98 protein-coding genes and 2 pseudogenes (1 of these 100 only partly in view) are annotated in these 113865 nt (G+C 66.0%); 60 read left to right on the forward strand and 40 right to left on the reverse strand.

The window, feature by feature from the left end; all coding sequences use genetic code 11:
* The 3 genes and pseudogenes from KXV01_RS17250 to KXV01_RS17260 all read left to right on the forward strand — a co-directional run.
* Window positions 1-146: pseudogene (locus KXV01_RS17250) on the forward strand (IS110 family transposase); the annotation flags it as partial.
* A 245-nt stretch (window positions 147-391) separates the two neighbouring features.
* Window positions 392-1300 (forward strand): pyridoxal kinase, encoded by a 909-nt coding sequence (pdxY, locus tag KXV01_RS17255; protein ID WP_049438861.1) that lies wholly within the window; start codon window positions 392-394, stop codon window positions 1298-1300.
* Window positions 1297-2421: a prephenate dehydrogenase gene (locus tag KXV01_RS17260; protein ID WP_099495106.1), complete on the forward strand. Its 1125-nt coding sequence runs from the start codon at window positions 1297-1299 to the stop codon at window positions 2419-2421. Before pdxY ends, KXV01_RS17260 begins: the two co-directional genes overlap by 4 nt.
* 259 nt (window positions 2422-2680) lie before the next feature.
* Here KXV01_RS17260 and KXV01_RS17265 read toward each other — a convergent pair whose 3' ends face one another.
* The 5 genes from KXV01_RS17265 to KXV01_RS17285 all read right to left on the reverse strand — a co-directional run bounded on the left by KXV01_RS17265 (window position 2681) and on the right by KXV01_RS17285 (window position 6849).
* Window positions 2681-2875: a hypothetical protein gene (locus KXV01_RS17265; protein WP_049414854.1), complete on the reverse strand. Its 195-nt coding sequence runs from the start codon at window positions 2873-2875 to the stop codon at window positions 2681-2683.
* A 70-nt stretch (window positions 2876-2945) separates the two neighbouring features.
* Entirely contained in the window at window positions 2946-4718 is a 1773-nt protein-coding gene (locus KXV01_RS17270; protein WP_049414855.1) for an ABC transporter transmembrane domain-containing protein, read from the reverse strand.
* Window positions 4711-5307, reverse strand: coding sequence for a YigZ family protein (locus tag KXV01_RS17275; RefSeq protein ID WP_100477945.1), 597 nt, complete (start codon window positions 5305-5307; stop codon window positions 4711-4713). The genes KXV01_RS17270 and KXV01_RS17275 overlap by 8 nt, the downstream gene beginning before the upstream one ends.
* A gap of 40 nt (window positions 5308-5347) precedes the next feature.
* Window positions 5348-6334: a hypothetical protein gene (locus KXV01_RS17280; RefSeq protein WP_099487752.1), complete on the reverse strand. Its 987-nt coding sequence runs from the start codon at window positions 6332-6334 to the stop codon at window positions 5348-5350.
* Window positions 6331-6849 (reverse strand): RNA polymerase sigma factor, encoded by a 519-nt coding sequence (locus KXV01_RS17285; RefSeq protein ID WP_229298213.1) that lies wholly within the window; start codon window positions 6847-6849, stop codon window positions 6331-6333. Before KXV01_RS17285 ends, KXV01_RS17280 begins: the two co-directional genes overlap by 4 nt.
* Window positions 6850-7096: 247 nt before the next feature.
* On the opposite strand from KXV01_RS17285, the gene KXV01_RS17290 reads away from it, so the two are divergent.
* Complete coding sequence (locus tag KXV01_RS17290; RefSeq protein WP_049415326.1) at window positions 7097-9937, forward strand: EAL domain-containing protein; 2841 nt, start codon at window positions 7097-7099, stop codon at window positions 9935-9937.
* Between the two features lie 19 nt (window positions 9938-9956).
* Here KXV01_RS17290 and KXV01_RS17295 read toward each other — a convergent pair whose 3' ends face one another.
* Both KXV01_RS17295 and KXV01_RS17300 read right to left on the reverse strand, forming a co-directional pair.
* The gene (locus KXV01_RS17295) at window positions 9957-10550 is read right to left on the reverse strand and encodes a TIGR00730 family Rossman fold protein (protein WP_049415329.1); all 594 of its coding nucleotides are present in this window, start codon (window positions 10548-10550) and stop codon (window positions 9957-9959) included.
* 255 nt (window positions 10551-10805) lie between these two features.
* Window positions 10806-12302, reverse strand: a complete 1497-nt coding sequence (locus tag KXV01_RS17300) for an aminotransferase class III-fold pyridoxal phosphate-dependent enzyme (RefSeq protein ID WP_099545161.1) — start codon at window positions 12300-12302, stop codon at window positions 10806-10808.
* A gap of 210 nt (window positions 12303-12512) precedes the next feature.
* Here KXV01_RS17300 and queA point away from each other — a divergent pair, with 210 nt between their 5' ends.
* From queA to fabV, 6 genes are all read left to right on the forward strand, one after another.
* Complete coding sequence (gene queA, locus KXV01_RS17305; protein WP_164284556.1) at window positions 12513-13580, forward strand: tRNA preQ1(34) S-adenosylmethionine ribosyltransferase-isomerase QueA; 1068 nt, start codon at window positions 12513-12515, stop codon at window positions 13578-13580.
* Between the two features lie 96 nt (window positions 13581-13676).
* Window positions 13677-14807 (forward strand): tRNA guanosine(34) transglycosylase Tgt, encoded by a 1131-nt coding sequence (tgt, locus tag KXV01_RS17310; protein ID WP_029379947.1) that lies wholly within the window; start codon window positions 13677-13679, stop codon window positions 14805-14807.
* A gap of 133 nt (window positions 14808-14940) precedes the next feature.
* A complete protein-coding gene (gene yajC, locus KXV01_RS17315) occupies window positions 14941-15285 on the forward strand; it encodes a preprotein translocase subunit YajC (protein ID WP_005416201.1) in 345 nt (114 codons plus the stop codon).
* Window positions 15286-15346: 61 nt separating this feature from the next.
* Window positions 15347-17203 (forward strand): protein translocase subunit SecD, encoded by a 1857-nt coding sequence (gene secD, locus KXV01_RS17320; protein ID WP_005416202.1) that lies wholly within the window; start codon window positions 15347-15349, stop codon window positions 17201-17203.
* Window positions 17204-17219: 16 nt separating this feature from the next.
* On the forward strand, window positions 17220-18200 hold the full coding sequence (gene secF / locus KXV01_RS17325; RefSeq protein WP_049413603.1) for a protein translocase subunit SecF: 981 nt from the start codon (window positions 17220-17222) through the stop codon (window positions 18198-18200).
* Between the two features lie 664 nt (window positions 18201-18864).
* Window positions 18865-20124, forward strand: a complete 1260-nt coding sequence (gene fabV, locus KXV01_RS17330) for an enoyl-ACP reductase FabV (RefSeq protein WP_164284559.1) — start codon at window positions 18865-18867, stop codon at window positions 20122-20124.
* Window positions 20125-20231: 107 nt separating this feature from the next.
* Here the strand turns inward: fabV and KXV01_RS17335 are convergent, their stop codons facing one another.
* The 3 genes from KXV01_RS17335 to KXV01_RS17345 form a co-directional block, all read right to left on the reverse strand.
* On the reverse strand, window positions 20232-22301 hold the full coding sequence (locus tag KXV01_RS17335; RefSeq protein ID WP_099487759.1) for an EAL domain-containing protein: 2070 nt from the start codon (window positions 22299-22301) through the stop codon (window positions 20232-20234).
* A 91-nt stretch (window positions 22302-22392) separates the two neighbouring features.
* A complete protein-coding gene (locus KXV01_RS17340; RefSeq protein ID WP_164284562.1) occupies window positions 22393-23577 on the reverse strand; it encodes an NAD(P)/FAD-dependent oxidoreductase in 1185 nt (394 codons plus the stop codon).
* Window positions 23574-24122, reverse strand: a complete 549-nt coding sequence (locus tag KXV01_RS17345; RefSeq protein ID WP_014036873.1) for a YaeQ family protein — start codon at window positions 24120-24122, stop codon at window positions 23574-23576. The genes KXV01_RS17340 and KXV01_RS17345 overlap by 4 nt, the downstream gene beginning before the upstream one ends.
* Before the next feature lie 124 nt (window positions 24123-24246).
* Between KXV01_RS17345 and KXV01_RS17350 the strand changes: the two genes are divergently transcribed.
* Window positions 24247-25116, forward strand: a complete 870-nt coding sequence (locus KXV01_RS17350; protein WP_111097300.1) for a pseudouridine synthase — start codon at window positions 24247-24249, stop codon at window positions 25114-25116.
* Window positions 25117-25129: 13 nt separating this feature from the next.
* Here KXV01_RS17350 and KXV01_RS17355 read toward each other — a convergent pair whose 3' ends face one another.
* Window positions 25130-25618, reverse strand: a complete 489-nt coding sequence (locus KXV01_RS17355) for a YaiI/YqxD family protein (protein ID WP_049436089.1) — start codon at window positions 25616-25618, stop codon at window positions 25130-25132.
* A 302-nt stretch (window positions 25619-25920) separates the two neighbouring features.
* On the opposite strand from KXV01_RS17355, the gene KXV01_RS17360 reads away from it, so the two are divergent.
* The 4 genes from KXV01_RS17360 to KXV01_RS17375 all read left to right on the forward strand — a co-directional run bounded on the left by KXV01_RS17360 (window position 25921) and on the right by KXV01_RS17375 (window position 29777).
* Window positions 25921-26130 (forward strand): cold-shock protein, encoded by a 210-nt coding sequence (locus KXV01_RS17360; protein WP_005416210.1) that lies wholly within the window; start codon window positions 25921-25923, stop codon window positions 26128-26130.
* Window positions 26131-26316: 186 nt separating this feature from the next.
* The gene (locus KXV01_RS17365) at window positions 26317-27006 is read left to right on the forward strand and encodes a glutathione S-transferase (protein ID WP_263467968.1); all 690 of its coding nucleotides are present in this window, start codon (window positions 26317-26319) and stop codon (window positions 27004-27006) included.
* Window positions 27007-27038: 32 nt separating this feature from the next.
* Window positions 27039-28604: a YdiU family protein gene (locus KXV01_RS17370; RefSeq protein WP_263467969.1), complete on the forward strand. Its 1566-nt coding sequence runs from the start codon at window positions 27039-27041 to the stop codon at window positions 28602-28604.
* A 636-nt stretch (window positions 28605-29240) separates the two neighbouring features.
* Entirely contained in the window at window positions 29241-29777 is a 537-nt protein-coding gene (locus tag KXV01_RS17375) for an adenine phosphoribosyltransferase (protein WP_262222908.1), read from the forward strand.
* Window positions 29778-29869: 92 nt separating this feature from the next.
* On the opposite strand, the gene dbpA is transcribed toward KXV01_RS17375, so the two are convergent.
* On the reverse strand, window positions 29870-31246 hold the full coding sequence (dbpA, locus tag KXV01_RS17380; protein WP_100477951.1) for an ATP-dependent RNA helicase DbpA: 1377 nt from the start codon (window positions 31244-31246) through the stop codon (window positions 29870-29872).
* A gap of 153 nt (window positions 31247-31399) precedes the next feature.
* On the reverse strand, window positions 31400-32479 hold the full coding sequence (locus tag KXV01_RS17385; RefSeq protein ID WP_164284527.1) for a YeiH family protein: 1080 nt from the start codon (window positions 32477-32479) through the stop codon (window positions 31400-31402).
* Window positions 32480-32580: 101 nt separating this feature from the next.
* On the opposite strand from KXV01_RS17385, the gene KXV01_RS17390 reads away from it, so the two are divergent.
* The gene (locus KXV01_RS17390; RefSeq protein ID WP_263467996.1) at window positions 32581-33456 is read left to right on the forward strand and encodes a LysR family transcriptional regulator; all 876 of its coding nucleotides are present in this window, start codon (window positions 32581-32583) and stop codon (window positions 33454-33456) included.
* A gap of 150 nt (window positions 33457-33606) precedes the next feature.
* Window positions 33607-35490, forward strand: coding sequence for an ATP-binding cassette domain-containing protein (locus KXV01_RS17395; protein WP_263467970.1), 1884 nt, complete (start codon window positions 33607-33609; stop codon window positions 35488-35490).
* 353 nt (window positions 35491-35843) lie between these two features.
* On the opposite strand, the gene KXV01_RS17400 is transcribed toward KXV01_RS17395, so the two are convergent.
* Both KXV01_RS17400 and KXV01_RS17405 read right to left on the reverse strand, forming a co-directional pair.
* On the reverse strand, window positions 35844-36305 hold the full coding sequence (locus KXV01_RS17400; RefSeq protein ID WP_049411454.1) for a cytochrome c: 462 nt from the start codon (window positions 36303-36305) through the stop codon (window positions 35844-35846).
* Between the two features lie 9 nt (window positions 36306-36314).
* Entirely contained in the window at window positions 36315-36698 is a 384-nt protein-coding gene (locus tag KXV01_RS17405) for a c-type cytochrome (protein WP_164284533.1), read from the reverse strand.
* A 205-nt stretch (window positions 36699-36903) separates the two neighbouring features.
* Here KXV01_RS17405 and KXV01_RS17410 point away from each other — a divergent pair, with 205 nt between their 5' ends.
* From KXV01_RS17410 to KXV01_RS17420, 3 genes are read left to right on the forward strand one after another with little or no spacing between them, the layout of a single operon-like run.
* A complete protein-coding gene (locus KXV01_RS17410) occupies window positions 36904-38049 on the forward strand; it encodes an efflux RND transporter periplasmic adaptor subunit (RefSeq protein ID WP_049411461.1) in 1146 nt (381 codons plus the stop codon).
* Window positions 38046-41567 (forward strand): efflux RND transporter permease subunit, encoded by a 3522-nt coding sequence (locus KXV01_RS17415; protein ID WP_099487731.1) that lies wholly within the window; start codon window positions 38046-38048, stop codon window positions 41565-41567. Before KXV01_RS17410 ends, KXV01_RS17415 begins: the two co-directional genes overlap by 4 nt.
* On the forward strand, window positions 41564-44650 hold the full coding sequence (locus KXV01_RS17420) for an efflux RND transporter permease subunit (protein ID WP_049440481.1): 3087 nt from the start codon (window positions 41564-41566) through the stop codon (window positions 44648-44650). The genes KXV01_RS17415 and KXV01_RS17420 overlap by 4 nt, the downstream gene beginning before the upstream one ends.
* Before the next feature lie 252 nt (window positions 44651-44902).
* Here KXV01_RS17420 and KXV01_RS17425 read toward each other — a convergent pair whose 3' ends face one another.
* From KXV01_RS17425 to ykgO, 6 genes are all read right to left on the reverse strand, one after another.
* Window positions 44903-46135, reverse strand: a complete 1233-nt coding sequence (locus tag KXV01_RS17425; protein ID WP_049411467.1) for a TraB/GumN family protein — start codon at window positions 46133-46135, stop codon at window positions 44903-44905.
* On the reverse strand, window positions 46128-46658 hold the full coding sequence (locus KXV01_RS17430; RefSeq protein ID WP_049411472.1) for a GNAT family N-acetyltransferase: 531 nt from the start codon (window positions 46656-46658) through the stop codon (window positions 46128-46130). Before KXV01_RS17430 ends, KXV01_RS17425 begins: the two co-directional genes overlap by 8 nt.
* Window positions 46659-46672: 14 nt before the next feature.
* Complete coding sequence (locus KXV01_RS17435) at window positions 46673-47560, reverse strand: carbon-nitrogen hydrolase (protein WP_263467971.1); 888 nt, start codon at window positions 47558-47560, stop codon at window positions 46673-46675.
* A 161-nt stretch (window positions 47561-47721) separates the two neighbouring features.
* Window positions 47722-48759, reverse strand: a complete 1038-nt coding sequence (locus KXV01_RS17440) for an agmatine deiminase family protein (RefSeq protein WP_111097203.1) — start codon at window positions 48757-48759, stop codon at window positions 47722-47724.
* A 39-nt stretch (window positions 48760-48798) separates the two neighbouring features.
* On the reverse strand, window positions 48799-49128 hold the full coding sequence (locus tag KXV01_RS17445) for a hypothetical protein (RefSeq protein WP_049411478.1): 330 nt from the start codon (window positions 49126-49128) through the stop codon (window positions 48799-48801).
* 145 nt (window positions 49129-49273) lie between these two features.
* Window positions 49274-49399, reverse strand: a complete 126-nt coding sequence (ykgO, locus tag KXV01_RS17450) for a type B 50S ribosomal protein L36 (protein WP_005409283.1) — start codon at window positions 49397-49399, stop codon at window positions 49274-49276.
* Between the two features lie 197 nt (window positions 49400-49596).
* On the opposite strand from ykgO, the gene cmk reads away from it, so the two are divergent.
* From cmk to galU, 8 genes are all read left to right on the forward strand, one after another.
* Window positions 49597-50274 carry a (d)CMP kinase gene (gene cmk / locus KXV01_RS17455; RefSeq protein WP_049411481.1) on the forward strand — a complete coding sequence of 226 codons (678 nt, stop codon included), beginning with the start codon at window positions 49597-49599 and terminating at the stop codon, window positions 50272-50274.
* A gap of 198 nt (window positions 50275-50472) precedes the next feature.
* Window positions 50473-52158 (forward strand): 30S ribosomal protein S1, encoded by a 1686-nt coding sequence (rpsA, locus tag KXV01_RS17460; RefSeq protein ID WP_005416230.1) that lies wholly within the window; start codon window positions 50473-50475, stop codon window positions 52156-52158.
* An 87-nt stretch (window positions 52159-52245) separates the two neighbouring features.
* Window positions 52246-52551, forward strand: a complete 306-nt coding sequence (locus KXV01_RS17465; protein WP_005409286.1) for an integration host factor subunit beta — start codon at window positions 52246-52248, stop codon at window positions 52549-52551.
* Window positions 52552-52628: 77 nt separating this feature from the next.
* Window positions 52629-52913: a LapA family protein gene (locus KXV01_RS17470; protein ID WP_049411484.1), complete on the forward strand. Its 285-nt coding sequence runs from the start codon at window positions 52629-52631 to the stop codon at window positions 52911-52913.
* A 6-nt stretch (window positions 52914-52919) separates the two neighbouring features.
* A complete protein-coding gene (lapB, locus tag KXV01_RS17475; protein ID WP_019661300.1) occupies window positions 52920-54098 on the forward strand; it encodes a lipopolysaccharide assembly protein LapB in 1179 nt (392 codons plus the stop codon).
* A 3-nt stretch (window positions 54099-54101) separates the two neighbouring features.
* Entirely contained in the window at window positions 54102-55091 is a 990-nt protein-coding gene (locus KXV01_RS17480; protein WP_049441267.1) for a glycosyltransferase family 4 protein, read from the forward strand.
* A 3-nt stretch (window positions 55092-55094) separates the two neighbouring features.
* A complete protein-coding gene (locus KXV01_RS17485) occupies window positions 55095-57008 on the forward strand; it encodes a nucleoside-diphosphate sugar epimerase/dehydratase (RefSeq protein WP_032954120.1) in 1914 nt (637 codons plus the stop codon).
* Complete coding sequence (gene galU, locus KXV01_RS17490; protein ID WP_032954121.1) at window positions 57005-57883, forward strand: UTP--glucose-1-phosphate uridylyltransferase GalU; 879 nt, start codon at window positions 57005-57007, stop codon at window positions 57881-57883. Before KXV01_RS17485 ends, galU begins: the two co-directional genes overlap by 4 nt.
* Before the next feature lie 480 nt (window positions 57884-58363).
* Here galU and KXV01_RS17495 read toward each other — a convergent pair whose 3' ends face one another.
* The 3 genes from KXV01_RS17495 to KXV01_RS17505 all read right to left on the reverse strand — a co-directional run bounded on the left by KXV01_RS17495 (window position 58364) and on the right by KXV01_RS17505 (window position 62707).
* On the reverse strand, window positions 58364-59572 hold the full coding sequence (locus tag KXV01_RS17495; protein ID WP_005409292.1) for an acetyl-CoA C-acyltransferase: 1209 nt from the start codon (window positions 59570-59572) through the stop codon (window positions 58364-58366).
* A 69-nt stretch (window positions 59573-59641) separates the two neighbouring features.
* Window positions 59642-62014, reverse strand: a complete 2373-nt coding sequence (locus tag KXV01_RS17500) for a 3-hydroxyacyl-CoA dehydrogenase/enoyl-CoA hydratase family protein (RefSeq protein ID WP_164284328.1) — start codon at window positions 62012-62014, stop codon at window positions 59642-59644.
* A gap of 39 nt (window positions 62015-62053) precedes the next feature.
* Window positions 62054-62707, reverse strand: coding sequence for a TetR family transcriptional regulator (locus tag KXV01_RS17505; protein WP_005416238.1), 654 nt, complete (start codon window positions 62705-62707; stop codon window positions 62054-62056).
* A gap of 312 nt (window positions 62708-63019) precedes the next feature.
* Between KXV01_RS17505 and ndk the strand changes: the two genes are divergently transcribed.
* From ndk to KXV01_RS17580, 15 genes are all read left to right on the forward strand, one after another.
* Window positions 63020-63445, forward strand: coding sequence for a nucleoside-diphosphate kinase (gene ndk / locus KXV01_RS17510; RefSeq protein WP_005409295.1), 426 nt, complete (start codon window positions 63020-63022; stop codon window positions 63443-63445).
* Between the two features lie 10 nt (window positions 63446-63455).
* Window positions 63456-64661: a 23S rRNA (adenine(2503)-C(2))-methyltransferase RlmN gene (gene rlmN / locus KXV01_RS17515; protein ID WP_005409296.1), complete on the forward strand. Its 1206-nt coding sequence runs from the start codon at window positions 63456-63458 to the stop codon at window positions 64659-64661.
* Window positions 64648-65433: a type IV pilus biogenesis/stability protein PilW gene (pilW, locus tag KXV01_RS17520; protein WP_049413001.1), complete on the forward strand. Its 786-nt coding sequence runs from the start codon at window positions 64648-64650 to the stop codon at window positions 65431-65433. Before rlmN ends, pilW begins: the two co-directional genes overlap by 14 nt.
* An 18-nt stretch (window positions 65434-65451) precedes the next feature.
* Window positions 65452-66321 (forward strand): RodZ domain-containing protein, encoded by an 870-nt coding sequence (locus tag KXV01_RS17525; RefSeq protein WP_180880018.1) that lies wholly within the window; start codon window positions 65452-65454, stop codon window positions 66319-66321.
* A gap of 65 nt (window positions 66322-66386) precedes the next feature.
* Entirely contained in the window at window positions 66387-67025 is a 639-nt protein-coding gene (locus tag KXV01_RS17530; protein WP_049413005.1) for a tetratricopeptide repeat protein, read from the forward strand.
* Complete coding sequence (bamB, locus tag KXV01_RS17535) at window positions 67025-68233, forward strand: outer membrane protein assembly factor BamB (protein WP_099487863.1); 1209 nt, start codon at window positions 67025-67027, stop codon at window positions 68231-68233. The genes KXV01_RS17530 and bamB overlap by 1 nt, the downstream gene beginning before the upstream one ends.
* 15 nt (window positions 68234-68248) lie before the next feature.
* Window positions 68249-69646, forward strand: coding sequence for a ribosome biogenesis GTPase Der (gene der / locus KXV01_RS17540; RefSeq protein WP_019661312.1), 1398 nt, complete (start codon window positions 68249-68251; stop codon window positions 69644-69646).
* A 175-nt stretch (window positions 69647-69821) separates the two neighbouring features.
* Window positions 69822-70964 carry a molybdopterin-synthase adenylyltransferase MoeB gene (moeB, locus tag KXV01_RS17545; protein ID WP_049438679.1) on the forward strand — a complete coding sequence of 381 codons (1143 nt, stop codon included), beginning with the start codon at window positions 69822-69824 and terminating at the stop codon, window positions 70962-70964.
* Window positions 70965-71182: 218 nt separating this feature from the next.
* On the forward strand, window positions 71183-73015 hold the full coding sequence (locus KXV01_RS17550) for a monovalent cation:proton antiporter-2 (CPA2) family protein (protein ID WP_263467972.1): 1833 nt from the start codon (window positions 71183-71185) through the stop codon (window positions 73013-73015).
* Between the two features lie 250 nt (window positions 73016-73265).
* Entirely contained in the window at window positions 73266-74144 is an 879-nt protein-coding gene (gene folD, locus KXV01_RS17555; protein WP_111190846.1) for a bifunctional methylenetetrahydrofolate dehydrogenase/methenyltetrahydrofolate cyclohydrolase FolD, read from the forward strand.
* 233 nt (window positions 74145-74377) lie between these two features.
* The gene (gene guaB / locus KXV01_RS17560) at window positions 74378-75835 is read left to right on the forward strand and encodes an IMP dehydrogenase (RefSeq protein WP_014036909.1); all 1458 of its coding nucleotides are present in this window, start codon (window positions 74378-74380) and stop codon (window positions 75833-75835) included.
* Between the two features lie 107 nt (window positions 75836-75942).
* Window positions 75943-76422, forward strand: coding sequence for a hypothetical protein (locus KXV01_RS17565; protein ID WP_111190887.1), 480 nt, complete (start codon window positions 75943-75945; stop codon window positions 76420-76422).
* Complete coding sequence (gene guaA, locus KXV01_RS17570) at window positions 76419-77984, forward strand: glutamine-hydrolyzing GMP synthase (protein ID WP_019661318.1); 1566 nt, start codon at window positions 76419-76421, stop codon at window positions 77982-77984. Before KXV01_RS17565 ends, guaA begins: the two co-directional genes overlap by 4 nt.
* A gap of 247 nt (window positions 77985-78231) precedes the next feature.
* The gene (locus KXV01_RS17575; protein ID WP_263467974.1) at window positions 78232-80145 is read left to right on the forward strand and encodes an AAA family ATPase; all 1914 of its coding nucleotides are present in this window, start codon (window positions 78232-78234) and stop codon (window positions 80143-80145) included.
* A 1-nt stretch (window position 80146) separates the two neighbouring features.
* Window positions 80147-82048 (forward strand): ATP-dependent helicase, encoded by a 1902-nt coding sequence (locus KXV01_RS17580; RefSeq protein ID WP_263467975.1) that lies wholly within the window; start codon window positions 80147-80149, stop codon window positions 82046-82048.
* Window positions 82049-82126: 78 nt separating this feature from the next.
* On the opposite strand, the gene KXV01_RS17585 is transcribed toward KXV01_RS17580, so the two are convergent.
* Both KXV01_RS17585 and KXV01_RS17590 read right to left on the reverse strand, forming a co-directional pair.
* Window positions 82127-82483, reverse strand: coding sequence for a hypothetical protein (locus tag KXV01_RS17585; protein ID WP_180884453.1), 357 nt, complete (start codon window positions 82481-82483; stop codon window positions 82127-82129).
* Between the two features lie 544 nt (window positions 82484-83027).
* Window positions 83028-83945, reverse strand: a complete 918-nt coding sequence (locus KXV01_RS17590) for a LysR family transcriptional regulator (protein WP_263467976.1) — start codon at window positions 83943-83945, stop codon at window positions 83028-83030.
* A 97-nt stretch (window positions 83946-84042) separates the two neighbouring features.
* Here KXV01_RS17590 and KXV01_RS17595 point away from each other — a divergent pair, with 97 nt between their 5' ends.
* The 4 genes from KXV01_RS17595 to KXV01_RS17610 all read left to right on the forward strand — a co-directional run bounded on the left by KXV01_RS17595 (window position 84043) and on the right by KXV01_RS17610 (window position 87137).
* Window positions 84043-84882 carry a type 1 glutamine amidotransferase domain-containing protein gene (locus tag KXV01_RS17595; RefSeq protein ID WP_164284351.1) on the forward strand — a complete coding sequence of 280 codons (840 nt, stop codon included), beginning with the start codon at window positions 84043-84045 and terminating at the stop codon, window positions 84880-84882.
* Between the two features lie 98 nt (window positions 84883-84980).
* Complete coding sequence (locus tag KXV01_RS17600) at window positions 84981-85712, forward strand: hypothetical protein (RefSeq protein WP_263467977.1); 732 nt, start codon at window positions 84981-84983, stop codon at window positions 85710-85712.
* A gap of 79 nt (window positions 85713-85791) precedes the next feature.
* Window positions 85792-86271 (forward strand): hypothetical protein, encoded by a 480-nt coding sequence (locus KXV01_RS17605; protein ID WP_263467978.1) that lies wholly within the window; start codon window positions 85792-85794, stop codon window positions 86269-86271.
* Between the two features lie 83 nt (window positions 86272-86354).
* On the forward strand, window positions 86355-87137 hold the full coding sequence (locus KXV01_RS17610) for a 3-hydroxybutyrate dehydrogenase (RefSeq protein ID WP_263467979.1): 783 nt from the start codon (window positions 86355-86357) through the stop codon (window positions 87135-87137).
* On the opposite strand, the gene KXV01_RS17615 is transcribed toward KXV01_RS17610, so the two are convergent.
* The 6 genes from KXV01_RS17615 to KXV01_RS17640 all read right to left on the reverse strand — a co-directional run bounded on the left by KXV01_RS17615 (window position 87134) and on the right by KXV01_RS17640 (window position 90745).
* Window positions 87134-87898, reverse strand: a complete 765-nt coding sequence (locus KXV01_RS17615; RefSeq protein ID WP_263467980.1) for a hypothetical protein — start codon at window positions 87896-87898, stop codon at window positions 87134-87136. The two genes, KXV01_RS17610 and KXV01_RS17615, sit on opposite strands and share 4 nt — an antisense overlap.
* A 187-nt stretch (window positions 87899-88085) precedes the next feature.
* Window positions 88086-88613 carry a hypothetical protein gene (locus KXV01_RS17620; RefSeq protein WP_263467981.1) on the reverse strand — a complete coding sequence of 176 codons (528 nt, stop codon included), beginning with the start codon at window positions 88611-88613 and terminating at the stop codon, window positions 88086-88088.
* Window positions 88614-88616: 3 nt separating this feature from the next.
* Window positions 88617-89246, reverse strand: coding sequence for a hypothetical protein (locus KXV01_RS17625; protein WP_164284365.1), 630 nt, complete (start codon window positions 89244-89246; stop codon window positions 88617-88619).
* A gap of 253 nt (window positions 89247-89499) precedes the next feature.
* The gene (locus KXV01_RS17630; RefSeq protein WP_263467982.1) at window positions 89500-89961 is read right to left on the reverse strand and encodes an SRPBCC family protein; all 462 of its coding nucleotides are present in this window, start codon (window positions 89959-89961) and stop codon (window positions 89500-89502) included.
* 2 nt (window positions 89962-89963) lie between these two features.
* Complete coding sequence (locus KXV01_RS17635; RefSeq protein WP_010484635.1) at window positions 89964-90278, reverse strand: metalloregulator ArsR/SmtB family transcription factor; 315 nt, start codon at window positions 90276-90278, stop codon at window positions 89964-89966.
* A gap of 11 nt (window positions 90279-90289) precedes the next feature.
* Window positions 90290-90745, reverse strand: a complete 456-nt coding sequence (locus KXV01_RS17640) for an SRPBCC domain-containing protein (protein WP_263467983.1) — start codon at window positions 90743-90745, stop codon at window positions 90290-90292.
* Window positions 90746-90978: 233 nt separating this feature from the next.
* Here KXV01_RS17640 and KXV01_RS17645 point away from each other — a divergent pair, with 233 nt between their 5' ends.
* Together KXV01_RS17645 and KXV01_RS17650 are read left to right on the forward strand one after the other, a co-directional pair.
* The gene (locus KXV01_RS17645; protein ID WP_111096160.1) at window positions 90979-91566 is read left to right on the forward strand and encodes a TetR/AcrR family transcriptional regulator; all 588 of its coding nucleotides are present in this window, start codon (window positions 90979-90981) and stop codon (window positions 91564-91566) included.
* Window positions 91567-91658: 92 nt separating this feature from the next.
* Entirely contained in the window at window positions 91659-92159 is a 501-nt protein-coding gene (locus KXV01_RS17650; protein WP_111096161.1) for a hypothetical protein, read from the forward strand.
* Between the two features lie 11 nt (window positions 92160-92170).
* Here the strand turns inward: KXV01_RS17650 and KXV01_RS17655 are convergent, their stop codons facing one another.
* The 3 genes from KXV01_RS17655 to ftrA all read right to left on the reverse strand — a co-directional run bounded on the left by KXV01_RS17655 (window position 92171) and on the right by ftrA (window position 94276).
* The gene (locus tag KXV01_RS17655) at window positions 92171-92638 is read right to left on the reverse strand and encodes a chemotaxis protein CheW (protein ID WP_263467984.1); all 468 of its coding nucleotides are present in this window, start codon (window positions 92636-92638) and stop codon (window positions 92171-92173) included.
* A gap of 107 nt (window positions 92639-92745) precedes the next feature.
* Window positions 92746-93180, reverse strand: a complete 435-nt coding sequence (locus KXV01_RS17660; protein WP_049438695.1) for a BLUF domain-containing protein — start codon at window positions 93178-93180, stop codon at window positions 92746-92748.
* 94 nt (window positions 93181-93274) lie between these two features.
* Window positions 93275-94276 (reverse strand): transcriptional regulator FtrA, encoded by a 1002-nt coding sequence (gene ftrA / locus KXV01_RS17665; protein ID WP_263467985.1) that lies wholly within the window; start codon window positions 94274-94276, stop codon window positions 93275-93277.
* A 337-nt stretch (window positions 94277-94613) separates the two neighbouring features.
* On the opposite strand from ftrA, the gene KXV01_RS17670 reads away from it, so the two are divergent.
* From KXV01_RS17670 to KXV01_RS17715, 9 genes are all read left to right on the forward strand, one after another.
* Window positions 94614-97190, forward strand: a complete 2577-nt coding sequence (locus tag KXV01_RS17670; RefSeq protein ID WP_263467986.1) for a TonB-dependent receptor — start codon at window positions 94614-94616, stop codon at window positions 97188-97190.
* A gap of 81 nt (window positions 97191-97271) precedes the next feature.
* Complete coding sequence (gene msuE / locus KXV01_RS17675; protein ID WP_263467987.1) at window positions 97272-97853, forward strand: FMN reductase; 582 nt, start codon at window positions 97272-97274, stop codon at window positions 97851-97853.
* Between the two features lie 156 nt (window positions 97854-98009).
* The gene (locus KXV01_RS17680; RefSeq protein ID WP_049413843.1) at window positions 98010-98372 is read left to right on the forward strand and encodes a DUF3088 family protein; all 363 of its coding nucleotides are present in this window, start codon (window positions 98010-98012) and stop codon (window positions 98370-98372) included.
* Window positions 98373-98386: 14 nt separating this feature from the next.
* Window positions 98387-99364 (forward strand): MsnO8 family LLM class oxidoreductase, encoded by a 978-nt coding sequence (locus tag KXV01_RS17685; RefSeq protein ID WP_049439106.1) that lies wholly within the window; start codon window positions 98387-98389, stop codon window positions 99362-99364.
* Window positions 99365-99382: 18 nt separating this feature from the next.
* Window positions 99383-100726, forward strand: coding sequence for an LLM class flavin-dependent oxidoreductase (locus KXV01_RS17690; RefSeq protein WP_263467988.1), 1344 nt, complete (start codon window positions 99383-99385; stop codon window positions 100724-100726).
* 4 nt (window positions 100727-100730) lie between these two features.
* Window positions 100731-101951, forward strand: a complete 1221-nt coding sequence (locus KXV01_RS17695) for a M20 aminoacylase family protein (RefSeq protein WP_263467989.1) — start codon at window positions 100731-100733, stop codon at window positions 101949-101951.
* Window positions 101948-102499: a GNAT family N-acetyltransferase gene (locus tag KXV01_RS17700; RefSeq protein ID WP_111096168.1), complete on the forward strand. Its 552-nt coding sequence runs from the start codon at window positions 101948-101950 to the stop codon at window positions 102497-102499. The genes KXV01_RS17695 and KXV01_RS17700 overlap by 4 nt, the downstream gene beginning before the upstream one ends.
* On the forward strand, window positions 102496-104241 hold the full coding sequence (locus tag KXV01_RS20045) for an amino acid ABC transporter permease/ATP-binding protein (RefSeq protein ID WP_111096169.1): 1746 nt from the start codon (window positions 102496-102498) through the stop codon (window positions 104239-104241). Before KXV01_RS17700 ends, KXV01_RS20045 begins: the two co-directional genes overlap by 4 nt.
* Window positions 104242-104257: 16 nt before the next feature.
* Complete coding sequence (locus tag KXV01_RS17715) at window positions 104258-105232, forward strand: ABC transporter substrate-binding protein (protein WP_111096170.1); 975 nt, start codon at window positions 104258-104260, stop codon at window positions 105230-105232.
* A gap of 79 nt (window positions 105233-105311) precedes the next feature.
* Here KXV01_RS17715 and KXV01_RS17720 read toward each other — a convergent pair whose 3' ends face one another.
* Together KXV01_RS17720 and KXV01_RS17725 are read right to left on the reverse strand one after the other, a co-directional pair.
* On the reverse strand, window positions 105312-108431 hold the full coding sequence (locus KXV01_RS17720; protein ID WP_263467990.1) for a discoidin domain-containing protein: 3120 nt from the start codon (window positions 108429-108431) through the stop codon (window positions 105312-105314).
* Window positions 108432-108595: 164 nt separating this feature from the next.
* Complete coding sequence (locus KXV01_RS17725; protein WP_111096172.1) at window positions 108596-109672, reverse strand: MBL fold metallo-hydrolase; 1077 nt, start codon at window positions 109670-109672, stop codon at window positions 108596-108598.
* 104 nt (window positions 109673-109776) lie between these two features.
* Between KXV01_RS17725 and KXV01_RS17730 the strand changes: the two genes are divergently transcribed.
* Window positions 109777-110388: a TetR/AcrR family transcriptional regulator gene (locus KXV01_RS17730; RefSeq protein WP_111096173.1), complete on the forward strand. Its 612-nt coding sequence runs from the start codon at window positions 109777-109779 to the stop codon at window positions 110386-110388.
* Here the strand turns inward: KXV01_RS17730 and KXV01_RS17735 are convergent.
* Together KXV01_RS17735 and KXV01_RS20050 are read right to left on the reverse strand one after the other, a co-directional pair.
* Window positions 110385-112331 carry an EAL domain-containing protein gene (locus KXV01_RS17735; RefSeq protein ID WP_317987339.1) on the reverse strand — a complete coding sequence of 649 codons (1947 nt, stop codon included), beginning with the start codon at window positions 112329-112331 and terminating at the stop codon, window positions 110385-110387. The two genes, KXV01_RS17730 and KXV01_RS17735, sit on opposite strands and share 4 nt — an antisense overlap.
* Before the next feature lie 99 nt (window positions 112332-112430).
* Window positions 112431-112720 (reverse strand): annotated as a pseudogene (locus tag KXV01_RS20050) (SDR family NAD(P)-dependent oxidoreductase); the annotation flags it as partial.
* 138 nt (window positions 112721-112858) lie between these two features.
* Here KXV01_RS20050 and KXV01_RS17740 point away from each other — a divergent pair.
* On the forward strand, window positions 112859-113662 hold the full coding sequence (locus KXV01_RS17740) for an APH(3')-II family aminoglycoside O-phosphotransferase (protein WP_111096174.1): 804 nt from the start codon (window positions 112859-112861) through the stop codon (window positions 113660-113662).
* Here the strand turns inward: KXV01_RS17740 and KXV01_RS17745 are convergent.
* Window positions 113635-113865: the 3' portion of a DoxX family protein gene (locus KXV01_RS17745; RefSeq protein ID WP_049413833.1), read on the reverse strand. Its footprint extends 195 nt past the window's final position; only the last 231 of its 426 coding nucleotides appear in the window; its start codon lies beyond the right edge, outside the window; the stop codon is at window positions 113635-113637. The two genes, KXV01_RS17740 and KXV01_RS17745, sit on opposite strands and share 28 nt — an antisense overlap.

The raw sequence follows: 113865 nt of genomic DNA on the forward strand, positions 1-113865 counted from the left end.
ATGAACCTCGACTGCGCGATTTCTACCAGTCGCTGCGAGCCCGGGGCAAAGAAGGAAAAGTAGCCATCGTGGCGGTGATGCGGAAAATGCTGGTGATTCTCAACGCCCGGGTGCGCGACGCTGAAAACGGGCTGGTCCCTGCCTGAGGCCAGCCAGGGCGCAGACCAAAGGCTGCCGGCCAGCGGCCGGCACTACCGTGCCCGTCTCCTGGAGGGGCCAAGCCCCTCCATCAACACAGTTGCTACACGGACGTACTTGCGGCGTCCCCGCATTCCGACACCGCCCCGCCACCCCACGGATAGCTCGCTTTTGCCGTTGCCGTTGCTTGCAGCTTCGGCAGGTGCAGGGCTGCAAGCCCTGCCGAAAACCTCCTTGGGCGTAGAATGCGGCCATGAGCGAATCCCTTGATAACCACCTGGTCCACGGCCGCCGCCAGCGGCCGGATGGCCCGTCGCCGATCGATGTCATCTCGGTCCAGTCGCAACTCGTCTACGGCCATGCCGGCAACAGCGCCGCCGTACCGCCGATGCGTGCGCTGGGCGTGCGCGCGGCGGAAATCCCGACCGTGCTGCTGAGCAATGCGCCTTTCTACGACACCACGCGTGGCCGCGTGCTGCCCGCTGACTGGTTCGCCGACCTGCTGCTGGGCACCCACGAGCGCGGCCTGCCGCAGCGGGCGAAAATGCTCGTCTCCGGCTATTTCGGCAGCACCGCCAACGGGGCCGCCTTCGCAGACTGGCTGGACGACATCCTGCCGGCCTGCCCGCAGCTGCGCTATTGCCTGGACCCGGTGATTGGCGACACGCACACCGGCCCCTACGTGGAACCCGGGCTGGAAGCGATCTTCGCCGAGCGCCTGTTGCCGCATGCCTGGCTGGTGACGCCGAACGCTTTCGAACTGAATCGCCTGACCGGCATGCCGGCGCTGGCCGAGGCCGATGCCATCGCCGCCGCGCGCACGCTGCTGGATCGCGGCCCGCATTGGGTGATCGCGCACAGCGTGGGCGGCACCCCGGGTGAACTGGTGACCCTGGCCGTCGGCCGGGAGGAAACCTGGCGGTGGACCTCGCCGCTGCTGCCGGTGGACGTGGCGGGTACCGGCGATGTGCTGATGTCGCTGGTGGTGTCGTTCCTGCTGCGCGGCGAATCGATGCAGCAGGCGATTTCGCGTGCGATTGCCGGCACCCATGCGGCGCTGGAGGCGACGCTGGACAACGGCTTCGAGGAATTCGACGTGGTCGCCGCCGCGCCGGCGGCGCTGGCCGAAGGCACGCGCTTCCGCGCCGAACGCGTGGCATGAGCGGCCTGGATCCGCGCACGCCGCGCACGGTCGGCATCATCGGCAGCGCTGGTGCCTACGGGCGCTGGCTGACCCGCTTCTTCCAGCAGCACATGCAGCTGCAGGTGATCGGCCACGATCCGGCCGACCCGGGTTCGCACACGCCGGAACACCTGCTGGCGCAGGCCGATGTGCTGGTGTTCTCGGCACCGATCCGGCACACCCCGGCGTTGATCGCCGAGTACGTGCGGCAATCGGCGGGTCGCGAGCGCGGCAGGCTGTGGCTGGATGTGACCTCGGTGAAGGAGGCGCCAGTGCAGGCGATGCTGGCCTCGCAGGCCGAAGTGGTCGGCCTGCACCCGATGACGGCGCCGCCGAAGGCGCCGACCCTGAAGGGCCGGGTGATGGTGGTCTGCGAAGCGCGGCTGCAGCTCTGGCAGGCGTGGGTCGATACGCTGTGCATCGCGCTGCAGGCCGAGTGCGTGCGGGCCACGCCCCAGCACCACGACCAGATGATGGCGCTGGTGCAGGCGATGGTGCATGCCACCCACCTGGCCCAGGCCGGCGTGTTGCGCCAGTACCAGCCGCAGCTGGGCGACCTGGCTGCGATGATGCCGTACCGTTCGGCATCGTTCGAGCTGGATACGGCGATCATTTCGCGCATCCTGTCGCTCAACCCGGCGATTTACGAAGACATCCAGTTCGGCAACCCGTACGTAGCGCCGATGCTGGAGCGGCTGGTTGGCCAGTTGCAGGCCCTGCAGGTGCAGGTCGGGCAGGGCGACGACCGTGCACGTGGTGCCTTCCGCGAGCAGCTGCTGTCGGCCAATCGCAGTGCTTTCGGTGATCAGGCGCTGGCTGAAGGCAACTACACGTTCGAACGCGTGGGCTATCTGCTGGCTGACCTGACCGAGCGCAATGCGCTGTCGGTGCACCTGCCGGAAGACCGGCCCGGCTCGCTGCGCGAGCTGCTGAACGTGTTCGAGCAGCATCGCATCAGCCTGGCTTCGATCCATTCCTCACGTACGCCCGGCGGCGAAGTGCACTTCCGCATCGGGTTCATCGCCGGCAGTGATCCGGCAGCGATCACCCGGGCGGCTGCGGAAGTGGACGCCAGCGGCATCGGCCGGGTGCTCGGCTGACCACATTCATCCACAGGCGGTGTGGATGGATCCTGAGCAAACGTGTGGATAACCTCGCTCAGCCCTTGGTGGCAAAGGCTGTCAAGATGCCTGGCGAAAAATTGGTCACGCTTTTTTGCAGGGTCGAGCCATGCTGGACTGCTTCTGGCGAAAAGCGTGTCGCCCAAGGTCGACACCTACCAGAGCGGAGGATGGAAATCCGGTAGCGCGAGCGCGGGGCAGCACCAATGCGGCAGCGCCGGGCCATGCCCGGCGGACCTCAAATCGTCAACCGCAGTTCACCACCACTGGTGGTGAACTCGCGCCCATTGCGCACCAGCTGGCGCCCGTCATCCAGCTCATAGCGCGGCGTGGCTTCGGAGTGGTGCCCGCTGCCGTTCGCCTCGGGCTTGAATTCGATGATGACGTGGCTTTCGCCATTACTGTCGACGGCGGGGAACTGACGGAATGACATCGCGTACCTCCTTCAGCGGATGCTGGGGATGCGCGGCCAGCTTGGTCCTGCCGATGTTAGCCGGCCGTCATCAATCGATGAACTGCAGTCGTGCCAGTTCAGCGTACAGTCCGCCTTCGGCCAAAAGCTGGGCATGGGTACCTTCGGCGACAATACGGCCCTGGTCCATCACCACGATGCGGTCGGCCTTGAGCACGGTGGCCAGGCGGTGGGCGATGACCAGCGTGGTGCGACCGGCCATCAGCCGCTCAAGTGCCTGCTGCACGCCATGTTCGCTCTGTGCATCCAGTGCGCTGGTGGCTTCGTCCAGCAACAGGATCGGCGCATCCTTCAGCAGTGCGCGGGCGATCGCCACGCGCTGCTGCTGACCACCGGACAGGCGCGCACCGCGTTCGCCCAGCTCACTGTCGTAGCCTTGCGGCAATGCCCGCAGGAAGCCATCGGCCTCTGCTGCACGTGCGGCGTCCTCGACTTCGGCGTCGCTGGCCTGCAGCCGGCCGTAGCGGATGTTGTCGCGCGCACTGGCCGCGAACAGCGTCGGCTGTTGCGGCACCAGCGCCAGCTGCGCTCGCAGCTCGGCCGGATCGACCTGGCGCACGTCGATGCCATCCACGCAGATGCGGCCGCTGGCCGGATCGTGGAAGCGCAGCAGCATCGACAGCACCGTGCTCTTGCCTGCGCCGGATGGGCCGACCAGGGCCACGGTCTCACCCGGGCGGACATGCAGACTGAAGTGGTCCAGCGCGGCCTGGTCCGGGCGCTGCGGGTAGTGGAATACCACGTCGTCGAACTGGATTTCGCCGCGTAGCGGTTGTGGCAGTGCGTGCGGCTGCGCCGGCGCACGGATCTCGATGTCTTCCTGCAGCAGCTCGCCGATACGGCCCATGCCACCGGCCGCACGCTGCAGCTCGTTCCACACTTCGGCCAAGGCGCCCACCGAGCCGCCGCCGATCAGCGCGTACAACACGAACTGGCCCAGCGTGCCGGCACTGAGGCGTCCGTCGATGACATCGTGCGCGCCCAGCCACAGCACGCCAACGATGGCGCCAAACACCAGCAGGATGGCGCTGGCGGTAACCAGCGATTGCGCACCGATGCGCCGGCGTGCGGCACCGATGGCATCGCCCAGCGCCTTGTCAAAGCGTCCGCGCTCATAGGGCTCGCGTGCGTGCGCCTGCACCGTGCGCACGGCGCCCAGCGTCTCGCTGGCCAGGCTGTTGGCATCGGCGATGCGGTCCTGGCTGCTGCGTGCAACCGTGCGCAGCTTGCGCGCGCCGATGATGATCGGCAGTACCGCCAGTGGGATGCCGAGCAGCGACCATGCCGCCAGCCTCGGGCTGGTGACGAACAGCATGGCCAGGCTGCCGACCACGGTGACGCTGCTGCGCAGGGCGACCGACATGGTCGAGCCGACCACGCTGCGCAGCAGTTCGCTGTCGGCGGTCAGGCGCGAGACCAGTTCGCCGCTGCGGCTGCGGTCGTGGAACCCGGCGCCGAGCTGGATCAGGTGTGCGTACAGACGGCTGCGCAGGTCGGCGACGACCTTCTCACCCAGCAGCGACACGAAGAAGAACCGTGCGGCCGTCGCCAGCGCCAGCACCACCGCCACCAGCATCAGCAGGGCGAAGGCACGGTTGATCTGGCCACCGCTGGTGAAGCCGTGGTCGATCATCTGCTTCACGGCGGGGGGCAGGCTCAGCGTGGCGGCCGACGAGACCGCCAGGGCCAGCAGCCAGGCGGTGAACAGCCCGCTATGGCGGCGCACGAACGGCCACAACGTCCGCAGGCTGCCGAGGCGGCGCAGCGGCGGGGTCGAGGCAGGGGCGTCGTCCTTGTCAGTCATCCTGGTTGTCGTCTTGTATGCGGATACGGTCACGGGTGGCGTCGCGCAGGCGGATTTTCAATGCATCGACCTGATCGGCCGGCAACTCGGCCCGCAGGCACACGCCGTTGGCATCGAACTGTTCATCGAGCTTCCCGGCGCCGAAGGCGGGCAGGGTGGCGTGCAGGGTGCCCAGGTCCTCGAAGCCGGCCAGCAGCTGCAACCGGGCCATCGCCACCAGGGGCAGGCGGGGGGCGGTGCGCAGGCACTCGGCGGCAGCGCCGCCGTAGGCGCGCACCAGTCCACCGGCGCCCAGCTTGATGCCGCCGAACCAGCGCGTCACCACCACCATCACGCGGTCGAAACCCTGGCCATCGATTGCCGCCAGGATCGGTCGTCCGGCCGTTCCGGCGGGCTCGCCATCGTCGCTGGAGCGGTAGTCCTGGCCGTACCGGTAGGCCCAGCAGTTGTGGGTCGCGTCGGCTGCTGCAACCTGCTGCAGGACCGCCATGGCCGTTGCGGCGCTGTCGATCGGCGCAGCATGGGTGATGAAACGACTGTGTTTGACTTCCAGCGTGTGGCTGACAGGCTGGGCGAGGGTATCGAGCATTCCCGTCATTCTACGGGGTCGCCGGAGGTCACGTTCTGCTTCAGTCGTCCAGCAACGGGCGCAGGTCGCGCGGGAGGCGTGCTTCCGGATACTGCTGCACGTAGCGCTCCAGGCTGGCGCGGGCCAGGTCGCGCTGGCCGTCGTCGCGTCGCGCGCGGATCTTCTGCAGCCACTGCCGGCGCGGCAGTCGCGCGTCGGCGTCCACCTCGGCCTGCACGGCATCCGCGCTCAGGCCCGCATCGCTGCCGCGGCGCATGATGCCCGGTGCGGAACGGCTGGGAGCCTCACGCTTCATCGAGGTGATCTCCACCCGATCCAGCGCCTGCGCCCGCTCGGCCTCGGCGGCATTGGCTGCCGGTGCCGCTGCCGTGCGTGCTTTCATTGCCCCGGACGCTGCTGGCGCGGATGCCGGTGCGGGTGCCGAGTAGGCGGCCGGTGCAGGTGGCGCTGGCGGTGCTGCAGCCGGAGCGGGCGGGAGCGCCGCAAAGGAGGTGTCGGCGGCCGCATCCGCAGCCATGGATCGTGCAGCCTGGGCTGGCACTTCAGCGGTCTTGGCCGGCGCAGGCTTGTGCGCACGCGCGATGGCCGGTGCCGGGGCAGCGGAAACGGGGGCGGACTCGGGTGCTGCTGACGCAGCGGCTGGTTCCGCAACCACCACTGCGCTGTCGGCTGAACCACTTCCAGCGGCCTGATCGGCGACCGCGACGTCTTCTGCCGCAGCCGGTGCCGCAGCAGCAGTCTCGCCCGCCGGAACCAGCGGCGGTTCAGGACGCAGCTGCCAGGCGATGCCGATGGCGAACACCATCGAAGCGGCGATGCCGAATACCGCTGGCCAACGCGGTCCCGTGCGCTGCTTGCGCGGCGCCTCGGGAGCGGCCGCGACATCGGTACCCGGAGCGTCTACGGCGGCACGCGCCGCGGCCAGGATGGCGGCGTCCAGTGCGGCGGGCGGTGCCTGCTCGGCGCGACGGCCGAGCAGCCGGGCCAGCTCGCGTTCTTCCGGCGTCAGCGGTTCGTCTCGGTTCATGCGTTCAATCCCGCACGCAGCTTGTCCATCGCATAGCGCAGCCGCGATTTCACGGTTTCCCGGCCTACGCCGGTGATCTGGCCGATCTCCTCCAGGCTCAGTTCCTGATCCAGCCGCAGTTGCAGCACTTCGCGCTGCTCCGGCGGCAATTGCTCCATCGCCAGCTGGATGCGGCGACGTTGTTCGAATTCGGAAAGTTCGGCTTCCGGGGTCTGCCCGTCCTCGATCGCGGCCAGGCGCAGGTCGGCGTCGGCCGGCGCGGCAGGGCGATGGCGGGCGGCGCGCCAATGGTCGTTAAGGCGGTTATGGGCGATGCGGAACAGCCAGGTGCTGAACGCCGCTTCGGGCTGCCAGCCGGCGCGGGCGCTGATCACCCGCTGCCAGACGTCCTGGAAGATCTCTTCGGCCAGCGCGTTGTCGCGCAGTTGGCGCAGCAGGAAGCCGAACAGTCGCTTGCGATGGCGCGCATACAGGCTTTCGAACGCGCGCAGGTCGCCACCGGCCCAGGCCAGCATCAAGGCTTCATCGGTTGGCAGTGCGCTGGCTTCCACAGCGTACAGGGTAAGGCCTGCAGGCGATGGCGCATAGCCGGTGGCAGGGGCGGGCACAGCGAGGGTCATGGCTCGGAAGGGGCTGCGGACAGCAGGAAAAACGTACGGGCGCACGATTCGGGGTTTACGGGCTTCCATTGCCCCCCGGGTGGCGCGCTATGCTCGTCGGCTCAGGGGAGGCGACGCATAGACGGCGCCAAGAGATTGTCATTTGTCCACGCATGCTGAACCGGCGGAAGAGCCACCACACGAGGCCGTGCTGAGCACAGCGCTGGTGCGCGCGTTGCATGCGCTTTTGCCGGAAACGGCCGTGGTCCGTGTCGGCTGGGACGACCCGCAGCTCGGGCGCGGTCAGGGCGGGTGGCCGGCCGACGGGGCGGCAGGCGCGTTCACTGCGCCGGGCATCGGCGACGGCTGCCATGGCTGGGAACATGACGGTGCACGCCTGCAGCTGTCGGTGGAAGGCGCCGTGCCTTCCGCGGCGTGGTGGGGGCTGGCCCGTCAGGCCATGGAACTGGCACTGCAGCGTGGCCGCCAGGCTGGGCAGATCAAGGCGCTGGAAGAAGCTGAACGGTTGCAGCAGGCGCTGTTCCAGATCGCCGATCTGGCCGGCGCCGATCTGGAGATGTCGGAGATGCTGCGTCACGTGCACGGCGTGCTCGGCACGCTGATGTATGCGGAGAACTGCTACATCGTTGAATACGATGATGTGCGTGACCAGATCCGCTTCCTGTACTTCGCCGACCAGGTCGACGATTTCGTTGCCGACCCGTCGCAGAGCCATGACGCCGCCGAGATGCCGCGCAGCCTGACTGTCGCGCTGCTGCGCCACGGCAAGCCGCTCAGCGGACCCTCACGCGAACTGCTGGCGCGCGTGGTGGAGCAGGAGCACGACCCGCAGCGTGGCCCCGAAAGCCTGGACTGGCTGGGTGTGCCGATGCTGCGCGATGGCCGGGTATGCGGCGCCATCGTGGTGCAGAGCTATGAGCTGGCGGCCCGCTACGGCGAGGCCGAGCGCGCGTTGCTGGGCTTTGTCGCCCAGCACGTGCAGACTGCGATGGATCGGCGCCAGGCGCAGGTCCGGCTGGAGCAACAGGTGGAGCGGCGCACGCTGGAACTGCAGCGTGCCAACCACAGCCTGCAGGATGAAGTGGCAGAGCGCCGGCGCGCCGAGCAACTGCAGACCGCGCTGTACAACATTGCCGAAATGGCGATGTCGGCCGACAGCCTGGCCCAGTTCTACGGGCAGGTGCATGGCGTGGTCGGGCGCCTGCTCGATGCGCGCAACTTCTATATCGCGCTGGTGAACGGAAGCGGAGACGGCCTGGACTTCGTCTATTCGGTGGACGAGCACAATGCCAGCCGTGCACCTCGTCCGTTCAGTCGCGGCCTGACCGAATACGTCGTGCGCAACCGGCGGCCGCTACTGGCGTCACGCGCCCAGATCGATGCGCTGCTGGCCAGTGGCGAGGTGCGTGAATCCGGTGCGCGCTCGCATTGCTGGCTGGGCGTGCCGCTGCTGCGCGATGACGAGGTGGTCGGTGCGATCGTGGTGCAGAGTTACAGCGAGAACAGTACGTTCAGCGTGCACGATCAGCGGCTGCTGACGTTCGTTGCCCAGAACATTGGAACCGGGTTGGCGCGCCAGCGCGACCAGCAACGGCTGCGTTTGGCGCATGCCGAACTTGAAAAGCGCGTGGAGGAGCGCACGCGTGAGCTGGCCGAGGTCAACGAGAAGTTGCTCGGCCAGATCGGCGAGCGCCTGCGGGCCGAGCAACGCCTGACCCATCAGGCCATGCACGATGCGCTGACCGGCCTGCCCAACCGGCTGCACCTGCTCGATCGCCTGCAGGATGCGCTGGCGCTGGCCAAGCGCGAGGGAGGGCCGGTGTTCGCCGTGCTGTTCCTCGACCTGGATCGCTTCAAGCTGGTCAACGACAGCATCGGCCACGCCGCCGGTGACCGCATGCTGGTGGAGGTAGCCAAGCGGATCGTATCGATGGCCGGCGCCGATGACGTGGTGGCACGGCTGGGCGGTGATGAATTCGCGGTGCTGCTGCAATGCCCGCAGGGCCTGGCACAGGCGCTGGATTTCGGCCAGCGCTTGTTGCTGGCATTGCAGGAATCGATTTGGATCGCCGGGCGCGAGCTGTTCCCGTCCGGCAGCCTGGGCATCGCGCTGTGGAATCCGCGCTACCGTACCGGCGAGGAGCTGCTGCGTGATGCGGATGCGGCGATGTACCGGGCCAAGGCACAGGGCCATGACCGCTGCGCGATCTTCGACGAGGACATGCGAGAACAGGCCATGCGCAGCCTCGACCTGGAAGCCGATCTGCGCCGCGCGATCAACAACCGTGATTTCGTTCCGTTCTTCCAGCCGATCGTGCGCCTGTCCGATGGCGAAGTGGTGGGACATGAGGCATTGCTGCGCTGGCAGCACGAGCGTCGTGGCCTGCTGTTGCCCGGCGCGTTCCTGGAGCTGGGAGAGGAAAGCGGCCTGATCGAACAGGTCGACTGGCTGATCTACGAGCAGGTCATCGCGCGCCTGGCCGAAGGTGGGCAGAGCTATGTCTCGGTGAACGTTTCGCCGCGCCATTTCCGCTCGGCCGAGTTCAGCGACCGCCTGTTCGGCCTGCTCGACGCGTGTGGCGCCGATCCGCGCCGGCTGCGGCTGGAGATTACCGAGGTCGCGCTGCTGGACGATGCGCCGCACACGCTGCGCATCCTGCAGGGCCTGCGCGAGCGTGGCATCCAGGTGCAGCTGGACGACTTTGGTACCGGCTTCTCTGCGCTGTCCTACCTGCACCGATTCCCGATCAGTACATTGAAGATCGACCAGAGCTTCATCGCCGGCCTGCACGGGCCGGAAGTGCAGAGCACGCGCGCGCTGGTCGAAGGCGTGCTGTCACTGGCCCGCACCCTGGGCATCGAAACCATTGGCGAAGGCATCGAGACCGAGGCGCAGCGGCAGACACTGCGCGAACTCGGTTGCGACTATGGCCAGGGCTACCTGCTGGGCCGTCCCGCACCGTGGGCGCGGGCGATGGCGTGAGCCGCCGCGACCGTTCACTTCAGCGCAGAGCCGAGCGACGTTTCTCGTCGATCCACTTCGAGGCCTGCGCCGGCTGATAGTTCTGCATCCATACCAGCATGTCCTCGATGTCCGAGCCGTACCAGAGGTCCTGGCGCTGGTCCGGATGCAGGAAACGCTCTTCCACCATGCGGTCGATCATGCCGATCAGCGGCGCGTAGAAGCCTTCCACATCGAGGAACGCGCACGGCTTGTTGCCGATGCCCAGCTGGCGCCAGGTCAGCATCTCGAAGATCTCTTCCATGGTGCCGAAGCCACCGGGCAGGGCGACGAAGCCATCGGCGAGGTCGAACATGCGCGACTTGCGCTCATGCATCGAGCCGACGATTTCCAGTTCGGTCAGGCCGCGGTGGGCCACTTCCCAGTCGGCCAGCTGGCGCGGGATCACGCCGGTCACCTCGCCGCCAGCGGCGAGCACGGCGTTGGCCACGGTGCCCATCAGGCCAACGTTGCCGCCGCCATACACCAGGCGCAGGCCATCGCGGGCGATGCGATCACCCAGGGCAATGGCGCGTTCGGTGTAGGCCGGCTTGCTGCCAGCGTTGGAACCACAGTAGACGCAGATCGACTTCATGGGTGGGCTTGTCTCTTGGTGCGGAAACGAAAAACGCCCCGCCGGCAACCGGGTCAGCGGTTGCGGGCGGGGTGCTGGTGGATTATCGCCCCTTCTGTAGATCCGAACCATGCACCGCTGCTCTTCGTTCAGATAGCGGCACAGGCCAGCCGAGCATGGGCTATGCCGGTCGTCCTGACCGGCACCCTTCGGGCCGTCGCCAGCGGCGTTGGCAGCGGCTGCTGCCGCTGCCTTCGGCTCTACGCAAGCGGGCGCTTAGGCCGCCGCAGCCTGCTCGCGGCGCGGGCCTTCACGCAGGGCGCGGCCGACCATGCCCACCAGCAGGTCCAGCTCCTCGCTGTCCATGCCGAAGTGCGGGGTGAAGCGCAGCGAATTCTCGCCACCGTGGATCACGTTGATGCCGTGCTGGCGCAGCCATTCCTCGGTGGAGTTGGCGCCATAGCACTTGAACTGCGGCGCCAGCTCGCACGAGAACAGCAGCCCGGTGCCCTGCACCTTGGTGATCAGGCCACCCAGCTCGGCCTTCAGCTGTTCCAGCTTGCGCACGGCCTCGGCACCGCGCTCAGCGATGTTGGCGCGCACCTGCGGGGTCAGCTGCGCCAGGGTGGCGCAGGCGACGTCCAGCGCACGCGGGTTGCTGGTCATGGTGTTGCCGTAGATGCCCTTGCGGTACAGCTGCGCGGCGTGCTCGGTCACCGCCAGCACCGACAGCGGGTACTGCGCGGCGTTGAGTGCCTTGGAGTAGGTCTCCATGTCCGGCGGGTCAAGGCCTTCGAAGCCCGGGTAGTCGACCACCGACAGCACGCCATGCGCGCGCAGGCCGGCCTGGATCGAGTCGAGCAGCAGCAGGCTGCCGTGCGCACGGGTCAGCTCACGGGCAACGGCATAGAACGCCGGCGGCACCGAACGGCCCGGGTCACCTTCGCCCATCACCGGTTCCAGGAACACCGCTTCGATGAACCACTGGTTGCGTGCAGCATCCTCGAACACCTTGCGCAGGGCGGCCTCGTCGTAAGGCGCCACGGTGATCACCGAGTCCTCGCCACGGTAGCTGGCCAGGTGCTGCATGTAGCTCTTGCGGCTGGAATCCGAATAGAGGGCAGGGCGGTCGGTGCGGCCATGGAAGCTGCCCTTGACCACCACGCGCTTGATCGCAGCGCCGGCGTGGCGTGCGCCAGGATCGGTCTGCAGCTTGGCGTTGACGTCGGCGATGCGCGCGGCCAGGCCGACGGCTTCGGAGCCGGAGTTCAGGCACATGAAACGGGCGAACGGGCAGCCGCCACGGCGATGGCCGATCTCGGCGCGCAGGGCAGTGATGAAGCGCTGCTGCGACAGGCTGGGGGTCATGATGTTGGCCATCACCTGCGGGCGCGCCATGGCCTCCAGCACGGCGTCCGGGGTGTGCCCGAAGCCGAGCATGCCGTAGCCGCCGGCGTCGTACAGCACGGCGCCCTTCAGGGTGACCACCCACGGGCCGCGCGCGGCCAGCGCCACGTACGGGGTCACCGCGTCATCGGCGTAGAAATTGACGAAACCGTCCTGCATCGCGTCGATCTGCGCCTGTTCGTCCTGCGCCAGCAGCGGCCCCAGGTCGGCCTGCACCCGCGCGAATTCCTCGGCAGCGGCGTCCACCGCGGCGATCAGCTGCGGGTGGTTGGCGGACAGGGCGGTCAGGGTGGCATCGTCCAGCCCGGTGGTGAGGCGGGTGCCGGGCTGGGTGCGCAGGGGGGCGAGGCGTTCGATGAAGCTCATTGCAGATCTCCTGAAACAATGGGTCGCACGGGCCATCAAAAGCAAAACGCGCGTCATCACGCGCGCTTGGGGCAGGCTCGTGCAGCGGACTTCCGGTTCGATGCTAGCACTTGTTTTTTTGCGCGATAACCCCGCAGAAACCTGCTGCATAGCAGCATTTTGCGCGACGTTCGCCGCGAAGCGCGCCGGCTCGCAGACGCTGGACGTACAATGCGCGCCATTGTCGACCTGTTGCCGCCCACCGCCTTGAAGAAGTCCGATTTCCATTACGACCTGCCGGCTGAACTGATCGCGCAGGCTCCCCTGGCCGAACGCTCCGCCAGCCGCCTGCTGCTGGTGCCGCCCGCGCCGGCTGCCTTCACCGATCTGCAGGTGCGCGACCTGCCGTCACTGCTGCAGCCGGGGGACCTGCTGGTGTTCAACGACACCCGGGTGATCCCCGCGCGCCTGTTCGGGCAGAAGGCCAGCGGCGGCCGCGTGGAGATCCTGATCGAGCGTCTGCTCGGCGGTCAGCAGGCCCGTGCGCAGGTCGGCGCCAGCAAGTCGCCGAAGGCCGGCAGCCGCATCGCGCTGGATGCCGGTGGCGAAGCCGAGGTGCTGGGCCGCGATGGCGAGTTCTACGTGCTGCAGTTCCATGTGCCGGAATCGCTGGAACAGTGGTTGCTTCACGCCGGCCGCCTGCCGCTGCCGCCGTACATCCAGCGCGAGCCGGGCGTGGACGACCGCGAGCGCTACCAGACCGTGTTCGCGCGTGAAGTGGGCGCGGTGGCGGCACCGACCGCGGGCCTGCATTTCGACGAACCGTTGCTGGCCGCACTGAAGGAAAAGGGCGTGGAGTTCGGCCACGTCACCCTGCACGTGGGCGCGGGCACCTTCCAGCCGGTGCGTGCCGAAGACCTGAAGGACCACGTGATGCACCGCGAGTGGCTGAACGTCGGCGCCGAACTGGTGCAGCAGGTGCGGCGCACGCGCGCGGCCGGTGGCCGGGTGATCGGCGTCGGCACCACCGTGGTGCGCGCGCTGGAAAGCGCGATGCGCGATGGCGAACTGCTGCCGTTCGCGGGTGAAACGCAGATCTTCATCACCCCGGGCTACCGCATCCGCAGCGTCGACGCGATGGTGACCAATTTCCACCTGCCGGAAAGCACGCTGCTGATGATGATCTCGGCCTTTGCCGGCAAGGAGCGGGTGTTCGAGGCCTACCGGCACGCGATCGAGCAGCGCTACCGCTTCTTCAGCTACGGCGACGCGATGCTGCTGTTCCCGCAGGCGGGGTAGCGCGCCCCGGGAAGGCAGGGCACCTGTGGGTGCGCACCTTGGTGCGCACGCCTTCTTGGGAGACAATAGGCAACTATTTGCCCCAATGACCGCTCCATGTCCCGATTGCAGTTCCAGCTCCAGACCCGCGACGGCCGTGCCCGCCGTGGCCGCCTGACCTTCCCGCGTGGCACGGTGGAAACGCCGGCCTTCATGCCGGTGGGGACCTATGGCTCGGTCAAGGGCATCCTGCCGGACCAGGTGCGGGCGCTGGGCGCCGAGATCATCCTCGGCAACACCTTCCACCTGTACCTGCGCCCGGGCCTGGACATCATCGCCGACCACGGCGGGCTGCACGGCTTCTGCCGCTGGGATGGCCCGATCCTGACCGACTCCGGTGGTTTCCAGGTGTTCTCGCTGGCCCATCGACGCAAGATCACCGAGCAGGGCGTGACCTTCGCCTCGCCGACCGACGGCGCCCGCGTGTTCCTGGGCCCGGAAGAGAGCATGAAGATCCAGAAGGTGCTCGATTCGGACGTGGTGATGATCTTCGACGAGTGCACCCCGTACCCGGCCACCGAGGATGTCGCCCGCCGTTCGATGGAGCTGAGCCTGCGCTGGGCCCAGCGCAGCCGCAACGCGCATGACGAACTGGGCAACGACGCGGCGCTGTTCGGCATCGTCCAGGGCGGCGTGCACACCGACCTGCGCAGCCGCTCGGCCGAGGCCCTGCAGGCGATCGGCTTCGACGGCTATGCCATCGGCGGCCTGGCCGTGGGCGAGCCGGAGCACGAGCGCAACGCCATGCTCGACCACCTGGATCCGGAGCTGCCGGGCGACCGCCCGCGCTACCTGATGGGCGTGGGCCGGCCGGAGGACCTGGTCGAGGGCGTGGCGCGCGGCGTGGACATGTTCGACTGCGTGATGCCGACCCGTAATGCGCGCAACGGCCACTATTTCACCTCGTTCGGCACCGTCCGCATCCGCAATTCCCAGTACGCGCGGGACATGGACCCGATCGAGCCGGGCTGCGGCTGCGTGGCCTGCACCGGCGGTTACACCCGGTCCTACCTGCGCCACCTGGACCGCTGCAACGAGATGCTGGCGCCGATGCTGGGCACCCTGCACAACCTGTTCTATTACGAAAAGCTCATGGCCGACATCCGGGCCGCGATCGAGGCGGGAACCTTCCTGGCCTTCCGCGAGTCCTTCTACGCGGCACGCGGGGCGGTGGCCCCGCCGCTGTAACCCCGACGCCCCCTGCCGAACGGCCCAAGGACGAACGCCCGGGGCCGTGGCATACTTCAAGGCTGACCCAGATCCGCGGTCGACACCCCCGCCCCTCAAGGGACGGGAGCGCCGCCCAACCAAAGGACCAACGATGAACCTGCTTGCTTTCCTGATTCCCGCCGCCCACGCCCAGGCCGCCGGCGGCCAACCGCAGGGCATGGGCCTGACCACGCTTCTGTTCCCGATCATCCTGATCGCCATCATGTACTTCCTGATGATCCGCCCGCAGATGAAGCGGCAGAAGGAGCACAAGGCCATGCTGGAGAAGATCAAGCGCGGCGATGAAGTGCTGACCAACGGCGGCATCGCCGGCAAGGTCACCGACATCGGCGACCACTTCATCACCGTCGAAGTGGCCGACAACGTGCGCATCCGCGTGCAGAAGGGCGCTGTCGGCAGCGTGCTGCCGACCGGCACCCTGGATTCGGCCAAGTAAGCCACTCCCTTTCCGAAGCACAACCGCGGCGCCGGGGATGGCGCCGCGCGGGACCCAAGCAATGCTCGAATTTCCACGCTGGAAGTACGTCGTCATCCTGATCGTACTGGCGCTCAGCGCGCTGTACGCGCTGCCCAACATCTACCAGAAGGACCCGGCCATCCAGATCACCGCCAACCGTGGCGGGCAGATCGACGATGCGCTGCGCGACCGTGTGCTGGCCGACCTGAAAAAGGCCGGCATCGCCACCATCGGAGCCGAAAAGGAAGGGGAAAGCCTGATCGTCCGCCTGTCGGACCTGAAGTCGCAGTCCGCTGCCAGCGACGCCCTGCGTGACACCGTCGGCGAGAAGTACACCGTGGCGCTGAACCTGGCTTCGACCGTGCCGGACTGGCTGGCCAACCTCGGCGGTCGCCCGATGGTGCTGGGCCTGGACCTGCAGGGCGGCGTGCACTTCGTGCTGCAGGTGGACCAGAAGGCTGCCCTCGACAAGCGCCTGGATGCCTATACGGAAGACGTGCGCAGCACCCTGCGTGACGCGCGCATCGCCTACCAGTCGGTGGAACGCCGAGCCGACAACAGCATCGTGGCCAACCTGAGCCCATCCGCCGGCGATGACGCCGCGCAGCGTGCCCGTGCCGCTCTGGTCAAGGCACAGCCGACGCTCGGCTATGACGTCAGCGGCAACCGCATCACGGTGACCGTGCCGGAGACCGAGATCACGCAGATCGCCAACGGCGCCATCGAGCAGAACATCAACACCCTGCGCAACCGCGTGAACCAGCTCGGCGTGGCCGAGCCGATCATCCAGCGCCAGGGTGCCGACCGCGTGGTCGTGCAGCTGCCGGGCGTGCAGGACACCGCCGAAGCCAAGCGCATGATCGGTGCCACCGCCACCCTGGAGTACCGTGCGGTGGTGGAAGGCAATGCGCAGGACGCCATCAACTCCGGCCGCATTCCACCGGAAGCGAAGGTGTACCAGCAGCGTGACGGCCGCGGCCCGATCCTGCTGAACAAGCGTGTGATCGTCACCGGCGACCAGATGGTCGGCGCGCAGGCGGTGACCGATTCGAACAGTGGCTCGCCGGCGGTCAGCGTGACGCTGAACAACGTCGGTGGCCAGCGCATGTTCGACTTCACCAGCGCCAACGTGAACAAGCCGATGGCGGTGGTCTACACCGAGCGCGTGCCGACCGTGACCGTCGTCGACGGCCAGGAAGTGCGTGGCTTCAAGGTCAACGAGGAAGTGATCTCGGTGGCCAACATCAACGGCGTGTTCGGCAAGAACTTCCAGACCACCGGCCTGCAGAAGAAGGAAGCCGAAGACCTGGCCAAGCTGCTGAAGTCGGGTTCGCTGGCTGCGCCGATGGACTTCGTCGAGGAGCGCGTGGTCGGCCCGAGCCTCGGCGCCGAGAACGTCAAGAACGGCATGCGCGCGGTGGTGTTCGCGTTCCTGTTCACCCTGGTGTTCTTCAGCGTGTACTACCGCATGTTCGGTGTGATCACCTCGGCAGCGATGCTGTTCAACCTGCTGATCGTAGTGGCGGTGATGTCGCTGTTCGGCGCCACCATGACCCTGCCGGGCTTTGCCGGCCTGGCGTTGTCGGTCGGCCTGTCGGTGGACGCCAACGTGCTGATCAACGAGCGTATCCGTGAAGAGCTGCGAGCCGGCGTGCCGGGCAAGACGGCGATCGTGACCGGTTACGAGCGTGCTTCGGGCACCATCCTCGACGCCAACCTGACCGGCCTGATCGTCGGTGTGGCGCTGTTTGCATTCGGTACCGGTCCGCTGAAGGGCTTCGCGCTGACCATGATCATCGGTATTTTCGCCTCCATGTTCACCGCGATCACCGTGTCGCGTGCGCTGGCGACGCTGATCTACGGCCGTCGCAAGAAGCTCCAGAACGTGGCCATCTGACGGGACGACACGCACAATGAAACTGTTTCCGCTGCACATCCTCCCGAACGACACCAAGATCGACTTCATGCGTTGGCGCCATGTCGCCATGGCAGTCACCATCGTGGTGTTCCTGGCCTCGGTCGCCATCATCGGCATCAAGGGCTTCAACTACGCACTGGACTTCACCGGCGGCACCCTGATCGAAGCCCGCTTCGACAAGGCGGTGGATGTCGAGCAGGTCCGCACCAAGCTCGAGCAGAGTGGCTTCGAAGGCGCCCAGGTGCAGAGCGTCGGCGGCAACACCGACCTGTTGATCCGCCTGGCCCCGCACGGCGAGCATGCTCCGGGTACCGGCGACGCCGCCCACGAGGACAAGGCCACGGCCGCTGCCGTGGTGAAGGCATTGTCCACTGCCGACAATCAGGCCACCGTGCTCCGCAACGAGTTCGTGGGCCCGCAGATCGGCAAGGACCTGGCGATGAATGGCCTGTATGCCACCATCTTCATGCTGGCCGGCTTCCTCATCTACATCGCGGTGCGCTTCGAGTGGAAGTTCGCGGTCACCGCCAGCATCGTGGCGATGTTCGACCTGATCGTGACGGTCGCTTACGTGTCCCTGCTGGGCCGTGAGTTCGACCTGACCGTGCTGGCCGGCCTGCTGTCGGTGATGGGCTTTGCGATCAACGACATCATCGTGGTCTTCGACCGCGTCCGTGAGAACTTCCGCAGCCTGCGCGTGGACTCGATGGAAGTGCTGAACCGTTCGATCAACCAGACGCTGTCGCGTACGGTAATCACTGCCGTGATGTTCTTCCTGTCGGCGCTTGCCCTGTACCTGTACGGCGGCAGCTCGATGGAAGGGCTGGCCGAGACGCACATGATCGGCGCGGTGATTGTGGTGCTGTCCTCGATCCTGGTGGCGGTGCCGATGCTGACGATTGGTGTCCTGCGCGTGAGCAAGCAGGACCTGCTGCCGAAGGCGAAGGACGTCGAGGCCCTGGCCCGTCGCCCGTAAGCGTTCGCGCTGCATGCAACACACAGAGAACCCCGCGCAAGCGGGGTTTTTTGTGTGCAGGGCTTGCAGCCCTGCACCCCACGGTAGTGCCGGCCGCTGGCCGGCAACAGCAACAGCAACAGCGTGCCTTCCGTGGTTGGGGGGGCGGTGTCGGAGTGCGGGGACGCCGCAAGTACGTCCGTGTGGGCTTGGCAGCCGCATCCATGCGGCTGACACCCCGCACTCCGACACCGCCCCACCTCTGACAGATTCCGGCGGCTGTTGGTAGGTGTCGACCTTGGTCGACACATCTGTCAGATATCGAAATCGACCTGACCCCAAGAGCATTTCCAACGGATCGCGGAAAACTGTCGAAGGCGGGGTGGGTCCGGTTGAGGGGGCGTGAGCCGCATGGATGCGGCGACCGAGCTTACATGGACGTACTTGCAGCGTCCCCCTCAGCCGGATCCACCCCGCCGACCCGCAGGAAACCAGCTTTTGCTGTTGCTTCGGCACTGGCTTTTAGCGGGTGCAGGGCGCAGCCCTGCAAAGAGAAACCCCACCCTACGCCAGCGTCGGTTGTGCAATCCTCCCCCGCGCACTACGATCCTGCGGTTCTCGCGCGTGCGCGCCCGTACTCCTGCTGAGCGCCCCCGTGCGCCGCATCTGCCAACCCGAGGTATCCATGGTCATCAAACCGCGCGTCCGCGGCTTCATCTGCGTCACCACCCACCCGACCGGCTGCGAGGCCGCGGTCAAGCAGCAGATCGACTACATCCGTACGCGCCCGCCGATCCAGAACGGTCCCAAGCGCGTGCTGGTGATCGGCGCCTCCACCGGCTACGGCCTGGCCGCACGCATCACCGCTGCCTTTGGCAGTGGTGCTGCCACCCTCGGCATCTTCTTCGAACGCCCGGGCAGCGAGACCAAGCCGGGTACCGCGGGCTGGTACAACTCGGCTGCGTTCCACAAGTACGCCGACGAAGCCGGCCTGTACGCCAAGAGCATCAATGGCGATGCCTTCTCCGATGAAGTGAAGGCGAAGACCATCGAAATGATCAAGGCCGATCTGGGCCAGGTCGACCAGGTTGTCTACAGCCTGGCCGCGCCGCGCCGCAAGCACCCGAAGACCGGCGAGATCATCAGCTCCACGCTGAAGCCGATCGGCGAGCCGATCACCCTGCGCGGGCTGGATACCGACAAGGAAGTGATTACCGAGACCACCCTGCAGCCGGCCACTGCGGAAGAAATCGCCGGCACCGTCGCGGTGATGGGCGGCGAGGACTGGCAGATGTGGATCGATGCGCTGGCCGATGCCGGCGTGCTGGCCAATGGTTGTACCACCACGGCCTTCACCTACGTGGGCGAAGAGATCACCCAGGCGATCTACTGGAATGGCTCGATCGGCGCGGCCAAGAAGGACCTGGACACCAAGGTGCTGGGCCTGCGCGAAAAGCTGGCGAAAATCGGCGGCGACGCGCGCGTGTCGGTGCTGAAGGCCGTGGTGACCCAGGCCAGCTCGGCCATTCCGACCATGCCGCTGTACCTGTCGCTGCTGTTCAAGGTGATGAAGGAAAAGGGCACCCACGAAGGCTGCATCGAACAGCTCGACGTGCTGTACAACATCCTTTACGGCGGCAAGGCCGATGGCACGGCGGTCGATCGCCTGCGCCACGATTTGGTCGATGGCGAGGGCCACACCGTTGCGCTGGTCGATGAGGAAGGCCGCCTGCGCGCCGATTACAAGGAAATGGCCGCGGACGTGCAGGGCAAAGTGGTCGCGCTGTGGCCGCAGGTGACCAACGAGAACCTGTACGAGATCAGCGACCTGGCCGGTTACAAGGCCGACTTCCTGCGTCTGTTCGGTTTTGGCGTGGAGGGCGTCGACTACGAGGCCGACGTCAACCCGGACGTGAAGATCGGCAACCTGGTCGACATGACCTGATCAAGCAAAAGGCCGGCGAAAGCCGGCCTTCTCTTTGCGTAGTGCCGGCTGCTGGCCGGCAACCCTGGGTACCAAAGGCTGCCGGCCAGCGACCGGCACTACCTCGGTTACCCGAATTCGAACCCCATCTCCGGCAACGCCGGGCCCACGAAGTCGCCCTGCACGTAATCCACGCCGGCACTGAACAGCAGCGTCATCGAGTTGGCATCGCTGACGAATTCGGCAATGGTGCGGATGCCCACTTCCTGGGCACGCGCGGTGATCTGGCTGATGCGGTCGATGTTCTCGCGGGTGGCGGCCAGGTCGCTGGTGAAGCCCCGGTCCAGCTTGAGGAACTGCGGCTGGAAGTGGGCCAGCAGCTGGAACGAGTCCAGCCCGGAACCGAACTGCTCCAGGCCGATGCGGCAGCCCAAGGGGGCCACTTCGGCAAGGAACTGCTGTGCGCTGCGCAGGTGGGTGAACACCTTCGCTTCGGGTGCATGCAGCCACAGCCGTTCGCCGGGCACGCCCTGTGCCTGCAGCTCGCGGCGCAGGCTGGCGATCATCTGTGGGTCATCGAACGATTCCGGCGTGACCTTCACCAGCACCTGGGTGGCATGACCCGCACGTGCGCGTTCACCCAGCACCGCGATGGCCTGCGAGACCACCCAGCGGTTGATGTCGGCCAGCAGGCCGTGTTCCTCGGCGATGCCCAGGAACGCCGTCGGGCTCAGCAGCTCGCCGTTGTTTTCCAGGCGCAGATAGGCTTCGTACAGTTCCAGTGGTTCGCCCTGCAGGTTCAGCACCGGCTGGTAGTGAAGCTGGAAACCGTCGCCGGCCAACGCCTCGCGGATGCGCGCCACCCAGCGCTGCACACGCTCTTCCTCGACACGGTCGGCGGCAGCCGGGTCGAAGATACGGCAGGTGTTACCCAGCTCGGCTGCAGCCTGGGTGCATTCACTGGCGCGCGCCAGCACCTGGCCGATGCTGGCGATCTTCTCACCGACCTGCACGCCACCAATGCTGACCGTCACCGTGGCCGAGCGTGCGCCGATGCTGAAGACGTGCGCGGCGTAGGCTTCTCGGATGCGCTCGGCCAGCGCCACGGTCTGTGCGTAGGGTCCGGCCTGCAGCACGGCGAAATTGTGTTCGCCGAAACGGGCCAGTTGCGCGTCCTCGCCAACCACTTCGGCCAGCAGGGCGGCGAGGGCGCCGATCAGGGTGTCGGCCGAGGCCAGGCCGATATCCGGCAGCAGGCGCGCGTAGTGGTCCGGCTCGATCAGCAGCAGGCCGAACTGGCCCTCGCTGCGCCCGGCCTGGGCCACCGCGCTTTCCAGCTGCAGCATGAAGGTCGGGCGATTGAGCAGGCCGGTGACCTGGTCGCGCTGGCGCAGGTCCTCGACCTCGCGCGCCAGTTCGGGGTCGAACTCCATGCGGCGGCGGAGCACCACCTGCAGGCAGGACTCGCCCTCGTAGGTGGCCGCCGCAAATTCCATCGTCGCCGGGAACGCACTGCCGTCCTGGTGGCGCGCGTCGAGCTGGTACTGAGGCGGCGGCGCCTCGCCACGGCTGAGGCCCTTCAGCAGCTGCTTGAAGCCCTCCACGTGCTGGGCGGCGACCATGTCCAGCAGCGAGATGCCTTCAATGTCGTCAAAATGCTCGTAGCCGAACATCTCCAGGTAGGCGTCGTTGGCGCGGATGTGCATGCCTTCATGCACGTAGGCGATCGGGTCGCGCGATGAGGCGATCAGCGCGTCGCAGCGGCGCTCGGTCTCGCGCATCTGCGCCTCGATGCGGCGCAGGCCGCGGCGTGCCTGCAGGTCCACCCACTGGTCGCGGACCACGGCGAGCAGGTGCTCGGGGCGCTGGCGCAGGGCGAGGGCACGGATGCCATGGCTGCTGGCCTGCACCAGTTCGTCCTCGTCGATGCGCTCGGCCAGCAGCACCAGCGGGATGTCCTTGCCGCTGGCGGCGATGTGCTGGGCTGCCAGCTGCAGCGGAATGCCCTGCGACGGCGAGGCCAGCACCAGGTCGATGGCCTGGCTGGTCAGCACCTGGGCCAGCTCGGCCGCATCCTGTGGGCGCCACGGGCGTACCGCGATGCCGCTGTTGCGCAGGGTGCTGACGATGGCTTCGGCATTCTCGCCGCTGTCATCGACGATCAGCAGGCGGATGGTGATGTCGTTCGCGTTCTGCATGCACTGCTCCCCAATCTGCGAATCTAGATACACGATGCGCGGCGAACCGTCCATGCGCGTCCCCCTTGCGCGCATGGAACGGCGAAGTGGTTCACACCACGCCGCCCGCTGCGTGGCCGCTGGCCCAGGCCCATTGGAAGTTGTAGCCGCCCAGCCAGCCGGTCACGTCCAGCACCTCGCCAACGAAGTGCAGGCCGGGGACGCGCTTGGATTCCATCGTCGAGGATGACACTTCGGCGGTGTCCACGCCGCCCAGGGTGACCTCGGCGGTGCGGTAGCCTTCGGTGCCGCTGGCCACCAGCGGGAATGCGCCCAGCAGCTGCGCAGCCTGGCGCAGCACCGGCTCGTCCAGCTGGCGCACGGGGCGGTCGGGCAGCCAGTGCTCGCACAGCCGCTGTGCCAGCCGCTTCGGCAGCACCTCGCCCAGTACCGTGCGCAGCTCGGCGGCGGGGCGGTCGCGCTTCATCTGGCGCAGCCACTCGCCGGCATCCTGGCCCGGCAACAGGTCCAGCTCCAGCGCATCGCCGGGCTGCCAGAACGAAGAGATCTGCAGGATGGCCGGGCCGCTCACGCCGCGATGGGTCAGCAGCATGAAGTTCTGGAAGCTCTTGCCGTTGCAGCGCGCCTCGATGGGGAGAGCGACGCCGCTGAGATCGGCCAGCCGTTCCTGGTGCTTGCCGCTGAGCGTCAGCGGCACCAGCCCGGCCCGGGTCGGCAGTACCTGGTGGCCGAACTGGCGGGCCACCTCATAGCCAAAGCCGCTGGCGCCCATGCTGGGAATCGACAGGCCGCCGGTGGCAACCACCAGCGAGGCGCAATGGAACAGGCCCTGGGTGGTGTGCACGCGGAAACCATCGCTGCCGTGCTCGATGCGATGCACGCTGCAGTCGGTACGGATCTGTACGCCGGCCGCCTGGCACTCGTCCACCAGCATCTTCACGATCTGCTTGGACGAGATATCGCAGAACAGCTGCCCCAGTTCCTTTTCGTGATAGGCGATGCCGTGCTTGTGCACCAGCTCGATGAAATGCCAGGGCGTGTAGCGGGCCAGCGCCGACTTGCAGAAATGCGGGTTGGCCGACAGGAAGTTGGCCGGGGTGGTGCCGGTGTTGGTGAAGTTGCAGCGGCCACCACCGGACATCAGGATCTTCTTGCCGACCTTGTTGGCATGGTCGATCACCTGCACCTGGCGGCCCCGCTGGCCGGCAGTGATCGCGGTCATCAGCCCGGCTGCGCCGGCCCCGATGACCACCACATCGCAACGGATGGTGCTCATGCCTTGGCGCGCTTGCGCCAGTTCGGGATCACGTCGAGCTGGATCTGGTCGTTGAGCAGCTGCACTTCACCGTCCTGGATCAGCACGCTCCAGCGCATGGCACGCTGGATCTGCTGGCCCCAGCGCTCGACGAATTCGCCGTCCAGATCGACCACCGAAAGATTGTCGAAGCGCGCCAGGCCCTTGCCCTGCTTGCCCCACCAGATCTCCGAGGCGTTGCCGCCATAGTTGACCACCTGCACCTGGCGGCTGCGGTTGCTGGCCTTGCGGATGCGCGATTCGTCCGGATGGCCCAGGTCGATCCACTGCAGGATGTCGCCGGTGTAGTCGTGTTCCCAAAGATCGGGTTCGTCATCGGTGCTCAGGCCGCGGCCGAACTCCAGGCGGTCGCCGGCGTTCAGCGCGAAGGCGAGCAGGCGCACCATCAGGCGCTCGTCGGTCTCGGACGGATGCTGGGCCAGGGTCAGGTTGTGGGTCGCGTAGTAGCCGCGATCCATGTCGCTGATCTGCAGTTCGGCCTTGCGGATGGTGGCGGTAAGAGCCATGGGGGGTCCGTGGACTAAAGAGGACAATGATAGAGGTTTGCTCCGGGGGTGTCCGTGGCCGGGCTGTCTGCACACCGTCAACGGTGGCACTCTTGCGCTCTTTCCCGTGGCCGGAGTGGACGCCATGACCTTGCCCAGCCGGCTGCAGCTGCCGCCCGGCCCCTGGATCAGCCTGCTCGATGGCCTGTGTGCGCGATTCCCGCGCATCGCGCGCGCGCAATGGCAGGATCGCTTCGCGCGCGGCCGTGTGCTGGATGCGCAGGGCAGGGCGCTCGCTGCGGACATGCCCTGGCAGGTCGGGCTGGACATCCAGTACTTCCGCGAGGTGGCCGACGAACCGGTGATTCCCTTTGTCGAGACCATCGTCCATCTGGATGCGCACCTTCTGGTGGCCGACAAGCCGCATTTCCTGCCGGTGACACCGGCGGGTGGGCATGTGCGCGAGACGCTGCTGGCGCGGCTGGTCGCCCGCACCGGCAATGCCGATCTGGTGCCGCTGCACCGGCTGGATCGGCTGACGGCCGGGTTGGTGCTGTTCTCGACCCAGCGTGCGTCGCGCGATGCTTACCAGCGACTGTTCCGTGAGCGGCGCATCGAAAAGACCTATGAGGCCCTGGCACCGGCGCTGCCGGGGCGGGCGTTTCCGCAGCAGCGGGACAGCCGCCTGGTGCCGGGCGAGCCGTTCTTCCGCATGGCCGAAGTGCCCGGTGAACCCAATGCGCGCAGCCGGATCGAGCTGATCGAGGCCGAAGGGCCGATCTGGCGCTACCGGCTGCTGCCGGAAACCGGCCGCAAGCATCAGTTGCGCGTGCACATGGCCATGCTGGGGGCGCCGATCGTGGGTGACGACCTGTACCCGCAGCTTCGGCAGCGGCCACTGGACGTGGCCGAGTCACCGCTGCAGCTGCTGGCGCGGGCCCTGGCCTTCGACGACCCGTTGAGTGGCGCACGACGGACGTTCAGCAGCGGCCGCAGTCTGAGCCTTCCGGCTTAGGCCGGCCAGGTGCTCAGCGGGCCGGGCGTCGCGCCAGCCAGCGGTCCAGCTCGGCGGCGAACAACTGCCGGTCGCGGGGTCCCAGGGGCGGCGGTCCGCCGGTCTGGACCCCGGCGCCGCGCAGTTCCTCCATGAAATTGCGCATCGACAGCCGCTCGGCCATGTTGTTCGGGGTGTACAGCTGGCCGCGCGGGTTCAGCGCCACGGCCTTCTTCTCCAGCACCAGCGCGGCCAGCGGTATGTCCTGGGTGACCACCAGGTCTCCGGCGGCGACCCGCTCGACGATGGCGCTGTCGGCCACGTCCAGCCCCTGCGGCACCTGGATCGAGCGCAGCCAGCGTGAGGGCGGGGTGCGGATCCACTGGTTGGCGACCAGGGTCAGTTCGATCCCCACCCGTTCAGCCGCGCGGAACAGGATGTCGCGAATGACGGTGGGACAGGCGTCCGCGTCCACCCAGATGTGAGGGGGCGCGTATTCAGCGGGGGTTTCAGCTTCAGTCATTTCCTCAGTGTAGGGTAGGAAAAACCTGAATGGGGGCTCGGGGTTAGCCGCGAATGGCTGCCAGCCCTTGTCACGCCTAGCGGGTGAGGTGTTCCGATGAACGCCGGGGCTATCGCTTTTTGCAGAAAACACGCGTATCGTGCGACCCACTGTGTTTGCTAGGGTCACCGTGAATCGTGGCCTGGTGCAGTTGATCTCACGATCCGCTCATCGATCCGCTTTACCAACGCCTGCAACTCAGTCTCGGCCCCGATACCCGGTGGCTGCGATTTTTTTCAACATGTGTTTCAGGAGTTAGTAAAATGTCTGAACGTCAGACCGGCACCGTCAAGTGGTTCAACGACGCCAAGGGCTTCGGCTTCATCACCCCGGAAAGCGGCCCGGACCTGTTCGTGCACTTCCGCGCGATCCAGGGCACCGGCTTCAAGACCCTGCAGGAAGGCCAGAAGGTTACCTTCATCGCCGTCCAGGGTCAGAAGGGTATGCAGGCTGACCAGGTGCAGGCGGTCTAATCCGTCTGCTACCGTTGGGTAGCCAGAACGCCGGAAGCGAGAGCTTCCGGCGTTTTTTATTGCCCGCTGTTTTTTGTAGAGTCGAGCCACGCTCGACTGTTCTCAAAGACAGTGGAGCATGGCTCGACTCTACAAAGGGCATGCACTGCGCGCGGTACGATGGGGGCCTTCCCAAGGATCACCCTCATGCGCATCGTTCATCACCTGGAAAACTCCCGTTCCCTGCGCGTGCTGTGGATGCTGGAGGAGCTGGGGCTGGACTACGAACTGCGCCGCTATCCGCGCGATCCGAAGACGCTGCTGGCGCCGCCGGAACTGCGTAACGTGCATCCGCTCGGCAAGTCACCTGTGCTGCAGGATGGCGAGCTGGTACTGGCCGAGTCCGGTGCGATCCTCGACTACCTCGCTGACCGTTACGACGCGCAGCGCCAGCTGTCGCCGTCACCGATGCCGGCCGACGGCACCGAACGCATCGCGTACCGCTACTGGCTGCACTACGCCGAAGGCTCGGCGATGCCGCCGCTGCTGCTGACCCTGGTGATGGGCCGCATCCGTAATGCGCCCATGCCATTCTTCGCACGCCCGATCGCACGCAGCATTGCCGACAAGGCCGAGCGGGGCTTCGTTGGACCGCAGCGGCGCCTGCACCTGGACTGGATGGAGCGCCGCCTGGCCGAAAGCCCATGGTTTGCCGGCGAGCGCTTCAGTGCGGCCGACATCCAGATGAGCTTCCCGATCCAGGCTGCTGCCGCGCGCGGTGGTGGGCTCGACGACAAGCCGGCGCTGCGCGGCTTTCTCAAGCGTATTGGTGAGCGCCCGGCCTACCAACGTGCCGAGGCTCACGGCGGCCATCTGCAGGCGCTCAGCGGCAATTGAGGACGGCGGCGGGCGCCCCCATCTTCAACAGCATGGATACCGACAGCCCCCGTTTCGACAACCGCCTGCTGCATGCCCTGCCGGGCGACCCCGAACCCGGCCCACGCAGGCGCGAAGTGCTGGGCGCGGCCTGGTCGCCGGTGATGCCGACCCCGGTGGTGGCGCCCACGCTGCTGGCCTGGTCGCCGGAGGTGGCCACGCTGCTGGGTTTCCACGCCGCTGACGTCGAGAGCGAAGGTTTCGCGCAGGTGTTCGGCGGCAATGCGCTGTACGCCGGCATGCAGCCATGGGCCGCCAATTACGGTGGCCATCAGTTCGGTCACTGGGCCGGCCAGCTCGGCGACGGGCGTGCGATCTCGCTGGGCGAGCTGGTGGCACCCGATGGCCGACACTGGGAACTGCAGCTGAAGGGGGCCGGGCCGACGCCGTACTCGCGCGGTGCCGATGGACGGGCAGTGCTGCGCTCGTCGATCCGCGAGTTCCTGTGCAGCGAAGCGATGCACCATCTGGGCGTGCCGACCACGCGCGCGTTGTCGCTGGTCGGCACTGGCGAAGAGGTGGTGCGCGACATGTTCTATGACGGCCACCCGCGTGCCGAGCCTGGCGCCATCGTGTGCCGGGTGTCGCCATCGTTCCTGCGTTTCGGTTCGTTCGAGCTGCCGGCCTCGCGTGGCGAGACTGCCTTGCTGCAACAGCTGGTGGACACCTGCATCGCCCGTGATTTCCCCGAGCTTGAAGGGCAGGGCGAGGCCCTGTACGGCGACTGGTTCGCGCAGATCGCGGTGCGCACTGCCGAGATGATCGCGCACTGGATGCGTGTCGGCTTCGTGCACGGCGTGATGAACACCGACAACCTGTCCGTGCTCGGCCTGACGCTGGATTACGGCCCCTATGGCTGGGTCGAGGACTTCGATCCGGACTGGACGCCGAACACCACCGATGCTCAGGGGCGCCGCTACCGCTTCGGCACCCAGCCGCAGGTGGCGTACTGGAACCTGAGCCGATTGGCGCAGGCGCTGTCGCCGCTGTTCGCCGATGTCGCACCGCTGCAGGCGGGCCTGGCGGCCTACCAGTCCACCTTCGTGGCCTGCACGCGTCGCGATGCTGCATCGAAGCTGGGGCTGGCTGCTGCCAACGATGACGACCTGCAGCTCTACCAGCGCTGGCAGCAGCTGATGCAGGAGGGCGCCATGGACATGACCCTGGCCTGGCGTGCACTGATGCGCATCGACCCGTCGGCAGCGGACGCGACGGTTCTGGACGCGGTGTACTACGACGAGGCGCGCAAGCAGGCGGTGCAGGCGCCGTTGCAGCAATGGCTGCAGGGCTACGCAGCGCGCCTGCGCAGCGATCCGCTGTCGGCCCGCGAACGCCTGGCGAAAATGGCAGCGGCCAACCCGCTGTACGTGCTGCGCAACTGGCTGGCCCAGGAGGCGATCGACCTTGCCGAGCAGGGCGACCTCGGCGGTGTGCATGCGCTGCAGGACGTGCTGCGCGACCCATACACCGAACGCCCGGGGCTTGAACACTTCGCCGGCAAACGCCCGGCCTGGGCCGACAACCGTGCCGGCTGCTCGATGCTGTCCTGCAGTTCCTGAGGGTGGGATTCGGCAGGGCCGCGCCCTGCACCCGCAGAGGCAAGGGCCGAATCCAAAGCCAAAGCCAAAGCGGCTCTGGATTGTTGATGGTCTGGCGGGGCGGTGTGGGGCTGCAGGACACGCCGTAAACCCGTCCCTGGGGGCTCGATGGCGCCATCCATGGCGCCAACGGTCCTGCAGTCCCACACCGCCCCACCTCCGAAAGACTCCCGCGGCTGTGGGTAGGTGTCGACCTTGGTCGACACGGTAGATCCACGCCATGCGTGGATGAAATCTGTCAGATATCGATACACAAAAAAGGGGTCAGATCCGTTTCCCTTCGGAAAACGGATCTGACCCCACGAGCTGCCCGACAGATCGCAGAAATCTGTCGAAGGCGGGGTGGGTCCGGTTGCGGGAGTGTCCGCGGCATGGATGCCGCGGCCAAGCCCCCATGGATGGGTTTACGGCGTCTCCCGCAATCGGGCCCACCCCGCCATACCACAGGAAACCCGCTGTTGCCGTTGCTGTTGCTGTTGAGGTTGCCGGCCAGCGGCCGGCACTACCGCAGGTGCCGGGCGCAGCCCGGCCGACCCCCAACAGGCAGGCGGCGCCCGGAACAGGTACCCTATGCCGCCATCAGATAGCCAATGTGACATGACCGACGCCATCGTCGCTCCGCAGTGGGCCTCCCGCCTGCGCGACATCGCCGACTTCCCCAAGCCCGGCATCCTCTTCAAGGACATCATGCCGCTGCTCGCCCACAGCGAGGACTTCCGCGGTGCCATCACGGCGATGGCCGACCGTTGGCGCGACCAGAAGCTGGACGCGGTGGTCGGCATCGAATCGCGTGGTTTCATCCTCGGTGCCGCGATGGCACTGGAGCTGGGCGTCGGCTTCGTGCCGGTGCGCAAGCCAGGCAAGCTGCCCGGCCAGGTGCTGCGCGAGGAATACACGCTCGAGTACCGCAGCGACTGCATCGAAGTGCATGCCGATGCGCTGCCGGCCGGCGCGCGCGTGGTGATCATCGATGACGTGCTGGCCACCGGCGGTACGCTGGTGGCGGCGCTGTCGCTTGTGCGTCGCCTGGGTGTGGACGTGGTCGGTGCCGGCGTGCTGGTCGAGCTCGACGGCCTCGGCGGCCGGGCCCGCTGGGAGGCGGGCTTGCCACTGCACACCGAACTGGTGTTCTGATCGAAGGGTGAATGCCAACCAGGGTTGGCATCTACCAGAGCGAAGGGCCGGGAGCCGGTCGTTGCCAACCGTGGTTGGCAACGCGGCGTCAATCACATCATCCGCACGCGGAAACGACGGCCCTTGATCTTGCCGGCTTCCAGCTTGGCCACGGCCTTGTTGGCCTGCTCACGCGCGATCGCCACATAGGAGCGGGTCGGGAAGATCGCGATCTTGCCGATGAACTTGCTCGACAGGCCGGCATCGCCGGTCAGTGCGCCGAGGATGTCGCCCGGGCGCAGCTTGTCGGTCTTGCCGCCGTCGATGCGCAGGGTGCGCATCGCCGCCTGCGGCAACTCGGCCGGGCGCGAGGTCGCCAGCGGCGTCTTCTGCCAGTCCAGTGGCTGACCCATCTGCGCTTCGATGGCTTCGGCGCGGGTCTTCTCGCGGCCGGCCACCAGGCTGATCGCCAGGCCGCTGGCACCGGCGCGCCCGGTACGGCCCACGCGGTGCTGGTAGCTCTCCACGTCGGTCGGCAGTTCGTAGTTGATCACCGCCGCCAGCTCTTCCACGTCCAGGCCGCGCGCGGCGACGTCGCTGGCGACCAGCACGTTGCAGCTGCGGTTGGCCAGCAGCAACAGCACTTCCTCACGGTCGCGCTGCTCCATGTCGCCGTGCAGGGCGAGTGCGGAGAAGCCGAACTGCTGCAGCGAGTTGGCCACTTCGTCCACGTCCTTGCGGGTGTTGCAGAACACCACCGCCGATTCCGGCGTGTACTTCAGCAGCAGGCCGGCCAGCGCCTTCTGGCGATGCGCCGGTTCCACCTCACAGAACAGGTGGCGGATGGCCGGTGCCTGGTCGGCGCCTTCCACGGTCACCTCCACCGCGTCGCGCAGCAGGTCACGCGCCATGGCGCGGATGCTGTCGGGGAAGGTGGCGGAGAACAGCAGGCTCTGGCGATCCCTGTGGGTGCGGCCGGCGATCTCGCGGATGGGCTCCTCGAAGCCCATGTCGAGCATGCGGTCGGCCTCGTCCAGCACCAGCGTGCGCACCGCGCCAAGATTCAGCGCGCGCTTGCGTGCCAGCTCCTGCACGCGGCCGGGCGTACCCACCACCACGTGCGGGTCGTGGCCTTCCAGCGAGGCCAGCTGCGGGCCCAGCGGCACGCCACCCACCAGCAGCAACAGCTTCAGGTTGGGAATGCCGGTGGCCAGCTTGCGGATCTGCTTGCCGACCTGGTCGGCGAGTTCGCGGGTCGGGCACAGGACCAGCGCCTGCACGCGGATCAGGCTGGGGTCGATGGACTGCAGCAGGCCCAGCCCGAAGGCGGCGGTCTTGCCGCTGCCGGTCGGCGCCTGTGCGATCACATCGTGGCCATCGAGGATGGCCGGCAGGCTCTGCGCCTGCACGGGGGTGAGGGTGGTGTAGCCGAGGGCGTCCAGGCCGGGCTGCAGGGCCGGGTTCAGCGGCAGGGTCGAGAAGTCAGTCATGGCGCATTGTACCCGCCCGCGTGGCCGGTCCCGTCTAATAGGGTGGGGTCGGATCTCTTTCCGCAGGAAAGGGCTCTGACCCCAATTGGTGCCGTCATCCCCGCATGGCGTGGATCTTCTGGTGGGCGCCGACCCAGGTCGGTACGCGCCTGCTCAGCCCAGCACCGCCAACACACCCTGGTGGATCGCCAGGCCACCGAACAGCAGCCAGGCGAACAGGATCAGCGCCAGCAGCAGTGGTTTCAGGCCGGCCTGGCGCAGCGCCGAGACATGGGTGGTCAGGCCCAGCGCGGCCATCGCCATCGCCAGCAGCACGGTATCCAACTGCACCAGCCCCGCCTGCAGGCCGGCCGGCAGCAGGTGCAGTGAATTGAAACCGGCCACTGCCACGAAACCGAACGCGAACCACGGCACTACGATGCGCGCCTTGCTGCCGTCGGCGCTGGCCTTGCCGCCACGCGCCAGCCACAACGACAACACGACCAGGAACGGCGCCAGCAGCATCACCCGCACCATCTTGGTGATCACCGCGGTATCGGCGGCGGCTTCGCTGACCGCGCGGCCGGCGGCCACCACCTGCGCCACTTCGTGCACCGTCGCACCAGTGAACAGGCCGTACTGCCGCGCGTCCATCGCCAGCCAGCCGTGCGACTGCACCAGCGCATACAGCGCCGGGTACAGGAACATCGCCAGCGTGCCGAACACCACGACGGTAGAAACCGCGACAGTGACCTGCGCAGCGCGGCCGCGCACCACCGGTTCGGCGGCCATCACGGCTGCCGCACCGCAGATCGCGCTGCCGGCGCCGATCAGCATTGCCGCCTCGTGTTCCATCCTGAACACACGCACGCCCAGCCAGCAGGCCAGGCCGAAGGTGCTGGCGACCACCAGCACGTCCATCAGCACGCCGCTGACGCCGACATGGCCGATGTCCTGGAAGGTCAGGCGCAGGCCGTACAGCACAATGCCGGCACGCAGCAGCCAGTGCTTGGAGAAGCCGACACCGGCCGCGCTGCTCGGCGCCAGCCGCGGGTAGAGGGTGTTGCCGACCACGATGCCGGCCACGATGGCGACGGTCAGTGCACTCAGGCCGTGCGCCTGCAACCAGGGAAGCTCGGCCAGGTACAGCGACGCCGCCGCGATCAGACCCACCAGCAGCAGGCCGGGCAGGCGCGGCTGCCAACGTTGGCGCAGGGCGGGCAGGGACCAGGAAGAGAGAGCGGGGGCGTTCATGGCAGGGCAGGGCTGTAGTGACGAGGCAAGCGTGCGCCTTCGCCAATGACCTGTAAAACGAATAATATAGGTGAAATCTACCTATAAGATGGGTAATGTCCATGCGCCTGACCCTGCGCCAGCTTCAGGTTTTCGTTGCCATCGCCGACCACGGCAGCACCACCGCCGCCGGCCAGGCCATCGCCCTCTCGCAGTCGGCCAGCAGCGCCGCCCTGCAGGAGCTGGAGGCGCACTTCGGTACGCCGCTGTTCGACCGCATCGGCCGTCGCCTGGCGCTGAACGGGCACGGCCGCGCACTGCTGGAGCCGGCGCGCACCCTGCTGGTCAATGCCGCCGATCTGGAGCGGCAGCTGGCCGCCGGCGGAGACCCGTCGCAAGGGGCACCGCTGCGGTTGGTGCTGGCCGCCAGTACCACCATCGGCAACTACCTGCTGCCGCCGCGCATTGCGGAACTGCTGCGCCAAGCGCCACAGGCCGAGGTCGACCTGCGCATCGACAACAGTGCCGGCGTGGTCGCTGCTGTGCAGCGCCTGGACGTGGACGCCGGCCTGATCGAAGGCCCGTGCCATGAACGCGGTTTGCAGGTCACGGCCTGGCAGCAGGATCCGCTGGTGATCGTCGCCGCCGACGACGCTCCGCCGCGCTGGACGCTGGACGAACTGAGCCGCGCCCGCTGGCTGCTGCGCGAACCGGGTTCCGGTACCCGCGAAGCGGTTGAGCAGGCCCTGCTGCCGCATCTGCGTGGCTTCGCCCAGACCCTGCAGCTGGGCAATACCGAAGCGATCAAGCAGGCCGCGATCGCCGGCCTCGGCCTGGCCTGCCTCTCGCGCCACGCGCTGGAAGAGCCGCTGGCGCTGGGCCGCCTGCGCGTGCTGGACACCCCGCTGCCTCCCCTGCAGCGCACGCTGTGGCTGGTGCGCCACCCGGGCAAGCAATGGCTGCCGGGGTTGCAGGCGTTGCTGGGGCAGGTGGAGTAATCCATCAGACCCCCAGTCGATTCCATCCCTCCCGCCATCCCACAGGAAACCAGCTTTTGACGTTGCCGTTGACGTTGCCGGCCAGCGGCCGGCACTACCGCGGGTGCCGGGTGCAACCCGGCCGACGCCCCCAACCCGTACAATATCCGGATGCCTCTGATTACTCTGCAGAACGTCGACTTCAGCGTCGGCGGCCCGTTGTTGCTGGAAAAAGCCGAACTGTCGATCGAGCCGGGCGAACGCATCGCCCTGATCGGCCGCAACGGCGCCGGCAAATCCACCCTGCTCAAGCTGCTGTCCGGCGACCACAAGCCCGATGACGGCGAAGTGCGCGTGCAGCAGGGCGTGCGCGTCACCCGCTTGGAGCAGGAAGTGCCGCACGGCGCCGCCGGCTCGGTGTTCGACGTCGTCGCCGATGGCCTCGGCGAGCTGGGCCAGTGGCTGGCCGAATTCCACCACCTCAGCCATGCCGAAGTCTTCGATGGCGAAGCCCTCGGCAACGTGCAGGCCAAGATCGATGCCGCCAACGGCTGGGGCCTGGACCAGCGCGTCAGCGAAACTCTGACCAAGCTCGACCTGGATGGCGAGGCCGAGTTCGGCCGCCTGTCCGGCGGCATGAAGCGCCGCGTGCTGCTCGCCCGCGCGCTGGTGTCCAGCCCCGATGTGCTGCTGCTGGACGAACCGACCAACCACCTGGACATTGAGGCCATCGACTGGCTCGAAGCGTTCCTGAAGGGTTGGAGCGGCAGCGTGGTGTTTGTTACCCATGACCGCCGCTTCCTGCGTGCACTGGCCACCCGCATCGTCGAGATCGACCGCGGCCAGGTCACCAGCTGGCCGGGCGACTGGGCCAATTACGAGCGTCGCCGAGAGGAACGCCTCAACGCGCAGGCGCAGGAAAACGCGCGCTTCGACAAGTTGCTGGCGCAGGAAGAGGTCTGGATCCGCCAAGGCATCAAGGCGCGCCGCACCCGCGATGAGGGCCGCGTGCGCCGCCTGAAGGCGATGCGCGTGGAGCGTTCGCAGCGCCGTGATCTCAGCGGCAACGTCAAGATGGAAGCCGCACAGGGCATCAGCTCTGGCAAGAAGGTCATCGACGTCAAGGATATTTCGTTCGCCTTCGGTGAGCGCACCATGGTCCGCGACTTCACCACCACCATCATGCGCGGCGACCGCATCGGCCTGATCGGCCCCAACGGCAGCGGCAAGACGACGCTGCTGAAGCTGCTGCTGGGAGAGCTGCAGCCGGCCAAGGGCGAAGTCAACGCCGGCACCAACCTGCAGATCGCCTATTTCGACCAGTACCGCGCGGTGCTGCGCGAAGACTGGAGCGCGATCGAGAACGTGGCCGAAGGCCGCGATTTCCTCGAGTTCAACGGCAAGCGCAAGCACGTGCATGCCTACCTGCAGGACTTCATGTTCACCCCGGAACGCGCGCGTGCGCCGATCACCCGCCTGTCCGGTGGCGAGCGCAACCGCCTGCTGCTGGCCAAGCTGTTCGCGCAGCCGTCCAACCTGCTGGTGATGGACGAACCGACCAACGACCTGGACGTGGAAACCCTGGAGCTGCTGGAAGAGCTGCTGGGCGAGTACACCGGTACGCTGCTGCTGGTCAGCCACGACCGTGACTTCATCGACAACGTGGTGACCTCCACGCTGGTGATGGAAGGCGACGGCGTGATCGGCGAGTACGTCGGTGGCTACAGCGACTGGCAGCGTTATGCGGCCAGCATCGCAGCGCCTGCCTCGGTCCCCGCAGCCAAGCCGGCGGCCGCCGCCCCGGCCGCGGCGGCTGCTGCCACCCCGGCTGCGCCCAAGCGCAAGCTGGCCTACAAGGAAGCGCGCGAACTGGAGCAGCTGCCGAAGACCATCGAGAAGCTGGAAGGCGATGTCGAAGGCCTGACCTCGGCGATGAACGACCCGGCGTTCTACACCCGCAGCAGTGCCGAAGTGACCGCGCACACCCAGCAGCTGGCCAAGGTGCAGGCCGAGCTGGATGCCGCGTACGCGCGCTGGGAAGAGCTGGAAGGCTGAGCGGCTACCACGGCCGTCTCACCCTGCGGGCGGCTGTGGCTTTTGATCTGATTCCGCCTTGAAGCGAGCCGAGCACCGCAGGTCCGGCGAGGGCGAAGAGGCGCGGGTGTCTGAGCGCAGCGAGTTCCCGCGCCGTCCCTCGGTGGGCCGAGAAGCGCAGGGTACCGGTGCGTAGCATCGGCTCGCGGACGGCGGAGCGTTTCTTTTGGTTACTTTTCTTTGCGCGCACCGCACTGCAGGAGCAGGGCGGAACGGCATAGCCGGCCCGCAGGGTGACGCACAAGGATGTGCGTCATCAAGAAAAGTAACGCCTATGAACGCATCAGATTGCAGCAGTCATCCGCGCAGAGCGGTCATTTGACCCCGTGCAGATCCCGCAGCTGGCTCGGCCGGCTGCCGAAATACGCCGCCAGATCGGCGATGTCCTGATCACTCAGGTCCTTCGCCTGCGGCGTCATCAGCGCATGCTGGCGGTCGCCGGCGCGGTAGGCCTGCAGCGCATGTGCCAGATAGTCGCCGTACTGGCCACCCAGCTTCGGGTAGGTCGGATCGATCGGCGCATTGCCGTCGGCCCCGTGGCAGTCGATGCAGCTCTGGTTGGTGGCCTTGCCCTTCACCTTGGCGCGGGCTGCGCCGGCAGCCTCGCGGCCAGCCGGCAGGCCGGCGGAGGACGAAGAACCGTGTTCGCCGCTGGCATGGCCCGGGTCGGCGGCGGATTTCTCGCTGTTTTCCACCTGCGACTGCGAACAGGCCGCCAGCAGCAGGGCAACGGACAGGGCGATGGCGTGACGCATCGGATGCGCGGCTTTCGACATGGGCGGGCCTTACTTGACGGTGGACAGGTAAACAGAGAGATCGGCGATCTCCTGTTCGCTGAAACTCATCGACTGCGCCTGCATCGTCGGATGCCGGCGCTTGCCCTGGCGGTACTCGGTCAGGGCCTGGGCGAGGTACTGCTGGGTCTGGCCGCCGATCTTCGGCACCCGGTAACTGGGGTAGGCGTTCTTGTAGCCGGTGATGCCGTGGCACCCCTGGCAGGTGTAGGCCAGGACGCGGCCATTGTCGAAGTTGCCGGCGGGCGTGGCAGGCGCCGGCGCGGCGGCAGGCGCCGGGGCGGGTGTGGCAGGAGCGGGAGCGGGCTGTGCGGCGGCCCCAAGGGGCAGGAGGACGGCCAGAGCGAGACAAGCGGCGAGCGGCTGCGGGCGCATGGTGTCGTTTCCGGGGATTCGGGTCTGGTCGTTCCGGCGTGGGGTACGGAACGACCCGAGTATAGCCTCAGGTTTCATCTAGCTGAAATGGGGGCGGGCCGACCAGCGGCGTGAAGACACCATGACCTTTGGGATATGGTGTTGCCGTGAAGTGGTGCATTACTTTGCTACCACACCTGTCCACGCATCCTCCAGGGACCTGACGATGTCGCACCCAACCTTCCTGTCCGGCCGTCGCAGCGGAATCTGCGCTGCCGCACTGCTGATCTCCACCTCCCTGCTGCTGGGCGGTTGCGCCGCAGGGCCCAATTCCGAAGCCAAGGCTGCCGAGACCAAGGAGGAGAAGAAGGTCGACGCGGTCCCGGTCGAAGTGGCGGTGGCCAGCCATCGTGCCGTCGCAGCCAGCTACACCGGCACCGCGGCGCTGGAGCCACGTGCAGAGTCGCAGGTGGTCGCCAAAACCTCCGGCGTGGCCTTGGCGGTGCTGGTCGAGGAAGGGCAGCGGGTCACTGCCGGCCAGCCGCTGGTGCGGCTGGACCCGGACCGCGCGCGCCTGGCCGTGGCTCAGAGCGAAGCGCAGATGCGCAAGCTGGAAAACAACTACCAACGCGCACAGAAGCTGGTCGGCCAGCAGATGGTCAGCGCCGCCGATGTCGACCAGCTGCGCTATGACCTGGAGAACGTCCGTGCGCAGTACCGCCTGGCCACGCTGGAGCTGTCCTACACCACGGTAGTGGCACCAATCTCCGGTGTGATCGCCTCACGCTCGATCAAGACCGGCAACTTCGTGCAGATCAATACACCGATCTTCCGCATCGTCGACAACTCGCGGCTGGAGGCCACCCTCAACGTACCCGAACGTGAGCTGGCCACCCTGCGTGCCGGCCAGCCGGTGACGCTGGCGGCCGACGCCCTGCCGGGCCAGAGCTTCACCGGCACCGTCGACCGCATCGCGCCGGTCGTGGACTCGGGCAGCGGCACGTTTCGCGTGGTCAGTGCCTTCGATGGCGCCGCCCACGCGCTGCAGCCCGGCATGTTCGGCCGCATCCGCATCGATTACGACCAGCGTGCCGATGCGCTGGTGGTGCCGCGCCTGGCGTTGCTCGATGACGGTGAACCTGCGGTGTTCCGCGTGCGCGAAGGCAAGGTCGCACGCGTTCCGGTCAAGCTGGGTTACGCCGAGGGCCCGTGGGTGGAGATCCGTGATGGCCTGGCGGCCGGTGATCAGGTGGTCACCGCCGGCAAGGTCGCCCTGCGCGACGGCACCACGGTGCAGGTGATTGCCGATCCGAAGGCGAAGGCGGTCGCGGCGGCCGCCAAGCCCGCAGACAAGGCCGGGAGCAAGCAATGACTGCCCCGGGTCACGACCACGGTGCCTCGCCGGCGCGCGACGGCGCCGCCGCCGGCATGCGCGGCGGCCTGGTGGAATTCGCCACGCGTCGCCGTGTGACCATCGCCATGTGCACGGTCACGCTGCTGCTGTTCGGCCTGATCGCGCTCGGCAACCTCAAGGTCAACCTGCTGCCCGACCTGAGCTACCCGACGCTGACCGTGCGCACCGAATACACCGGTGCGGCGCCGACCGAAATCGAAACCCTGATCACCCAGCCGGTTGAAGAAGCGGTGGGCGTGGTCAAGAACCTGCGCAAGCTGAAGTCGGTCTCGCGCACCGGCCAGAGCGATGTGGTGCTGGAGTTCGCCTGGGGCACCAACATGGACCAGGCCAGCCTGGAGGTGCGTGACAAGATGGAAGCGCTGAACCTGCCGCTGGAGGCCAAGGCCCCGGTGCTGCTGCGCTTCAATCCGTCCACCGAGCCGATCATGCGCCTGGTGCTGTCGAACAGGACGGCGCCGACCAGCGATGCCGATGCGGTCCGCGAGCTGACCGGCCTGCGCCGCTATGCCGATGAAGACCTGAAGAAGAAGCTGGAGCCGGTCACCGGCGTGGCAGCAGTGAAGGTGGGCGGAGGCCTGGAAGACGAGATCCAGGTCGACATCGACCAGCAGAAGCTGGCGCAGCTGAACCTGCCGATCGACACCGTCATCAAGCGCCTGAAGGACGAGAACATCAACATCTCCGGCGGCCGCCTGGAGGAAGGCTCGCAGCGCTTCCTGGTGCGTACCGTCAACCAGTTCGCCGACCTCGAGGAAATCCGCAACCTGCTGGTCACCACCCAGGCCGCCAACGGCAGCGCAGCGGATTCGGCGCTGCAGCAGATGTTCAACATCGCCGCGTCGACAGGTTCCGCTGCAGCCATCGCGGCGGCGTCGGCGGCACAGAGCGCATCGTCCGGTGGTGGCTCCAGCGTGGTCGCCAACGGCGTGCCGGTACGCCTGAAGGACGTGGCCACAGTGCGCCAGGGCTACAAGGAGCGCGAAGCGATCATCCGCCTCGGCGGCAAGGAATCGGTCGAGCTGGCCATCTACAAGGAAGGCGACGCCAACACCGTGTCCACCGCCGAAGCGCTGCGCAAGCGGCTGGAACAGATCAAGGGCACGTTCCCGTCCGATGTCGAGCTGACCACCATCGAGGACCAGTCGCGCTTCATCGAGCACGCCATTGCCGACGTCAAGAAGGACGCGGTGATCGGTGGCCTGCTGGCGATCCTGATCATCTTCCTGTTCCTGCGCGATGGCTGGAGCACGTTCGTGATCAGCCTGTCGTTGCCGGTATCGATCATCGCCACGTTCTTCTTCATGGGCCAGCTCGGCCTGAGTCTGAACGTGATGTCGCTGGGCGGCCTGGCCTTGGCCACCGGCCTGGTGGTCGATGACTCGATCGTGGTGCTGGAGAGCATCGCCAAGGCCCGCGAGCGTGGCCTGGGCATCCTGCAGGCGGCCATTGCCGGCACCCGCGAAGTGAGCATGGCGGTGGTTGCCTCAACCCTGACCACCATCGCCGTGTTCCTGCCGCTGGTGTTCGTCGACGGGATTGCCGGACAGCTGTTCCGCGACCAGGCGCTGACCGTGGCGATCGCCATCGCGATCTCGCTGCTGGTGTCGATGACCCTGATCCCGATGCTGAGCTCGCTGAAGGGGCGGCCACCGCTGGCGTTCCCGGAAGAGGCGCCGAACGCAGCATGGCAGCCGCAGAAGCGCTGGCAGAAGCCGGTCGCGCTGGGCCGCCGTGGCGTGGTTGCCAGCGTGCGCTGGAGCTTCTATGCACTGGCCTGGCTTGTCGTGCGCGTGTGGCGCGGCGTGGTCGCAGTGGTCGGCCCGGTGATGCGCAAGGCCAGTGATCTGGCGATGAAGCCCTATGCAGGCGCCGAGCGCGGCTATCTGCGCCTGTTGCCGAGCGCATTGGCACATCCGGGCAAGGTGCTGGGCGTGGCAGCCATCATTTTCGTGGCGACCATGGCGCTGGTGCCGATGCTTGGCGCGGACCTGATCCCGCAGCTGGCGCAGGACCGGTTCGAAATGACGGTGAAGCTGCCCGCCGGCACGCCGCTGAAGCAGACGGATGCGCTGGTGCGTGAGCTGCAACTGGCGCATGGCAAGGGGGAGGGCGTGGCTTCGCTGTACGGTGTCAGCGGCAGCGGCACCCGCCTGGACGCCAGCCCCACCGAGAGCGGCGAGAACATCGGCAAGCTGACCGTGGTGATGGAAGGCGGTGGCAACGCGCGCACTGAAGCAGCAATCACCGAGCGCCTGCGCGGCACCATGAGCCAGCACCCGGGCGCCCAGGTCGACTTCGCGCGGCCGGCGTTGTTCAGCTTCTCCACGCCGTTGGAAATCGAACTGCGCGGGCAGGACATGGCGACTCTGGAAGTGGCTGGCCAGCGCTTGGCGGCGATGCTGCGCGGCAATGCGCACTACGCCGACGTGAAATCGACGGTGGAAGAGGGCTTCCCGGAAATCCAGATCCGCTTCGACCAGGAGCGCGCGGGTGCGCTGGGCCTGACCACCCGCCAGATCGCCGACGTGGTGGTGAAGAAGGTGCGCGGCGACGTCGCCACCCGCTACAGCTTCCGTGATCGCAAGATCGACGTGCTGGTGCGTGCCCAGGAAGGTGACCGCGCCAGCGTCGAGAGCATCCGCCGTCTGATCGTCAATCCGGGTAGCACCCGCCCGGTCACCCTGGACGCGGTGGCCGACGTGGTCGCCACCACCGGCCCCAGCGAGATCCATCGTGCCGACCAGACCCGGGTGGCGGTGGTATCGGCCAACCTGCGCGACATCGACCTCGGCGCAGCCATGCGCGAAGTGCAGCAGATGGTGGCCGAGCAGCCGCTGGGCGCGGGCGTTGGCCTGCACATCGGTGGGCAGGGCGAGGAGCTGGCGCAGGCGGCGAAGTCGCTGATCTTCGCCTTTGGACTGGCGATCTTCCTGGTCTATCTGGTGATGGCCTCGCAGTTCGAGTCGCTGCTGCACCCGTTCGTGATCCTGTTCACCATCCCGCTGGCGCTGGTCGGCGCGATCCTGGCGCTGATGCTGACCGGCAAGCCCATCTCGGTGGTGGTGTTCATCGGCCTGATCCTGCTGGTCGGCCTGGTCACCAAGAACGCGATCATCCTGATCGACAAGGTCAACCAGCTGCGCGAAGCCGGTGTGGCCAAGCACGAGGCGCTGGTGGAAGGTGCGCGTTCGCGCCTGCGCCCGATCATCATGACCACGCTGTGCACGCTGTTCGGCTTCCTGCCGCTGGCGGTGGCGATGGGCGAGGGCGCCGAAGTGCGTGCACCGATGGCGATCACCGTGATCGGTGGCCTGCTGGTGTCGACGCTGCTGACGCTGCTGGTGATCCCGGTGGTGTACGACCTGATGGATCGTCGCGGCGACGCCTACTACCGTGAGCGCGGCCGCAAGCATGCCGGTGAAGGCCTGCATGGCGACGAGGGCGGCACGGCAGGTGTGGAGGAGCCGGCATGAGCGTTGCCGAGTTCTCCATCCGCCGCCCGGTCACCACCATCATGTGCTTCGTGTCGCTGGTGGTGATCGGCCTGATCGCTTCGTTCCGGCTGCCGTTGGAGGCGCTGCCGGACATCTCCGCGCCGTTCCTGTTCGTGCAGATCCCATACACCGGCTCGACGCCCGAGGAAGTGGAGCGGACCATCATCCGCCCGGTCGAGGAGTCGCTGGCGACGATGACCGGCATCAAGCGCATGCGCTCATCGGCCACCTCCGAGGCGGCGCTGATCTATATCGAGTTCAGCGACTGGGACCGCGACATCGCCATTGCCGCGTCCGACGCGCGCGAGCGTATCGATGCGATCCGCAGCGACCTGCCCGACGACCTGCAGCGCTACAACGTGTTCAAGTGGTCCAGCAGTGACCAGCCGGTACTGAAGGTGCGCCTGGCCAGCACCACCGACCTGACCACTGCCTATGACATGCTCGACCGTGAGTTCAAACGGCGCATCGAGCGCATCCCGGGTGTGGCCCGGGTCGACATCACCGGCGCACCGCCGAACGAGGTGGAGATCGCCATCGATCCGAACCGGCTCAACGCGCATGGGTTGAGCATCAACGAGCTGAGCGAGCGCCTGCGCACGCTGAACTTCTCGATCTCGGCCGGTCAGATCGACGACAACGGCCAGCGCGTGCGCGTGCAGCCGGTGGGCGAGATCACCGACCTGCAGGAAATGCGCGACCTGGTGATCAACGCCAAGGGCCTGCGCCTGGGCGATATCGCCGACGTGCGCCTGAAGCCGGCGCGGATGAACTACGGGCGCCGCCTGGACGGCAACCCGGCCGTCGGCCTGGACATCTTCAAGGAGCGCAGTGCCAACCTGGTGGACGTTTCGCGTGCGGCGCTGGCCGAAGTCGAGGCGATCCGCGCGCAGCCGTCGATGCGTGACGTGCAGATCAAGGTGATCGACAACCAGGGCAAGGCGGTGACCTCGTCGTTGCTGGAACTGGCCGAGGCCGGTGCGGTCGGCCTGATCCTGTCGGTGACGGTGCTGTTCTTCTTCCTGCGCCATTGGCCGTCGACGCTGATGGTGACCCTGGCCATTCCGATCTGCTTCACCATCACCCTGGGCTTCATGTACTTCGTCGGGGTGACGCTGAACATCCTGACCATGATGGGCCTGCTGCTCGCGGTGGGCATGCTGGTCGACAACGCCGTGGTGGTGGTGGAGAGCATCTACCAGGAGCGCGAGCGCATGCCGGGACAGCCACGGCTGGCCTCGATCATCGGCACCCGCAACGTGGCCATCGCGCTCAGCGCCGGCACGCTCTGCCACTGCATCGTGTTCGTGCCGAACCTGTTCGGCGAAACCAACAACATCAGCATCTTCATGGCGCAGATCGCGATCACCATCTCGGTTTCGCTGCTGGCCTCGTGGCTGGTCGCGGTCAGCCTGATCCCAATGCTGTCCGCACGCATGGCCACCCCCAAGCTGGTGCACTCGCAGACCGGCCTGATCGCGCGCCTGCAGCGCCGCTACGCGCAGCTGCTGGACTGGTCGCTGCATCACCGCGGCTGGAGCCTGCTCGGCATCCTGCTGGTGGTGCTGGTCAGCCTGGTGCCGATGAAGCTGACCAAGGTCGACATGTTCGGTGGTGAGGGCGGCAAGGACATCTTCATCGGTTACATGTGGAAGGGCGCCTACACCTACCGGCAGATGTCCGAGGAAGTGGCGCGGGTGGAGAACTGGATCGACCAGAACCGCGAACGCCTGCACGTCAAGCAGGTGTACTCCTGGTACAGCGAGCAGGAAGGCAGCTCCACGGTGGTCACCCTGGACGAGAAGTACGCCAAGGACATCAAGGCGCTGCAGGAAGAGTTGCGCAAGGGCCTGCCGAAGTCCGCCCGCACCGACTATTTCGTCGGCAACCAGGGCGGCGATGGCGGTGGTGGCGGCAACCAGGGCGTGCAGGTGCAGCTGGTGGGCGACTCCAGCTCCATGCTGCAGGAGATCGGCCAGGAGGTGGTGCCGTTGCTGGCGCAGCGTGCCGAACTGCGGGACGTGCGCATCGACAACGGCGAGAAAGGCGGCGAGCTGAAGGTGCGCGTCGACCGTGAGCGTGCCGCAGCGTTCGGCTTCAACGCCGAACAGGTGGCCAGCTTCGTCGGCCTGGCGCTGCGCGGCGCACCGATGCGCGAGTTCCGCCGCGGTGACAATGAAGTGCCGGTGTGGGTGCGCTTTGCCGGCGCCGAGCAGAGCAGCCCGGAAGACCTGGCCGGTTTCAGCGTGCGTACCGGCGATGGCCGCAGCGTGCCGCTGCTGAGCCTGGTCACCGTGGACGTTGGTTCGTCAGCCACCCAGATCGGCCGCACCAACCGTCAGACGACGCTGACCATCAAGGCCAACCTGGCCGAGAAGGTCACCGCGCCGGACGGGCGCAAGGCGATCGAAGCCGTGCTCAAGCCGATGAACTTCCCGGCCGGCTATGGCTTCACCTTCGACGGCGGCGATTACGGCAACGACGACGAAGCCATGCAGCAGATGGTGTTCAACCTGCTGATCGCGCTGGTGATGATCTACGTGGTGATGGCGGCGGTATTCGAGTCGCTGTTGTTCCCGGCGGCGATCATGAGCGGCGTGCTGTTCTCGATCTTCGGCGTGTTCTGGCTGTTCTGGATCACCGGCACCTCGTTCGGGATCATGTCCTTCATCGGCATCCTGGTGCTGATGGGCGTGGTGGTGAACAACGGCATCGTGATGATCGAGCACATCAACAACCTGCGGCGCAGCGGCATGGGCCGTACCCAGGCGCTGGTGGAAGGCTCACGTGAACGCCTGCGCCCGATCATGATGACCATGGGCACGGCGATCCTGGCGATGGTGCCGATCTCGCTGACCGACACGCAGATGTTCGGCAATGGCCCGGAGTACTCGCCGATGGCGCGCGCGATTGCCGGCGGCCTGGCGTTCTCGACCGTGGTCAGCCTGTTGTTCCTGCCGACGATCTACGCGGTGCTCGATGACCTGCGCAATGCCGTGACGCGGCTGATCCGCCGTGCGCGTGGAGTGGAGATGGTAGAGCCGGGCGCTGCCCGGCTGTAAGGCAGGTCAACGTGTTGTGGTGTGGGGGAGGCCGGTCGTAGTGGGGCGGCCTCCCCCTTTTTTGCTCGCCGCGTCTGCTTGCCTCTGTAGAGCCGAAGGCAGCGGCAGGAGCCGCTGCCAACGTCGCTTGCGGCGGCCCGGAGGGTGTCGGCCAGGACGGCCGGCATAGCCATGCTCGGCTGCTGTTCGCCGCATTGCGGCGTCGCCCGTGCATGGGCTCGGGCGCTACAGATTCTGTGGCCGGTTGAGGGGTTAACCCGCCACCTTGCCCCACACCTTGAACGTGGTCAGCCACAGGCCGAGCATGCTGCCGATGTTGGTCAGCATGAAGGTCAGCACCACGCGGGTAACGCGATTGCGGTACCAGCCCTTCAGGCTCTGCGCGTCGTCGCGCAGCTTCAGGAAGTCCTCGTAGGCTGGCTTGCGCACACGCGCTTCCACCAGTGCCGAGAAGGCGCCGGTCGGGATGCTCAGGCGGAACGGCTTGAATGGGGCCACCGCGATCGCGGTGAGGATGCTCAGCGGGTGACCGCCGGCCAGCAGGCAGCCCAGGCCGGCCAGGCCGCCGGTATACATCGCCCAGGTTGCCAGCAGCTCGGTGCCTACGCCCAGGCCGCCGCGGTAGAAGCCTACGCCGATGCCGGTCGCCACGATCGCCAGGATACCCAGCGTGAACCACGGGATGTTGCGCTTCTTCGGCACTGCCTCCAGCTCGGCGCGCAGCGGCGCCGGTGCCTCGGTGTCGGTTTCCAGGTGGCGTGCCAGACCCGCCAGGTGGCCGGCTCCGACCACTGCCAGCACTTCGCGCTGGTGCGGGTCGTGTTCTTCGCGCAGGCGGGTGGCCATGTAGCGGTCACGCTCGCCGATGATGGTCTCGTACAGCGCCGGGCTCTCGCTGGCGAACTCACCGAAGCTCGATTCCAGCATGTCGCCCTGCTTGAGCTTCTCGATCTCGTTCTCGCCCACTTCCTCGGACGAGAACAGTCCGGCGCCGAGGCCGGCAACCAGCTTCAGCTTGCCGAAGAAGCCCAGCCGTTGCGACGCTCGGCGGAAGGTCAGGCCGACCTCGCGGTCGATCAGGTGCACCGGCAGGTTGCGTTCGCGGGCGAGTTCCACCGCACGCTTCAGCTCGGCACCGGGCTCGATGTCGAGTTGCTCGGCCAGGCGGCGCTGGTAGGCGGACAGGGCCAGGTTGGCGGCGAACAGGGCGACGCGGCCCTTGCGGATCACCTCGACCAGGTCGAGCTTGGCCAGCGTGTCGGGGTCGCTCAGCGCCTGCAGGCGCTGCGGGTCCAGCTCGACGGCAACGGCATCGAAGCGGCCGCTGTCGATGGCTTTTTCAACGGCCTCGACGCTGGCGCGTGAGACGTGGGCAGTGCCCAGCAGGGTGTAGCGTACGCCGTCGCGTTCGACGACGCGCACCGGCTGGCCGGCGAACAGATCGTCGCCGGTCTCGGGAAGGGTTTCGGTCATGGGTTCATTCATTGGAGGGTGCGGTGTCGGCGCCATCGCCGAGCGCGCGCTGCATCTGCACGGTGTCGAGCCAGCGGCCATGCTTGCGGCCGAGGCCACGGAACACGCCCACCCGCTCGAAGCCGAAGCGTTCGTGCAGCTTGATCGAGGCGGTGTTGGTCGGTTCGCCGATCACCGCCACCATCTGCCGGTAGCCACGCGCGATGCAGGCATCGATCAAGGCCTGTAGCAGGCCGGTGCCGACACCCTTGCCCTGGAACGCGGCATCGACGTAGACCGAGTTCTCCACGGTCCACTGGTAGGCGATGCGGGTGCGATAGGTGTTGGCATAGGCATAGCCGGCCACCTGGCCGTCGATCTCGGCGACCAGGTAGGGGAAGCCACGGTCGATGATGTCGCGCATGCGGCGCAGCATCTCGTTCGCGTCCGGGATGTCGTACTCGTAGGTATTGACGAAGTCGGTCACTTCCACCGCGTAGATCGCAGTGATCGCGGCGATGTCGGCCGGACCGGCATCTCGGATGAGGACGGCCATGCGCGGGCTCCGGCTCAGTCGATGTAGCGCTTGAGCAGGCCGCCGTAGGCATCGATGCGGCGATCACGCAGGAACGGCCAGATGCGGCGCACATGCTCGCTGCGCTGCAGATCGACATCGCACAGCAGCACGGTGGCATCGGTGCCGGCCTCGGCCAGGAACTCGCCCTGCGGGCCGAGCACGTGGCTGTTGCCCCAGAACTGGATGCCCGACGCGCCCAGCGGCGAGGCTTCGTGGCCGACGCGGTTGCAGCTCAGCACCGGCAGGCCGTTGGCCACGGCGTGGCCGCGGTGGCTCAGCACCCAGGCGTCGCGCTGGCGGGTCTTCTCGTCCTGCACGTCGTCCGGGTCCCAGCCGATCGCGGTCGGGTACAGCAGCAGCTCGGCACCGGCCAGCGCCATCAGCCGCGCCGCTTCCGGGTACCACTGGTCCCAGCACACCAGCACGCCCAGGCGGCCCACCGAAGTGTCGATCGGCGTGAAGCCGATGTCGCCCGGGGTGAAGTAGAACTTCTCGTAGAAGCCCGGGTCGTCCGGGATGTGCATCTTGCGGTACTTGCCGAGCAGGGTGCCGTCCTTTTCAAACACCACCGCGGTGTTGTGGTACAGGCCGGCAGCGCGGCGCTCGAACAGCGAGCCGACCAGCACCACGCCATGCTTCTTGGCCAATGCGCCCAGGCGCTCGGTGCTCGGGCCCGGAATGGGTTCGGCCAGGTCGAACTCGTCCACCGATTCGTGCTGGCAGAAGTACGGGCCGTTGTGCAGTTCCTGCAGCAGCACCAGCTTGGCACCCTGCGCAGCCGCCTCGGCCACGCGTGCTTCGATCACCGCCAGGTTGGCGGCGGCATCACCGTGGTTGCGCTCCTGGATCAGGGCGACGGTAAGGGGGCTGCGCGAGTTCATGCGGGGCGTTCCTGCGGGGGAAAACCTGCATGTTAGCGCGGATGGGCGGCGGCGGCGTGTCGCGCGCTGAATGGGTGCGATCGGTAGTGCCGGCCGCTGGCCGGCAATCCCGTGGATCCATCAGGCAGTGCAGGGTTGCCGGCCAGCGGCCGGCACTACCGTCATGCCTTCAACAGCCCTTCCGGCAGCTGCATGGTGATGCAGTGCAGGCTACCGTTCTGCCAGATCAGCGAGCGGCAGGGCACCTGCACGATCTCGCGACCCGGGTGCGCCTGGGCCAGCACATCACGGGCCAGGTCGTCGGCCGGATCGCCATAAGCGGGCATCAGCACCGCGCCGTTGACGATCAGGTAGTTGGCGTACGACGCCGCAAGACGGCGGCCTTCGTCGATCACCGGCTGTGCCCACGGCAGCGGGAACAGGCGGTACGGCTTGCCGTCCTTGGTGCGCAGCGCGGCCAGCTCGTTGCCCATCGCCTGCAGTTCGGCGTAGTGCGAGTCGCTCTCGTCGTCGCAGGCCTGGTAGACGATGCTGTCAGGCGAAGCGAAGCGGGCCAGGGTGTCGATGTGGGCGTCGGTGTCGTCGCCTTCCAGATACCCGTGGTCCAGCCACAGCACGCGGTCCTGCTGCAGCCAGTCGGCCAGGTCGGCGCTCAGGCTCGCGCGGTCGCGGTCCGGGTGGCGTTCGTGCAGGCACTTCCAGGTGGTCAGCAGGGTGCCTTCGCCGTCGGTCTCGATGCCACCGCCTTCCAGCGCGAACGGAATGCTGCGCACCGGGGCGTCGTTGAACACGCCAGCCTGGTCGAGCACGCCCACCAGCTGGTCATCCAGGGTCGCGTCGAACTTGCCGCCCCAGCCAGTGAAGCGGAAGTCCAGCAGCTGGAAACCGCCGTCGGCGCGGCGCAGGGTGATCGGGCCGGAGTCGCGCAGCCAGGTATCGTCGTAGGCGGCCGTGGTGAAGTGGACCTTGTCCATGTCGATGCGGTTGGAGCGCAGCCGCATTTCGGCATAGGTCTCCACATCGTCGTCGGCCACGCAGATCAGCACCGGCTGGAAGCGGGTGATGGCCGCGACCAGGGCGATGTAGGTCTCTTCCACCTGGCCCAGGCGGTCGGCCCAGTCGGTGTCGGCGGTAGGCCAGGCAATCAGGACGCCGCTCTGGGCTTCCCACTCGGCAGGAAAACGAAGGGTCTGGTTCATGGTCTCGCTACACAGGCCCGCCCAGGGCGGGTAAAGGGATCAACGGATCGGTGGTTTCGGGCCGATTTCGTTCGGGTCCGCCTGGTTGGCCACCACGTCGATCACCTTCTGCTTCTCGAAGTAGACGGTGAACTGCGGGTACACCCAGCGGTTGATGGTCGGCCACTGCCGCTTCTGCCCGCCACGCGGCTGCAGTTGTTCGCTGGGCGCGCCGAACTGCGCCTGCACCTGCTGCATGCTCTGGCCGCGCACGGGCAGGGCACCGGCCGGCTTCTCGCGGGCACGGTCGACAAGCAGGGTATCGGCCAGTGCCGGTGTGGCGGCGGCCAGGGCGGCCATTACGGCCAGGGCGGACAGGTAACGCTTCATCTCGATCTACTCCCCAGTGGTCAAGAAAGGCGATTACAGCAAAAACGGCAGGAAAAAGCCGCATAAACAAAAAACCGCCCGAAGGCGGTTTCTTGCATCGGGTCGGCCCCGCGTAGGGCCAGCCGCAGCCGGAAGGCTGTGAGGCTTAGCGCTGACGCGCCTTGAAACGCGGGTTCGACTTGCAGATGACGAAGATCTTGCCACGACGACGCACGACCTTGCAGTCACGGTGACGGGCCTTCGCCGACTTCAGGGAGGACAGGACTTTCATGGCATACCTCGGCGTAAACAGTAGTTGTTCGGGTGGAGCGTGGCCGCGATATGCGAAAGACAATCGGCAGTTGACGCTCGTTCAAGCCCGCCATTCTACCGGGCTTTTCCTCGTGGTTTCAAGTGGTTGCACAAAAGATCCCGCTGGGGGCGTCTGGCAGGGGCTAGAATGGCCTCTTCACACGCTCTGGGACCCCCATGAATCCACTCGCTCCCGTCCTGACCATCGACGGCCCATCCGGGGCCGGCAAGGGTACCATCAGCCGCATCATCGCGCGCAGGATGGGCTGGCATTACCTGGATTCGGGCGCGCTGTACCGGGCGGTGGGCGTGGCCGCAAGCTGGGCCGACATCGATACCTCCGACGCCTCGGCGCTGGTGCGCTGCACCTTCGACACCCACGTCCAGTTTGTCGAGCAGGGCGATGCCATGCGGGTCATGGTCAACGGCACCGATGCCACCGACGAGCTGCGCCTGGAGACCACCGGGGCGCTGGCCTCGGCCATTGCCGCCATCCCGGAGGTCCGGGCCGCCCTGAAGGAGCGCCAGCGCGCATTCAGGGAGCTGCCGGGCCTGGTCGCCGACGGCCGCGACATGGGCACGGTGATCTTTCCGGACGCTCCCTACAAGGTCTTCCTGACCGCCAGTGCCGAGGAGCGCGCCGAGCGCCGGCATAAGCAGTTGAAAGACAAGGGGGTTTCTGTTAACTTTGATGACCTCCTGCGCGAGATCATGGCCCGCGACGCCCGTGATGCTCAGCGTACCGTGGCGCCCCTGAAGCCGGCAGACGATGCTGTCCTCATCGACACCACAGGCATCGGCATCGATGATGTCGTTGCCCGAGTGATGGATCTGCTTCCGGTTCCGGCTGCCTGATCCGTTCGCGCGGGAGCACTGCCAGCCGCATCGGCAGTGGTCGCGCAAAGCAGTGCTGTACCAGCTCCGTCGCGCAATGATGCGTGGCGGTTTTCCTACTACACACGACCTGCGTTTCCGGGGTCGACCAACAGGCGGGCGGTCGCCATTCCCCTGAAGGGGACGCCACCGACCCATGTGTCCAACAGAGTAAATCTAATGACCGAATCATTTGCCGAACTGTTTGAAGCCAGCCAGGCCAACCTGGCCAAGCTGAAGCCGGGCGCCATCGTCAGCGGTACCGTTGTTGAAGTCCGCGGCGACGTCGTGGTGATCAACGCTGGCCTGAAGTCCGAAGGCATCGTGCCGATCGAACAGTTCCGTAACGACGCTGGCGAAATCGACGTCGCCGAAGGCGACATCGTCAAGGTCGCCCTCGACTCGATCGAGAACGGCTTCGGCGAAACCGTCCTGTCGCGCGAGAAGGCCAAGCGCGCGATGGTGTGGGACGAGCTGGAAGAAGCGTTGGAAAAGAACGAAACCATCACCGGCCGCATCAGCGGCAAGGTCAAGGGTGGTTTCACCGTGGACATCAAGGATGTCCGCGCCTTCCTGCCGGGTTCCCTGGTCGATGTGCGCCCGGTGCGCGATCCGGCCTACCTGGAGGGCAAGGAACTCGAGTTCAAGCTCATCAAGCTGGACCGCAAGCGTAACAACGTCGTGGTCTCGCGCCGCGCTGTCGTCGAAAGCGAGCACTCGGAAGAGCGCGAGCAGCTGATGGACAAGCTGCAGGAAGGCGCGATCCTGAAGGGTGTCGTCAAGAACCTGACCGATTACGGCGCGTTCGTGGACCTGGGTGGTATCGACGGCCTGCTGCACATCACCGACATGGCGTGGAAGCGCGTGCGTCACCCGTCGGAAGTCGTGAACGTCGGCGACGAGCTGGACGTCCGCGTGCTGAAGTTCGACCGCGAGCGCAACCGCGTTTCGCTGGGCCTGAAGCAGCTGGGCGAGGATCCGTGGGACAACATCGGCCGTCGTTACCCGGCCAACAGCCGCGTCTTCGGCAAGGTCTCCAACGTCACCGATTACGGTGCGTTCGTTGAGATCGAGCCGGGCGTCGAAGGCCTGGTGCACGTCTCCGAGATGGATTGGACCAACAAGAACGTCAACCCGTCCAAGGTTGTCCAGGTGGGTGATGAAGTCGAAGTGATGGTGCTGGACGTCGATGAAGAGCGTCGCCGCATCTCGCTGGGCATGAAGCAGGTTGCCGCCAATCCGTGGGAAACCTTCGCTGCCACCCACAAGAAGGGTGACAAGGTGTCGGGCCAGATCAAGTCGATCACCGACTTCGGCATCTTCATCGGCCTGGACGGCGGCATCGACGGCCTGGTCCACCTGTCCGACATCAGCTGGAACACCACCGGCGAAGACGTCGTTCGCAACTTCAAGAAGGGCGATACCCTGGACGCCGTCGTCCTGGCCGTCGATCCGGAGCGCGAGCGCATCTCCCTGGGCGTGAAGCAGCTGGAGCAGGATCCGTTCGGCCAGTACATGGCTGCCAATCCGAAGGGCTCCAAGGTCGAAGGCGTGGTGAAGGAAGTCGACGCCAAGGGCGCGATCATCGAGCTGGCTGACGGCATCGAAGGTTACGTCTCGGCCCGTGACATCGCCAACGAGCGCGTTGACGACGCCACCCAGCACCTGAAGGTCGGCGACAAGGTCGAAGCCAAGTTCGTGGGCATGGACCGCAAGGGCCGTACCCTGCAGCTGTCGATCAAGGCCAAGGACGACGCTGAAATGCGCGAAGTGCTGGAGGAATACCAGTCCTCTTCGGCTTCCAGCGGCACCACCCAGCTGGGCGCGCTGCTGCGTGCACAGCTGAACGGCAACAAGTCCGAGTAATCGGCCTTAGGCTGTTCGTTGTTTCCTGGACGGCCCGGGCATTGCCCGGGCCGTTTCAGGCTGAGATGCCCCTGATGTGAGCCGGTAATGACCAAATCCGAACTGATCGAAATCCTTGCGCGCCGCCAGGCGCACCTGAAGGCCGATGATGTCGATCTGGCGGTGAAGTCGTTGCTGGAAATGATGGGCGGATCGCTGTCCGCCGGGGATCGCATCGAAATCCGTGGATTTGGCAGCTTCTCGCTGCACTATCGTCCGCCGCGCCTGGGTCGCAACCCGAAGACCGGCGAATCGGTTGCCCTGCCGGGCAAGCATGTCCCCCATTTCAAGCCGGGCAAGGAACTGCGCGAGCGGGTCAGCAGTGTGCTGCCGCTGGACGCCGATCCGGCCTGAGCCTGCCGTCGCGCCACCGCGTGCGAATCCAGCCGCGAGTCGGATAAGCTACGGACTCCTGCCACTGGAGCTGTCGCATGAAGGTTTTTCGTCTGCTGGTCCTGCTGGCGGTACTCATTCTCGGGTTGATCATCGGTGCCATGAACATGGACGAGATGACCATCAACCTTGTTTTCACCCAACTGAAGACCTCGGTCGGCGTGGCAATCATTGCCGCATTGCTGATCGGTGTCATCGTCGGTGCTGGCCTGGTGCTGGTGAGCGTGGTCATTCCGCTCTACGGCCAGCTGCGTCGCGCCAACAAGTCTGCTGTCGCTTCGCCGGCACCGGTTGCTTCCCCCCAATCTTTTGATGGACGTTGATCGAAGATGGATTTCGTCACCGAGTGGTTCTGGTTCTTCCTGTTCGTACCGCTGGCCGCACTGGCCGGGTGGGTGATCGGGCGGCGTGGTGGCCAACGCCACGGTGACAACCAGGTCAGCCGCCTGTCCAGCACCTACTTCCGGGGCCTGAACTACCTGCTCAACGAGCAGCCGGACAAGGCCATCGAGCTGTTCCTGCACATCGCCGAGCTGGACAAGGAAACCTTCGAGACCCAGGTCGCGCTGGGCCATCTGTTCCGCCGTCGTGGCGAAGTCGACCGCGCCATCCGCCTGCACCAGGGCCTGGTCAATCGCCATGACCTGAGTGACGCACAACGCGTGCAGGCCCTGCTGGCCCTGGGCGAGGACTACATGAAGTCCGGCCTGCTGGACCGTGCCGAGACCGTGTTCACCGAGCTGGCCCAGCTGGATCAGCGCGCACCGCAGGCGCTCAAGCACCTGATCGGCATCTACCAGGCCGAGCGCGATTGGGAAAAGGCCATCGACAACGCCACCCGGTTCGAGGATGTCACCGGCGAGCCGATGGGCAAGCTGATCGGGCAGTTCGAGTGCGAACTGGCCGAGCGATTCCGTGGCGCCGGCAAGCTGGAAGAGGCGAGGGCAGCGATCGCCCGCGCCTACCAGGCCGATGCGATGTCGGTGCGCGCCGGCATCATCGAGGGCCGGTTGGAAACCGACGCGGGCAATCCTGAGGCCGCCGTGCGCGCCTTCGAGCGCGCCGCGCGCAACGATCCCGAATACCTGCCGGAACTGCTGCCGGCGTTGATGCAGAACTATCGCAAGGTGGGCGATCTGGCAGGTGCGCGCGCGTTCCTGTCGGAGATGACCGAGCATTACCGTGGCATTGCCCCGGTGCTGGCGCTGACCCGGCTGATGGAAGAACAGGAGGGCGTGGCCCCGGCGCGTGCCTACCTCGGCCGCCAGCTGAAGGATCGCCCGTCGGTGCGTGGCGAGTCCGCGCTGATCGACCTCACCCTCGCCGAGGGCGCCGATTCCACCGCCACCCTGCATGACCTCAAGCACATCACCGACCAGCTGCTGGTGCGCAACCCGGCCTATCGCTGCACCCGCTGCGGCTTCGGGGCACGTACCCACCACTGGCAGTGCCCGAGCTGCAAGGAGTGGGGAACGGTCAAGCCGCTGCTGAACTACGCGGTGCTCTGATCCATGCCCTGGCTTGTGATGGGCGCGCTGCTGGCGCTCGCCCTGCTGAGCGCGCTGCTGACCTGGGCTGCACGCGGCTATGCGCTGCGCCAGCAGTTGATGGACCAGCCGGGCGAACGCCGCAGCCATAGCGTCGCCACCCCGCGCGGTGGCGGCATCGCCATCGTCATCAGCCTGCTGGTGACTGCTGGCGTGGCCATGTGGGCCTGGCCCGAAGCGACTCCCAGCTTGCTGGTGGCCAGCCTTGGGCTGGTGCTGGTGGCCGGCATCGGCTGGTGGGACGACCACAAGCCCCTGCCGGCGATGCGTCGCCTGCTGGTGCACTTCATCGCTGCGGCGCTGCTGGCCGGCCTGGTCAAGGTGAACGGCGGAAGCTGGCTGTTGGCCACGCTGGTGCTGCTGTTCACTGCCTCGCTGATCAACATCTGGAATTTCATGGACGGCATCAACGGCATCGCCGCCAGCCAGGCCGTCGTAGCGATGCTGGGGCTGGCGCCGGTGCTGCCGTGGCCGTACTCGCTGGCTGCCGTGGCGCTGGGCCTGGCCTGCCTGGGATTCCTGCCGTTCAACTTCCCGCGGGCCCGGATCTTCATGGGCGATGTCGGAAGCGGCGCGTTGGGGTATGCGGTCGCAGCGGTGCTGGCGCTCGCCAGCGTGCGTACCGATATCAACTGGATCCTGCTGCTGGTCCCGGTTTCGCCGTTCCTCGTGGACGCAGGCTTCACACTGCTGGCGCGCATCATTTCGGGACAACGCTGGATGGAACCCCATACCCAGCACGTCTACCAGCGCGCGGTGCAGGCAGGAGCCAGTCACCCCCAGGTGACAGGGATGTACTTTGCTTTGGGCCTGTTCAGTATTACAGTGTTCAATGTCTGCTCCAATCTGCAGCCGAGGTGGGAGGCTGCCGTGGCGATCGCGTGGTTCACCGCGCTGAGCGTCCTCTGGCTCCTCCTGCGCAATGGAATGCGCTACCGACAAGGAAATACCTGACTTATGGCTTCACCCTGGCGGGACAGAATCCTCGGCCTGATGCCGCGTTCGGCCATCGTCTGCCACGACCTCTTCATGGTCTGGGCATGCTGGCAGTTGCTCCATGCAGGGCGTTACTCGATCCTGCCCAACGCTCCGGCGTTGCCCCTGTGGAACGTCGATACCACCCTGGTCCTGCTGCTGCAGGGCCTGGTGTTCTGGCGCGTGGGCCTGTATCGCGGGCTGTGGCGGTTCGCCAGCGTCAGCGACCTGCTGAACATCTTCAAGGCCAGCTTCATCGGCATGGTCGCCATCGTCCTGGTGCTGATGTGGAAGCGCTTCGACGGCGTGCCGATGTCGGTGCTGGTGATCTACCCGTTCGCGCTGTCGGCACTGTTGGGCGCACCGCGCCTGCTGTACCGGGCCTGGAAGGACTACCAGGCACTGCAGTCCGATTCCAGCGCCCGCCGCGTGCTGATCCTCGGCGCCGGCCAGGCGGCGGAAACACTGGTGCGCGACCTGCGTCGTTCCGGCAACTTCGAGCCGGTCGGCCTGCTCGACGATGCACCGCACCTGCGGGGTGCCAAGCTGCAGGGCCTGCCGATCCTCGGCACCCTGGATGACGCCCCGACGGTGGTCCGCGAGACCGCTGCCAAGCTGCTGGTCATTGCCATGCCGTCGCTGGATGCCGCAGGCATGCAGCGCGTTGTCGCGATCTGCGAAAGCACCGGCGTTCCGTTCCGTACCGTGCCCAAGCTCAGCGACATCCTGCAGGGCCAGTCGCTGCCAGGCCAGCTGAAGGAAGTGGCGATCGAAGACCTGCTGGGCCGCAAGCCGATCATGCCGGACTGGAACCTGATCCGTGGCTGGTTGGGTGGGCGCACCGTGATGGTTACCGGCGCCGGTGGTTCGATCGGCTCGGAGCTGTGCCGCCAGTGCGCGCGGCACGGTGCCGGTCGCATCATCCTGCTGGAGATCAGTGAACTGCTGTTGCTGACCATCGAAGGCGAGCTGCGGCGCAGCTTCCCCGATGTCGAGATCGAGGCGGTGTTGGGCGACTGTGGCGACCCGGCCGTGATCCGCCACGCGCTGTCGCTGCACCCGGTCGATACCGCCTTCCATGCCGCCGCCTACAAGCATGTGCCGGTGCTGGAGCGCCAGCTGCGCGAAGCGGTGCGCAACAACATCCTGGCGACCGAGAACGTCGCCCGCGCGTGCCTGGAAGCCCGCGTGGAGCATTTCGTGTTCATTTCCACGGACAAGGCGGTCGATCCGGTCAATGCGCTGGGTGCGAGCAAGCGCTACGCCGAGATGATCTGCCAGAGCCTGGACCAGAAGTCCACGCACACCCGTTTCGTCACGGTGCGCTTCGGCAACGTGCTGGCGTCGGCCGGCAGCGTGGTGCCGCTGTTCCGCGAGCAGATCCTGCGCGGTGGTCCGGTCACGGTCACGGACCCGGAAGTCAGCCGTTACTTCATGACCATCCCCGAGGCCTGCCAGCTGATCCTGCAGGCGGCCGCGTCGGCGTCGCATGGTGCGATCTACACTCTGGACATGGGCGAGCCGGTGCCGATCCGCGTGCTGGCCGAACAGATGATCCGCCTGACCGGCAAGCAGCCGTACAAGGACATCCAGATCATCTATACCGGCCTGCGCCCGGGCGAGAAGCTGCACGAGACCCTGTTCTATTCGGACGAAGACTACCGTTCGACCGCGCACCCGAAGATTCTCGAGGCCGGCGTGCGTACGTTCTCGCGCGACCTGGTGCTGGGCAATGTTCCGCGCCTGCGTGAGGCGATTGCCAGCTACGACACTGCCAGCATCCAGGAAATCCTGTTTGCGACGATGCCGGAATTCTCGCCAATCGAACAGGATGCTTACATTTCATCCGCTAAAGTCGTGCCCTTTCCGGCACGTGAGGCGAACAGGCACCAATGAGCAAGCGAATTCGCAAGGCAGTTTTCCCGGTGGCAGGACTGGGAACGCGTTTTTTGCCAGCAACCAAGACTGTGCCGAAGGAGATGCTGCCGATCATTGATCGGCCGCTGATCCAGTACGCCGTGGATGAAGCCATCGAAGCCGGCTGCGACACGCTGGTGTTCATCACCAACCGCTACAAGCACGCCGTCGCCGATTATTTCGACAAGGCCTACGAGCTGGAGCAGAAGCTCGAGCGCGCCGGCAAGCAGGAGCAGCTGGAGCTGATCCGGCATGTGCTGCCCAATGGCGTGCGCGCGATCTTCGTGACCCAGGCCGAGGCGCTGGGCCTGGGGCACGCAGTGCTGTGTGCCAAGGCTGTGATCGGTGACGAGCCGTTCGCGGTGCTGCTGCCCGACGATCTGATCTGGAACCGCGGTGCCGGTGCGCTGAAGCAGATGGCCGACCTCAATGAGGCCAGCGGTGCCAGCGTGATCGCGGTCGAAGACGTGCCGCACGAAAAGACCGCCAGCTACGGCATCGTCGCCACTGAGGCGTTCGATGGCCGCAAGGGCCGCATTTCGCAGATCGTCGAGAAGCCGAAGCCGGAGGACGCGCCGAGCGACCTGGCGGTGGTCGGTCGCTACGTGCTGAGCCCGAAGATCTTCGAACTGCTGGAACAGACCCAGACCGGTGCCGGCGGCGAGATCCAGCTGACCGATGCGATTGCCGAGCTGTTGAAGACCGAAGAAGTCGATGCCTATCGTTTCGAGGGCACCCGCTTCGACTGCGGTACGCACCTGGGGCTGGTGGAGGCGACGATCCGCTTCGCGCTGGACAACCCGAAGCTGGCCGGCCCGGCGCGGGAGAAGCTGGCGGCGATGCTGGCGGAATAAGGGGTTTATCAAGCGCTCCGTCAGCGCTTTGATTGATACGTGATGGGCGGGACGGGTGGGCCGTTGCAGGACACGCCGTAAACCCGTCCATGGGGGCTCGATGGCGCCATCCATGGCGCCAACGGTCCTGCAACGGCCCACCCGTCCCGCCTGTTAGGTTTCCTGCGGGCGCGGACGGGAAGGGCGGAATCAAGGGCAGAAGCAAAAGCAAAAAAGGCAGCCACTGGCTGCCTTTTTTCGTGGGTTGGGGTCAGATCCCTTTGCGAAGCAAAGGGCTCTGACCCCGGCCTTTGACCCTGCCTTTGCTCAACCTTCCGCCGCGGGGGGGGGGCTGGAAGGGCCGGGTTGGCAGGGCTGCCCGGGACCGTTGGCGCCATGGATGGCGCCATCGAGCCCCCATGGATGGGTTCACGGCGTGTCCCGGGCAGCCGTGCCAACCCGGCCCACGCCATGAAGCCCAACGAGGCAACGCTTTGAACCTTACAGCGCCTCGAAAATACCCGCTGCGCCCATGCCGGTGCCGATGCACATCGTCACCATGCCGTACTTCTGCTGGCGACGACGCAGGCCGTGCAGCAGAGTCGCGGTACGGATCGCGCCGGTCGCGCCCAGCGGATGGCCCAGGGCGATCGCGCCGCCCAGCGGGTTGACCTTGCTCGGGTCCAGGCCGCAGTCGCGGATCACCGCCAGCGACTGCGCGGCGAAGGCTTCGTTGAGCTCGATCCAGTCCAGCTGGTCCTGGGTCAGGCCGGCCTGCTTCAGTGCCTTCGGGATCGCGGCGATCGGGCCGATGCCCATCACTTCCGGGCGCACGCCGGCCACCGAGAAGCTGACGAAACGGGCCAGCGGGGTCAAGCCGTAGTCCTTGATCGCCTGCTCCGAGGCCAGCAGCACGGCACCGGCGCCGTCGCTCATCTGCGAGGAGTTGCCAGCGGTGACGGTGCCGCCGAACTGGCCGTTGCGGAACACCGGGCGCAGCTTGGCCAGGCCTTCGGCCGAGGAATCCGGGCGCGGGCCTTCATCGGTGTCGGCGATCTTGTTGCGGGTAATGATGCGCTGGCCATCGGCCAGGTCCGGCAGGTGCGAGACGATCTCGTACGGGCTGATCTCGTCCTTGAACTCACCGTTCTGGATCGCGGCCATGGCCTTCTGGTGCGAGGCCAGGGCGAAGGCGTCCTGGTCTTCGCGCGAGACCTTCCACTCTTCGGCGACCTTTTCGGCGGTGATGCCCATGCCGTAGGCGATGGCGACGTGGTCGTTGTCGAACACGCTCGGTGCCATCGCGATCTTGTTGCCCATCATCGGCACCATCGACATCGACTCGGTACCGCCGGCCAGCATCAGGTCGGCGTTGCCCAGGCGGATCGCATCGGCGGCCTGCGCCACGGCCTGCAGGCCGGAGGAGCAGAAGCGGTTCACGGTCTGCGCGGCGATGGTGTTCGGCAGGCCGGCCAGCAGCACGCCGATGCGGGCCACGTTCATGCCCTGCTCGGCTTCCGGCATGGCGCAGCCGATGATGGCGTCATCGATGCGGTTGACGTCCACACCCGGGGCCTGGGCGACGACGCTGCGCAGCACGTGCGCAAGCATGTCGTCGGGGCGGGTGTTGCGGAACATGCCCTTGGGCGCCTTGCCAACCGGGGTACGGGTGGCGGCGACGATGTAGGCGTCCTGGATTTGCTTGGTCATTGCAATGATCTCTTGAATAGGGGTTGGAAGAGGTTGCCGGCCAGCGGCCGGCACTACCGATGTCTTCCGTCAGTTCCGCAGCGGCTTGCCGGTCTTGAGCATGTGCGCGATGCGGGCCTGGGTCTTTTCCTGCTGGGCCAGTTCGACGAAGTGCTTGCGCTCCAGGGTCAGCAGCCACTCTTCGTCGACCAGGGTGCCGCGGTCGACCTTGCCACCACACAGCACGGTGGCGATGCGCTCGGCGATCTCGTAGTCGTACGGGCTGATGAAGCGGCCTTCCAGCATGTTGACCAGCATCATCTTGAAGGTGGCGATGCCCACGTCACCGGCGACCTGGATGCGGCGTGCCGGCAGCGGCGGGCGGTAGCCGGCTTCGGCCAGGGCGCGTGCTTCGGCCTTGGCGATGTGCAGGGCCTCGTAGCTGTTGAACACCACCTTGTCGGTGCTGCGCAGCAGGCCCAGCTCCTTGGCGTTGACCGCCGAGTTGGACACCTTGGCCATCGCCACGGTCTCGAAGGTCTTCTTCAGTTCGGCGAACACGTCGCCACCCGGACCGGCGGCCCGCGAGGCGCGCACGGCCAGCTCCTTCAGGCCGCCACCGGCCGGCAGCAGGCCGACGCCGGCCTCGACCAGGCCGATGTAGCTTTCCAGGAAGGCCACGGTCTTGGCGCTGTGCATCTGGAATTCGCAGCCGCCACCCAGCGCCAGGCCACGCACGGCGGCCACCACCGGCACCAGCGAGTACTTGATGCGCTGGCTGGTGCGCTGGAAGTTGGCCACCATTTCCTCGAACTGGTCGACCTTGCCGGCCTGCAGCAGGCCCAGCGCGCCGGCCAGGTCGGCACCGGCGGAGAAGGGTTCCTTCTGCTGCCAGATCACTAGGCCCTGGAAGTCCTTCTCGGCGCGGCTGACGCATTCCTGCAGGCCATCCAGCACCTGGTCGGACACGGTGTTCATCTTGGTCTTGAAGCTGACCACGGCGATGCCATCACCGTCGTGCCACATGCGCAGGCCGTCGTTCTCGAACACGGTTTCGCCCGGCGCGAACTGCTCGCCCAGCAGCGGATCCGGGAAGCGCTGGCGCTGGTACACCGGCAGCGACGAACGCGGCAGCTTGGCGTTGCGCGACGGGCTGTAGCTGCCTTCGGCGGCGTGCACACCGTCGCGGCCATCGAACACCCAATCCGGCAGCGGGGCGCTGCTCATGCTCTTGCCGGCCACGATGTCATCGGCGATCCACTGCGCCACCTGCTTCCAGCCGGCAGCCTGCCAGGTCTCGAACGGGCCCAGCGACCAGCCGTAACCCCAGCGGATCGCCAGGTCGACGTCGCGTGCGGTCTCGGCGATATCGGCCAGGTGGTAGGCGCTGTAGTGGAACAGGTCGCGGAAGGTCGCCCACAGGAACTGTGCCTGCGGGTGCTGGCTCTCGCGCAGCTTGGCGAACTTCTCGGCCGGGTTCTTGATCTTCAGGATCTCGACCACTTCCGGGGCGGCGGTGCGGTCGGCCGGGCGGTAGTCCTGCTTCTCCAGGTCCAGGACGACGATGTCCTTGCCGACCTTGCGGAAGATGCCGGCGCCGGTCTTCTGGCCCAGCGCGCCCTTGGCAATCAGCGCGTCCAGCCACTTCGGCGACTTGAAGAATTCATGCCACGGGTCATTCGGCAGGGTATCGCCCATGGTCTTGATGACGTGGGCCATGGTGTCCAGACCGACCACGTCGGAGGTGCGGTAGGTGGCCGACTTCGGGCGGCCGACCAGCGGGCCGGTCAGGCCGTCCACTTCATCGAAGCCCAGGCCGAACTGCTGGGTGTGGTGGATGGTGGACAGGATCGAGAACACGCCGATGCGGTTGCCGATGAAGTTCGGGGTGTCCTTGGCATACACCACGCCCTTGCCCAGGGTGGTGACCAGGAATGCTTCCAGGCCTTCCAGCACGGCGGCGTCGGTGGTGGTGGCCGGGATCAGCTCGGCCAGGTGCATGTAGCGCGGCGGGTTGAAGAAGTGCACGCCGCAGAAGCGGTGGCGCAGCTGCTCGGGCAGCACGTCGGCCAGCTTGTTGATGCCCAGGCCCGAGGTGTTGGAGGCCAGCACCGCGTGGTCGGCCACGAACGGGGCGATCTTCTTGTACAGGTCCTGCTTCCAGTCCATGCGCTCGGCGATGGCCTCGATGATCAGGTCGCAGTCCTTCAGCTGCTCCAGGCCGGACTCGTAGTTGGCCGGGGTGATGGCTTCGGCCAGCGACTTGCTGGCCAGCGGCGCGGGGCTCAGCTTGCCCAGATTGGCGATCGCCTTCAGCACGATGCCGTCGGCCGGACCTTCCTTCGCAGGCAGGTCGAACAGCACGGTGTCGACGCCGGCGTTGGTGAGGTGGGCGGCGATCTGGGCACCCATGACGCCGGCACCCAGCACGGCGGCGCGGCGGACTAGCAGGGAATTGGACATGGTGTAGGGCCTTTGTTGGTCAGCAGTTACTGGGTGGAATCAAACGGAAGCGGGCAGGGCGCTGGCGCGTGCGGCGGCGCGGAACCCGGCTTCGGCGAAATGGATCAGTTCGTGGGCGGCATGGGCACGATGCGCCGCTTCGGTGACACCGGCGGGACGCTTGATCAGCCCGAAGTCGGCCATCGCATAGGTGAGCGAGCCGGCCAGGAAGTCGAGGCGCCAGTACAGCTCCTCCTTGCTCAGGTCCGGCACGCATTCGCCGATGGCCTTGCCGAACGCACGCAGCACGTGGCCGTAGTGGTCGGACAGGAACTTGCGCAGGTTGTCGTTCTTCTCGGCGTAGGCGCGGGCGATCACGCGCACGAAGGCGCCGCCGTTCTGGCGGTCCTGGGCCAGCGCCAGGGCCGGCTCGACGAAGGCGGCCAGCACCGGGCGCAGTTCGCCAGGGTGCTCGGCGCGGGCGCGTTCGAGCTGCGACAGGCGGGCGCCGGTCATTTCGTCCATGCGGCGGCGGAACACCTCGTTGACCAGGTTTTCCTTGGAGCCGAAGTGGTAGTTGACCGCTGCGATGTTGACGTCGGCCTGGCTGGTCACCTGGCGCAGCGAGGTACCGGCGAAGCCGTGCTGTGCGAACAGCTCCTCGGCCGCGCCGAGGATCCGGTCCTTGGTCGAGAAGTGGGCGGGTTTGGCCATCGGCGGGCAGACCTTAATCAAACGATTGTTTGATACTAGGACCAGACGGTAGCGTATGGCATTTTGCAGTGCAGCAAAAATGGCTCGGACGGTCAGAATCCGCTCAGCTGGGTGAATGGGGTGGTGCCGGCCGCTGGCCGGCAGCCCGAGGTTGAATGGTGGCCGATGCCGGCCAGCGGCCGGCACTACCATGACGCCGCTTTATCTTTTACAATTCGCCTACGTTTATCAGGCTAAGCCCGCGTCCCGACGCGGGTTTTTTTCATGTTACCCTTCGGGCCATCAGCGGCCCGATTCCATTGGAGACATCCCATGGCGCTGGAGCGCACCCTTTCGATCATCAAGCCGGACGCCGTTGCCAAGAACGTCATCGGCGAAATCTACGCCCGCTTCGAGAAGGCCGGCCTGAAGGTCGTGGCCGCCAAGTACAAGCAGCTGTCCCGTCGTGAAGCCGAAGGCTTCTACGCCGTGCACCGCGAGCGTCCGTTCTTCAACGCGCTGGTCGAATTCATGATCTCCGGCCCGGTGATGATCCAGGCCCTGGAAGGCGAGAACGCCGTCCTGGCCCACCGCGATCTGCTGGGCGCCACCAACCCGAAGGAAGCCGCGCCGGGCACCATCCGCGCCGACTTCGCCGAATCCATCGATGCCAACGCCGCCCACGGCTCGGACTCGGTCGAGAATGCCGCGATTGAAATCGCCTACTTCTTCGCCGCCACCGAAGTCGTCTCGCGCTGAGAGTAATGCCGTGAACGAGGTCGTACAGTCCCCCGCCATCCAGCCGCTGCCGAAGTCGGCACCCACGGCTGGCAAGCAGAACCTGCTCGACCTCGATCGCGCGGGCCTGGAGAAGTTCTTCGTCGAGGTTCTCGGCGAGAAGAAGTTCCGTGCCCACCAGGTGATGAAGTGGATCCACCATCGCTACGTCACCGATTTCGATGAAATGACCGACCTCGGCAAGGTCCTGCGCGCCAAGCTGCAGGCCCATGCCGAGGTGCTGGTTCCGAACATCGTGTTCGACAAGCCTTCCGCCGACGGCACCCACAAGTGGCTGCTGGCGATGGGCGTGGATGGCAAGAACGCCATCGAGACCGTGTACATCCCGGACAAGACCCGCGGCACGCTGTGCGTGTCCTCGCAGGTCGGTTGCGGCCTGAACTGCACGTTCTGCTCCACCGCCACCCAGGGCTTCAACCGCAACCTGACCACCGCCGAGATCATCGGCCAGGTGTGGGTTGCCGCACGCCACCTGGGCAACGTGCCGCACCAGATGCGCCGCCTCACCAACGTGGTGATGATGGGCATGGGCGAGCCGCTGATGAATTTCGACAACGTCGTGCGCGCCATGAGCGTGATGCGCGACGACCTGGGCTACGGCCTGGCCAACAAGCGCGTGACCCTGTCGACCTCTGGCCTGGTGCCGCAGATCGACCGCCTGTCTGCCGAAAGCGACGTGTCGCTGGCGGTGTCGCTGCATGCGCCGAACGACGCGCTGCGCGAGACCCTGGTGCCGCTCAACAAGAAGTACCCGATCGCCGAGCTGATGGCCTCGTGCGCACGCTACCTGCGCGCCAACAAGCGCCGCGAGTCGGTCACCTTCGAATACACCCTGATGAAGGGCATCAACGACAAGCCCGAGCATGCCCGCGAGCTGGCCCGCCTGATGCGCCAGTTCGACAACGCGGTGCAGGCCAAGGATTCGGGCAAGGTCAACCTGATCCCGTTCAATCCATTCCCGGGCACCCGCTACGAGCGTTCGGAAGAGGCGCACATCCGTGCCTTCCAGAAGATCCTGCTCGACAGCAACGTGCTGACCATGGTCCGCCGCACCCGTGGCGACGACATCGATGCCGCCTGTGGCCAGCTCAAGGGCCAGGTGATGGACCGCACCCGCCGCCAGGCGGAGTTCAACAAGACGCTGCAGGCAGGGAAGGGGAGCGATGCCGCGGCCTGACCGCCTCTGGCTGGTTCTGTTCGCAGGCGTGCTGGCCGTTGCGGTCGGCGGCTGCAAATCCCATCCCAAGGCCAAGCTCGGGCCGAGCCAGGCGCCGGTCTATTCGGTGGGTGACCCGGAAAGCGTGCGGCGCGAAGTGCGCTGGCGCGACCTGTTGACCCTGGCGACCCGTGACATGCAGGTCGGCAATCTCGACGCCGCCGAGCGCAAGGTGCGCGAAGCGCTGAAGCTGGCGCCCGAGGCGCCCGATGCGCTGGTGCTGCAGGCCGGCATCGATGGCCGTCGTGGCCGCACCCGCCAGGCGGGCGACCATTTCCGCAGGGCCGCCGAGCTGGCGCCGCAGCGCGGAGACGTGCTCAACAACTACGGTGCCTGGTTATGCCAGCAGGGCCAGCCGGCCGAATCGCTGGTCTGGTTCGACCGGGCGCTGCAGGCGCCGGGCTATGCCACCCCGGGCGAAGCGCAGGCCAATGCCGGCAGCTGCGCGCTGGACGCTGGGCAGCTCGAACGTGCCGAGCGCGACCTGCGCGCGGCACTCGTCGCGGCGCCGGCCAACCCGGTTGCGCTGGAGTCGATGGCCCAGCTGAGCTTCCGCCAGGGCCGCTACATGGAGGCCCGGGCCTTCGCCGAACGTAGGATTGCGGCTGCACCCGCAACGCGTTCCGTGTTACAACTTGCGTCTCAAATCGAAGCGAGGCTGGGCGATCGGGCGGCATCTGATCGCTATCTGCAGCGGATTCGACAGGAATTTCCGCAGGAAGCGGGCTCCTAACTCCAGGGTTGATGCATTGTGATTGATGACCAGACTGTGAGCGCTCTCGAGACTGCGGCCGGCTGCGGCACCCGCCTGCGCCAGGCCCGTGAAGCGGCCGGACTGACCCTCGAAGATGTCGGCTCGCGCCTGCGCATGCCGGTCCAGGTGGTCAAGTCCCTGGAAGAAGAACAATGGCAGAAGCTGGGGGCGCCGGTGTTCGTGCGCGGCCAGCTGCGCAGCTATGCGCGCCTGCTCGACGTGGACGTGGGCGAGCTGCTGGAACAGGCCCAGGTCGGCCCGGTGGTTCCGCCCACCCTGGTCAGCCATACCCATACCCCCCGTGCGCGCCGCATTGCCGAGAACCTCGGCCGGCGCGTGCTGTATGTCGGCATCACCGCCGTGCTGGCGGTGCCGGTGTGGTTCGCCACCCGTGGCCACTTCGACGGCAGCGCGAACCCGTCGCCGAGCACCGCCTCGCTGGACGTGATCCCGGCCGCCGTGCCGGTCACGCCGTCCGCAGCCGGTAGCGAGACGGCCGCCCCGGCCGAAGCGACCGCGGCCGCGGCCAGCAAGCCGGCGGCCACCCCTTACGTCGCCTCGCTGGCCCCGGTGCCGCGCCCGGCGCCGGCCCCGGCTGCCGGCAATGCGCTGGAAATGCAGTTCAGCGGCGACAGCTGGGTCGACATCGGCGGCCCGGACGGCAGCACCGTCGAGAAGGCGCTGATCAAGTCCGGCGAGACCCGCAGCTTCACGCCGGGCCAGGTGACCCGGGTGACCCTGGGCAACGCCTCGGCGGTCCAGGTTCAGCAGAACGGCGCTATCGTCGATCTGACCCCCTACCAGCGAGCCAACGTGGCACGCTTTCAGGTATCCTCTGAAGGCTCCGTAGTCCCGGTTTCGCACTGAGGCGCGGTTTCACCACCTTCGATTAAACCCAATGGTCCCTCCCGACGGGCGGGGCGAGAGTACGCATGGCGATCGACGATCTGCTCGACGAGCACGAACAAAGTGAACGCGTCCGCAGCTGGCTGCGGAAGAATGGCGCCAGCATCCTCGGTGGCGTAGTCATCGCCATCGGTGCCATTGCCGGCTGGCAGTGGTACCAGAAGGAGCAGGGCAGCAAGCTGGCCTCGGCCAACGTCGAGTACCAGAAGGCCCTGCAGGGCCTGCAGCAGAACAAGCTCGACGACGCCGCCAAGGCGGTCAAGGCGCTCGAAGCCGGCCCGTCCAGCATCTACGGCGACCTCGCGGCGCTGCAGCTGGCCAAGGCCCAGGTCGACGCCGGCAAGAACGAAGAGGCACTGGCCACCCTGCGCAACGTGAAGGTCGAAGGCGACCTGCAGCGCGTGGTCGACCAGCGTGTGGCCCGCCTGCTGGTGGCCACCGGCAAGAGCGACGAGGCCATCAAGCTGCTGGGCAGCGCCACCGACAGCAGCAGCCTGGAAATCCATGGCGATGCGCTGATGGCGCAGGGCAAGCGTGATGAGGCCCGCGTACAGTACGAGAAGGCGCTGAAGACGCTGGACGTGGCGGCGCCCCAGCGGCGCCTGCTGGAAACCAAGGTTATGGACGCCGGCGGCACCGTTGCCGCCCCTGCGGAGTCGGTTTGATGAGTCAGAAGGTCATGATCACCCGCGTCGCCACCGTGCTCCTGATGGGCATGGCCCTGACCGGCTGCGGCACCATGAAGGGCTGGTTCGCCGGCAAGGACGCGGCGGCGAAGAAGGCACAGGAACCGGCTGAGCTGGTCAAGTTCGAGCCGACCGTGAAGGTCAGCAAGATCTGGTCGGTCAACCTCGGCAAGGGCGAGCGTCGCATCGGTGTGCGCCAGGGCCCGGCGGTGGCCAACGGCCACGTGTTCGCTGCGGCGATCACCGGTGGCGTGCACGCCATCGACCTGCAGACCGGCAAGAAGGTCTGGACGTGGGAGCCGAAGAAGGAAAAGAAGAAGGCCAGGCTGCGCCTGTCCGGCGGCCCGGGTGTCGGTGAGAACCTGGTCGTGATCGGCACGCTGGATGGCCAGGTCATCGCGCTGGACATCAACGACGGCAGCGAGAAGTGGCGCGCCCGTGTTCCGGGTGAAGTGATCGCCGCGCCGGCCGTTGCCCAGGGCATGGTCTACGTGCGCAGCAACGACGGCCGCGTAACCGCCTTCGATGTCGGCAACGGCACTCAGAAGTGGTTCAACCCGAGCGAGCTGCCGGCGCTGACCGTGCGCGGCAATGCGCCGGTGGTGACCGGCCCGGGCGTGCTGTTCATCGGCAAGGACGAGGGCGCGGTTGCGGCCCTGGCCCAGCAGGATGGCCGCACCCTGTGGGAGCAGAACCTGGGCAACGGCGAAGGCCGTACCGAGCTGGAGCGCATGGCTGACGTCGACGGCGCGCCGGTGCTGGAGGGCAACACCCTCTACGTGAGCAGCTTCAAGAACCAGACCATGGCCATCGAAGGCCCGACCGGTCGCCCGCTGTGGGCGCGCGACCATGGTGGTGCGGGTGGCGTGGCGGTGTCGTCGGGCAATGTGTTCGTCACCGACAACAAGGGCGGCGTGTTCGGCCTGGACAAGGCCAGCGGCGCAGCGATGTGGTCGCAGACCGCCTTGGCCCGTCGTTCGCTGACCGGCCCGGCGCTGCAGGGCGACTACGTGGTGGTCGGCGACTACAAGGGATACGTGCACTGGTTGCAGGCCTCCGATGGTGCGATGGCGGCACGGGCAAAGAGCGGTGGTGATGCCCTGCTGGCCCAGCCGGTCGTCGCAGACGGGGTGCTGCTGGTGCAGAACGTGGATGGCAAGCTGACCGCCTTCCGGTTGGCAAATTAATACGGAGTAATCGCGATGCTGCCTTTGGTCGCCCTGGTTGGACGGCCGAATGTCGGCAAGTCGACCATTTTCAATGCGTTGACCCGCACGCGTGACGCCCTGGTCCATGACCAGCCCGGCGTCACCCGCGATCGCAACTACGGCGTCTGCCGCCTCGACGAGGACAATCATTTCCTGGTCGTGGATACCGGCGGTATCGCCGGTGAGGACGAAGGCCTGGCCGGTGCCACCACCCGCCAGGCGCGTGCGGCGGCTGCCGAAGCGGACCTGATCCTGTTCGTCGTCGATGCCCGCGAGGGCACCTCGGCGCTGGACGACGAGATCCTGGCCTGGCTGCGCAAGCTGTCGCGCCCGACGCTGCTGCTGATCAACAAGATCGACGGCACCGACGAGGACAGCGTGCGTTCCGAGTTCGCCCGTTACGGCTTCGGCGAGATGCTGACCGTCTCGGCCGCGCATCGCCAGGGCCTGGACGACCTGCTGGACGAAGTGATCCAGCGCCTGCCGGAAGAAGGCAGCGGCGAAGAGCTGGACAACGATCCGAACCGCATCCGCATCGCCTTCGTCGGCCGCCCGAACGTGGGCAAGTCGACCCTGGTCAACCGCATCCTCGGCGAGGAGCGCATGATCGCCTCCGACGTGCCGGGCACCACCCGCGACTCGATCGCGGTGGACCTGGAGCGTGACGGCCGCGAGTACCGCCTGATCGATACCGCCGGCCTGCGCCGCCGTTCGCGCGTGGACGAGGTCGTCGAGAAGTTCTCGGTGGTCAAGACCATGCAGTCGATCGAGCAGTGCCAGGTGGCCGTGCTGATGCTCGACGCCACCGAAGGCGTGACCGACCAGGACGCGACCGTGCTCGGTGCGGTGCTCGATGCCGGCCGCGCGCTGGTGATCGCCATCAACAAGTGGGATGGCCTGACCGAGTACCAGCGCGAGCAGGCCGAAACCATGCTGTCGCTGAAGCTGGGCTTCGTGCCGTGGGCCGAGTCCGTGCGCATCTCGGCCAAGCACGGCTCGGGCCTGCGCGAGCTGTTCCGCGCGGTGCACCGCGCGCACGAATCGGCGAACAAGACCTTCACCACCAGCGAAGTGAACAAGGCACTGGAAGTGGCCTACGAGACCAACCCGCCGCCGACCATCCGCGGCCATGTCTCCAAGCTGCGCTACGTGCACCCGGCCGGTTCCAACCCGCCGACCTTCATCGTGCACGGCACGCGCCTGAAGGAGCTGCAGGAGTCGTACAAGCGCTACCTGGAGAACTTCTTCCGCAAGCGCTTCAAGCTGATCGGCACGCCGGTGAGCTTCATCTTCCGCGAGGGTACCAATCCGTACGAGGGCAAGAAGAACGTCCTCACCGAGCGGCAGATCAAGTCCAAGCGGCGCTTGATGAAGCACGTCAAGGGCAAGTGATTCACGGGAAGGCGGCCGCAGGGCCGCCTTTCTTGTTTGTGGTAGTGCCGGCCGCTGGCCGGCAACCTCGCGTCATCCCGCGCGTTCATGGCCATGCCGGCCAGCGGCCGGCACTACCCTATGTTTCCCGGTATCGGTCAAGGCGGCCTGCCGCCACGTGCGCGATAATGCGCCCATGAGCATCCAAGAGCTTTCCCCCGCGCAGGCGCGCGAGCGCCTGGCCCATGGCGCGGTGCTGATCGATGTGCGCGAGGCGCACGAACGGGCCGGTGGGATGGCCGAGGGCGCGCGCGGCGTGGCCAAGGGCGAGCTGCAGGCCGACCCGGCCGCGCATCTGCCGCGGCACGACCAGGAGATCCTGCTGATCTGCCAGAGCGGCAAGCGCTCGGCCGATGCCGCGCAGTGCCTGCTGGAGGCCGGCTACACCCGCGTCGCTTCCGTGACGGGCGGCACCGTGGCCTGGCGCGAGCAGTCGCTGCCCTTGGTGCAGCCGCTGGCCAGTGCCGCCGACCGCGATTTCTATGATCGCTATTCGCGCCACCTGCTGCTGCCGCAGGTGGGCGAGGCCGGCCAGCGCCGGCTGCAGCAATCACGCGTGCTGGTGCTGGGCGCGGGCGGTTTGGGCGCGCCGGCCGGTTTTTACCTGGCGGCAGCCGGGGTAGGGCACCTGCGTTTCGCCGACCACGATCGGGTGGAGCGCAGCAACCTGCATCGCCAGATCGTGCATACCGAAGCCAGCGTCGGCCAGCTCAAGGTCGATTCCGCGCGCGAGCGGCTGCTGGCGTTGAACCCGTCGATCGAGGTTGAGGCCGTGCCCGAGCGGGTCACGTCCGAGAACGTGGACGCGCTGCTTGAGGGCGTGGACGTGGTGCTGGACGGCTCGGACAACTTCCCGCTGCGCTACCTGCTCAACGACGCCTGCATCAAGCACGCCAAGCCGTTGGTGTATGCCGCCATCGAGCGCTTCGACGGCCAGGTCAGCGTGTTTGACGCTGGCCGCCAGCGTGGCGTGGCGCCGTGCTACCGCTGCCTGTTCCCCGAGCCGCCGCCGCCGGAGTTTGCGCCGAACTGTTCCGAGGCCGGTGTGCTGGGCGTGCTGCCCGGGTTGGCCGGCGTGCTGCAGGCCACCGAGGTGCTGAAGCTGCTGCTGGGCATCGGCGAGCCGCTGGTGGGCCGCCTGCTGCGCTTCGATGCGCTGGGCATGCGCTTCCGCGAGACCGGCATCCGGCCGGACCCGCACTGCCCGGTGTGCGCGCCGGGCGTGCCGTTCCCGGGGTATATCGATTACGCCGCGTTTTGCCGGGGTGGCTCTCTGTAGAGCCGAGCCCGTGCTCGGCTGATGCTTCCCGCGCACAGCAGAAGCAGCCGAGCGTGGGCTCGGCGCTACAGCGACGTGCAATGGTTTCGGGATGATGCTGGGGCGGGCCCCCACCATCGTTCCACCTTCAAGACAATCCGGCGCAACATGCGTGCTATTGCCGTCATCGGCATTGCTCTATTGTTGAACCCGATTCTGGATCTTGGGGAACACACCGCATGGCGGTAGAAGCAGCGACCAGCGAGCTGGTCAAGGTCGTCGCCCTGCTGGGCGCGGCGGTGGTGATGGTGCCCTTGTTCCGCCGGGCCGGCCTGGGCTCGGTGCTGGGCTACTTCGCCGCTGGCCTGGCGATCGGACCGTTCGGACTGGGCTGGTTCTCCGACCCGCAGGCGATCCTGCATACCGCCGAACTCGGCGTGGTGATGTTCCTGTTCGTGATCGGCCTGGAAATGCGGCCTTCGCACCTGTGGAGCCTGCGCAAGGAAATCTTCGGGCTGGGCACGCTGCAGATCGTCACCTGTGCGCTGGTGCTGACCAGCATCGCCAAGCTGTTCGGCTTGCCGTGGCAGGTGGCCTTCATCGGTGCCACCGGCTTCGTGCTCACCTCCACCGCAGTGGTGATGCAGCTGCTGGCCGAGCGCGGCGACATCGCGCTGCCGTCGGGGCAGAAGATCGTTTCGATCCTGCTGTTCGAAGACCTGCTGATCGTGCCGTTGCTGGCGCTGGTGGCGTGGATGGGCCCCAGTGCGGGCAGTGCCGATGGCGAGGGTTCGCGCTGGCTGTCGGTGGCGATCGGCGTCGGTGCCATCGTCGGCCTGGTGCTGGTCGGCCGCTTCCTGCTCAACCCGTTGTTCCGCGTGCTGGCCGAATCGAAGGCGCGCGAGGTGATGACTGCCGCCGCGCTGCTGGTGGTGCTGGGTGCGGCGCTGCTGATGCAGCTGTCGGGCCTGTCAATGGCGATGGGCGCGTTCCTGGCCGGCGTGCTGCTGAGCGAGTCGACCTTCCGCCATCAGATCGAGGCGGACATCGAGCCGTTCCGCGGCATCCTGCTCGGCCTGTTCTTCCTCAGCGTGGGCATGGCGCTGGACCTGGGCGTGGTGGCTGGCAACTGGCAGCTGATCCTCGGCCTGGTGCTGGCGCTGATGGCAGCCAAGGCACTGTGCATCTACGTGGTCGCACGCATCATGGGCAGCGACCACGCGCAGGCGCTGGACCGTGGCGTGCTGATGGCACAGGGCGGCGAATTCGCCTTCGTGCTGTTCTCCGCCGCGGCATCGGCCGGCGTGATCAACCTGGAGATCAATGCCAACTTCACTGCCGTGGTGGTGCTGTCGATGGCGCTGACCCCGCTGGTGGTGCTGCTCTACAAGCGCATCGCGCCGAAGCCGACGGTAAACATGGACGGCGTGGACGAGGCCGAGGGCCTGTCCGGCAGCGTGCTGCTGATCGGCTTCGGCCGCTTCGGCCAGGTTGCCAGCCAGTCGCTGCTGGCGCGCGATGTGGACGTGACCATCATCGACAACGATGTGGAGATGATCCAGAGCGCCGCGCGGTTCGGCTTCAAGATCTATTACGGCGACGGTACGCGACTGGACGTGCTGCATGCCTCGGGCGCGGCCACCGCGCGTGCGATTGCGGTGTGCGTGGACAAGGCCGAGGCGGCTGATCGCATTGTTGAGCTGGTGTCGCACGAGTTCCCGCAGGCCAAGCTGATGGTGCGCTCGTTCGACCGCGAGCATTCGCTGCGGCTGATCCATGCCGGTGTCGATTTCCAGATCCGCGAGACGTTTGAATCGGCGGTGCTGTTCGGCCAGGCCGCGCTGGTGGAACTGGGTGCGGATGAAGACGATGCGGTGGAGATTGCCGAGCAGATCCGTCGCCGCGATGCCGAGCGCTTCGAGCTGGAGATTGCCGGTGGTGGCTTGAATGCCGGCGCCAAGATGCTGTTCGGCAACTCCGGCCAGGGCGTGCCGACGCCGACGCCGTTCACCGCGCCGAAGCGGGCGAGCAAGACGCTGAACCCGCAGGACGTGCCGGAAGAGGAAGAGTAGAGCCCGGTAGTGCCGGCCGCTGGCCGGCAGATACGGAATCGTTCCGACGTCATGGGGGTGCCGGCCAGCGGCCGGCACTACCGTGTGGGGAATTGCCGAAGCCGGCAGATACGGAAACGTTCCGACGTCATGAGGTTGCCGGCCAGCGGCCGGCACTACCAGGCAGGTGGGGGGATCGCCGAAGCCGGCGGTGGGCGAGGGGGCCTGAATCAGGGACAATAGCGTCCCCGCCGCCCCACGCCCGCTCCCGATGACCGATTCCGCCTCCCCGCATCCTGCCCGCATCCTTGATGGCCGCCGTATCGCCGAGGACCTGCTCGACAGCCTGAAGGTGCGCGTCGACGCCCGCGTGGCCGCCGGTGGCAGCCGTCCGGGCCTGGCCGTGGTGCTGGTCGGTGGCGACCCGGCCTCGACCGTGTACGTGCGCAACAAGCGCCGTGCCGCTGAGAAGGTCGGCATCGAGGCGCACGACTACGATCTGCCGGCCGGCACCACCGAAGCCGAGCTGCTCGAGCTGATCGACCAGCTCAACGCCGATCCGAAGATCAACGGCATCCTGATCCAGCTGCCGCTGCCGGGCATCCCCGACGCGCGCCGGCTGATCCAGCGCATCGATCCGCGCAAGGACGTGGACGGCTTCCACCCGGAAAACGTCGGTCACCTGGCCCTGCGCGAGTTCGGCCTGCGCCCGTGCACTCCGCGCGGCATCACCACGCTGCTGGGCCACACCGACCAGCCGGTGCGCGGCCGCAACGCCACCATCGTGGGCGTGAGCAACCACGTGGGTCGCCCGATGGGCCTGGAGCTGCTGATCGCCGGCTGCACCGTGACCAGCTGCCACAAGTTCACCCCCAAGGACGTGCTGGAGCAGGCCGTGCGCAACGCCGACATCCTGGTGGTGGCGGTGGGCCGCCCGGGCATCGTGCCGGGCGAGTGGGTGAAGCCGGGCGCGGTGGTGATCGACGTCGGTATCAATCGGTTGGACGACGGCCGCCTGGTGGGCGACGTTGGGTTCGACGCCGCCGCCCAGCGAGCGAGCTGGATCACCCCGGTGCCGGGTGGCGTGGGCCCGATGACCGTGGCCACGCTGATGCAGAACACCCTGGAAGCGGCGGAAGCGCTGAGCTGACCTGCTGTTGGCGCCCTCCAAGGGCGGCGCCGGGCCTTGGGCCTGCTGTAGAGCCGAGCCTATGCTCGGCTCATCGCGGTCTGGCGGAAAGCAGCCGAGCGTGGGCTCGGCTCTACAGGTGAGCGGGTGCGACACTGTGTCGCGCGAAGTTCCAATTCTGGCTACCAAAAATGCTGTTCTTGGCCCCTGGAAAGGGGTAAAATGTCGCGCTTCCCCACATCTCGGGTATGCCGATGCTGCGCATCCAGGCTGAAGCACTCACTTACGACGACGTCTCGCTCGTCCCCGCCCACTCGACCATCCTGCCCAAGGACGTCAACCTCGAAACGCGGTTGACCCGAGACCTGAAGCTGAAGCTTCCGATCCTGTCCGCCGCCATGGATACCGTCACCGAAGCCCGCCTGGCCATCGCCATGGCCCAGCTTGGCGGCATGGGCATCATCCACAAGAATCTCAGCCTGGAACAGCAGGCCGCGGAAGTGGCCAAGGTCAAGAAGTTCGAGGCCGGTGTCATCCGCGACCCGATCACCGTCGGCCCGGAAACCACCATCCGCGACGTGCTCGCCCTGACCCAGGCGCACAACATCTCCGGCGTGCCGGTGGTGGGCAGCGACGGCCTGCTGGCCGGCATCGTGACCCACCGCGACATGCGCTTCGAGACCGAGCTGGACGATCCGGTCCGCCACATCATGACCAAGAAGGATCGCCTGATCACGGTCAAAGAAGGCGCCGCGTCTGACGAAGTGCTGCAGCTGCTGCACCGCAACCGCATCGAAAAGGTGCTGGTGGTCAATGATTCGTTCGAACTGCGTGGCCTGATCACCGTCAAGGACATCCAGAAGAACACCGACTTCCCGAACGCTGCCAAGGACCTGTCGACCCGCCTGCTGGTCGGCGCTGCCGTCGGCGTGGGTGGCGATACCGATCGCCGCGTGGAAGCGCTGGTCGCCGCCGGCGTGGACGTGATCGTGGTCGATACCGCCCACGGCCACTCGCAGGGCGTGCTGGACCGCGTCAGCTGGGTCAAGAAGAACTTCCCGAACGTGCAGGTCATCGGTGGCAACATCTGCACCGGCGAAGCCGCACTGGCGCTGCTGGACAGCGGCGCGGACGCAGTGAAGGTCGGCATCGGCCCGGGCTCGATCTGCACCACCCGCGTCGTCGCCGGCGTCGGCGTGCCGCAGGTCACCGCCATCGACCTGGTGGCCGAAGCCCTGCAGGACCGCATCCCGCTGATCGCCGACGGTGGCATCCGCTACTCGGGCGACATCGGCAAGGCGCTGGCCGCCGGTGCCTCGACCATCATGGTCGGTGGCCTGCTGGCCGGTACCGAGGAATCGCCGGGCGAGACCGAGCTGTACCAGGGCCGTTCGTACAAGAGCTACCGCGGCATGGGTTCGCTGGCTGCGATGGAGAAGGGGTCGAAGGACCGCTACTTCCAGGACGCCGCCACCGCCGACAAGCTGGTGCCGGAAGGCATCGAAGGCCGCGTGCCGTACCGCGGCCCGGTGGGCGGCATCATCCACCAGCTGATGGGCGGCCTGCGCGCCACCATGGGCTACGTGGGCTGCGCCACCATCGACGAGATGCGCAGCAAGCCCAAGTTCGTGAAGATCAGCGGCGCCGGCCAGCGTGAGAGCCACGTCCACGACGTGACCATCACCAAAGAGCCGCCGAACTACCGCGCCTGATGCGCTTGCGAACTGCTCTTGCGATTACGGGCAGCCTGCTAATGGCAGGCTGTTCGGTGTCCGAACCGCCGCCGCGCTCCGGGTCTCCGGGCGCGGCGGTTTCGCAATTGCAGGACGTGCAGAAGTGCCAGAATTCATTCTCCCTGCCGGAAGGCTGGCACATGGAGGCGGCCGGCGAGCAGCGCTGGCTGCTGAAGGGCACGGGTGTGCGCCCGCTGCAGGTGGTCCTGCAGTGCGTTACCGGACTGGGCCACCTCTTTGAAGATCCCCGGGTGGTCGCAGAGCTGGGGCCGCTGGAGCCGAGCCGGATGAACGTGCGCTTCGTCGCATGGGGCGACCCCGAACAATCCGGCTACCCCATGCGCGCCCTGCAACGGCGTTTCGTGCCCGGCACCGAAGTGCAGGAAGTCGCGGATCTGCCGCGCGCTGACCCCAACAACCGGCAGGCGCCACAGGGCCTGCTGATGCTGCGCTGGGACGAGGAAGACCCCTCACATATTCAACAACGCGAGGCGTTCATCGCCACGCTGACGCAGAGCCTTGAAGCGCCGGGCGCTGCGAAAAACACCACTGGAACGGCACCATGACCAACATCCATAACGACAAGATCCTCATCCTCGATTTCGGCGCGCAGTACACGCAGCTGATCGCCCGCCGCATCCGCGAGCTGGGCGTCTACTGCGAAATCTGGGCGTGGGACCACAACCCGGCCGAGATCGCCGCGTTCGGCGCCAAGGGCATCATCCTGTCCGGTGGCCCGGAATCGACCACGCTGCCGGGTGCGCCGGCCGCGCCGCAGGAAGTGTTCGACAGCGGCCTGCCGATCTTCGGCATCTGCTACGGCATGCAGACCCTGGCCGCCCAGCTGGGCGGTGCCACCGAAGCGGCTGACCAGCGCGAATTCGGCCACGCCGAAGTGAACGTGATCAACCCCGATGCACTGTTCAAGGGCCTGAGCGACCATGGCGGCGAGCCGAAGCTGAATGTCTGGATGAGCCACGGCGACCACGTCTCCGTTGCGCCGCCCGGCTTCACCATCACCGCCACCACCGACCGCATTCCGGTGGCCGCCATGGCCAATGAGGAAAAGCGCTGGTACGGCGTGCAGTTCCACCCGGAAGTGACCCACACCCTGCAGGGCCAGGCGCTGCTGCGCCGCTTCGTGGTGGACGTGTGCGGCTGCCAGACCCTGTGGACCGCCGCCAACATCATCGACGACCAGATCGCCCGCGTGCGCGAACAGGTGGGCGATGACGAGGTGATCCTGGGCCTGTCCGGCGGCGTCGATTCGTCCGTTGTGGCCGCGCTGCTGCACAAGGCCATCGGCGAGAAGCTGACCTGCGTGTTCGTGGATACCGGCCTGCTGCGCTGGCAGGAAGGCGACCAGGTGATGGCGATGTTCGCCGAGCACATGGGCGTGAAGGTCGTTCGCGTGAACGCCGCCGACCGTTACTTCGCCGCGCTGGAAGGCGTGAGCGACCCGGAAGCCAAGCGCAAGATCATCGGCAACCTGTTCGTTGAGATCTTCGACGAAGAGTCGAGCAAGCTGAAGAACGCCAAGTGGCTGGCGCAGGGCACCATCTACCCGGACGTGATCGAGTCGGCCGGCAGCAAGACCGGCAAGGCGCATGTGATCAAGAGCCACCACAACGTGGGCGGCCTGCCGGAGCACATGAAGCTGGGCCTGGTGGAGCCGCTGCGCGAGCTGTTCAAGGATGAAGTGCGCCGCCTGGGCGTTGAGCTGGGCCTGCCGCGCACCATGGTCTACCGCCATCCGTTCCCGGGCCCGGGCCTGGGCGTGCGCATCCTGGGCGAAGTGAAGCGCGAATACGCCGAGCTGCTGGCCAAGGCCGATGCCATCTTCATTGATGAGTTGCGCAAGGCGGACCTGTACGACAAGACCAGCCAGGCGTTTGCCGTGTTCCTGCCGGTGAAGTCGGTGGGCGTGGTGGGCGACGCGCGCGCTTATGAGTGGGTGATTGCGCTGCGTGCGGTGGAGACGATTGACTTCATGACGGCGCACTGGGCACATCTGCCGTATGAGTTCCTGGGGACGGTGAGCAACCGGATCATCAATGAGTTGCGGGGGGTTTCAAGGGTTGTCTATGACATCTCGGGGAAGCCGCCGGCGACTATTGAGTGGGAATGAGTTGAAAGAACGAGGGCGCCGAGAGGCGCCCTTATTTTTTTAAGGGGCGAGGCTAATGTCCAGACTGGTAAGGTCGAGTATCGGAAATTGGTGCGTGCGCGTTGTTGAGGTGAGTGCGCGTCGTCAGATGATTGAGTCGCGGGCACTTTAGACCAATCATCCAAGAAGGAGAGTGTCGATTCGTCTAGTCCGCAGTCGTCTATCAATCTATGATTGAGTTACGCAGGGGGCGTACAGGAGATCAGTAGTGCATATCACGCGCTTGAAGATAAGGAACTTTCGATCTATCCGTGAGATTGATTTGCCGCTCGCGAAGACTACGGTTCTCATTGGGCCGAACAACTCTGGAAAAACCGCAATTCTGGAGGCTCTTCGAATCGCGCTTACGCGTAGATGGGGGCAGCGCGGCACCGGCTTTACTGAGTACGACTGCCGTCTTAGTCAGGATGACAGCGACCCACGGCAGGCGCCGCCAATTGAAATAGAAATTGAACTAACAGAACAAGTTGCTGGGGAATGGGGTGAGGATCTCCAGGCGGATCTCGAAGATATTCTCCAGGTCGATCCTGTGACCAATCGCGTGTCTGTAATAATGAAGGTAAGTTGCTCTTGGGCTGAGGCGGAAGAGAGCTATATTCCTAAATGGGAATTTTTAGGGTCGGACAGGCTTCCGTTGAAGGGGAAGGGTGCCCGTCTCATTAACATGAGTCGATTTTTCGAATACATCCCTGTCTTTTATCTCGATGCGCTACGAGACGCGGATGACGAGTTCGCTGCCCGGTCTCAGTTCTGGGGTAGGCTGCTTCGTTCAGTAAATATTCCGCAAGCCCTATCGAAGAGATCGCAGCAGGTGCTTGATAGATTAAATCGCCGCCTGTTAGATGCAGATCCAAAAATCGCTAGTATCGCGGAAACGCTGGAGGGTGTTGGTCGCGTAGCGATGGAGGATGATCCGGGGGCTGTCGGCATCAGGATGGTTCCGCTAAAAGCTTGGGACCTCATATCGAGGGCTCAAGTTATACTGAAGACGTCCCAGGCCCATCCGTGGTTGCCGCTCAACAGGCACGGCCGAGGAGTTCAGAGTCTTTCAGTTCTGTTCCTGTTCCATGCATTCGTAGATGAGCTTCTTGGGGAGCTATTCCACGCGGACAGTAAGCCATTCTTAGCGTTAGAGGAGCCGGAGACTCATCTTCATCCGCAGGCGGCACGTACGTTGTGGAGGCATGTATCAGACCTGCCCGGTCAGAAGATCGTTACCACGCATTCTCCTTATTTTGTACAGAACGTTCCGTTCAGAGACTTGCGTCTGATAAGAACAGACGCGAAGGGTACATCGTTCAGCTCTCTCCCCTCTAGCTACGAGATCGATCTACCATTCGTTGATGAAATTAGTGCTTTCGTGGAAAGGCGGCAGCGTGATCTGCAGTACGAAAAAACTACGCAGCGTCTAATTGTTTCAGGAAAAATGCACCAAAATCATCGCAGGGATTTGATGGCTATTTATCGAAATCACGCGGATCATGAGCTTATTGGCGCGCGAATTGATTCGGCCTATTTTGAATCTCAGAACTATGTTTCAGATGAGGTTCTTGCCGACCTAGAGGAACACGCGCGGCGAATTCGTGGCGAAATATTCTTTGCCAAGCGGTGGCTGATTGTTGAAGGCCAGAGTGACTACATTCTTATGCATGCGATAGGTGAAGCGCTAGACTATTCGCTGGATGCTCATGGAGTCTCCGTTATAGATGCCCAGAACAATGGAAGTCCCTCAAACTTCTGTGTGCTGGCGCGTGCGCTACGTATCCCATGGCTGGGGGTCTTCGATAGAGGTGCGGCAGGCGAAAAATATATTGGTTCAATATCAGGGCAGGGGTTTTCTGATGAGGAAGTTGCCCTGCGCTGCGCTATGCATGAGCACGGAGATCTTGAGCAGGAGCTGTATGCTTTGGGGAATGAGGAGCTGCTGAGGTCAATTGGTGCTGAGTTTGGCCTGCGAGATGCCGCCACAGCATCAAAGGAGCAGCTATTGGCCCATTTGAAGAGCAAGAAGACCCGTTTGGCCGTAGAGTTGAGCAAGAGGCTCGCGGCAAAGAAAGAAATCGTGGCTACCATGCCAAGCAAGTTTGTTTCTGCGATTCAACGACTTCGGGACTTGAACTGATATGGACGCATATGAGGAGCAATACGAGACACTAACGGAAGCTCAGCGCGACGCGGTGAATTGGGATGAGGGCGCGTTGCTGGTGTTGGCCGGGCCTGGCTCGGGCAAGACCCGTGTGCTAACCAGCCGCATTGCGAGGATACTTAGGGAATCTGAAGGAAAGGCTTTCCGGGTGCTGGGCCTGACTTTCACAAACAAGGCCGCTGACGAGATGCAGGCTCGGCTCAACCTCCTCTGCAATGGTTTGGAAGAGCGGGCACAGATTGGAACGTTCCATTCATTCTGTATGCAGATGTTGCAGCAGCACGGTTCTCATATAGGAGTGCCCAGTGATTTTACAATCTATTCCCAAGACGCGGATCGAAAGGAGCTTCTCAAGGACGGCCTTCGCCGTTCTGCTGGCGCGATGAATGATGGATCGTTAGTGCGCTATCTCCAGTTGATTGATAAGTTGAAGGGTTTGCTTATCGATGTTCCTCAGGCAGCGGGGAAGTTCAAAGATCCGCAAGAGGGGGAGAATATTGCGCGGGTGTACCAGGCTTACGAAGATGAGTTGAAGCGAGCTCGTGTACTTGATTTTAATTCATTAATGCTTAAGGCTTATCAACTGGTTAGTAGCTTTGATGGCATCGCCGCAAGGTATCGAAAGACATACAAATACTGGCTCGTCGACGAATTCCAAGACACGAATCGAGCCCAGTACAAATTTTTGAAGGCGCTTGCGGGCGACGCCTTTGGAAATGTGTTTGTGGTGGCCGATGATGATCAAATAATATATCAGTGGAATGGTGCCAGTTTTGCGCAACTCCTTAAGTTTAAGGAGGATTTCACCCCCTCGCTGATTCAGCTTCCCACTAACTATAGGTGTCCTCCAGCGATAGTTAATGCTGCGAACAATCTGGTTCGTCACAATGTAAATCGCACTCAATCCAAGTTGCCTTTGGTGGCCGGGAAGGTCGAGCTTCAGGTCCCACAAGATCAGTCAATATTGATTGGCGCTTATGAAAACGATCAGGAGGAAGCTGGCGCAGTGGCTTCCCTCGTTGCGTCAAAACCGAAATCGGCGCGGGGAGAGATCGCTGTGATTGCGCGTACCAAGGCCTTGTTGGAAGGTGTGCAGTCCTCGCTAAAGGCGCTCAATGTGAATTGCGTGATCTCGCAGCGTCGTGACGATTTTCTCTCCCCGCAGTACTGCTGGCTTCACGCTGTGCTTAGGCAGACCGTTCGGCCTCAGGACAGGAGGAATTTTGACAGCATGATTTCCTCATTCAATCGCATGCACGGGACAAAGTACTCTTCGGATCTAATTGCGTCGGCTGCGGAGGGTTCTACGCGATCTCTACTTGATGAATGGCTGCTGTTGCTATCGGGGGCGCCAGAACAGTGGCTTTCTGAGATTGCTCGGAAGATTTATGAGCTGAGTGCGGATCTAAGTAAGTATCTTGGCTTTGTTGCTGACATCTCGGGTACGTTCGGAGTGCCGACGGATGAGCAAAGTGATCTTGCTGAGGATGCGAGGGCTTGGAAGTCGCTGTCGAGAAGCATCTCAACAACCTATGGAAGGAATCTTCCGCTTGATCAGTTCTTGCAGCATATGGCGCTGCAATCGAAAGAACCCCCAGTTCCGAAGGAGACGGTCTCGCTGATGACCATACACGGTGCTAAAGGGAAAGAGTTTGATCTGGTGATTCTGATTGGTCTTGCTGAGGAAGTTCTTCCTTCCTACTTTAGCCTGAAGGCTGGCGCAGATAGTCAGGAGTTGGAGGAGGAGCGCCGTAACTGCTTTGTTGCGATAACGAGGGCAAAGGAACAGTTGGTGTTAACTCGTGCCAAGCGATATCGTGGTTACGCGAAGAGCCCCTCTAGGTTTCTGGCGGAAATGGGGTTTCCCGTGCAATCCTAAATAGGCGAAATAGCATGGGCACCCTCGGAAGAAGAGGGTGCATTCATTTGCAACTTTCGCGTCTTTTGAGTTGGCTGGCTACTCCGGCCTCACCTCGTGACATGCCCACTCAACCAGCCCCCGGCAAGCCAGAAACAAGCCATCCACGACCCCTTCATCCAGATGTCGTTCCGGCTCCGCTGCCACCCGGCAGCGGTCTGCCGCGTGCAGCACCTCCAACACCGTCAGCAGTCCCACCAACGCTCGCTCGGTTCTCGCGAGGCTCACGCGGCGACCGGGTGACACATCCGTTTCCGGCCAAGGATGCCCATCAGCACCCTCGCAGCCGCGCATGCGCTTGAGAATGCCGAGCAGGGAGTTCAGGTCGGGCAGGGGAGTGTCGTCGTTGATGGGTTCAACAACGGTGTACGAAGAGAAGGTGTCGGATTCGTTCATGGCGTCGGCTTCCGTGGCTGTGCTTAACAGCGCCACCGCGAAGAGGTGGCGGACGGTGCGGGTTCCAAACCGGGACAGACAGTTGTCAATAACCGGCGGGTCCGAAGACCCCCACGCACCGTCCGCCATAAAGGCCGACGGATTGCCCGCCGGCACCGGTTAAGGACGGTGCCGACGGGCAAGCGTAAACAACTATCTGTCTCGGGTTTGGACGCCCGCTGCCACCCGTTGTCGGTGGCGCGCCATGGTGTTTACGCAGCCGCTTCGAATGCCAATAGAAATTCGCTAAGGAATCTCTGAATCCGAGAGCGAAGAACTATTGTTGCACGCACCATTCGTGCAGCACGCGACACCGCCGGACGCATTCGCGCAGCTGCTCTGCTGATGGCGAATCAAACTGGCGCAATCGCCCACGCCACAAGCGAATAGCGCGACGGTCTTCTTTGCAACAGTTCTTAGTCTGCTTCGGCAGGCAGCGGCACCCGACAGACCGCACACCCCGAAAATCGGTTCAAACCCGACACCTCCAGCGAACCTTGCAGCTTCAACCGACCCCATCCTCAGCCGCATTCCCCACCAACAACTCAATCATCGCCCGGGCCGCCGCAGACTGCCGCCGATGCGGCGCATAGATCACCGAGAACGGCCTTGACCGCCCTCGCAGCTGCGGCAGCACTTCCACCAGCTGCCCGCGCTGCAGTCGCTCGCGCACGATGAACTCATAGCTCTGGCAGATGCCGATCCCTTGTTCGGCCAGCGACACCACGCCCAGCACATCGTCGGAAGTCTCGATGGACGAACGCGGCAGCCAGTCCACGTCACGCCCGCCGTCGCGGAAGATCCACGGCGCGAGCCGCCCGGTGCGCGGCATCACGAACGGCAGGCACAGGTGCTGCTGCAGGTCGTCCAGCGTCTGCGGCGTGCCACGGCGTTGCAGGTAGTCCGGCGCGGCCACCAGCAGCAGTGGCGCATCCTCCAGCTTCCGCCCCACCAGCCCACTGTCCGGCAGCTGGCCCAGGCGGATGGCCAGGTCGAAGCCTTCAGCCACCAGGTCCACGTTGCGGTTGGTGATGTTCAGTTCCACTTGTACCTGCGGGTACTGCTGCGCAAAGCGCGCCAGCACGGGCGGCAGCCGGTAGTGGCCATAGGTGGTGGGCACGCTCAGGCGCACGCGGCCGGCCAGCGCGCCGTCCTGGGCCAGTACGTCGCGCTCGGCGTCATCCAGCAGGCCGAAGGCGGTGCGCACCTGCTCCAGGTAGAGCCGCCCGGCGTCGGTCAGGCCCACGCGGCGGGTGGTCCGCTGCAGCAGCTGCCGGCCCAGCCGCGCTTCCAGGCGGGTGACCGCGCGGCTCAGCACCGAGGGCGTGGTGGACAGCGCCACCGCGCCGGCCGTGAACGAGCCGTGCTCGACCACCGCCAGGAACACCTCCACATCGCCCAGGTAGTCGAACTTGCGGCTCATTTGGCTCTCCGGGGAACAGATGTTTTGCGGTGGGGCCAATTTATCGCCGCTGGGGCGATGAATAAAGTGGCGGCCATTCCCCGATAGGAGCTACCCCATGAACCTGATGACCCGGCTGGCCGCAGCGCTGGCCCTGACCCTGGCCGCGAGCGGCGCGCAGGCCGCCAACGTGCTGGTGGTGCTGTCCGACGAAAACCACCTGGACCTGAAGGACGGCAAGGTGCTGTCCACCGGCTTCTATCTCAACGAGCTGATGCAGCCGGTCAAGCTGCTGCTGGACGCGGGCCACGAGGTGACCTTCGCCACGCCGCAGGGCCGGGCGCCGACGGTGGATGCGTCCTCGGTGACGCCGGCGTACTTCGGCAACGACGCCGCGCAGCTGACGCTGCACAAGGACCTGCTGGAGAAACTGGCGCTGACCTCGCCGACGGTCTCGCCGGTGGTCAGCTTGGCGCGCATCGAGCAACAGGGCTATGGGCGTTTCGATGCGGTCTACATTCCCGGTGGCCACGCGCCGATGCAGGACCTGCTGAAGAGCCCGGCGCTGGGCCGGTTGCTGGCCGACTTCCACCAGCGCAACAAGACCACCGCGCTGGTCTGCCACGGGCCGATCGCGCTGCTGTCCACGCTGCCGGATGCGGCGGGTTTCGTGGCGAAGCTGGAAGCCGGTGCGATGCCAGCCACGCCGAAGTGGATCTACAGCGGCTACCGGATGACGGTGATCAGCAACCAGGAAGAAGCGCAGGCCAAGCCGCTGCTGGGCGGCGGTGAGATGAAGTTCTACCCGCAGACCGCGCTGCAGCGGGCAGGTGCGACGTTCAGCAGCAACACCACGCCGTGGACCGGACATGTGGTGGTGGACCGCGAGCTGATTACCGGGCAGAACCCGGCGTCGGCGCTGGAGGTGGGGCAGCGGTTGGTGGAGCGTCTGAAGTAAGCCGGGTTCTGCATAGCGTGCGGTGCCGTGGCAACATGGTGGACTGGCCTCGTCCTTCTGGGCGGGGCCGGTTTTCTAGGGAAGCCCTCGAACACGACATGCGAACGTCCTTCTTCATTCTCTCCGCCCTGTGCCTTGGCCTGCTGTCTGGCTGTGCCAGTGGCCCGGAGGAGCACGTTTCAAGCCGCGAGATCACCAGTGCGTTCGTGGCCGACGACGGCCAGTTGTACCTGCTGCCGCGCTATGACGAGCCGATGCGCTTCAATGCTGCACCGTTCCGCGAGTACCGGGCGCTGATGGACAGCCCGCTGCGCGAGGCGCTGGCCTGCGCGCAGATGTACTTCCATGAGGATTGGCGCGACCCGGCCAACAAGGCCAAGGTGCACGGCAGCTATGCGCTGCTGCTGCGGCCGGAGCAGGTGACGCCGGAACAGGCCGCGCAGTTCAAGCTGGAGCGGATTGAGGTCGCCCCGCGTGAGGCCAAGGCCGTGGAGGAGCGGGCGCGCTACTACCTGCCGATGGACCGGACCCGTTACGCGCTGGCGTTTGATCGCGCCTGCAATCTTTCAAGGAAGGGCGGCAGCTATTACAGTGCGCTGTTCGAGGGCGACGGCGAGCAGGTGCAGTTGCCGGATGCTGCGGCACTGGCGGAGAAGGGGAAGCTGGCACAGCCGATCAATGCGCGGGCGCAGCGGATCCTGCCGGAGAGGGAGGACAAGCCGGGTGTGGGTTCGGCGGCGGGCAAGGTGCTCGGCGCGGCGCTGATCCCTGTGGCGGTTCCGGTGTTTGTGTTGAGCCTGCCGTTCCTGGGGCCGGATCACTGGAAGTGAAAGGGCGTTGGGGGAGAGCCATCCACGCGTGACGTGGATCTACTTGGGTATCGCCTGAAAGTTCATCCTGGAGATCTGTGTGCCCAGCACGCTGGAAACTGTTTTGAAGACTGTAGGTTTCATTGTCCTCGCGGCCCCTCCGTTGGTGATCCTCTGGTTCACCCTTCGGCGAATGTCGGCAACTGCTCGCTCGTCCGTGAAATCGGGGCTGCATTTGCATCCCCCGCGCCGGATTTCCGGCAGGTCCATGACCTTGGTGATGGTGGATGGGAAAGAGGATCGGGAGCACTACTTCTTTGATGCGGCTTCCTTTTACCTACGGCGTGGGCCGGTGCCCACGGGGGTTCCGCTTTCGCAGATCACCTCAGTCACTCGCACCTCCGACAAGATCTGCGGGCGCTATGTCTGGCAGGTGTGCTTCAGCAAAGCATCGGGCAGAAAGTGCGTGACGTTCACCAACAACCTGACGCTGTTCAATCGGGATTTCCTGCTGTTCCTTGAGGCCGTGCGGAAGGCCAATCCGCTGGCGACCGTTGATCGGGCGGGCATCCGCTTCTAACGGTGGGCCGACATGCGGCGCCAGTTAAAGGGAGTTGGCCCGTGTAGGTACACTGGCGGCCTATACCCAATGGATGCTCGCCCATGTTCTCTGGAAAGGTTGCGGTGGTCACCGGCTCCACCAGTGGTATCGGTCTAGGCATTGCCATGGCGCTGGCGCGGCAGGGCGCCGACATCGTGCTGAACGGCTTCGGCGATGCGGCGGAGATCGAACGCATCCGTACCGGCCTGGAAACCGAGTTCGGCGTGCGGGTGGCGCATGACGGCGCCGACCTTTCCCGTGGCGAGGCGGTGCGCGGGATGATCGATCGCGCCGTTGCAACGATGGGGCGCATCGACATCCTGGTAAATAACGCAGGCATCCAGCACACGGCGTCGATTGAGGAATTTCCGGTCGAGAAGTGGGATGCGATCCTGGCGCTGAATCTCTCGGCGGTGTTCCATGCAACGGCGGCGGCGTTGCCGCACATGAAGCAGCAGGGCGCCGGCCGCATCATCAACATTGCGTCGGTACACGGCCTGGTGGGCTCGGTGAACAAGTCGGCCTATGTGGCGGCCAAGCATGGCGTGGTCGGCTTCACCAAGGTGACCGCGCTTGAGAATGCGGGCACCGGCATCACCGCAAACGCGATCTGCCCGGGCTGGGTGCGGACGGCGCTGGTCGAGCAGCAGATCACCGCGTTGGCGGAGAAGGAAGGCACGGATCAGGAGTCCGCCGCCCGCGCGCTGCTGGCCGAGAAGCAGCCTTCGCTGCAGTTCGTGACGCCCCAGCAACTGGGCGAGATGGTGGTGTTCCTGGCTTCGGACGCGGCGGCACAGATCACCGGCACGGCGCTGCCGGTGGATGGAGGCTGGACGGCGCGCTAGTTGGCTGGCTGCGCCTTACGCTGCATCATCGGCAGCGCCACCAGCGTGGCGAGAATGGTGAACAGCACCAGCGACGAGCCTACCGTGCCGAAGCCCAGGCCGCCCTTTTCCAGCGGCTTGGTGAGCAGGTCGCCGAAGGTGGCGCCGAACGGGCGGGTGAGTACGAAGGCGATCCAGAACAGGATAACCCGGTTGATGCCCGTGATGCGACTGGCCAGTGCGGTGAGCGCGATGAGGCTGCCGATCAGCAGCGCGCCACCGGTGAAGCCCAGCCCCGAATCGTCGGCGAGGAAGTCGCCCAGCGCGGTGCCGAGCGTGTTGGAGAACAGCACGGCGGTCCAGTAGAAGCCTTCGGCGCGGCGCGATGCGATGTTGCTGACCGAGATCGACTTCTCCGACATGCGCCAGGCCAGCAGCACCAGCGCCAGGCAACCGGCCAGCAGGCAGGCGCCGGTGGCGTAGCCCAGGCCGAGCGTGCGGTCGATCAGGCCCGACAGGGTGGTGCCGGCCGTGCTGGTGGCCAGCACCACCGACCAGAACAGCATCGGGTGGAAGCGCCGTGCCGACAGCTGCACGCCCAGCAGGCTGGCGAAGATCGTCAGCAGGATGGCCGAGCTGGCCACGTAGCCCAGGTTGAGCGTCATTGACAGCAGGTCGCCCGCGGTCTCGCCGAGGGTGGTGGCGGCGATCTTCATCACCCAGAAGCCGAGGGTGACCGCCGCCACTTTGCTATGCAGGGAATCTGCGTCTGAAGCACGCATCGAACGTCGCCCGGGAAGCCTGCCGGTAATGCTGTGGCAGGCGGTGTCGGAGTGCAGTCGGAACCGGATTTGGCGAGGGTGAGCATGGGGGCGGCGTTCAGCCGGCGCTGGTACATCGGCCAAGTCATGGTTGTTCGCCGCGGGAAGCGACAAGCCTCAGGATCGCAGGCGATCCTGAGGCCCGCTCTTAGTCCACGTTGAGTCGTGACAATGTGGTAGCAGCAGGGGTGATTTCAACTCTGCGCATGCAGCCAAACTTCGTGCCCTTGAACCAGAAAGCAATAACTGAATCTCCAACTTGGGTTCCGAGCGTATTCCATTCGAGATCACTCGCAGCGTGATTTATCACCAGAATACTGGGGTACCGCTTGCGGACCGAGGAGAAGGGTATGCAGCTGCCTGAGAGATCGAATGAAACAGAATCGGCACGATTGTCCTTGCCCATCACAATTGCGAGGTCATCGGCAAACAGTGACGGGCCAATTACGGCGCGCTGTTCTTGTCTGGTCTTTGATCCGGAGACATCCATGCGTGCAACGGAAGGGGGGATAAGCTTCTGCAGATCTCGCCCATCACCCGGAAGTGCAACGGCAATTCTTTCTGTTAATGCCCAGAACTTCTGCTGCGCGTCTGGGCTTGCCTTGGGTTCGGAGGCCGAGACGCCGGAGGAGAGCGTTACGAATGAAAGTACTAGAGCACTCGTGAGAAATTTCATCGATTACTGCTCCTCTTCATCTTCGGGTCCGTACAGCTCATCATACACATTTCCCCAGTGGACTTTGTAATTGACACCGGTTGTAGAGGTGACATTTGTGTCGCAAAACAAATCACCAACGCGCTTGTCTAGGTTCTGTCCGCCTGCGTTGATAAGTGTAAGTAGTGCGCCTGGATTCGCTGCTGCCAAGCCGATGTCTGAATATCCTTCGCTTGTGTTTAGTATCTCGCTTCGTGCGGTGGCGTTATTGAGGACGGCTCGGCCTTCGTTGGTGCATGCCTTTTCAATATAGTCTTCTCGCGTTCCTAGGGGGAAGCTGGCGTCGAAGTTTACATGCCCCATCTCATGGCTAACTTGAGAAACGCGCGAATAGATACCAGGGAGGTCCGGGCTTTGCGGGTTGCAGGTGAAGTTCTGTACGTACACCACTCCGTTTTCCTTGTCGAGGTAGGAGCTCGAGGAATATGCAAACGAATAGGTTGTTGAGTTGACCTGTCCCGTCAATGTGGGAGATGCGTAGATGATGAAATCTATGCAGTCGCCTAGGCCCGTATTGACTGGTGGCACCTGGGATCTAGCTTCTTGGGAACACATTCCTAGAATGACAACTACAAGAAAAGCTGCCGACTTCATGTCGCCTCCGCGCTCGATGATTGATTCGGATGTGCACTGCATGTGCGCAATCAGTATCGATAATTCGAGGGTGAGCGGCTGCGCATTGGTTCTCACTTGCGCGTAGGGGTTTTCCTATGTGGCTGCAGCATGCGTCGAAGCGGTGGGTGATCGCAAAGGTCAATCTGATTGCTTGGCATACTGGCTCGTCTGCAGCATGCCACCTTGTATCGAGCTTTCCCAAGGTGGTGCTAGTGCACAGCTGGCACCACCACTACCCTTGCGGCTTCGCAAACACATCCAATCCCTTGCCGGTCTCCAGCAACGACTTCAGGCTGGACAGCACGATCGGCCAGCCCTGGCGGATGCCGGTGTCCATGCCACTGCCGGGTTCAAGCTCGTCGTGGGTAACCGTCAGCCGCACCATGTCCTGGTAGGGCACGATGTCGAAGGTGACGCGGCTGTAGGCATCCGGGTGGTCGGCCTGCGAGGCGGCGGCCCAGGTGATGACCAGGCGCGAGGGCGGGGTGCTTTCCACCACGTCGCCGACCAGTTCGACCGAGCGCGTTTCGTTGGCGCGCACGTGCTGCCAGCGCGAGCCCGGTTTCCAGTCAGAGACGTTCTCATGGCCCCAGTAGCGACTGGCGATCTCGGGGCGGGTGATGGCCTCGAACACCTTCTGTGGGGTGGAGGCGATGTAGATCACGTGGATGAAGCGGGTGGACTCTGCGGACATCGTCATTCTCCTTCCAGTTCGCGTTTCAGGTCATGCAGCAGGCTCAGGCGCTGCTGCTCGAACTTGCGTACCCAGCGTTCGTAGACTTCATGCAGCGGCACCGGGTTGATGAAGTGCAGCTTCTCGCGGCCACGGCGTACGGTGCTGATCAGGTTGGCGTCTTCCAGCAGGCCCAGGTGCTGGGTGACCGATTGCCGGGCCATGTCCAGGTGTTCGCACAGCTGGCCCAGGGTCTGGCCGTTGTCTGCGCAGAGCAGGTCCAGCAGCGTCCTGCGCGTAGGGTCGGCCAGGGCCTTGAACACCTTGTCTGCATTCATGCGGGACGTCTTCAGTTCCAGTTGTCGATCCTGATGTCGTGCGGGTTGGGCTGGCCCTTGCCGGTCTCCAGCAGTGCCTTCAGGCTCATCAGGAACACCGCCCACTTGGTGCTGCAGTGGGAGGTGAACTCGACGCGTTCCTTCCAGCCTTCGTGGGTGAACAGCACGATGCAGTAGTCGCCTTCCTGTTTCAGCGCGAAGCGCACGTGGGTACCGATCCATTCGGCAGGACCGGCGAGGAACTGCCAGAGCACGCGCTCGCCGGGAATGAGCTGTTCCAGCTTCATGTCCATGGCGCCGATTTCCTGGCCGTTGTTGGTGAAACGCACCTTGACGGTGCCGCCGACGTTGCGGTCGCCGTGAGCGTCTTCTGCCCACCAGGCGGCGACGCCTTCGGGGGTGGCCAGTGCTTGATACACCTGGCTTGCGGGGGCCTTGATGCCGACCCGGTGTGCGATATCCACCATTGCAGGTTCCTCGCATGGGCAGGCAGGCGCCGCCCTTGGATGGACTATATGCAGGCAAATACCTGCATGGCAAATCCAGCCACGAATGCCCGGGTTTGGTAGTGCCGACCGCTGGCCGACATCCCGGTGGAGTCAGGGGCGTGCAGTTGCCGGCCAGCGGCCGGCACTACCAGATGCTGCTGAGCTCGCAGCGGGGAGTTGACAGTGGGCCAACCTACTAGTAGGTTGGCGACATGAAAGAGTCGCTCTCGCCCAAGGCCCAGGAGATCCTGGCCCACGCCCGTGCGCTGCTGGAAGCCGGTGGCTACAACGGCTTCAGCTACGCCGACGTGTCGGCGCGGGTGAACGTCAGCAAGGCCAGCATCCATCACCACTTCCCCAGCAAGGCGGACCTGGTGCGCACGGTGGTTGAGCTGTACCGGGCCGAGGCGCGCGAGGGCCTGGCGCTGCTGGATCGCCAGCTCGACGACCCGCTGCAGGAACTCAACGCGTATGTGGAGTACTGGTCCAGCTGTATTGCCGGGGGGACGTCTTCGTTCTGCATCTGCGCGATGCTGGCAGCCGAGGCGCCGATGATTCCTGCGGAGATTGCCGATGAAGTGCGCGGGCATTTCGAGGATCTGAGCGGATGGCTGACGGTGACGCTGGAGAAGGGCGCGGCGCAAGGCCAGTTGCGCCTGCAGGGTTCAGCGGCGGACGAGGCCAAGGCCTTCATGTCATCGGTGCATGGCGCGATGCTGGCCGCGCGCGGTTTCGGTGACGCGGCGACCTTCGCTGCGCTGGCACGGCTGGCCATCGCGCGGGTGAGCGCGGCGACCTGAGCGATGTGTGGTGGGCCTGCGGCGACGCGGGCCTTCTTTTTGAGTCCAATGCCTACCTACTAGTAGGTTCATACTGTTCCGGAGATATTCCCATGTCGCACCCTCTGTCCACGCTTGGCGTGATCCATACCGCTGTCAGCCTGATCCCGGTGTTGAGCGGCCTGTATGCCTTCATCCGCCACCGCGCAATCGATCCCGCCACGCGCGCGGGCAAGCTGTACCTGGCCGGACTGGTACTGTCGGTGGCCACCTCGTTCACGGTCTCCAGCACCGGGGGGCTCAATCCGGGCCACGCGTTCGGGGTGGTCGTGCTGCTGGTGGCATTCGGCGGCGTGCTGGCCGCTCGGCTGCGCTGGCTGGGGCGCGCCGCGCGTTACCTGTCGACCTTCGCACTGTCGTTCAGCTTCCTGCTGTCGCTGGTGCCGGGCGTCAATGAAACGCTGACCCGCCTGCCGGCCACGCACCCGATTGCGGCGGCGCCGATGGCCCCGGTGGTGCTGCACACGCTGCTGGGATTGGCGGTAGCGTTTGTGATCGGCTATGCCGCGCAGTGCTGGAGGCTGCGAAACCGTGGCTTGGCAGGACGATCCTGAGACGCCGCCGGTCACCCCTGCGTCGCAAGTGCGCCCAGCAGTGCCACCGGTTCGATCAGTGCAGCCGAGCGCGCCGGGTCAAGTCGAATGTGCCGGCTGCAGAAGCCGAACGATCGGCCTGCGGCACGCTCGGGGACGCGTGCGGTCGCGTCGGGTGCCTCGATCTCCAGCACTTCGTCCACGGCCAGCGCCAGTGTTGCGGTGCCGGCGTTGATCAACAGCATGGCCGGGCTGCCACCCTCGAATGCCGGTTGGCCGGTCATGCGGCGCAGGTCGACGACGGGTAACGGTTGCCCACGGACCTCCAGGGTCGGTCTGCCATGGTGGTCTGCAGGGCCGAATCTCTCCGGACCGCGAATCTCGACCGCAGCCTGGATGTCGATGGCGAACAGGACGGTGCCTGCACGCACGACGATGATCTCGAACAGGTCGGCAGGCGATGCGCGTGTTTCCGTTGCAGGGTGGGCGGGTACGGGCATGCGATGGGCGTGGCGAAGACGATGGGAAGGGGGATCTGGATGATGACGCCTGAACGCAACGTGCGGCCGCGTCGGCGTGCGCGTGCAAGGCGACGGTTCAGTGTGTATCAGGCGTTTGCGCGTGTCGCGCCGACGGTGCCGACGCGTGGAAAATGCGGACGCAGCAGGCCGACGAGCTGATCCATGCCCGGGATGGCGTGGCCGAACTCGTCCCAGCGCGCATTCACCAGGCCGGATACCACGATCTGTCCGGTCTCGATGCAGGTCATCGCCCAGTAGGGTACGGCGCGTGCGCCGATTGCCATGTCCAGCACGGGGGCGATGGCGGCGTGCGAACGGCTGTCCTGGATGCGGCGCCTGACCGCCGCCAGGCCGTCGGGCGGGCCTTCGATGTATTGGAAAAACCGCTGTCCGTCGACGATCAGCGCACCGGTAATGTCCACCCGGCGATTGAACGCGGCAGATTGCGAGATGATCTGGCGGAGGGCTTGATTGGACAACCCAGCCGACATGCGGCTGGAGTAAGCAAATGCATGGAGCATGGAAGGGGCTTCTTGTGACGCACGTCACTATACGCACGCAAGCCCGCACCGTCGTGAGGCTTTGCTCACGCCACGCCTGGCACAGCGCACCGGGTCAACAGCCCACCAGGCGGTCGGCACCGAGACCGCTGCGGTGCTGGTTGCGGTACTCGGCAGGACTGGCGTCGACCTGGCCGCGGAAGTGCCGGCGGAACGACTCCTGCGAACCAAAGCCGGCCTGCTCGGCAATCCACTGCAGCGGCCGATCAGTGGTTTCCAGCAGCTCGCGGGCGAACGCAACGCGCTCGCGGATCAGCCAGTCGATCGGCGAAAGGCCGGTGGCCTCCAGGAACTGCCGCTGCAGGGTGCGCTGGCTGAGGGCCGCCTGCTCGGCGAGGCTGCCGAGCGAGTGCGGCTCGCGCAGGTTGCGGCGCATCCATTCCATCAGTTTCGCCAGCCGCGTGGGCTCGCCGTTGGGAATGGCACGGCTGACGCGCTGGCTGCGCCCGGCGTCGCGCCACGGCGCCAGCACCAGCCGTTCGGCAACCAGGTTGGCCACGCGCGCGCCGTAATCCTTGCGCACCATGTGCAGCATCATGTCCATGCCGGTGGCCGAGCCGGCCGAAGTGATGATGCTGCCGGTATCCACGTACAGCACATCCTCGCGGACGTCGATGCGCGGGAAGTCGCGTGAGAGTGCTTCGGTGAGGCGCCAGTGCGTGGTGGCCTGGCGGCCATCGAGCAGCCCGGCCCAGGCCAGCACGAAGGCGCCGGAGCAGATCGAGGTGATGCGCGCGCCACGGGCATGCGCACGGACGAGTGCATCGAGCAGCGCCTGTGGCGGGCGTTCGCTGGGCTCACGCCAGCCGGGGATGACGATGATGTCGGCGTCATCGACCGTGCTGAGATCGTAGGGCAGCTGCACCTGCGCATTACCGAGCATGCGCAGCGCGCCTGGCTCGCCTGCGCACAGCTGGGTGCGGTACCAGGCCACGCCCAGTTCCGGCCGCACCGGCGCGAACAGGCCAACCGCGCAGCCGAACTCGAACAGCCCCTGGCCGTGGCAGGCAACGATGGCGACGAGCGGTGCGCTGGGATCGGCGGGTGGGCTGTGCATGGCTTGATGCTACGGGTGGCGGTGCGTGGCGCTGAGTGCTGCGCGGGCATGAGGTGATGCAGGGCAGGCATATGGAGCGGTCGCTCCCTTCCTGTAGACCCGCGCCCACGCTCGGCTCAGTGCCGGCGGGGGGATGCATCTGACGCCGTCGCGAAGAGCAGCCGAGCGTGGGCTCGGCCCTGCAGGCAGCAGCGCACCGCTGCGGCCGTCTAACGTCATTACCAGCGGTCATGTGGGTGGCCGGATGTTACGGCAGGGTGACGCGATCCCGCCTGTTGCCGCGGGTGAACAGGCCCTTGAATGGAAGCGTGTTTCCGGCCCACTCCCACGAGCCCCCATGCCTGCTGCCCATGCCCCTGTGCTGAACACTCTCGCCGTCCTGATCGCCTCCGTTCTGGCCGCATCGCCTGGCCACGCGGCTGAAGCCGATGCCGATCCCGCTGCCACCGCCGCGACAGCCAACGTGGCCGCGTCCACGCTGGATGCGGTGGTCGTTACCGGATCGCGCACCAGCACGCGCACGGTGAAGAACAGCTCCACGCCGATCGATGTGATTTCCGCAGAGGATCTTGCTGCAACCGGCCAGGGCAACCTGCTGGAAGCATTGCAGCGCAGCCTGCCGTCGCTGAGCCAGATCGGTGGCTACCAGAGCGACCAGGAGAGCCTGATCCGTGGCTACCAGCTGCGCAATCTGTCGCCGGGTTACACGCTGGTGCTGGTGAACGGCAAGCGCCGCAATGCCAGTGCCTATGTGAGCGGTGCCAACGGCGGCGGCTTCCCGGGCCATGCCTGGGCCGACCTGGCGCTGATTCCGGTCTCGGCCATTGACCATGTGGAAGTGCTGCGCGATGGCGCGTCGGCCATCTATGGTTCGGACGCGATCACCGGCGTGGTCAACGTGATCCTGAAGTCGCAGGCGCACGGTGGCGAGCTCGCCGTGGAAAGCGGGCAGAGCATTGATGGCGATGGCTCGCGCACCAGCGTGCGTGCCAACGTGGGCCTGCCGTGGGGCGCCGATGGCTTCGTCAACCTGTCTGGCGAGACCACGCGGCAGCACCACGCGATCCGTACCCGCCGTTACATCGATGGCTACCTGAGCTATCCGGCGGTGGATGCCAACGGTAACCTGGTCGCACTGCGTCCGAACAACCGGTTGCCGGCCGGCGCATCGCCGAACCCGGCCGAGGCCAGCCGCGATGCCGAGGCCAACACCATCCTCAGTTCGCCATCGTATGCGTTGAAGGCGTTTGCGGTGAACGTGGGCCATGGCCTGGGCGACAGCGCGCAGTTCTACGCCAATGCCACCGCCAGTGATCGCACCGCGCAGGCGATCCAGAACTTCCGCCTGCCGGCGACCATTTTCACCACCTACAAGGCGCCGGGTGTGCTGAGCGTGTTTCCCGATGGCTTCCTGCCGGTGCTGGAAACCAAGGAGAAGCAGTACACAGGTACTGCAGGTGTGAAAGGCCAGATCGTAGGTTGGGACTACGACGCCAGCCTGACCGGCAACCGCAGCACGGTGCGCACGTATACCCGCAATTCGGTGAACTACTCGCTGCCGTACCCCGGTTCGCCCACCGATTTCTATGATGGCAAGCTGGACTACCAGCAGGGCATCGCCAACCTGGACCTGCGACGTGGCTTCGAGGTGGCGGCATTCGCTTCGCCGCTGGAAGTGAGCGCCGGCGCCGAGTACCAGCATGAACAGTACGAGCGCGGGGCAGGGCAGTGGGAGTCGTACACCGGCTTCGGTGCCGCCGCCTTCGTCGGCTATTCGACTGCCGATGCGGTGAAGGCTACCCGCAACAGCAAGGCAGTGTACGTGGGTGCGGCCACCAACATCACCTCGCGCTGGTACCTGGATGCCGCCGCGCGCTGGGAAGACCATTCGGACTTCGGCAGCGTTTCCACCGGTCGCCTGACCACGCGCTTCGACTTCACTGACGCGCTGGGTGTGCGCGCCACGGTCAGCAACGGCTTCCATGCCCCCAGCCTGGGCGCGCAGTTCTACCAGGCCACCGGCAGCTGCCCGTGCGGGACCACGCTGGTGGCGCAGGTGTCTTCGCCGGCGGCGATTGCGTTGGGTGCCACACCGCTGAAGCCGGAAAAGGCCACCAACTACAGCCTGGGCGTGACCTGGGATCCGAGCCCGGCGTTCCACCTGGCCGTGGATGCGTACCAGATCGACATCCGTGGCCAGCTCGGCCAGTCCAGCCAGGTCGGCTACAACGCGCAGGATCCAGCGCGCATCACCGACAACAGCGGCACGGTGCTGACTGCGGCGCAGAAGAACACCATCGATGCGCTGCTGGGTTCGGCCGGCATCAGCATCCTGCCGGGGGATGCGTTCTACGCCAGCTACTTCACCAATGTTGGCAATACCCGCACCCGCGGTGTCGAGCTGACCCTGGAAGCGAACCAGGAAACGGCGTGGGGCAAGCTGCGCTGGAGCTACGCGGCCAACGTCGGCCGCACCACGATCCGGAAGGTCAGTGATATTCCGGCGGCGCTGCAGGGGCTGCCCAACATCAACCTGTTGACCAAGAGCAGCGAGTACGCGTTGCGCTTCCGCACGCCCCGCTATACGCAGGTGGCCGGGCTGGGCTGGCAGAACGGGCGCTGGCGCTCGAATGTCGACTTCACCTACTACGGCCCGATCAAGCGCCTGAACAACGGCGTGGAGTACAAGCAGCCGCCGGTGCTGGTGACCAACCTGTCCGGTGGCGTGGAACTGGGTGCGGGCTGGAGCGCGGCGCTGGGCATCAACAACGTGTTCGACAAGCGCACCCGCAGGGTGCCGGAGTACGCGCGCAGTGCTACCGATGTGGCCAGCATCGACACGACGTGGGATTCGGGCGACGTGCTGAGCCGGATCGGGACGTTCTGGTACGGGCGGATCAATTACCGGTTCTGATGTGGAGCAGCCGAGCATGACTCGGCTCTACAAAACGCGAAAGGCGGCCGGACAGGGTCCGCCATCATCGAGGAGCAGTTCATGTCTTCTGCATTGAGGGTGGTTGCAGTGGTGGGGTCACCGACCAGCTCGGCGACGTCGCGCACGTTGCTGCTGGTGCGGCATCTGTTGGCGTCGCTGCAGCAGCGGGTGCACGCCAGCGTGGAGCGGGTGGAGCTGGCGCCGATCGCGCGCTCAGTGGGGCAGTCGCTGTCGCGCAGTGAAGTGGAGCCGGCGGTGGAACAGGCGCTGCAGACCATCGAGACCGCCGAACTGCTGGTGGTGGCCGCGCCGGTGCATCGCGGTTCGTACCCAGGGCTGTTCAAGCACCTGGTCGACTTCATCGAGCTGGAGGCGCTGGTGGATACACCGGTGCTGCTGGCGGCGACCGGTGGCAGCGAGCGTCATGCACTGGTGATCGACCACCAGTTGCGGCCATTGTTCAGTTTCCTGCAGGCCCACACGCTGCCGATCGGGGTGTATGCCACACCGGCTGACTTCGATGGCGAGCACATCAACAGTGCAGCGTTGCAGGCCCGCATCGCGCTGGCGACCGAGCGGGCGGCCGGGCATCTGGCTACGCAGGCGCTGGCAGCACCTGCGCCGCTGCGACGCATCGCCTGATGCCATAACCGGCGGCGCTTTGCTTATCGCCAAGGCGCATCTGCGTGGCCGGATCTGACCGCCGATTGTCGCCTGGCACCGCCACCGCAAGCACCGGCATCCCTAGCATCGAAATCGAAGCGGCACCGCATTGCCGGCCCAGATGAGGACCCCCCAATGACGCTCGACGCAGCAAGCAAACCCATCCTGTTCCTGCTCGACCGCGAGTTCGAGGATGGCCAGATTCCTGGCCAGCGCTTCTTCTGCCGGCACAGCCTGCTGCTGGAAGGGGCGCTGTCGAGCATCGACGGCCTCGACGCGCAGCTGGACGTACGTCGCATCGGCTTCGCACGACCACGTCGCGAGGTGATCGCGGAGATTGGCGAGCAGGACCAGTCGCTGCCGAAGCTGGTGCTGCCGCAGGGCGTGCACAGCGCGCTGGCCAGTGGTGCCCACCAGGATCGCCAGTACGTTTCCGGTGCCGAGCCGATCCTGGCGGCGCTGAACGGATTGCTTGGCATCCCCGTGGCCCATCCCTGAGCGAGGACACGACCATGAGCTATCTGATCAGCGTCCTGGACAAGAGCCCGGTGGCCGAAGGCGCCTCGCCAGAGCAGGCGCTGCGCAACAGCCTGCAGTTGGCGCAGCGCGCCGAGCAGCTGGGCTATCACCGGTACTGGTTCGCCGAGCATCATGCCGCTCCGGCGCTTGCCAGCCCGGCGCCGGAAGTGCTGGCGGCCTGGGTGCTGGCGCAGACCCGGCGCATCCGCATCGGCAGTGGCGGGGTGATGCTGCGCCACTATGCGCCGTACAAGGTTGCAGAGAACTTCAACCTGCTGGCGGCGTTGGCGCCGGGGCGCGTGGATCTGGGCGTGGGCAAGGCGCCCGGTGGCCTGCCGGCATCGACCGCCGCGCTGGCGGCGGGGCGCCCGGCGTTCGCCGATTTCGACCAGCAGCTGCGCGACCTGGAGGGCTATCTGTCCGATGCCGCATCCGACGCGCTGGCGCGCCCGATTCCACAGCAGGCGCCGGAGCGCTTCCTGCTCGGTGCCAGCCCACAGAGCGCGAAGCAAGCAGCCGAACTGGGCTGGCGCTTCGTGTATGCCGCGCACTTCGATGGCGAGCCGAAGCACATCGAGGCCGCGTTCGATGCCTATCGCAGTGCCGCTACGCAGCCCCCGCTGCTGGCCACGGTGGCCTTCGCCGCACCTACGGCCGAAGCGGCTGCGCGGCATATCGGTGCGCTGCGCGTCTACAAGCTGCACCTTGGTCCCGGGCAGGCGGTGAACCTGCCCAGCCCCGAGGCGGCTGCCGAGTATGCGCGCCAGGTGGGCGTGGCCGACTTCCGCATCGAGGAAACGCGCCCCAGCGTGCTGTCCGGTGATGCGCAGCACGTACGCGGCGAACTGGACGCGCTGCACCGGCGTTTCGGCGTAGGCGAGTTCATTCTCGACGCGCCGGTGGCCGACCTCGACGCACGCCTGACATCCCTCGAACTGCTGTCGCCCGCGCCGCGCGCGGCGGTGGCCTGACCTGCAGGAGCGATTCCCATGAGCACGACCCCCCGCCACATTCCGTTCGGCATCATGCTGCAGGGTCCCGGTAGCCACATGCATGCCTGGAAGCATCCGTCCAATCCGGCTGATGCCAGCGTCAACCTGCAGTTCTACATCGACATCGCGCGCACCGCCGAGGACAACGGCATCGCCTTCGGCTTCGTGGCCGACGGCCTGTACATCAACGAGAAGTCGATCCCGCACTTCCTCAACCGGTTCGAGCCGATCTCGCTGCTGTCGGCGTTGGCCACGGCGACGAAGAAGATCGGCCTGGCCGGTACGCTGTCGACGTCCTACAGCGATCCGTTCACAGTGGCCCGCCAGTTCGCCTCGCTGGACCTGCTCAGCGGCGGCCGCGCCGGCTGGAACGTGGTGACCTCGCCACTGGAAGGTTCCGGCCGCAACTACGGCCGCCCCCATCCGGAGCATGCGCTGCGCTACCAGATCGCCGACGAGTATCTGGAGGTGGTGCAGGGGCTGTGGGATTCCTGGGATGACGACGCCTTCGTGCGCGAGCGCGACAGCGGTTCCTTCTTGGCGCCGGAAAAGTTCCGTCGGCTCGACCACAAAGGTCGCTTCTTCCAGGTGGAAGGGCCGCTCAACATCCAGCGTTCGCCACAGGGCCAACCGGTGATCTTCCAGGCCGGTTCGTCCGACGATGGCATCGCGCTGGCCGGCAAGTACGCCGATGCGGTGTTCACCCATTCGCCGTCGCTGGAAGAAACCCGCGCGTTCACCCAGAAGGTGAAGAACTCGGCGATCGCGCATGGCCGGAGCGGCAACGACGTGAAGATCTTCCCGGGCATCGGCCCCATCGTCGGCCGTACCGCCGAGGAGGCTGAAGCCAAGTACCAGGCGATTGCCGCGCTGGCCACGCTGGAGGATGCGCTGGCCTATCTCGGCCGCTTCTTCGACCACCATGATTTCAGCCAGTACGACCCGGATGCTGCCTTCCCGGAGCTGGGTGGAATCGGCAGCAACTCGTTCCGTTCCACCACCGATCGCATCAAGCAGGATGCGCGAGAAAAGGGGCTGAGCCTGCGCCAGGTGGCATTGGAGGCGGTGAGCCCGCGACCGGACTTCATCGGTACGCCGGAGCACGTGGCCGATGAGTTGATCCGCTGGTTCGATGCTGGTGCCAGCGACGGCTTCATCCTGGGCTTTGCCGCGCAGCGCGAGGGCCTGGACGATTTCGTGACCCAGGTACTGCCGATCCTGCAGGCGCGCGGCTACCACCAGCGCGAGCTGGAAGGACAGACCCTGCGCGGGCATCTGGGTCTGCCGTACAAGGCCAGCCGCTATGCGACCGATGCCGAACCGGCACGGAAGGCAGGATAAGGCGATGAGCGGAGAAACCGCGGTAGCGCCGGGCCACGGCGGGCGGACTTCCCCAACCAGCGGCATATTGCCGGAGATCGCGGCACGCGCCGAGGCCGCTATCGCGATTCGCCATGATCTGCACCGGCACCCGGAGCTGGCCTTCGAGGAGCATCGCACCAGCGCCCGCGTGGCCGAGTTGCTGCAGCAGTGGGGCTATGAGGTGACCACCGGTCTCGGCGGCACCGGCGTGGTCGGCACGTTGCAGCGTGGGCAGGGCAGCCGTCGGCTGGGGCTGCGTGCGGACATCGATGCCCTGCCGATCCACGAGGACTCGGGCCTGGCCTACGCCAGCCAGACCGACGGCCTGATGCATGCCTGCGGCCATGATGGTCACACCGCCATCCTGTTGTCCGCCGCGCATTACCTGGCCCATCACGGCAATATCGACGGCACCTTGCAGCTGGTATTCCAGCCTGCAGAGGAGACGGGTTCGGGCGCATCGAAGATGATTGCCGACGGCCTGTTCGAGCGCTTCCCGGTGGATGCGATCTATGGGCTGCATAACTGGCCGGGCGTGCCGGTGGGTCACTTCGGCTTTGTCGATGGCCCGGCGATGGCGTCGGTGGACTGGGCGCGGCTGAGGGTGATCGGCAAGGGCGGGCATGGTGCCGAGCCACAGGGGAGTGTCGACCCGATCCTGGCGGCGGCGCATATCGTCACCGCGTTGCAGAGTGTGGTGTCGCGCAATGTCGACCCGCGGCAGATGGGCGTGGTTACGGTTGGCTCGATTCACGGCGGGCAGGCCGCCAACGTGATTCCGGACGTGGTCGAGCTGAAGCTGACCGTGCGCGCCTATCTGCCGGAAGTGCGCGACACGCTGCGGCGGCGGGTCACTGAACTTGCCGAGCAGACCGCCGCCGCGTTCGGCGCGCGCGCCGAGGTCGAATTCCCGCGCGGCTTTCCCAGTGTGATCAATCACCCGCAGCAGACCGCCTACATCCGCGGGTTGGCTGTACGGGGTTTTGGTGCCGCACAGGTCGTGCCCGGATTTGCGCCGCGCACGGCCAGCGAGGACTTTGCCTTCCTGCTGCAGGCGCGGCCCGGCAGCTTCGTGTTCGTCGGCAACGGCGACAGCGCACCGTTGCACAGCCCGCGCTATGTGTTCAACGACGCCGCAATCGCACCCGCCGCCAGCCTGTGGGCGCGGCTGGCCGAAGACTACCTGGTGAAGGACGCGACATGAGCCACGACGAACGCTTCCTCTATACCTCGGTCGATGACCCGCTGGCGCGGCCGCTGTTCGATGGCCTGGAGCGGGAATACGACAGTCGCTACGCCGATGTGCGCCGACGCATCGGCGGCAGCGCCCGCGAGGAACTGCAGCGCTACCCGGCGCAGGCATTTGCCGCGCCGGTAGGGGCGTTTGTGCTGCTGCTGCGCGAAGGTGTGGCGATCTCTGGCGGTGCCTTCATGCCGCACCGCGATCCCGACACCGCCGAATTCAAGCGCATCTGGACGCTGCCGGGGGTGCGCCGCCAGGGCATCGCGCGGCGCGTGCTTCAGGAACTGGAAGAGCAGGCGGCACGCCAGGGCTATCGGCGCGTGTTCCTGACCACCGGCTTCCGCCAGCCCGAAGCTGTCGGCCTGTACCTCAGCCACGGCTACACCGCGCTGTTCGATCTGGATGCCGATCCGGAAGCCGTCGCGCACTTGCCCTTCGAGAAGCACCTTGGGCAACCCGCGCCAGTGCTTTCTCCGTCGCAGGCCGTGCTGCACGGGGCCCATGCATGAGTACACCGTCGTCTGCGCTTGAGGGAATCACTGCGCGTCCTGCGCCAGCGCCCGAATTGAAGATCGTGCCGGCCCGGCATCCACTGCAGGGGGTTGGTACGGTGCTGGCGCTCGCGCTGATCCTGATCGGCCTTCAATCAGTCCTTGGAAATCCGCGTTGGGGCTGGGGCACTTTTGCCGAATGGTTCTTCGCGCGCCCAGTGCTTGAGGGACTGGGCCGTACGCTGTTGCTGACCGCGCTCGGCACTGGCCTCGGTTTCGCGCTGGGCACCTTGCTGGCGTTGGCCCGCGTCTCCGGTTCGCCGCTGCTGTCGGCGGTGTCGTGGGGCTACGTGTGGCTGTTCCGCTCGATCCCGCTGCTGGTGCTGTTGCTGCTGCTGAACAACCTGGGCTACCTGTACAGCACCATCGAGCTGGGCGTGCCGTTCACCGGCATCAACCTGTTCTCGTACCCGACCACGCAGCTGATCGGTGTGTTTACTGCCGCGGTGCTGGGCCTGACCCTGAACCAGGCCGCGTTCTCGGCCGAAGTGATCCGGGGCGGCATTCTGTCGGTTGACCACGGCCAGTACGAGGCCGCCGCCGCGCTGGGCCTGCCACGTGGCCGCCAGGTGCGCCGCATCATCCTGCCGCAGGCGATGCGCTCGATCCTGCCGGCCGCGTTCAACGATGTGATCGGCCTGGCCAAGAGCACTTCGGTGGTCTACGTGCTGGCGTTGCCGGAGCTGTTCTACACCGTGCAGGTGATCTACCGCCGCAACCTGGAGGTGGTGCCGCTGCTGATGGTGGCCACGGTCTGGTACCTGGTGATCCTGACCGTACTTTCACTGCTGCAGCGGCGCGTAGAGCAGCGCTTCGCGCGCGGCCAGCTGCAGCGCGAGCGCTCGGCATCGCGCGTGTCATCGCCGCTGCGCGTGCACAGCGATGCTGCGCCGCGCTTGATCCACCGACCGCGCATCGCCACCCAGGTCGAATCGGGCGAGGGCGCGGCGCTATCGCTGCATGGCGTGAGCAAGGCGTTTGGCGACCAGCCGGTGCTGGAGGATGTGGATTTGGACCTGCGCGCCGGCAGCGTGACGGTGTTGATCGGCCCATCGGGCGCCGGCAAGTCCACGCTGCTGCGGCTGATCAACCACCTGGAGCGTGCCGACAGCGGCTACGTGACCGTCGGCGGCCAGCTGATCGGCTACCGCCGTGACGGTGACACCCTGTACGAACTGCCCGAGCGTGAGATCCGCCGTCGGCGTGCCGAGGTGGGCATGGTGTTCCAGGGTTTCAATCTGTTTCCGCACCTGACCGCGCTGGAGAACATCATCGAGGCACCGATCGCGGTGCGTGGCGTGCCACGTGCGCAGGCCGAACAACAGGCGCGCACGCTGCTGGAGCGGGTCGGTCTGGCCGACAGGGCCGATGCGTTCCCGCGCCAGCTGTCCGGTGGCCAGCAGCAGCGCATCGCGATTGCCCGCGCGCTGGCGCTGCAGCCGAAGGTGCTGCTGTTCGACGAACCCACCTCTGCGCTGGACCCGGAACTGGTGGCTGAAGTGCTCAGTGTGATCGAGGAGCTGGCCCGCTCCGGCACCACGCTGGTAATTGTCACCCATGAGTTGAGCTTCGCCCGCCGCGTGGCCGACCACGTCGTGATGATGGACCAGGGGCGGGTGATCGAGCAGGGCACGCCCGACGCCGTATTAGAGCGGCCGCGCCAGCAACGCACGGCCGATTTCCTGGCCAGGACCCTGTAACCCCGGAAGGAGCACCATGAGTCGTGCAGCATCGCGTCGTCCCTCGCGCAGCACCCTGTTGATCGTGGCGGTGCTGGTCATCGGCATTGCCGGCATTGTCTACTCGCGCCTGCGCCAGGCACCGGATGCAGGCACCGTGGCCGCGACCAGCCTGGCCAGCGCGAACACGGCCGTCCTGAAGGGCACGTTCGACCCGAAGGCGCAGGCGTTGATCCCCGCCGGTTATCAGTTCGTCACCCCTGGTGCGTTTACCGTAGCCACCCATCCGGGGCAGCTGCCGCTTGCCGACTACGGCACCGACAGCAAGGACGTGGTCGGCATCGAGCCGGACATCGCGCGGCTGATCGCCGATGCGTTGGGCCTGAACCTGGTGATCGTGCCGGTCGCGTGGGCGGACTGGCCGCTGGGGCTGGAATCGGGCAAGTACGATGCGGTGCTGTCGAACGTGACGGTGACCGAAGAGCGCAAGAAGAAGTTCGACTTCTCCAGCTACCGCTACGATCTTCTGGGCATCTACACGCGCAGCGATGGGCCCATCCAGAAGATCGAAAAACCCGCTGATGTGGCCGGGCTGAAGGTGGTGGTGGGCGCCAGCACCAACCAGGATCAGATCCTGCGGCAGTGGGACCGGCAGAACATTGCGGCCGGCCTGAAACCGGTGGAGTACCAGTACTTCGATGACGCCGTGGTCGGCCGCTTGGCGGTGATCACTGGCCGCGCCGATGTCTCGTTCGAGCCCAATGCCACCGGCGCCTACTCGGCACGCGATGGCAAGGTGCGGCGCGTCGGCCTGTTCCCTGGTGGCTGGCCGAACGCTGCGGCGATCTCGGTGACCACGCGCAAGGGTAGCGGCCTGGCCGATGCGGTGACGCAGGCGTTGAACACCCAGATCGGCAGCGGCACGTACGCGCAGGCGCTGAAGCGCTGGAACGTGGCCGAGGAGGCGGTGCCGCAGTCGCAGACCAATCCGCCGGGGCTGCCGACGCTCTGATGCTACAGGAGCATCCACGCATGGCATGGATCTACAGGCGGAGTCTGCCTTCTGTAAAGCCGCGCCATGCTCGGCTGCTCTACCAACGCGCTTCCAGCGTCTTGAACGGCTTCGACAACCGCACGCCCTCCGCATCGAACGCGGTAACGTCGCGCCCATCCACACGCACCGTCTTCGGCATCGTGCGCGCCGGCCACCAGACCTTCACCGCCGTCCCACTGCGCAGGCCCTTGCCCAGCGTGATCGATAGCGTGCCGTCCTGCTGCCGCGCCTGCATCTGCAACGTGCCATACGCGGTTGGCAGGCGTTCCACCGCCAATCCATCGCCCGCCACCCACGAGGGGGGCGTGCCCGGCAGCAGCGAGAGCGCATCATCGTCTTCGCGCATCAGCATGCCGAACAGCGTGCGGCCGTATTCGGCGCCGATCCAGGTGTGCGGCATGTCGCCCAGGTAGCGCGGGAAGCGCAGGCGCGAGTGCACGACCTCGGCCAGCACCTGCCACTGAAGCGGGCGCCGGTCATGCAGCAGCCCCTGCAGCAGCTCATCGGCGACCTGCGGCTGGCCCAGGTGTACGTAACTCAGCACGTTGCGGATCTCGTACGGTGTGTACGCATACAGCGCACCGGGCTGGCTGCGCTTGCGCACGTCCTCCAGATAACGCGCAAAGGTGGTCCGCAGTGCCTCGGCCGGCAGTACGCTCTGCGCGCCGGTCGGGTCCAATGCAATCGAGACGCCGGTGGGGTCACCATCGCCAAGATCGGCCGACGACGGAATGAAGTCGATGCCCTTCCACGCCATCGTCGCCCGGATCGAGGCATGCAGTGCGTCGTACAGCAGCTTGTATTGCTCGCGCGCCCAGGCAGCGGTCTGGTGGTCGCCCAGGGCCTCGGCCAGCCACGCGCCGTCGTGCCAGCCCTTCAGGCCCCAATAGTCATCCCAATAGCTGTGGGTGGGCGAGGGGTAGCCCTCATGGCTGATCGACGGCGCAAGAATGCCCGCGAACCGTTCCGGCGAAGGCTGGTCAGCCTTGTAACCGGGCACCAGCGTGCGCTCGCGCAGCTCCTGCAGGAAGCGCAGCGCCGCTTTCACTTTCGGCAGATAGCCACGCACAGACTCGGGGCCGCCGTCCAGGCGCGCGACATCGGCCACCAGCGCGACGTACTGGCCCTGACTGTCGTACTCGATGTCCGATCCAAAGCCGGTGTTGACGCTGCCATCGTCGTTGAGGATCGGTGAGACCAGGCCGTTGGCATGCACGCCGTGTTCGCTGTACCAGGCCAGGTAGTCGCGCGCCACGCCGGCTTCGCCCATCCGCAGCAGCACCGCCGAGGTGGCCATGCCGTCGCGGATGAAGGAGCGGTTGTAGTTGCGCGGCCCCGGCTGCATGGCCGGGCCGGTCTGGTTGATCAGCATATAGGCGGCCTGCGCGCGCAGCATGTCCACCAGCGACGGATCGGGCAGGCGCAGGCCGACCTGACCCAGCCGTGCCTGCCAGTCCGCAGACGCCTGCGTGGCCAGTGAATCAAACGCCGCATTGGCATCGCGGGGCAGCGTGGTCAGATCCAGCGCAGGCGCTTCGGGCAGCACGCCATTGGCATCGGCGGCGGCGGTTCCCAACGGGAACGCGACCACGATGGCATCACTGGTTCCCGGCGCCAACGAGACGCGGTAGTTCAATGCAGCCGAGGCAAGCCCCTGGTCGTCGCGCGCCTGTTGCGTGGAAGGCAGCTGGCCGGCAGCGAGGGTCGCAGTGATCTCCGTTGCGCCATCCTTGCCGAATGGCGCCGCGCCCGACGCAGCCACCGGCGTGAGCGACTGCAGCAGCGTGCGGCCATTGATACGCAGGGCCTGCCCATCGATGGTCACCTCGCGGATCGGGGACAACCCGCCGTTCTGCCACGGCGGATTCATCTGCATCGGGCGCACCACGAGGCTGAGCGTGCCCTCGATCTTCGTGCTTCCCGTGTTCTGCAGGCGATGCCGCAGGAAGGTCACCGGCTGGCCATCGCGCTCGATGGCGAATACTTCACTGCGCAGCTGCAGGCCGGGTTGCGGTGACCAGGTGGCGGAGGGCATCGGCTTCCAGCCGTCGCGCAGGGCATGCTGCATGGCCTGCCCGGCGGCGCCGGCGGGCAGGCCATCAGCACTGCGCCAGACGGGCTGCACCAGCGGTGCGCCCTTGAAGGCTTCCAGGTTGCCGTACTCGTCGAAGATCGATTTCTGTCGTCCTGCATGCACACCCACGGCCGTCCAGTAGGTCTGCTGCATCTGCAGCGAGGCCGGGAACAACGCGCGCTGGGCGCCGCTGGCAACGATCTGATACCGCTTCATCGGCGTCATCACGGCTTTCGGACCGAGCAGGCGCAGGCGTGCGATCTGCGGCGCAGCGCCGTCCACGCTCAGGCGGAAAGCACGTAGAGGTTGTGCCGTGTCAGCAGCCAGCCAACTCTGCCGATGATTGGCCGCCTGTGCATCGTGTGCGAGGTCCTGCCAGCGACCCTGTGCGTCCTGCACCTGCAAGCGGGCGGCGCCGCGCTCGCCATCGGCCCAGTCGACCGCCAGACCGGCCGTGGACTGGGCGCGAGGCAGCAGGATCTCGAGCGTATGGGATCCACCTTTGCCGGCCGGAATCGCGACGGTGCCGCCGCCCTGCCAGAGCGCCGCCGCCTGCGCTGCATCGATACCGCTGAGGCGTGCGCTGAGCGTGCTGTCCAGAGGCTCCATCTCGAAGATCGACACGCCCCAGTCGGACGTGCGCTGCGGGCTGGCCAGCCGCAGGTAGCGCGCCTGCCGCGGCGCGAAGTACAGCGTTTCCACATCGCCCAGCGAATCGGCCATGGTGTACGCGGTCTGCCACTGCCTGCCGTCCAGCGAGGTCTGCAGTGAATAGCCCTCTGGGTTGGAGACATCCCAGGTGAGCCGTGCGCCCGCCAGCATCGCCGGCGCGCCCAGATCGATCTGGAACCAGTGGCCCGGACTGAATGCACCGCCGGTGACGGTCTTCGGGTCGCCGTCGATCAGGTGGCTGATCGCCATCGCCGGTACCTGCTGCGAGGAACTGCTGGCCTGCCATTGGCTGCGCGGCGGGAGCGTCTGGGCCTGCGCGGAGGACGCCAGGGCGACGAGCAGCAGGGCGGCGGCAGGGCGCAACGGGAAAAGCAGGGTGGAGACCTTGGAGCGTTCGGCGCGCAACGTCATTACGGACTGCCTCGCAGGTTCGGCCGGAACCGGGCGAGCGCTACGCTAGCAAGGGATGTAATCGGTTACATGACGCACTGCAGCGGCGCAGACCGTTTCTGTGGTCGACGCAGCCGAGCAGGGCTCGGCTCTACATGGTTCCCGGCAGGTCAAGCGCCCGCCTGTTACAGCTCCACCGTCTCCCACCAGCGCGTACCCGCCTGCGGCGCCTGCATGTCCAGCGCTTCGCCCATCATCGGCGTGGCCACCGGTACATTTTTTGCGGCCGCCAATGCGGTGATGCGCTCGAACGGCTGCTGCCATGCGTGCAGGGCCAGATCGAAGGTGCCGTTGTGGATCGGCAGCAGCCACTTGCCGCGCAGGTCCAGGTGCGCCTGCAGCGTCTGTTCCGGCTGCATGTGCACGAATGCCCAGCGCGGATCATAGGCGCCGGTCTCGATCATGGTCAGGTCGAACGGACCGTATTTCTCGCCGATGGCCTTGAAGCCGTCGAAGTAGCCGGTGTCGCCGCTGAAGAAGATGCGGAAGTCACCGTCCTGGATCACCCATGAGGCCCACAGGCTGCGGTCGCCGTCGCCCAGGCCGCGGCCGGAAAAATGCTGGCCCGGGGTGGCTGTCAGGCGCAGGCCATTGGCCTCGGTGGATTGCCACCAGTCCAGCTGTTCGACCTTGCGCGCATCCACTCCCCACGCGATCAGCTGGTCGCCGACGCCAAGCGGTGCGATGAAGCGCGCGGTCTTGCCGGCCAGCTGCATGACCGCGGCATGGTCCAGGTGGTCATAGTGGTTGTGCGAGAGGATCACACCGGCGATCGGCGGCAGCGCGTCGATGCTGATCGGCGGTGCATGGAAGCGTGCCGGCCCCATCCACTGCACCGGCGAGGCCCGCTCGGAGAACACCGGATCGGTCAGCCAGTACTGGCCACGCAGCTTCAGCAGGATCGTGGAGTGCCCCAGCCGGAACAGGCTGCGATCCGGTGCGGCGTCCAGCGTGGCGCGGTCCAGCGGCTTCACCGGAATCGGGTGTGCGGGCACGGTCCCCTTGGGCTTGTTGAACAGGAACGTCCACCAGATCTCCGCGCCGTCCCGCAGGCCCATCGCCGGACGGGGCAGGGCATTGTGGAACTTGCCATCACGGTACTGCGGCGAATCGGGGAAGTCGGGGAGGGACCAGGACTTGCAGAAGGTGTAGGCGGTCACGGCGAGGATTCCGAGCAGGAGGACAAGGAGCAGGCGCTTCATGGGTGACGTCCGCTGAGTACACTGCACAGTGTAGTTTCGTGTTTTTCAAAAGTACACCGCCGAGTGTAAAATGGAGGCATCCGTTCAGTTATCCGGTTCCCGCCATGTCTCGTGCCCCGCAACGCCTGACCGACCGCAAACGCGAAGCCATCGTGCGCGCGGCGGTGGAGGAGTTCCGTGCATCGGGCTACGAGGCGACCAGCATGGACCGTATCGCCGAGGTGGCGGGCGTCTCCAAGCGCACCGTCTACAACCACTTCCCGAGCAAGGAAGCGCTGTTCTCGATGATCCTGGAGGAGCTGTGGGAGCGCAGCGTGGCCAGCGACGCATTGCCATACCGCGCTGATCAGCCGCTGCAGACGCAGTTGCTGCAGTTGCTGGGCCAGAAGCTGGACCTGCTCAGCGATGGGAATTTCATCGATCTGGCGCGGGTGGCGATGGCCGAGATCATCCATTCACCGGAGCGTGCGCAGGCCATCGTCTGCCGCATGGGCGAGAAGGAAAGTGGCGAGAGTGCCTGGATCCGCGCAGCAATTGCCGATGGCCGCCTGCGCGAGGTGGATCCGGACTTTGCCGGCCACCAGTTGCATGGGCTGGTGAAGAGCTTCGCGTTCTGGCCGCAGGTCACGATGGGGCAGCCACCGTTGACCGCGCAGGAACGTGCGCGCGTGGCCGAATCGGCGGTGGCGATGTTCCTGGGGTTCTACGCGGTCTAGCTGGCTGCGAAGCGACGGAACTCGTCGGCCGGCAGCGCCGCCGAGTACAGGTAGCCCTGGCCGACATCCACCCCGAGTGCGCGCAGCTTCTGTTCCTGGGCCAGGGTCTCGGTACCCTCGGCCACCACGATCGCGCCGCAGCGGTGCGCGACTTCGACGATGAAGCGCACGATCGACTGCGACTTGGCGTCGGACAGCGTGGCGATCAGTGCCTGCTCGATCTTGACCTCGGCGATGGCCAGCTGCGAAAGCAGGATCAGGGTTGAATAGCCGGCGCCGAAATCATCCAGCGACAGGGTGATCCCGGCTGCCAGCAGCTGTGCGATGTTGGCATCGACCACCTCGCGCTCGACGATTTCGGTCCATTCGACGATCTCCAGGCGCAGCATCGCACCGGGGATGTCATGCAGCTGCAGCAGCTCCTGCAGGCGCAGGCCGAAGTCGGGCAGGCGCAGCGATTCGGCTGAAACATTGACTGCAATGGTCAGCGCCGCGCCGTCCCGCCGGCAGTGCTGCAGGAAGTGCACCGCCGACCGCAGCGTGGCCCATTCCAGGTCTGCCAGCCGCCCCTGCCGGCGCAGCAGCGAGATCACCCGCATCGGGGCAATCGGCCGACCTTCGCCGTCGCGCATGCGCAGCAGTGCTTCGGCGCCGACCAGTTGGCGGTCCTGCAGGCGATGCTTGGGCTGGTAGCACAGCGGCGCATTGCCCTGCTGCAGCCAGTGCTCAAGGGCCACCTCGATCAGGGCGTCGATCTCGCTGTCGCGCTGGATCGGGTCATCGAAAAACACCACGCCCGACTCGATCGCGCTCAGTGCCACGGTGATGGCGCGGAACGGAAGATGTCCTTCGTCCGCATCAGCAGGGGGCTTCAATTCAACCACTGCACAGCGGAACAGCGGCCGGAAGCCCGGCCAATCGCGGCCGACCCGATCGGCCAGGTTGCTGGCCAGCTCGGTGATCTGCGGTTGCGTGCGCAGTGTGGACAAGGTCAGGCCCCGCACCAGGATCGCCAGCGCGGCATCACCGAACTGGTAGATCTCCAGCTGCGCGGCCGACAGTGAGGGCAGCAGCCGATGCACTTCTTCGGTGCTGTCGCGCTGCCACAGGCCGTTGTCCTGCAACGGCCCGTAGCGCAGGCGCAGATCGCGCAGGTTGCCCATCTCGGCCACGATCAGGCAGGCCTTGCCGGTGCCGTCGTTGTCCCGCCAGTACTGCTGCAGGCGTTCACCGAGCGCACGCATGTTGGGCAGCCCGCTGATCGGATCGATGCGCAGCCAGGCCTGTTCGCGCTGGCGTTGCGCATCGATCTGGGCATCGTTGTAGACCAGCGCGAACACGGCGCCGAGCACGAGCAGCGAGACCGGCAGTGCCAGCACGCGCTGGATCGCCAGCTCGGCCACCGGCAGTTGATCGGCGCCAATGATCGCCACACCCAGCGCCAAACCCAGAGCGGTTACTCCAATACGCACGGACCATGCCTGCAGGATCATGCGTGGCGAGAGCTCGTTGAGCATGCGCGGGTACAGGTGCCTGCGCAGCCAGACGCCCGCCACCGTCTGCAACACGGCCTCAAGGCTGGCAGGCAGGAAGAACGGGATACCGACGAACTGGTAGCGGGCCAGCAGGGCGGCAGCCAGGCAGGCCAGGCCGCCGCGCCAGCCGCCCAGCAGGCCACTGACCAGCAGGATGTCGAAGCCCAGGTGCAGTTTGACGACACCCTGGGAATAACGGGCCACGAACCAGGAATTGAACAGGTAGATCAGGCCCAGCGCTACGCCGACATACAGGCGACGACCTTCAATGGCGTGCCCGGCGCGGCGGGTGGCGATCAGCAGTACGCCGATCATGCCGATCACTGCCGTGGCCTGCAGCAGGTACAGCGGCAGGCTGGGCAGGGCGCTGTCCAGGACCTGGGCCGAGACCCGTGAAAGCGCATCCATAGCAGGTTCCCGCCTGTGACCGACGGCCAGTGACGAGCAGGGTAAACCACGGCCGCGCGCGCGGCCACCGAGGGTGCCCTGCGGCGGCCGGCAAGGCCAGTAGCGCGGGTCGGCGATGGCGGGCAGCACCCGTTCGCGCACGAAGCCGGAGGATGACTGCTGCAACAGGGCGCTTGCCATGGCCACGACATCGTGGACCGGCACCTGCCCACCGTTGCCGCGCGCTGCGGCCTCGGCCACCGGCACCGACAAGGCGTCGTCGGTGTTGAGGTAGCCCAACTGCAGGCTGGTCACCGCCAGCCGGCGATCGCCGAAGCCCTCGCGCAGCGCACCGGCGATGCGTTGAGGGCGAACGTCGAGGCGCCGAACGCCACTTCCGGGCGGCCACTGCCGTCGCTGACGCAGGCGCTGGGAGGTAATGGCCTCCGACCGTCCGGCAGCTCGCTCAGGCTGCCTGCCGCACGCGGGTCGACGTGCTCCAGGATGAGCGAGAATGCGCAGGGTCACCGGCAACAGGAATCTCTGGCATGGACGAGCACAACGCCACCCCTGATGGCATGCCGCTGCCGTTGGCGTGGCAGAAAGCGTTGGCCGATGCGCGCATCGAGCGGCAGTCGATGGGTGTTTCGCGGGCCGACGTTGCCCGCGTGCAGCGGCCGGGCCGCCCCGATGCCTTCGTCAAGTCGGAACTGATCGACGCCTTCAGTGAGCTGGGCGATGAGATCGCGCGCCTGCGCTGGTTGCAGGCACAGGGGCAGCCGGCGCCAACGGTGATTGCCACGGCTGAAGAAGCGGGCCGGCGCTGGTTGCTGATGAGCGCGCTGCCTGGCCGCGATCTGGCCTCGTCGCCGGAACTCGCACCGCAGCAACGGGTGCAGATACTGGCCGACGCGCTGCGCGGGCTGCATGCGTTGCCGGTGGCAGCCTGTCCGTTCGATCAGCGGCTGGCCTCGCGCCTGCCGGTCGCGCAGGCGCGGGTCGAGGCCGGGTTGGTGGACGCCGATGACTTCGATGACGAACGCCTGGGCCAGAGTCCGCAGCAGGTCTTCGCCCAACTGTGCAGCACACGGCCCGATCATGAAGAACTGGTGGTCAGCCATGGCGATGCCTGCCTTCCGAATCTGATGGTGGCCGAGGGGCGTTTCAGCGGGTTCATCGACTGTGGGCGACTGGGCGTGGCCGACCGCTACCAGGACCTGGCGCTGGCCGCGCGCAGCCTGGTCCACAACTTCGGTGATACGCGTTGGGTCACACCGTTGTTCCAGCGCTACGGCGCTGTGGCCGACGAGTGCCGGTTGGCGTTCTACCGGCTGCTCGACGAGTTCTTCTGAGCCCGCGCGCGGCTGGCGATGGCCGCGCAGATCAGGCCACCGACCACGCTCAGGTGCTCCAGTGCGAAGAACATCGCCAGCTGCTGTTCCGCGCCGTGCTTGGTCCAGAAGGTATGCACGATGACGATGGTCAGCAGCATGAACACCGCCAGCGCGCCGCTCCCCAGCCAGAGCAGGCGGTCGAGCAGCAGGCACATCGAGCC

It is taken from the genome of Stenotrophomonas sp. Ps181 (assembly GCF_025697425.1).
GTDB lineage: Bacteria > Pseudomonadota > Gammaproteobacteria > Xanthomonadales > Xanthomonadaceae > Stenotrophomonas > Stenotrophomonas sepilia.

Bases quoted from the DNA above. Each gene is read 5' to 3' on its own strand.
- KXV01_RS17415 (WP_099487731.1), top strand. From the start codon at position 38,046: ATGACTGCCCCGGGTCACGACCACGGTGCCTCGCCGGCGCGCGACGGC.
- KXV01_RS17730 (WP_111096173.1), top strand. From the start codon at position 109,777: ATGTCTCGTGCCCCGCAACGCCTGACCGACCGCAAACGCGAAGCCATC.
- KXV01_RS17655 (WP_263467984.1), bottom strand. From the start codon at position 92,638: ATGCCCGTACCCGCCCACCCTGCAACGGAAACACGCGCATCGCCTGCC.
- KXV01_RS17270 (WP_049414855.1), bottom strand. From the start codon at position 4,718: ATGACTGACAAGGACGACGCCCCTGCCTCGACCCCGCCGCTGCGCCGC.
- KXV01_RS17725 (WP_111096172.1), bottom strand. From the start codon at position 109,672: ATGAAGCGCCTGCTCCTTGTCCTCCTGCTCGGAATCCTCGCCGTGACC.
- KXV01_RS17500 (WP_164284328.1), bottom strand. From the start codon at position 62,014: ATGTCCAATTCCCTGCTAGTCCGCCGCGCCGCCGTGCTGGGTGCCGGC.
- KXV01_RS17480 (WP_049441267.1), top strand. From the start codon at position 54,102: ATGCCCTGGCTTGTGATGGGCGCGCTGCTGGCGCTCGCCCTGCTGAGC.
- msuE (WP_263467987.1), top strand. From the start codon at position 97,272: ATGTCTTCTGCATTGAGGGTGGTTGCAGTGGTGGGGTCACCGACCAGC.
- guaB (WP_014036909.1), top strand. From the start codon at position 74,378: ATGCTGCGCATCCAGGCTGAAGCACTCACTTACGACGACGTCTCGCTC.
- KXV01_RS17300 (WP_099545161.1), bottom strand. From the start codon at position 12,302: ATGAGCTTCATCGAACGCCTCGCCCCCCTGCGCACCCAGCCCGGCACC.
- KXV01_RS17615 (WP_263467980.1), bottom strand. From the start codon at position 87,898: ATGCGTGCTTCAGACGCAGATTCCCTGCATAGCAAAGTGGCGGCGGTC.
- tgt (WP_029379947.1), top strand. From the start codon at position 13,677: ATGTCCCGATTGCAGTTCCAGCTCCAGACCCGCGACGGCCGTGCCCGC.
- KXV01_RS17530 (WP_049413005.1), top strand. From the start codon at position 66,387: ATGGCGATCGACGATCTGCTCGACGAGCACGAACAAAGTGAACGCGTC.
- KXV01_RS17550 (WP_263467972.1), top strand. From the start codon at position 71,183: ATGGCGGTAGAAGCAGCGACCAGCGAGCTGGTCAAGGTCGTCGCCCTG.
- KXV01_RS17285 (WP_229298213.1), bottom strand. From the start codon at position 6,849: ATGCTGGCCTGGGCCGGTGGCGACCTGCGCGCGTTCGAAAGCCTGTAT.
- KXV01_RS17265 (WP_049414854.1), bottom strand. From the start codon at position 2,875: ATGTCATTCCGTCAGTTCCCCGCCGTCGACAGTAATGGCGAAAGCCAC.
- KXV01_RS17620 (WP_263467981.1), bottom strand. From the start codon at position 88,613: ATGAAATTTCTCACGAGTGCTCTAGTACTTTCATTCGTAACGCTCTCC.
- KXV01_RS17360 (WP_005416210.1), top strand. From the start codon at position 25,921: ATGTCTGAACGTCAGACCGGCACCGTCAAGTGGTTCAACGACGCCAAG.
- KXV01_RS17470 (WP_049411484.1), top strand. From the start codon at position 52,629: ATGAAGGTTTTTCGTCTGCTGGTCCTGCTGGCGGTACTCATTCTCGGG.
- der (WP_019661312.1), top strand. From the start codon at position 68,249: ATGCTGCCTTTGGTCGCCCTGGTTGGACGGCCGAATGTCGGCAAGTCG.
- yajC (WP_005416201.1), top strand. From the start codon at position 14,941: ATGAACCTGCTTGCTTTCCTGATTCCCGCCGCCCACGCCCAGGCCGCC.
- KXV01_RS17690 (WP_263467988.1), top strand. From the start codon at position 99,383: ATGAGCACGACCCCCCGCCACATTCCGTTCGGCATCATGCTGCAGGGT.
- rpsA (WP_005416230.1), top strand. From the start codon at position 50,473: ATGACCGAATCATTTGCCGAACTGTTTGAAGCCAGCCAGGCCAACCTG.
- KXV01_RS17590 (WP_263467976.1), bottom strand. From the start codon at position 83,945: ATGAGCCGCAAGTTCGACTACCTGGGCGATGTGGAGGTGTTCCTGGCG.
- KXV01_RS17390 (WP_263467996.1), top strand. From the start codon at position 32,581: ATGCGCCTGACCCTGCGCCAGCTTCAGGTTTTCGTTGCCATCGCCGAC.
- KXV01_RS17440 (WP_111097203.1), bottom strand. From the start codon at position 48,759: ATGAACCAGACCCTTCGTTTTCCTGCCGAGTGGGAAGCCCAGAGCGGC.
- KXV01_RS17595 (WP_164284351.1), top strand. From the start codon at position 84,043: ATGAACCTGATGACCCGGCTGGCCGCAGCGCTGGCCCTGACCCTGGCC.
- KXV01_RS17585 (WP_180884453.1), bottom strand. From the start codon at position 82,483: ATGAACGAATCCGACACCTTCTCTTCGTACACCGTTGTTGAACCCATC.
- ftrA (WP_263467985.1), bottom strand. From the start codon at position 94,276: ATGCACAGCCCACCCGCCGATCCCAGCGCACCGCTCGTCGCCATCGTT.
- KXV01_RS17610 (WP_263467979.1), top strand. From the start codon at position 86,355: ATGTTCTCTGGAAAGGTTGCGGTGGTCACCGGCTCCACCAGTGGTATC.
- KXV01_RS17280 (WP_099487752.1), bottom strand. From the start codon at position 6,334: ATGAACCGAGACGAACCGCTGACGCCGGAAGAACGCGAGCTGGCCCGG.
- bamB (WP_099487863.1), top strand. From the start codon at position 67,025: ATGAGTCAGAAGGTCATGATCACCCGCGTCGCCACCGTGCTCCTGATG.
- KXV01_RS17580 (WP_263467975.1), top strand. From the start codon at position 80,147: ATGGACGCATATGAGGAGCAATACGAGACACTAACGGAAGCTCAGCGC.
- KXV01_RS17405 (WP_164284533.1), bottom strand. From the start codon at position 36,698: ATGCGCCCGCAGCCGCTCGCCGCTTGTCTCGCTCTGGCCGTCCTCCTG.
- KXV01_RS17350 (WP_111097300.1), top strand. From the start codon at position 24,247: ATGACCTTGCCCAGCCGGCTGCAGCTGCCGCCCGGCCCCTGGATCAGC.
- moeB (WP_049438679.1), top strand. From the start codon at position 69,822: ATGAGCATCCAAGAGCTTTCCCCCGCGCAGGCGCGCGAGCGCCTGGCC.
- secD (WP_005416202.1), top strand. From the start codon at position 15,347: ATGCTCGAATTTCCACGCTGGAAGTACGTCGTCATCCTGATCGTACTG.
- KXV01_RS17640 (WP_263467983.1), bottom strand. From the start codon at position 90,745: ATGGTGGATATCGCACACCGGGTCGGCATCAAGGCCCCCGCAAGCCAG.
- KXV01_RS20045 (WP_111096169.1), top strand. From the start codon at position 102,496: ATGAGTACACCGTCGTCTGCGCTTGAGGGAATCACTGCGCGTCCTGCG.
- lapB (WP_019661300.1), top strand. From the start codon at position 52,920: ATGGATTTCGTCACCGAGTGGTTCTGGTTCTTCCTGTTCGTACCGCTG.
- KXV01_RS17720 (WP_263467990.1), bottom strand. From the start codon at position 108,431: ATGACGTTGCGCGCCGAACGCTCCAAGGTCTCCACCCTGCTTTTCCCG.
- KXV01_RS17625 (WP_164284365.1), bottom strand. From the start codon at position 89,246: ATGAAGTCGGCAGCTTTTCTTGTAGTTGTCATTCTAGGAATGTGTTCC.
- KXV01_RS17400 (WP_049411454.1), bottom strand. From the start codon at position 36,305: ATGTCGAAAGCCGCGCATCCGATGCGTCACGCCATCGCCCTGTCCGTT.
- KXV01_RS17345 (WP_014036873.1), bottom strand. From the start codon at position 24,122: ATGGCTCTTACCGCCACCATCCGCAAGGCCGAACTGCAGATCAGCGAC.
- KXV01_RS17260 (WP_099495106.1), top strand. From the start codon at position 1,297: ATGAGCGGCCTGGATCCGCGCACGCCGCGCACGGTCGGCATCATCGGC.
- pdxY (WP_049438861.1), top strand. From the start codon at position 392: ATGAGCGAATCCCTTGATAACCACCTGGTCCACGGCCGCCGCCAGCGG.
- pilW (WP_049413001.1), top strand. From the start codon at position 64,648: ATGCCGCGGCCTGACCGCCTCTGGCTGGTTCTGTTCGCAGGCGTGCTG.
- KXV01_RS17660 (WP_049438695.1), bottom strand. From the start codon at position 93,180: ATGCTCCATGCATTTGCTTACTCCAGCCGCATGTCGGCTGGGTTGTCC.
- KXV01_RS17445 (WP_049411478.1), bottom strand. From the start codon at position 49,128: ATGAAGCGTTACCTGTCCGCCCTGGCCGTAATGGCCGCCCTGGCCGCC.
- KXV01_RS17735 (WP_317987339.1), bottom strand. From the start codon at position 112,331: ATGGATGCGCTTTCACGGGTCTCGGCCCAGGTCCTGGACAGCGCCCTG.
- KXV01_RS17630 (WP_263467982.1), bottom strand. From the start codon at position 89,961: ATGTCCGCAGAGTCCACCCGCTTCATCCACGTGATCTACATCGCCTCC.
- KXV01_RS17670 (WP_263467986.1), top strand. From the start codon at position 94,614: ATGCCTGCTGCCCATGCCCCTGTGCTGAACACTCTCGCCGTCCTGATC.
- cmk (WP_049411481.1), top strand. From the start codon at position 49,597: ATGAATCCACTCGCTCCCGTCCTGACCATCGACGGCCCATCCGGGGCC.
- KXV01_RS17385 (WP_164284527.1), bottom strand. From the start codon at position 32,479: ATGAACGCCCCCGCTCTCTCTTCCTGGTCCCTGCCCGCCCTGCGCCAA.
- KXV01_RS17335 (WP_099487759.1), bottom strand. From the start codon at position 22,301: ATGCAGAACGCGAACGACATCACCATCCGCCTGCTGATCGTCGATGAC.
- KXV01_RS17700 (WP_111096168.1), top strand. From the start codon at position 101,948: ATGAGCCACGACGAACGCTTCCTCTATACCTCGGTCGATGACCCGCTG.
- KXV01_RS17420 (WP_049440481.1), top strand. From the start codon at position 41,564: ATGAGCGTTGCCGAGTTCTCCATCCGCCGCCCGGTCACCACCATCATG.
- KXV01_RS17370 (WP_263467969.1), top strand. From the start codon at position 27,039: ATGGATACCGACAGCCCCCGTTTCGACAACCGCCTGCTGCATGCCCTG.
- KXV01_RS17505 (WP_005416238.1), bottom strand. From the start codon at position 62,707: ATGGCCAAACCCGCCCACTTCTCGACCAAGGACCGGATCCTCGGCGCG.
- KXV01_RS17635 (WP_010484635.1), bottom strand. From the start codon at position 90,278: ATGAATGCAGACAAGGTGTTCAAGGCCCTGGCCGACCCTACGCGCAGG.
- KXV01_RS17430 (WP_049411472.1), bottom strand. From the start codon at position 46,658: ATGGCCGTCCTCATCCGAGATGCCGGTCCGGCCGACATCGCCGCGATC.
- KXV01_RS17650 (WP_111096161.1), top strand. From the start codon at position 91,659: ATGTCGCACCCTCTGTCCACGCTTGGCGTGATCCATACCGCTGTCAGC.
- dbpA (WP_100477951.1), bottom strand. From the start codon at position 31,246: ATGACTGACTTCTCGACCCTGCCGCTGAACCCGGCCCTGCAGCCCGGC.
- folD (WP_111190846.1), top strand. From the start codon at position 73,266: ATGACCGATTCCGCCTCCCCGCATCCTGCCCGCATCCTTGATGGCCGC.
- KXV01_RS17435 (WP_263467971.1), bottom strand. From the start codon at position 47,560: ATGAACTCGCGCAGCCCCCTTACCGTCGCCCTGATCCAGGAGCGCAAC.
- KXV01_RS17685 (WP_049439106.1), top strand. From the start codon at position 98,387: ATGAGCTATCTGATCAGCGTCCTGGACAAGAGCCCGGTGGCCGAAGGC.
- queA (WP_164284556.1), top strand. From the start codon at position 12,513: ATGCGCGCCATTGTCGACCTGTTGCCGCCCACCGCCTTGAAGAAGTCC.
- KXV01_RS17365 (WP_263467968.1), top strand. From the start codon at position 26,317: ATGCGCATCGTTCATCACCTGGAAAACTCCCGTTCCCTGCGCGTGCTG.
- KXV01_RS17410 (WP_049411461.1), top strand. From the start codon at position 36,904: ATGTCGCACCCAACCTTCCTGTCCGGCCGTCGCAGCGGAATCTGCGCT.
- KXV01_RS17395 (WP_263467970.1), top strand. From the start codon at position 33,607: ATGCCTCTGATTACTCTGCAGAACGTCGACTTCAGCGTCGGCGGCCCG.
- KXV01_RS17600 (WP_263467977.1), top strand. From the start codon at position 84,981: ATGCGAACGTCCTTCTTCATTCTCTCCGCCCTGTGCCTTGGCCTGCTG.
- fabV (WP_164284559.1), top strand. From the start codon at position 18,865: ATGGTCATCAAACCGCGCGTCCGCGGCTTCATCTGCGTCACCACCCAC.
- KXV01_RS17740 (WP_111096174.1), top strand. From the start codon at position 112,859: ATGGACGAGCACAACGCCACCCCTGATGGCATGCCGCTGCCGTTGGCG.
- KXV01_RS17275 (WP_100477945.1), bottom strand. From the start codon at position 5,307: ATGCTCGATACCCTCGCCCAGCCTGTCAGCCACACGCTGGAAGTCAAA.
- galU (WP_032954121.1), top strand. From the start codon at position 57,005: ATGAGCAAGCGAATTCGCAAGGCAGTTTTCCCGGTGGCAGGACTGGGA.
- KXV01_RS17645 (WP_111096160.1), top strand. From the start codon at position 90,979: ATGAAAGAGTCGCTCTCGCCCAAGGCCCAGGAGATCCTGGCCCACGCC.
- KXV01_RS17340 (WP_164284562.1), bottom strand. From the start codon at position 23,577: ATGAGCACCATCCGTTGCGATGTGGTGGTCATCGGGGCCGGCGCAGCC.
- KXV01_RS17495 (WP_005409292.1), bottom strand. From the start codon at position 59,572: ATGACCAAGCAAATCCAGGACGCCTACATCGTCGCCGCCACCCGTACC.
- KXV01_RS17465 (WP_005409286.1), top strand. From the start codon at position 52,246: ATGACCAAATCCGAACTGATCGAAATCCTTGCGCGCCGCCAGGCGCAC.
- KXV01_RS17425 (WP_049411467.1), bottom strand. From the start codon at position 46,135: ATGAATGAACCCATGACCGAAACCCTTCCCGAGACCGGCGACGATCTG.
- ndk (WP_005409295.1), top strand. From the start codon at position 63,020: ATGGCGCTGGAGCGCACCCTTTCGATCATCAAGCCGGACGCCGTTGCC.
- guaA (WP_019661318.1), top strand. From the start codon at position 76,419: ATGACCAACATCCATAACGACAAGATCCTCATCCTCGATTTCGGCGCG.
- KXV01_RS17355 (WP_049436089.1), bottom strand. From the start codon at position 25,618: ATGACTGAAGCTGAAACCCCCGCTGAATACGCGCCCCCTCACATCTGG.
- KXV01_RS17715 (WP_111096170.1), top strand. From the start codon at position 104,258: ATGAGTCGTGCAGCATCGCGTCGTCCCTCGCGCAGCACCCTGTTGATC.
- secF (WP_049413603.1), top strand. From the start codon at position 17,220: ATGAAACTGTTTCCGCTGCACATCCTCCCGAACGACACCAAGATCGAC.
- KXV01_RS17695 (WP_263467989.1), top strand. From the start codon at position 100,731: ATGAGCGGAGAAACCGCGGTAGCGCCGGGCCACGGCGGGCGGACTTCC.
- KXV01_RS17375 (WP_262222908.1), top strand. From the start codon at position 29,241: ATGACCGACGCCATCGTCGCTCCGCAGTGGGCCTCCCGCCTGCGCGAC.
- KXV01_RS17485 (WP_032954120.1), top strand. From the start codon at position 55,095: ATGGCTTCACCCTGGCGGGACAGAATCCTCGGCCTGATGCCGCGTTCG.
- KXV01_RS17680 (WP_049413843.1), top strand. From the start codon at position 98,010: ATGACGCTCGACGCAGCAAGCAAACCCATCCTGTTCCTGCTCGACCGC.
- KXV01_RS17295 (WP_049415329.1), bottom strand. From the start codon at position 10,550: ATGAAGTCGATCTGCGTCTACTGTGGTTCCAACGCTGGCAGCAAGCCG.
- ykgO (WP_005409283.1), bottom strand. From the start codon at position 49,399: ATGAAAGTCCTGTCCTCCCTGAAGTCGGCGAAGGCCCGTCACCGTGAC.